94 protein-coding genes and 2 pseudogenes (1 of these 96 running past the window's edge) are annotated in these 115,343 nt (G+C 58.3%); 63 read left to right on the top strand and 33 right to left on the bottom strand.

Annotated features, from left to right (window positions below; translation table 11 throughout):
* Positions 1–1,056, top strand: partial view of a TonB-dependent receptor gene (locus RX972_RS01975; RefSeq protein ID WP_316872379.1) — the 3' end only. 1,329 nt of this gene lie to the left of the window's left edge; the window shows 1,056 of its 2,385 coding nt (coding positions 1,330–2,385); its start codon lies beyond the left edge, outside the window; its stop codon occupies positions 1,054–1,056.
* A gap of 110 nt (positions 1,057–1,166) precedes the next feature.
* Here RX972_RS01975 and RX972_RS01970 read toward each other — a convergent pair whose 3' ends face one another.
* A complete protein-coding gene (locus tag RX972_RS01970) occupies positions 1,167–1,628 on the bottom strand; it encodes a DUF3574 domain-containing protein (RefSeq protein WP_096115958.1) in 462 nt (153 codons plus the stop codon).
* A 447-nt stretch (positions 1,629–2,075) separates the two neighbouring features.
* On the opposite strand from RX972_RS01970, the gene RX972_RS01965 reads away from it, so the two are divergent.
* Positions 2,076–3,158, top strand: coding sequence for a sigma-54 interaction domain-containing protein (locus RX972_RS01965; RefSeq protein WP_096115959.1), 1,083 nt, complete (start codon positions 2,076–2,078; stop codon positions 3,156–3,158).
* On the opposite strand, the gene RX972_RS01960 is transcribed toward RX972_RS01965, so the two are convergent.
* The 5 genes from RX972_RS01960 to RX972_RS01940 all read right to left on the bottom strand — a co-directional run bounded on the left by RX972_RS01960 (position 3,130) and on the right by RX972_RS01940 (position 10,130).
* Positions 3,130–4,287 carry an LLM class flavin-dependent oxidoreductase gene (locus RX972_RS01960; protein WP_316872378.1) on the bottom strand — a complete coding sequence of 386 codons (1,158 nt, stop codon included), beginning with the start codon at positions 4,285–4,287 and terminating at the stop codon, positions 3,130–3,132. The two genes, RX972_RS01965 and RX972_RS01960, sit on opposite strands and share 29 nt — an antisense overlap.
* Positions 4,274–5,329, bottom strand: coding sequence for an LLM class flavin-dependent oxidoreductase (locus RX972_RS01955; protein ID WP_316872377.1), 1,056 nt, complete (start codon positions 5,327–5,329; stop codon positions 4,274–4,276). Before RX972_RS01955 ends, RX972_RS01960 begins: the two co-directional genes overlap by 14 nt.
* Positions 5,326–6,279, bottom strand: a complete 954-nt coding sequence (locus RX972_RS01950; protein WP_096115962.1) for a 5'/3'-nucleotidase SurE — start codon at positions 6,277–6,279, stop codon at positions 5,326–5,328. Before RX972_RS01950 ends, RX972_RS01955 begins: the two co-directional genes overlap by 4 nt.
* Positions 6,276–7,631 carry an LLM class flavin-dependent oxidoreductase gene (locus RX972_RS01945; protein WP_316872376.1) on the bottom strand — a complete coding sequence of 452 codons (1,356 nt, stop codon included), beginning with the start codon at positions 7,629–7,631 and terminating at the stop codon, positions 6,276–6,278. Before RX972_RS01945 ends, RX972_RS01950 begins: the two co-directional genes overlap by 4 nt.
* Before the next feature lie 69 nt (positions 7,632–7,700).
* Positions 7,701–10,130, bottom strand: a complete 2,430-nt coding sequence (locus RX972_RS01940) for a TonB-dependent receptor (RefSeq protein ID WP_316872375.1) — start codon at positions 10,128–10,130, stop codon at positions 7,701–7,703.
* Between the two features lie 525 nt (positions 10,131–10,655).
* Between RX972_RS01940 and RX972_RS01935 the strand changes: the two genes are divergently transcribed.
* Positions 10,656–11,660, top strand: a complete 1,005-nt coding sequence (locus RX972_RS01935; RefSeq protein WP_316872374.1) for a P1 family peptidase — start codon at positions 10,656–10,658, stop codon at positions 11,658–11,660.
* Here RX972_RS01935 and RX972_RS01930 read toward each other — a convergent pair.
* Positions 11,650–13,038 carry a tetratricopeptide repeat protein gene (locus RX972_RS01930; RefSeq protein ID WP_316872373.1) on the bottom strand — a complete coding sequence of 463 codons (1,389 nt, stop codon included), beginning with the start codon at positions 13,036–13,038 and terminating at the stop codon, positions 11,650–11,652. The genes RX972_RS01935 and RX972_RS01930 overlap by 11 nt on opposite strands.
* A 298-nt stretch (positions 13,039–13,336) precedes the next feature.
* On the opposite strand from RX972_RS01930, the gene RX972_RS01925 reads away from it, so the two are divergent.
* The 6 genes from RX972_RS01925 to RX972_RS01900 are packed head-to-tail and all read left to right on the top strand — an operon-like array spanning position 13,337 to position 20,518.
* Entirely contained in the window at positions 13,337–14,974 is a 1,638-nt protein-coding gene (locus RX972_RS01925; protein ID WP_096115967.1) for an ABC transporter substrate-binding protein, read from the top strand.
* Positions 14,971–15,960: an ABC transporter permease gene (locus tag RX972_RS01920; RefSeq protein ID WP_316872372.1), complete on the top strand. Its 990-nt coding sequence runs from the start codon at positions 14,971–14,973 to the stop codon at positions 15,958–15,960. The genes RX972_RS01925 and RX972_RS01920 overlap by 4 nt, the downstream gene beginning before the upstream one ends.
* Entirely contained in the window at positions 15,960–16,808 is an 849-nt protein-coding gene (locus RX972_RS01915; protein ID WP_096115969.1) for an ABC transporter permease, read from the top strand. Before RX972_RS01920 ends, RX972_RS01915 begins: the two co-directional genes overlap by 1 nt.
* Positions 16,805–18,439 (top strand): ABC transporter ATP-binding protein, encoded by a 1,635-nt coding sequence (locus RX972_RS01910; protein ID WP_316872371.1) that lies wholly within the window; start codon positions 16,805–16,807, stop codon positions 18,437–18,439. The genes RX972_RS01915 and RX972_RS01910 overlap by 4 nt, the downstream gene beginning before the upstream one ends.
* On the top strand, positions 18,436–19,656 hold the full coding sequence (locus tag RX972_RS01905; protein ID WP_316872370.1) for an LLM class flavin-dependent oxidoreductase: 1,221 nt from the start codon (positions 18,436–18,438) through the stop codon (positions 19,654–19,656). Before RX972_RS01910 ends, RX972_RS01905 begins: the two co-directional genes overlap by 4 nt.
* Positions 19,649–20,518 carry an alpha/beta hydrolase gene (locus RX972_RS01900; RefSeq protein ID WP_316872369.1) on the top strand — a complete coding sequence of 290 codons (870 nt, stop codon included), beginning with the start codon at positions 19,649–19,651 and terminating at the stop codon, positions 20,516–20,518. Before RX972_RS01905 ends, RX972_RS01900 begins: the two co-directional genes overlap by 8 nt.
* On the opposite strand, the gene RX972_RS01895 is transcribed toward RX972_RS01900, so the two are convergent.
* Complete coding sequence (locus RX972_RS01895) at positions 20,515–21,426, bottom strand: AraC family transcriptional regulator (RefSeq protein ID WP_096115972.1); 912 nt, start codon at positions 21,424–21,426, stop codon at positions 20,515–20,517. The genes RX972_RS01900 and RX972_RS01895 overlap by 4 nt on opposite strands.
* 103 nt (positions 21,427–21,529) lie before the next feature.
* Between RX972_RS01895 and RX972_RS01890 the strand changes: the two genes are divergently transcribed.
* The 5 genes and pseudogenes from RX972_RS01890 (at position 21,530) to RX972_RS01870 (ending at position 25,950) form a co-directional block, all read left to right on the top strand.
* Positions 21,530–22,090 (top strand): carboxymuconolactone decarboxylase family protein, encoded by a 561-nt coding sequence (locus RX972_RS01890; RefSeq protein WP_096115973.1) that lies wholly within the window; start codon positions 21,530–21,532, stop codon positions 22,088–22,090.
* 22 nt (positions 22,091–22,112) lie between these two features.
* Positions 22,113–23,183, top strand: coding sequence for an acyl-CoA dehydrogenase family protein (locus RX972_RS01885; protein ID WP_096115974.1), 1,071 nt, complete (start codon positions 22,113–22,115; stop codon positions 23,181–23,183).
* A pseudogene (locus RX972_RS01880) lies at positions 23,180–24,024 on the top strand (ABC transporter ATP-binding protein). The gene RX972_RS01885 and the pseudogene RX972_RS01880 overlap by 4 nt, the downstream one beginning before the upstream one ends.
* Positions 23,990–25,189 carry an ABC transporter substrate-binding protein gene (locus RX972_RS01875; RefSeq protein ID WP_316872368.1) on the top strand — a complete coding sequence of 400 codons (1,200 nt, stop codon included), beginning with the start codon at positions 23,990–23,992 and terminating at the stop codon, positions 25,187–25,189. The pseudogene RX972_RS01880 and the gene RX972_RS01875 overlap by 35 nt, the downstream one beginning before the upstream one ends.
* A 32-nt stretch (positions 25,190–25,221) precedes the next feature.
* Positions 25,222–25,950, top strand: coding sequence for an ABC transporter permease (locus tag RX972_RS01870; protein ID WP_316872415.1), 729 nt, complete (start codon positions 25,222–25,224; stop codon positions 25,948–25,950).
* 283 nt (positions 25,951–26,233) lie between these two features.
* On the opposite strand, the gene RX972_RS01865 is transcribed toward RX972_RS01870, so the two are convergent.
* The 9 genes from RX972_RS01865 to RX972_RS01825 all read right to left on the bottom strand — a co-directional run bounded on the left by RX972_RS01865 (position 26,234) and on the right by RX972_RS01825 (position 33,871).
* Positions 26,234–26,755 carry a hypothetical protein gene (locus tag RX972_RS01865; RefSeq protein WP_192874842.1) on the bottom strand — a complete coding sequence of 174 codons (522 nt, stop codon included), beginning with the start codon at positions 26,753–26,755 and terminating at the stop codon, positions 26,234–26,236.
* A 105-nt stretch (positions 26,756–26,860) separates the two neighbouring features.
* Entirely contained in the window at positions 26,861–27,496 is a 636-nt protein-coding gene (locus RX972_RS01860; protein ID WP_096115978.1) for a helix-turn-helix domain-containing protein, read from the bottom strand.
* A gap of 4 nt (positions 27,497–27,500) precedes the next feature.
* On the bottom strand, positions 27,501–27,662 hold the full coding sequence (locus tag RX972_RS01855; RefSeq protein ID WP_192874840.1) for a hypothetical protein: 162 nt from the start codon (positions 27,660–27,662) through the stop codon (positions 27,501–27,503).
* Between the two features lie 338 nt (positions 27,663–28,000).
* Complete coding sequence (locus RX972_RS01850) at positions 28,001–28,792, bottom strand: amino acid ABC transporter ATP-binding protein (RefSeq protein ID WP_316872366.1); 792 nt, start codon at positions 28,790–28,792, stop codon at positions 28,001–28,003.
* Positions 28,785–29,435 carry an ectoine/hydroxyectoine ABC transporter permease subunit EhuD gene (gene ehuD, locus RX972_RS01845; protein ID WP_096115980.1) on the bottom strand — a complete coding sequence of 217 codons (651 nt, stop codon included), beginning with the start codon at positions 29,433–29,435 and terminating at the stop codon, positions 28,785–28,787. Before ehuD ends, RX972_RS01850 begins: the two co-directional genes overlap by 8 nt.
* Positions 29,432–30,112: an ectoine/hydroxyectoine ABC transporter permease subunit EhuC gene (ehuC, locus tag RX972_RS01840; RefSeq protein ID WP_316872364.1), complete on the bottom strand. Its 681-nt coding sequence runs from the start codon at positions 30,110–30,112 to the stop codon at positions 29,432–29,434. The genes ehuD and ehuC overlap by 4 nt, the downstream gene beginning before the upstream one ends.
* Positions 30,113–30,369: 257 nt before the next feature.
* On the bottom strand, positions 30,370–31,242 hold the full coding sequence (gene ehuB, locus RX972_RS01835) for an ectoine/hydroxyectoine ABC transporter substrate-binding protein EhuB (protein WP_316872363.1): 873 nt from the start codon (positions 31,240–31,242) through the stop codon (positions 30,370–30,372).
* Positions 31,243–31,493: 251 nt separating this feature from the next.
* Positions 31,494–32,318 carry an ABC transporter ATP-binding protein gene (locus RX972_RS01830; RefSeq protein WP_316872362.1) on the bottom strand — a complete coding sequence of 275 codons (825 nt, stop codon included), beginning with the start codon at positions 32,316–32,318 and terminating at the stop codon, positions 31,494–31,496.
* Positions 32,315–33,871, bottom strand: a complete 1,557-nt coding sequence (locus RX972_RS01825) for an ABC transporter permease (RefSeq protein ID WP_316872414.1) — start codon at positions 33,869–33,871, stop codon at positions 32,315–32,317. Before RX972_RS01825 ends, RX972_RS01830 begins: the two co-directional genes overlap by 4 nt.
* Positions 33,872–34,128: 257 nt before the next feature.
* Between RX972_RS01825 and RX972_RS01820 the strand changes: the two genes are divergently transcribed.
* Complete coding sequence (locus tag RX972_RS01820) at positions 34,129–35,121, top strand: alpha/beta hydrolase (protein ID WP_316872360.1); 993 nt, start codon at positions 34,129–34,131, stop codon at positions 35,119–35,121.
* Here the strand turns inward: RX972_RS01820 and RX972_RS01815 are convergent.
* Positions 35,090–36,292: an MFS transporter gene (locus RX972_RS01815; protein ID WP_316872358.1), complete on the bottom strand. Its 1,203-nt coding sequence runs from the start codon at positions 36,290–36,292 to the stop codon at positions 35,090–35,092. The two genes, RX972_RS01820 and RX972_RS01815, sit on opposite strands and share 32 nt — an antisense overlap.
* Positions 36,293–36,542: 250 nt before the next feature.
* On the opposite strand from RX972_RS01815, the gene RX972_RS01810 reads away from it, so the two are divergent.
* The 4 genes from RX972_RS01810 (at position 36,543) to RX972_RS01795 (ending at position 43,350) form a co-directional block, all read left to right on the top strand.
* On the top strand, positions 36,543–37,577 hold the full coding sequence (locus tag RX972_RS01810; RefSeq protein WP_096115987.1) for an ABC transporter substrate-binding protein: 1,035 nt from the start codon (positions 36,543–36,545) through the stop codon (positions 37,575–37,577).
* A gap of 74 nt (positions 37,578–37,651) precedes the next feature.
* Positions 37,652–39,901, top strand: a complete 2,250-nt coding sequence (locus RX972_RS01805; protein ID WP_316872355.1) for a TonB-dependent receptor — start codon at positions 37,652–37,654, stop codon at positions 39,899–39,901.
* A gap of 11 nt (positions 39,902–39,912) precedes the next feature.
* Entirely contained in the window at positions 39,913–42,666 is a 2,754-nt protein-coding gene (locus tag RX972_RS01800; protein WP_316872352.1) for a Tat pathway signal sequence domain protein, read from the top strand.
* Positions 42,667–42,705: 39 nt separating this feature from the next.
* Entirely contained in the window at positions 42,706–43,350 is a 645-nt protein-coding gene (locus RX972_RS01795) for a DUF6250 domain-containing protein (RefSeq protein ID WP_316872350.1), read from the top strand.
* A gap of 64 nt (positions 43,351–43,414) precedes the next feature.
* On the opposite strand, the gene RX972_RS01790 is transcribed toward RX972_RS01795, so the two are convergent.
* Together RX972_RS01790 and RX972_RS01785 are read right to left on the bottom strand one after the other, a co-directional pair.
* A complete protein-coding gene (locus tag RX972_RS01790) occupies positions 43,415–44,383 on the bottom strand; it encodes a LysR family transcriptional regulator (protein ID WP_316872348.1) in 969 nt (322 codons plus the stop codon).
* 155 nt (positions 44,384–44,538) lie between these two features.
* Entirely contained in the window at positions 44,539–45,270 is a 732-nt protein-coding gene (locus RX972_RS01785; RefSeq protein ID WP_316872346.1) for a GntR family transcriptional regulator, read from the bottom strand.
* Positions 45,271–45,415: 145 nt separating this feature from the next.
* Between RX972_RS01785 and RX972_RS01780 the strand changes: the two genes are divergently transcribed.
* The 7 genes from RX972_RS01780 (at position 45,416) to RX972_RS01750 (ending at position 54,919) form a co-directional block, all read left to right on the top strand.
* Entirely contained in the window at positions 45,416–46,255 is an 840-nt protein-coding gene (locus RX972_RS01780) for an ABC transporter ATP-binding protein (RefSeq protein ID WP_316872344.1), read from the top strand.
* Positions 46,252–47,244 carry an ABC transporter substrate-binding protein gene (locus tag RX972_RS01775; protein ID WP_316872342.1) on the top strand — a complete coding sequence of 331 codons (993 nt, stop codon included), beginning with the start codon at positions 46,252–46,254 and terminating at the stop codon, positions 47,242–47,244. The genes RX972_RS01780 and RX972_RS01775 overlap by 4 nt, the downstream gene beginning before the upstream one ends.
* A 7-nt stretch (positions 47,245–47,251) precedes the next feature.
* Complete coding sequence (locus tag RX972_RS01770) at positions 47,252–48,001, top strand: ABC transporter permease (RefSeq protein WP_316872339.1); 750 nt, start codon at positions 47,252–47,254, stop codon at positions 47,999–48,001.
* A 47-nt stretch (positions 48,002–48,048) separates the two neighbouring features.
* Positions 48,049–50,433 carry a hypothetical protein gene (locus tag RX972_RS01765; RefSeq protein WP_316872337.1) on the top strand — a complete coding sequence of 795 codons (2,385 nt, stop codon included), beginning with the start codon at positions 48,049–48,051 and terminating at the stop codon, positions 50,431–50,433.
* A gap of 270 nt (positions 50,434–50,703) precedes the next feature.
* Positions 50,704–51,768 carry a GNAT family N-acetyltransferase gene (locus tag RX972_RS01760; protein ID WP_316872335.1) on the top strand — a complete coding sequence of 355 codons (1,065 nt, stop codon included), beginning with the start codon at positions 50,704–50,706 and terminating at the stop codon, positions 51,766–51,768.
* Positions 51,769–51,943: 175 nt separating this feature from the next.
* Positions 51,944–54,145, top strand: a complete 2,202-nt coding sequence (locus tag RX972_RS01755; protein ID WP_316872333.1) for a TonB-dependent receptor family protein — start codon at positions 51,944–51,946, stop codon at positions 54,143–54,145.
* Between the two features lie 201 nt (positions 54,146–54,346).
* A complete protein-coding gene (locus tag RX972_RS01750) occupies positions 54,347–54,919 on the top strand; it encodes an AAA family ATPase (RefSeq protein ID WP_316872413.1) in 573 nt (190 codons plus the stop codon).
* A 68-nt stretch (positions 54,920–54,987) separates the two neighbouring features.
* Here the strand turns inward: RX972_RS01750 and RX972_RS01745 are convergent, their stop codons facing one another.
* The 4 genes from RX972_RS01745 to ssuD form a co-directional block, all read right to left on the bottom strand.
* Positions 54,988–55,449: a GNAT family N-acetyltransferase gene (locus RX972_RS01745; protein ID WP_316872332.1), complete on the bottom strand. Its 462-nt coding sequence runs from the start codon at positions 55,447–55,449 to the stop codon at positions 54,988–54,990.
* A gap of 136 nt (positions 55,450–55,585) precedes the next feature.
* Entirely contained in the window at positions 55,586–56,686 is a 1,101-nt protein-coding gene (locus RX972_RS01740) for a sigma-54 dependent transcriptional regulator (RefSeq protein ID WP_316872330.1), read from the bottom strand.
* Between the two features lie 10 nt (positions 56,687–56,696).
* Complete coding sequence (locus tag RX972_RS01735) at positions 56,697–57,884, bottom strand: acyl-CoA dehydrogenase family protein (protein WP_316872328.1); 1,188 nt, start codon at positions 57,882–57,884, stop codon at positions 56,697–56,699.
* 61 nt (positions 57,885–57,945) lie between these two features.
* Positions 57,946–59,091 carry an FMNH2-dependent alkanesulfonate monooxygenase gene (gene ssuD, locus RX972_RS01730; protein ID WP_316872326.1) on the bottom strand — a complete coding sequence of 382 codons (1,146 nt, stop codon included), beginning with the start codon at positions 59,089–59,091 and terminating at the stop codon, positions 57,946–57,948.
* A 290-nt stretch (positions 59,092–59,381) separates the two neighbouring features.
* Between ssuD and RX972_RS01725 the strand changes: the two genes are divergently transcribed.
* Positions 59,382–59,981, top strand: a complete 600-nt coding sequence (locus RX972_RS01725; RefSeq protein ID WP_316872324.1) for a Type 1 glutamine amidotransferase-like domain-containing protein — start codon at positions 59,382–59,384, stop codon at positions 59,979–59,981.
* An 11-nt stretch (positions 59,982–59,992) separates the two neighbouring features.
* Here the strand turns inward: RX972_RS01725 and RX972_RS01720 are convergent, their stop codons facing one another.
* On the bottom strand, positions 59,993–60,724 hold the full coding sequence (locus tag RX972_RS01720) for a class I SAM-dependent methyltransferase (protein ID WP_316872323.1): 732 nt from the start codon (positions 60,722–60,724) through the stop codon (positions 59,993–59,995).
* A 467-nt stretch (positions 60,725–61,191) separates the two neighbouring features.
* On the opposite strand from RX972_RS01720, the gene RX972_RS01715 reads away from it, so the two are divergent.
* The 18 genes from RX972_RS01715 (at position 61,192) to RX972_RS01630 (ending at position 83,198) form a co-directional block, all read left to right on the top strand.
* The gene (locus tag RX972_RS01715) at positions 61,192–62,895 is read left to right on the top strand and encodes an ABC transporter substrate-binding protein (RefSeq protein ID WP_316872321.1); all 1,704 of its coding nucleotides are present in this window, start codon (positions 61,192–61,194) and stop codon (positions 62,893–62,895) included.
* Positions 62,892–63,824 carry an ABC transporter permease gene (locus RX972_RS01710; protein ID WP_316872320.1) on the top strand — a complete coding sequence of 311 codons (933 nt, stop codon included), beginning with the start codon at positions 62,892–62,894 and terminating at the stop codon, positions 63,822–63,824. The genes RX972_RS01715 and RX972_RS01710 overlap by 4 nt, the downstream gene beginning before the upstream one ends.
* Before the next feature lie 61 nt (positions 63,825–63,885).
* Positions 63,886–65,160, top strand: coding sequence for an acyl-CoA dehydrogenase family protein (locus tag RX972_RS01705; RefSeq protein WP_316872319.1), 1,275 nt, complete (start codon positions 63,886–63,888; stop codon positions 65,158–65,160).
* Positions 65,157–66,509: an LLM class flavin-dependent oxidoreductase gene (locus RX972_RS01700; RefSeq protein WP_316872318.1), complete on the top strand. Its 1,353-nt coding sequence runs from the start codon at positions 65,157–65,159 to the stop codon at positions 66,507–66,509. Before RX972_RS01705 ends, RX972_RS01700 begins: the two co-directional genes overlap by 4 nt.
* A 38-nt stretch (positions 66,510–66,547) precedes the next feature.
* Positions 66,548–67,600 (top strand): NADP(H)-dependent aldo-keto reductase, encoded by a 1,053-nt coding sequence (locus RX972_RS01695; RefSeq protein WP_096116009.1) that lies wholly within the window; start codon positions 66,548–66,550, stop codon positions 67,598–67,600.
* Positions 67,601–67,744: 144 nt separating this feature from the next.
* Positions 67,745–68,632, top strand: coding sequence for an ABC transporter permease (locus tag RX972_RS01690; RefSeq protein ID WP_316872316.1), 888 nt, complete (start codon positions 67,745–67,747; stop codon positions 68,630–68,632).
* The gene (locus tag RX972_RS01685) at positions 68,629–70,287 is read left to right on the top strand and encodes an ABC transporter ATP-binding protein (protein ID WP_316872315.1); all 1,659 of its coding nucleotides are present in this window, start codon (positions 68,629–68,631) and stop codon (positions 70,285–70,287) included. The genes RX972_RS01690 and RX972_RS01685 overlap by 4 nt, the downstream gene beginning before the upstream one ends.
* Before the next feature lie 37 nt (positions 70,288–70,324).
* On the top strand, positions 70,325–71,731 hold the full coding sequence (locus RX972_RS01680; protein WP_316872314.1) for an LLM class flavin-dependent oxidoreductase: 1,407 nt from the start codon (positions 70,325–70,327) through the stop codon (positions 71,729–71,731).
* Positions 71,728–72,309, top strand: a complete 582-nt coding sequence (locus RX972_RS01675) for a GNAT family N-acetyltransferase (protein WP_316872313.1) — start codon at positions 71,728–71,730, stop codon at positions 72,307–72,309. Before RX972_RS01680 ends, RX972_RS01675 begins: the two co-directional genes overlap by 4 nt.
* Positions 72,310–72,534: 225 nt before the next feature.
* Positions 72,535–74,220, top strand: a complete 1,686-nt coding sequence (locus RX972_RS01670; protein WP_316872312.1) for an ABC transporter substrate-binding protein — start codon at positions 72,535–72,537, stop codon at positions 74,218–74,220.
* On the top strand, positions 74,217–75,209 hold the full coding sequence (locus RX972_RS01665; protein ID WP_096116033.1) for an ABC transporter permease: 993 nt from the start codon (positions 74,217–74,219) through the stop codon (positions 75,207–75,209). Before RX972_RS01670 ends, RX972_RS01665 begins: the two co-directional genes overlap by 4 nt.
* A complete protein-coding gene (locus RX972_RS01660; RefSeq protein WP_316872311.1) occupies positions 75,206–76,069 on the top strand; it encodes an ABC transporter permease in 864 nt (287 codons plus the stop codon). Before RX972_RS01665 ends, RX972_RS01660 begins: the two co-directional genes overlap by 4 nt.
* On the top strand, positions 76,066–77,778 hold the full coding sequence (locus RX972_RS01655; protein WP_316872310.1) for an ABC transporter ATP-binding protein: 1,713 nt from the start codon (positions 76,066–76,068) through the stop codon (positions 77,776–77,778). The genes RX972_RS01660 and RX972_RS01655 overlap by 4 nt, the downstream gene beginning before the upstream one ends.
* A 26-nt stretch (positions 77,779–77,804) precedes the next feature.
* The gene (locus RX972_RS01650; RefSeq protein WP_316872308.1) at positions 77,805–79,013 is read left to right on the top strand and encodes an acyl-CoA dehydrogenase family protein; all 1,209 of its coding nucleotides are present in this window, start codon (positions 77,805–77,807) and stop codon (positions 79,011–79,013) included.
* Between the two features lie 2 nt (positions 79,014–79,015).
* Positions 79,016–79,579 (top strand): GNAT family N-acetyltransferase, encoded by a 564-nt coding sequence (locus RX972_RS01645; RefSeq protein WP_158227283.1) that lies wholly within the window; start codon positions 79,016–79,018, stop codon positions 79,577–79,579.
* Between the two features lie 35 nt (positions 79,580–79,614).
* Positions 79,615–80,979, top strand: coding sequence for an MFS transporter (locus RX972_RS01640; protein ID WP_316872306.1), 1,365 nt, complete (start codon positions 79,615–79,617; stop codon positions 80,977–80,979).
* A complete protein-coding gene (locus tag RX972_RS01635; RefSeq protein ID WP_316872305.1) occupies positions 80,976–81,296 on the top strand; it encodes a GNAT family N-acetyltransferase in 321 nt (106 codons plus the stop codon). Before RX972_RS01640 ends, RX972_RS01635 begins: the two co-directional genes overlap by 4 nt.
* 75 nt (positions 81,297–81,371) lie before the next feature.
* On the top strand, positions 81,372–83,198 hold the full coding sequence (locus tag RX972_RS01630; protein ID WP_316872304.1) for an ABC transporter ATP-binding protein: 1,827 nt from the start codon (positions 81,372–81,374) through the stop codon (positions 83,196–83,198).
* 176 nt (positions 83,199–83,374) lie between these two features.
* Here RX972_RS01630 and RX972_RS01625 read toward each other — a convergent pair whose 3' ends face one another.
* The 3 genes from RX972_RS01625 to RX972_RS01615 all read right to left on the bottom strand — a co-directional run bounded on the left by RX972_RS01625 (position 83,375) and on the right by RX972_RS01615 (position 85,421).
* On the bottom strand, positions 83,375–83,776 hold the full coding sequence (locus tag RX972_RS01625) for an ExbD/TolR family protein (protein ID WP_096116022.1): 402 nt from the start codon (positions 83,774–83,776) through the stop codon (positions 83,375–83,377).
* Position 83,777: 1 nt separating this feature from the next.
* Positions 83,778–84,503 carry a MotA/TolQ/ExbB proton channel family protein gene (locus RX972_RS01620; protein ID WP_316872302.1) on the bottom strand — a complete coding sequence of 242 codons (726 nt, stop codon included), beginning with the start codon at positions 84,501–84,503 and terminating at the stop codon, positions 83,778–83,780.
* Positions 84,504–84,602: 99 nt separating this feature from the next.
* On the bottom strand, positions 84,603–85,421 hold the full coding sequence (locus RX972_RS01615; RefSeq protein ID WP_096116024.1) for an energy transducer TonB: 819 nt from the start codon (positions 85,419–85,421) through the stop codon (positions 84,603–84,605).
* 538 nt (positions 85,422–85,959) lie between these two features.
* On the opposite strand from RX972_RS01615, the gene RX972_RS01610 reads away from it, so the two are divergent.
* From RX972_RS01610 to RX972_RS01600, 3 genes and pseudogenes are all read left to right on the top strand, one after another.
* On the top strand, positions 85,960–88,080 hold the full coding sequence (locus RX972_RS01610) for a TonB-dependent receptor family protein (protein WP_316872301.1): 2,121 nt from the start codon (positions 85,960–85,962) through the stop codon (positions 88,078–88,080).
* 73 nt (positions 88,081–88,153) lie between these two features.
* A pseudogene (locus tag RX972_RS01605) lies at positions 88,154–88,225 on the top strand (hypothetical protein); the annotation flags it as partial.
* 52 nt (positions 88,226–88,277) lie between these two features.
* Positions 88,278–88,787: a histidine phosphatase family protein gene (locus RX972_RS01600; protein WP_316872299.1), complete on the top strand. Its 510-nt coding sequence runs from the start codon at positions 88,278–88,280 to the stop codon at positions 88,785–88,787.
* Between the two features lie 355 nt (positions 88,788–89,142).
* Here the strand turns inward: RX972_RS01600 and RX972_RS01595 are convergent, their stop codons facing one another.
* The gene (locus RX972_RS01595; protein WP_122805179.1) at positions 89,143–90,057 is read right to left on the bottom strand and encodes a LysR family transcriptional regulator; all 915 of its coding nucleotides are present in this window, start codon (positions 90,055–90,057) and stop codon (positions 89,143–89,145) included.
* Between the two features lie 364 nt (positions 90,058–90,421).
* On the opposite strand from RX972_RS01595, the gene RX972_RS01590 reads away from it, so the two are divergent.
* The 4 genes from RX972_RS01590 (at position 90,422) to pgm (ending at position 98,215) form a co-directional block, all read left to right on the top strand.
* Positions 90,422–91,450, top strand: coding sequence for a zinc-dependent alcohol dehydrogenase family protein (locus RX972_RS01590; protein WP_231674574.1), 1,029 nt, complete (start codon positions 90,422–90,424; stop codon positions 91,448–91,450).
* Positions 91,451–92,086: 636 nt separating this feature from the next.
* The gene (locus tag RX972_RS01585) at positions 92,087–93,592 is read left to right on the top strand and encodes a hypothetical protein (RefSeq protein WP_316872297.1); all 1,506 of its coding nucleotides are present in this window, start codon (positions 92,087–92,089) and stop codon (positions 93,590–93,592) included.
* 550 nt (positions 93,593–94,142) lie between these two features.
* On the top strand, positions 94,143–96,443 hold the full coding sequence (locus RX972_RS01580) for an ATP-dependent DNA helicase (protein WP_316872412.1): 2,301 nt from the start codon (positions 94,143–94,145) through the stop codon (positions 96,441–96,443).
* A 131-nt stretch (positions 96,444–96,574) separates the two neighbouring features.
* Entirely contained in the window at positions 96,575–98,215 is a 1,641-nt protein-coding gene (gene pgm, locus RX972_RS01575; protein ID WP_231674572.1) for a phosphoglucomutase (alpha-D-glucose-1,6-bisphosphate-dependent), read from the top strand.
* 347 nt (positions 98,216–98,562) lie between these two features.
* Here pgm and RX972_RS01570 read toward each other — a convergent pair whose 3' ends face one another.
* Positions 98,563–99,258, bottom strand: coding sequence for a pirin family protein (locus RX972_RS01570; RefSeq protein WP_027898526.1), 696 nt, complete (start codon positions 99,256–99,258; stop codon positions 98,563–98,565).
* Positions 99,259–99,537: 279 nt separating this feature from the next.
* On the opposite strand from RX972_RS01570, the gene RX972_RS01565 reads away from it, so the two are divergent.
* A complete protein-coding gene (locus RX972_RS01565; RefSeq protein ID WP_316872296.1) occupies positions 99,538–102,030 on the top strand; it encodes a UvrD-helicase domain-containing protein in 2,493 nt (830 codons plus the stop codon).
* A 103-nt stretch (positions 102,031–102,133) separates the two neighbouring features.
* Here RX972_RS01565 and RX972_RS01560 read toward each other — a convergent pair whose 3' ends face one another.
* On the bottom strand, positions 102,134–102,406 hold the full coding sequence (locus tag RX972_RS01560) for a DUF1652 domain-containing protein (RefSeq protein ID WP_164581409.1): 273 nt from the start codon (positions 102,404–102,406) through the stop codon (positions 102,134–102,136).
* A 359-nt stretch (positions 102,407–102,765) separates the two neighbouring features.
* Here RX972_RS01560 and RX972_RS01555 point away from each other — a divergent pair, with 359 nt between their 5' ends.
* The 6 genes from RX972_RS01555 (at position 102,766) to RX972_RS01530 (ending at position 110,670) form a co-directional block, all read left to right on the top strand.
* Positions 102,766–103,884: an MFS transporter gene (locus RX972_RS01555; protein WP_316872294.1), complete on the top strand. Its 1,119-nt coding sequence runs from the start codon at positions 102,766–102,768 to the stop codon at positions 103,882–103,884.
* 285 nt (positions 103,885–104,169) lie between these two features.
* The gene (locus tag RX972_RS01550) at positions 104,170–104,850 is read left to right on the top strand and encodes a hypothetical protein (protein ID WP_255877256.1); all 681 of its coding nucleotides are present in this window, start codon (positions 104,170–104,172) and stop codon (positions 104,848–104,850) included.
* Positions 104,851–104,915: 65 nt separating this feature from the next.
* Positions 104,916–105,533 (top strand): transcriptional repressor LexA, encoded by a 618-nt coding sequence (gene lexA, locus RX972_RS01545; RefSeq protein WP_027898521.1) that lies wholly within the window; start codon positions 104,916–104,918, stop codon positions 105,531–105,533.
* Positions 105,533–106,150: a translesion DNA synthesis-associated protein ImuA gene (imuA, locus tag RX972_RS01540; RefSeq protein ID WP_316872291.1), complete on the top strand. Its 618-nt coding sequence runs from the start codon at positions 105,533–105,535 to the stop codon at positions 106,148–106,150. The genes lexA and imuA overlap by 1 nt, the downstream gene beginning before the upstream one ends.
* Positions 106,151–106,159: 9 nt before the next feature.
* On the top strand, positions 106,160–107,575 hold the full coding sequence (locus RX972_RS01535) for a DNA polymerase Y family protein (protein ID WP_316872290.1): 1,416 nt from the start codon (positions 106,160–106,162) through the stop codon (positions 107,573–107,575).
* Entirely contained in the window at positions 107,572–110,670 is a 3,099-nt protein-coding gene (locus RX972_RS01530) for an error-prone DNA polymerase (RefSeq protein WP_316872289.1), read from the top strand. The genes RX972_RS01535 and RX972_RS01530 overlap by 4 nt, the downstream gene beginning before the upstream one ends.
* A gap of 133 nt (positions 110,671–110,803) precedes the next feature.
* On the opposite strand, the gene RX972_RS01525 is transcribed toward RX972_RS01530, so the two are convergent.
* A complete protein-coding gene (locus tag RX972_RS01525; RefSeq protein ID WP_049826748.1) occupies positions 110,804–111,241 on the bottom strand; it encodes a response regulator in 438 nt (145 codons plus the stop codon).
* A 533-nt stretch (positions 111,242–111,774) separates the two neighbouring features.
* On the opposite strand from RX972_RS01525, the gene RX972_RS01520 reads away from it, so the two are divergent.
* The gene (locus tag RX972_RS01520; RefSeq protein ID WP_316872288.1) at positions 111,775–112,674 is read left to right on the top strand and encodes a polysaccharide deacetylase family protein; all 900 of its coding nucleotides are present in this window, start codon (positions 111,775–111,777) and stop codon (positions 112,672–112,674) included.
* Positions 112,675–112,755: 81 nt separating this feature from the next.
* On the opposite strand, the gene RX972_RS01515 is transcribed toward RX972_RS01520, so the two are convergent.
* Complete coding sequence (locus RX972_RS01515) at positions 112,756–113,844, bottom strand: NADH:flavin oxidoreductase/NADH oxidase (RefSeq protein WP_027898516.1); 1,089 nt, start codon at positions 113,842–113,844, stop codon at positions 112,756–112,758.
* 85 nt (positions 113,845–113,929) lie between these two features.
* Here RX972_RS01515 and RX972_RS01510 point away from each other — a divergent pair, with 85 nt between their 5' ends.
* The 3 genes from RX972_RS01510 (at position 113,930) to RX972_RS01500 (ending at position 114,907) form a co-directional block, all read left to right on the top strand.
* A complete protein-coding gene (locus RX972_RS01510) occupies positions 113,930–114,232 on the top strand; it encodes a winged helix-turn-helix domain-containing protein (RefSeq protein ID WP_049826745.1) in 303 nt (100 codons plus the stop codon).
* A gap of 46 nt (positions 114,233–114,278) precedes the next feature.
* Positions 114,279–114,566, top strand: a complete 288-nt coding sequence (locus RX972_RS01505; protein ID WP_122708867.1) for a DUF1883 domain-containing protein — start codon at positions 114,279–114,281, stop codon at positions 114,564–114,566.
* A gap of 209 nt (positions 114,567–114,775) precedes the next feature.
* Positions 114,776–114,907 (top strand): hypothetical protein, encoded by a 132-nt coding sequence (locus tag RX972_RS01500; RefSeq protein WP_316872285.1) that lies wholly within the window; start codon positions 114,776–114,778, stop codon positions 114,905–114,907.
* Positions 114,908–115,343: the final 436 nt, after the last annotated feature.

The raw sequence follows: 115,343 nt of genomic DNA, 5'->3' as shown, positions 1-115,343 counted from the left end.
AATGTCTTCGGCACCTATGCCGAATTGTCCGGCGACCTGACTGACCGTTTATTCGTGGACGCCGCCACGCGCTGGGAGCGTTACGACGATGCGGGCAGCAAACTCACCGGCAAGCTCAGCGGTCGCTATCGTCTGACCGAGCAGTGGGCGTTGCGCGGTGCCATATCAAACAACTTTCGCGCGCCGTCCCTGGCGCAAGTCGGTTTTCAAAACACCACCAGCAACTTTGGCACTGGCGGTACGCTGACTGATATTCGCGTGCTATCGGTCAACGACCCGATCGCCCGTGCTCTTGGCGCTCAGGATCTGGATCCGGAAACCTCGAAAAACTTCAGCCTGGGTTTGACGGCACAACTGAGCGAGCGTTTCGATGCGTCGCTGGATGTATTCCGCATTGATGTGAAAGACCGCATTACCTTGTCGCAGCGCATCGGCAGCGATGCGCTGGAGCAGTACATCAATGACAACCTCGGCGTCGCCGGGGTTCATGATGTGAACTTCTTCACTAATGCCGCCGATACCCGCACCGACGGGGCCGAGCTGGTTCTCAACTACCATCAGCCATTGTTTGCTGGGCAGTTGGGTTTGACCACCGCCTATACCTGGAACCACACCAAGGTCACCAAGACCAAAGGCACGCCGTCGCAACTCACCGCTCTGGGGATTGGTAACGACGCGCTGGTGGGGGTGGAAGAGCGCAACACGTTGACCGATGCCGCGCCACGAGACCGTTTCGTTTTTTCTGCTAACTGGGCCAGCCAGCATTGGGGGCTGTTGGGGCGTTTGACGCGTCAGGGCAAGACCACGCGGGTATTCGATTTTGGCGACTCGCAGCCAGAGCAGACCTATAACGCGGTCTGGCAACTGGATGCCGAGGTGCAATACAAATTCACCCCGAAATTTGATATTGCGCTGGGTGGCAACAACCTGACCGACCGATACCCTGAACGCTCCAGTTCGCAGATCAACTACGGCGGTAACCTGCCGTATGACGTGCTGTCGCCAATCGGCACCAATGGTGCTTATTACTATGCCCGGGCTACTTACGGTTTTTAAGCGACAGTTTTCCTAAGGTTTTTTGTGGATATATCCGTTGTTGGTGTAACAACGGATGTACACAAAGCATCAAACCAAGCCTCTAACGCTACAGATGTCTCTCGCCTGATTCAGAAAGAAACATCCGCGGGCTGAGACAAGCGCAGCACTGACAGATCGCCAGTGACGCGTTTCCACGCCAGGCGAATGGCTTCGATGTCCTTGCCGTGCTGAGCTGTGTTTTCGTGAAGGATCACAATCACTTTGGTGCTCAGCCGTTCTGGCTGGGCTGCACCTTTGTCACGCCACTGACCGTAGGCATCCAGCGCCGTGAAGCCGTCGGGGAAGCGTGGCGTGACCTCCTTGTCGAGAAACTCACGCCAGCGCTCCGGACTGATGTTGCCTTCCTTGCGGCCCAGCGATCCGGTGGAGAAGTACAACTCGGTACGCAGCCAGACTGCTTGAGCGGGACGACTGCTGTCGCCTTGCAAGGTTGAACTGGTCGGGTTGGTGGTGTGAACGGACTCGATTGGCGTAGCGGCACAACCGACCATGACCAGAAACATCGTTGGCAATAACAGACGTCGAAACATCAGGTTTTTTTCCTTGAGCGGAGCAGGGTTGAATAGTCGCGTAGCCGCAGACTAGTAGTCGCGCACTATAAGAAGCGGATTTGCAAGACTGAAATAACAAAAAACGCAGCGCGCAACGCCTTATTGAATAAGCCTCAATTATTCGTTTGGCACTCAATGAACTAGGGAGGAAAGCGAGGTTTTTTATGCCTGTTTAGCAGGTCGCGGAGAGAAAATATTCTTTTAAGAAATAAGCAGCATGATGGATCATTTATCACATTGTGTTTTGCAAGCTGTTCCGGTCGCGTAAGGAACGCGTGCTTTTTCGAATGACGGAGTAAGCGTTCCATGGAACTGCCATATGTGTTGTTGACCTGCTGCGTGCTGGCGACGTTGTTTTTGTAAATGTGTGGAAGATGGTGTTGAAGCTTTACATCCGTTCAGGAAGATTCCCGAGAGTATTCAGCCATGAGTGATAACGCGTGGGGCGCCGTCCCAGTGCTGACATTGCCCCAGGGCGATAAGAACCCGCTGTCGATCCGCGCCAAAGCTTTGGTGTTTGCCGATCCTCGTTCCCGGGAGTTGCTTGAATACCTCAAGCGGGTTGCGCCGAGTGACGTACCGGTGCTGGTCAATGGCGAAACCGGGACAGGCAAAGAGCTGGTTGCCCGGTTCATCCATGAAGCCAGTGGACGGAAGGGCGCATTCGTCGCAGTCAACTGCGGCGCGATCAGCGAGAGCCTGGCTGAAAGCGAACTGTTCGGGCACGAGCCCGGCGCGTTTTCCGGCGCGGTGGGGCGTCGTGCAGGCTGGTTCGAAGAGGCTGATGGCGGCACCCTGTTTCTGGATGAAGTCGGCGACCTGCCGTTAGCGCTACAGGTCAAAATGCTGCGCGCCTTGCAGGAGCAAGAAATCGTCCGTGTGGGGTCGCGCAAGCCGATAAAGATTGATATCCGCCTGGTCACGGCGACCAACATCGACCTTGAACAGGCGGTTGATGCGGGTAACTTTCGGCTGGACCTGTTTTACCGGATCAATGTTGCTCAGGTTCAGGTACTGGCGCTACGCGAACGACCGCTGGATATTCTTCCGCTGGTTGAGCATTTCCGCAAAACCTACAGTTTGAAACTGAAAATCACCGAGCCGATGTTATCCGAGGCGACGGTCAACGCTTTGCTTGCCTATCCGTGGCCCGGCAACATCCGTGAGCTGGAAAACGTGGTGCACCTTGCACTATTGGTCGCGGGCGACAAGGTGATACGCCCCGAGCATTTGAAGTTCTCTGCCGGGCTCAGTGCTAGTCAGAGCAATACCGAAGGCGCCCCACGCTTGCCTCAGGAAACCATCCGCGATCAGTTACGCCGCCTGTTTGATGTGCCAGGTGATTCGCTGCTGTTCGATCTGGAGGACTTGATCGTGCGTGAAGCCTTCGCCCATTGCAGTTTCAACCAACTGCGTACGGCCGAGTTACTGGGCATCACCCGTAACGCGATGCGTACGCTGCTGGTGAATCACGGCATGCTCAAGGGGCGGGAGAAGACTGGCGGTTGAGCGGCTGATGCGCCTCGGGCGCACGCAGCCCGCGCAGCAGGGGTAACAGCTCCTCACCCAGGTGTATGGCTTCTTCCAGGTGTGGAAAACCCGACAGGGTGAAGCTGTCCACGCCAAGCTGGTGATACTCCTCGATACGCTCGGCGACATCCTGATAGCTGCCGATCAGGGCAGTGCCTGCACCTCCACGGACCAGACCCACGCCAGCCCACAGGTTGGCCGAGACCTCCAGTTCGCGCACGCCATGGACGCGGCCATGGTTCAGGCTGTTTTGGCGCGACTGACCCACGGACTCATAATTGGCCAACTGGCGCTGGGCGCGTTCGATGGCTTCCTGAGGGATTTCATCCAGCAGGCGTTCCACGTGATCCCAGGCCTGTTGCGCAGTGGGCGCGGCGAACACATGCAAGCGCAAACCGAAACGCAGGGTGCGCCGCTGAGCCTGAGCGAGATCGCGCATGCGCGTAATGCGCTCGCCAATCATTGCCGGGGGTTCGCCCCACATCAGATAGGTCTGGGCATGACCTGCGGCGGTCTGCTCAGCGATCGATGATGCACCGCCAAAATAAATCTCGGGCATTTTTCCGGGGGCCGCAATGGCCGCAGTTTCCGCGCCTCGATAATAGCGGCCGTGGTAGAGATGCCCTTCGCCAGACCAGGTGGCGTGGAGTAACTGTATGAACTCTGCGCTACGGGCATAACGTTCGTCATGCTCTAGAAAGTCACCCAGTGAGCGTTGTTCAAAGCGACTGGAACCGCTGACCACGTGTAGTGCCAGGCGGTTCTTGCTCAACATTTGCAGTGTCGCGGCACGCTGCGCGGTGTAGCTCGGCAGCTCCAGGCCGGGTCGCACCGTCAACAGAAATTTTAGGCGCTGTACCTCCTGGACCAGCACTGAGGTAATCAGCCATGGGTCTTCGAAGCCACTTGCAGTGGGCACCATGATTGCGTCAAAACGCGCCTGCTCAGCGGCGCGAACCACTTGGCGCAAGTAAGCAAGGGAGGGCGCTCGTTCGCCCTCCTGGAACAGGCCTGCTTTAGGCAAACCGCTGCTGGTCAGATGGCGCCCGTCGCCATTGGTGGGCAGAAACCAGTTTAGCTCAATAGCGCCGGGTTTACGGGTGGACATGATGCCGTTGCTCCTCACGCAATCCTTTGGCCTGCAGCAGTGGCAGGACCTCTTCGCCAAAGCGCAACGCATCGCTGACTGCAGGCTGCGCGCAGATATTGATATGGCCAACTCCCAGTCCGTGCAGCTCTTGTAGACGCGTTGCGATCTGCTGCGGCGTTCCGACCAGCAGGGCTGGCCCTGCCTTGAACGGTCGCCATAAATTGGGGTGGATTTCATGGCGTCGGACCAGGATGTTTCGCGCAGTCAGGTCTGCGACTTTCTGATCCTGAATACGGAAGTATGCCAGTGCGCTAGCTGCTGAATGTTCGCCCAGATATTGCTCTGCGGCAGCCCATGCTAATGCTTCGCTGCTGGCCATGATCAAACCCAGGTCGCAGGCAAACTTGATGGTGCGTCCTTGCTCGTTCGCCGCTGCTTGAAGGCGGGCAATTTCGCTGATGACCCAGCGCGGTTCGGCAGAGCGCAACACACATTCATCGGCATGCCGAGCGAGCAGCGTAATGCTTTGACTGTCGTCGAGAATCAGCGCCGGAGCGGGCAGCGTGCGCCGGGCGATACCGGCGTTTTCCAGTTGAAAGTAGCGGCCGGCAAAATTCAGTGGATCAGACGCCGGATTCAACAGGTGCTGGAGGATATCCAGATACTCGCCGATTCTCTCGCTGCGTTGATCGCGGTTGAGCCATTCACCGAAGGCGCTGCGCAGCTGTTTTTTTTCACCGTCAGGCAAGTGCAGACGCACGCGATTACCGCTGATGGATTGCAGGCTTTGCGCCGTGGCCGCCAGCGCTGCTGGCAGGATGACCTCCGGGGTAATGCTGACCGTGAACCCCAGCGAACGAGTATGAGCGCACAAGGCAGCAGTCACGCCAAGGCTTTCTGCGGGGATCGAGTCGCCCGGTACCCACAGGCGATCAATGCCAGCGTACTCCACGGCCTGCGCCAGTTGAATCCACTCGCCGGGCTGATCATCCCAGGCCTGTGCATCAAGGCTGTGCTCTGTGTGGCGGGGCACCAATTGCCAGCTAATCTCAAGACTCATTGCACGGCCTTGTTCGTTGAGAGGGGCAATGGCGGCAGCGGCAGACTCAGTAACGACTGAAGTTCAGACGCTGCGTTGACCGTTGCCGGAATAGCGTTGAAGGGGCTGATGGTCAAATAGCCCTTGTCGAGCCAGACCGCTTCATCATCCTGTTGGCTGGCGCCTGGCGGTGGATTGTACTGAAAACTGATGCCGGGTTGTCCGGCCAGTCTGACGTCGAGCTTACCCATGTCGTCGGTGTAGATCACCGCGAAAGGCACGTAGCTGCCAACTTGGGTCAGGCGTACGCCTTTGATGGCAGTCAGTGGCGGCAGATTGATATTCAAACCGATCCCCTTGGGCAGCAGCGCCCCGTCCGGCTGGCGATGCTGCTCAAGATTTTTCACCAGCCCGGCAATAAGCGTAGCCACTTTTAGCGGATTTTTTTCCTTGAGGTCAGTACTGACCGCCAGGCTTGGAACACCAGTCAGCAGCGCAACACTGGCCGCGTTGAACGTCCCGGAAGCGTTGTTGATGACGCCCAGATTGTTGCCAGGGTTGGGACCAACGATGACCAGATCCGCTTGCGGCATAACTTTTTTCAGGCCCATCAGAACGGCCATGACCGGTGTGGCGCTGATGGTGATGTCAACTGTCTCACCGGCACAGGCGAGGCTGGTGCATACGCCTTTTTCCGAGGTGCTCAGGTAGTAACTGTCGGGCCACGCGGGGTCTGCGTCCTGCCCGATCTGTACTTTACGTCCGTAAATGAACGCGCCGCCACGTGCACTTTGCTCACTGAAGGGCGCGGCGATCTTGACGTTGTGACCTTGTGATCTGAGCTCACTGTACAACGCCCGAATGTTAGCGTGGGCATAGCCGTCGTCGTTGCTGAGCAAAATATTCAAGGCAAAGGCAGGCGTGGTGAGCAGACTGCTGAAGGTAATCAGCAGGGCCCCGCAACGTCTCATGACACGTCCGCCAAGGCTTTGTTTCGTGCCTTCTGCAAGGTATTTTCCGGTCTGCTCAGACCAAGGTTTTCGCGCAGCGTGTTGCCTTCGTACTCGGTACGAAACAGGCCACGGTTTTGCAGCAGCGGAATCACTTGATCGACAAAGACATCGATAGCGCCGGGGAAGTAGGGGAAGAATACATTGAAGCCATCGCAGGCCCGTGCCTCGAACCAGGTCTGCAAGGTGTCGGCGATGTCTGTTGCCGTGCCAATTACCGGGTTGCCCGCTGCCAGTCGCAGGTACAGCTGACGAATGCTGAGGTTTTCCTTGCGGGCCAGTTCCAGTACGCCGTCGCGGCGGCTGCCGCGCTGGCCGGGTTCAGTGGCCGGGAGTGGGCCGTCCAGGTCATGGCCTGAGAGGTCAATGTCATCGCCCAGGGTATCGGCCAGCAGCCGTAAGCCCAGGACCGGATCAATCAATGCCTGAAACTCCTCGAACAAAGCTTGTGCCTGCTCTCGCGTTTCACCGATGAATGGAGTGATGCCCGGCAGAACTTTGATCGCGTCCGGGTCGCGTCCCAGTGCGGCCGCACGGGCTTTGATATCGCCGTAGAACGCCTGGGCCCCGGTAACATCGTGATTGACGACGAAGATCACTTCGGCAACCCGGGCGGCCAGCGCTTTGCCGGGTTCGGACGCGCCGGCCTGCACCAGCACCGGATGGCCCTGAGGCGGACGTGCAACGTTCAGCGGGCCGCGTACTGAGAAGTGCGGGCCTTTGTGATTCAGGACATGCAGCTTGCTCTCATCGAAATAGATGCCGCTCTGTTTGTTGCGCACAAACGCATCGTCTTCCCAGCTGTCCCACAGGCCTTGCACCACATCGTGGAACTCTTCGGCGCGCTGGTAACGGTCGGCATGATCGGTGTGTTGCTCACGACCAAAATTCCAGGCCTCGTCGCTGACCACAGACGTCACGAGATTCCAGGCTGCGCGCCCCTTGGACAAGTGGTCCAGCGAGGCGAACTTACGGGCAATATGGTACGGCTCGTTATAGGTGGTCGTGGCGGTGGCAATCAAGCCAATATTGTGGGTGACAGCGGCCAGGGCCGACATCAATGTCAGGGGTTCAAAATGTTCGGCGCGGGCTGTGCGGCTCAGCGCGTCATGATGGTGACCCCAGACGGCGACAACATCGGCGATGAATAGCGCGTCGAACTTGCCCCGTTCGGCGGTCTGGGCAATTTGCTTGAAGTGTTCGAAATCCTGACTGGCATCGGCTTGGGCCAGTGGATGGCGCCATGCGGCGACATGATGGCCGCTGTTGGCCAGAAAGGCGCCGAGTTTGATCTGATCAGTGCGACGGGTCATGGAAGGCTCCCGGTAATAAAGGGCCGCCCCTGGGCCGGATGAACCGGGCAAGGAGCGGCAGAACAATGCTCAGAATGCGTAGGCTATGCCGGTGTACCAGTAGCCGCCGGTGGTTCCATACGGGGAAAAGGTCCCGTAAGGGAAAGCGCCCGAGGCGGTCGGCAGATTGGTGCGTTCCGGATACTTGTTGAACAGGTTGTTCGCCCCGGCTGTCAGGGTGATCTGACTGGTCACGTGGTAATCGACATTGAGGTCTGTGATCCAGGTTGCCGCGTGGGTGCGGTCAAACTGTTCGGCAGTCCCGTATTCGGTGTACTCGCCGAAGCGGGTCAGATTCAGGCCGACCTGAAATTTGCCGATGTCCCAGTTGGCACCCAGCAGGGTTTTCGACTCCGGTACACCGTGCTTGAGGTTGCCCTGACGCTGTCGGTCATAGCCGCCGGTTGGGCCCAGCGCCGCCTGAGCAACGCTCGAAGCGTGGATGTCATCGATCTGCGTAGTGTTCCAGTTAAAGCCAAGGGTGTAGCGCACGCGACCATAGCCCCCCAGATCCTGGCGGTAGTCGCCGACCAGGTCGACGCCACGCGTGGTGGTGTCCAGCGCGTTGGTGAAGTAGGTCACCGCCTGATTAGGGTTGAGCCCCGCCCCGGTCAGGATCGCCTGAATGGCCGGTGTGCCGCCCAGATAGCCTGTCTGGGCAATGCGGTCGCGAATTTTGATCTGGTAAGCATCAAGGGTAATGCTAGTGGCGTCGGTAGGTTGCAGCGTTACGCCGAGACTGTAGTTGGTGGATTTTTCCGGCTTCAAATTTGAAGCTCCCAGAGCTTTGGCGACGTCAGAGTCCACAGCCACGTTGCGGTAGTCGAACAGGTTGCCGTTGACGTTGCTCTGGGAGGTCGAACTGTAGATCTGCTGAGCCAGCGATGGTGCCCTGAATCCTGTGCTCGCAGTACCGCGCACGGCGAGAATTGGCGTCAGTTGATAGCGGGTCGACAGCTTGCCATTAGTGGTTGTGCCTGAGCCATCGTTGTAGTGCTCGTAGCGTCCCGCCAGGTCGATGTGCCATTTATCGGTCAGGTCTTGGCCGATCTCGCCATAGCCCGCAAGGCTGGTGCGGCCGCGTTCGGCGGCATCCTGTGGTGTAGTGCCCGCGCCGGAAATAGTCCCCGGTGGAATGGGGGCGCCGTTGCCGCCCACCGTGAATGGGCCGCTGGCGTAGGACTCATAGTCACCTTTGCCGATTTTGTAGTTCTCATAGCGCTGCTCCAAGCCCCAGGAAATCTGGGTCGGTCTGGCCAGGCCAAGATCGAACGAACGGGTCAGGTCGAGGTTGTTGGTCCACTGACTGAAAGTTTTAACGCCGGTATCCACCGACGTGGGCGAGTCGGCGCCGTAGCTCAGGTTGTAAGTATCACGCAGGGTCGCGCGGGCATGGTCCTGACCATAGGTGCTAGACAGGTCGTAATCCCAACCGAGCGCCTGGCCCTTGTTGCCCACCGTGAACTGAAAGTCGTTTTCGATGAAGCGCAGGGTATCTTCAATTCCTTCCGGGAACGGCGTGGCGATGCCGTTGAATGAAGCTGGCTGGTGGAAGGCCAGAGGTTTTTCCGAGTTGCGTCGGGTGTAGGTGGCATTGGAATAGAGGGTCGAATCGCCGATCGGCAGTTCGGCGTTGTAGCCCAGGCTGAAGTTACGAGCCTCTGGCAGGCCGGTGCCGTAATAGGTGTGCTGGTTGCTCGCGTTGCCTGCGGAGTCGGTGTAGAGGGCGTTGTCGGAGCGATCCGAGACGCGCTGTTTTTTAACGTCCAGGGCCAGGTTGATGAAGCCGTCGTTGGGCAGTGCGAACCCGACATTACCGGTCTGGCGCACGGTTTCGCCATCGCCGTTTTCGTAGTTTCGACCGTAGGTGGTGGCCACGCTGCCGCCATGATCGGTCTGCTTGAGTACGATGTTGATCACGCCGCCAATGGCATCCGAGCCGTACTGCGCCGATGCGCCGTCGCGGAGGATCTCTACATGGTCCACCAGCGCGGTGGGGATCATGTCGATGTCCACCGGTTGCGAGCCAGAGTTCAGTGAGGTGGCGTTGTTGAGTAACGCGCTGTTGTGCCGACGCTTGCCATTGACCAGTACCAGAACCTGATCGCCATTCAGGCCGCGCAGGCTGATGGGCCGCACGATAGACGTGGAGCCGAAGCCTGACGATGCAGGCAGGTTGAGTGAGGGCAGAACACGGCTCAACGCCCGTGTCAGATCGCCTTGGCCAGTGGCCTGAAGTTGCGTTGAGGAAATCACGTCAACCGGCGAAGGGCTTTCAGCCAGCGTGCGCGCCTGACCACGGTTACCTACGACCACGACGGTGTCGAGCGGGTTATCGGCCGCTTCGGCGGCGAGGCTCAGGCTGCTGTAACCGGCGGCCTCGCAGATCGAAAGAAACAGTAGCGTATGGGCGAAAAGCCGACGTTTTTGTCGGGACTGACTGGCGTGTGAATGACTCATGTTGGTTGATGCTCCCATTGGGCGGTGGCCGGTGCCCTCATGGGATGCCGAGCCAGGGCATTGTTCTGGCGCAAACTTGGCGTTGCGTCGTTTTAGTTTTAATCGGCTTGTCGCCGGCTCGTGCTGCGACCGTCTCAAGCGCTGGTGCAGCAATAGAGCAAGCCCTGTGCCATCTATAAAAACCAATAGATATCAATGTGATAGAGGACATCGCTGAAGGCGTTGGTGTTTTTTTAACAGTTGGCGGGGCAGGCTGCTGGTTTTCCCGCAGCGGGATGAGTGGTTTTTGGTCAGAGGGTTTGGCGGGGCGAACGATCTTGCGTAGACCCTATGTCGTGGGACCGGCTTTAGCCGGGAAGGCGGTATGTCTGCTGCAAAGGATTCATTGTCTGCCCCGGCCTCTTCCCGGCTGAGGCCGGTCCCACGACATCACACTTCGTTGAGATCGCGTCCTCCTTTGACTTCACTGGCACAGCGCTTGCTGTCCATCGCCAACAACTGATTGATCAATTGATGGAGATGTACATGCCGCTGCCTGGTATTCGTAATGCCCTTACCGATGTTCCCGGCCTGCGGGTCGGTCATGCGTCGGACGCCAGGGTCAAAAGTGGCGTGACGGTAATTCGTGCCGATCGTGGCTGGACCGCTGGCGTTGATGTTCGGGGTGGGGGACCGGCAGGGCGGGAAACCGCAGCGCTGGAACCACAGAACATGGTGGGCCAACTGCATGCGCTGGTCTTTTCTGGCGGGTCGGTGTTCGGGCTGGGCGCCGCCGATGCGGTTGCAACCGCGCTCTCTGCCGAAGGGGTTGGCCTGCAATTGAATCACGGCACACCCTGTATACCTATCGTACCGGCGGCTGTGCTGCATGATCTGGCCAACGAAGGTGACAAGCGTTGGGGGCTGGAGCCGCCGTATCGACGACTGGGGTTTGAGGCCTTTGCAGCAGCGTCTGAGGATTTCGCCCAAGGCAGCACGGGGGCGGGGCTAGGCGCCATGGCGGGTGTATTACCGGGCGGGCTGGGTTCAGCGTCGCTGGATCTTGGTGATGGCTTGATCGTGGCGGCGCTGGTCGTCGCCAATCCGATCGGCTCGGTGTATATGCCCGATGGCAAAACTTTCTGGTCTTGGCCCTGGGAGATTCGCGGCGAGTTCGGTGGGCATCGGCCGATGTTTGATATGGATGCCAGCGATCCGATCCCCGAGCTGTCGAGGCTTGACGCCATGGGTCGCCTGCAAGCCGGGGCAAACACCACGCTGGTGGTGGTTGCCTGCAATGCACAACTGACTACCGCCGAATGCACGCGCATGGCGATCATGGCTCAGGACGGCATTGCCCGGGCGGTACGTCCTGCTCATCTGCCGTTCGATGGAGACACCGTTTTCGCCATCAGCTCCGGTGCTGTTGAGCTTGCCGGTGGGGCGCGGCGGCAAGTGGATGTCGGGCGCATTGGTTCGGCCGCTGCCGATTGTGTAGCGCGAGCCATTGCTCGGGGTGTGCATCTAGCTCGGGCGTCAGTTAATGCTTGATTTCGCCGTGCGGTGCCAGCACTTCGGTGACGCGCTGTCGGGCGCGACGCGCTTCAGCTGGCAGGCCCAGCGCGTGATAAACCCGCTCCAGCGCCAGATTGGTCGGGACGTCGAAGCCGTCATAGCGGCGGCGTGACTCAAGTGTCTGCTGCACCGCCAGCCAGTCGCCAGACTGCACTCGGGCGTCAAGTTCAATCAGTGCGAAGAGATCACGTTGCGCATGGCTGCCGCCAATTTCGTTGAGACGCGGCAGGGCTGCGGCCAACCATTGCGCTGCGTTATCGTGGTCGCCTTGAGCATGCGCCAGCAAGCCGTGAGCCATCGGGAGGCTGATGTCCTTCCAAGCCGCGCGTGAAAACGCAGGCGCCTGGCTTGCGCGGGCTGTCAGTGCGTCAAGGAGTTGCGCGGCTTCGCGGTTGAGCCCGGCGCGAGCCAGGCCGTACAGGTATTGCAGGCTGAGGAACGGCTGAACAGTGTCTTCAACCCGCACCCGCAGGTATTCGCCAAGGGCTTGCCAGCGCGGACCGACGTCGATACCCGCCAGCTCCATCCGGGCCAACAGCGACACTGCGCCGATCTGGTCCTGTGAGTACTCGGGGAAAATCCCCCATACGTGTTGGTCGTAAATATCCAGGACCTGCTGGTGACGCCCGCGAGCCAGATGAAACAGCGCCAGATGCCACCAGTTATGGGTTTGCATAAAAGAGTTCAGGTTTGCCCAGCCGGGGCTTGCTTGCTCTAAAAAAGCGGTGCCTTCGTTGATCCGGCCTTGGGTCAGCAGTACATGCGCCAGCGCGTGCTGCGCCCAGGGCTCGTCAGGTTGCAGAGCGAGTGCCTTGCGCGCTGACAGTTCGGCCTGATCGAGTAAGTGGCACTGCTCGTAGGCAAATGCCAGCAGCCCATGGGTGTGGGCGATATCGCCGGTTTTTTCCAGCGCTTTTATCGCGATTCGCAGCATTGCGGGCCAGTCGCCGCGATTGAAGTGCAGGTATTGGTTCAGTTTCACGGCGAACAGGTCGCGCGGATATTCGTCGACCAGTTGTTCGCTGAGTAATATCACCTGCGGCACGTCGTCGGCTGTCCAGGCATTGAGTAATTGCAGGTACAGCGTTGCGCGAGGATGGCTGGCAGGACTTGCCTGCTCTGCGCGCTGTCGATAGTGCTCGGCAAGGCCAGGGCCGGCCGGGGATTCTATAAACATCATCAACAGCCCGGCGAAAGCGTTGGCGAGGACCGATTGTGGGTCTGCGTCGGCAGCCGCAATTATGTTTTCTGCTCGTGGCTGATAGCCGAGGAAACCGCCCACGAAATCGTCAATGCCGCGTCGGGTGTCGTCCCGCTGGCTGTCGATGGGATTGCCCAAATAATCCTGTGACATTTCTGGCTGCTCGCTGAAGAGGATTTATGCGGTAGTCGCAAACCTTGTGCCAGTCAGGTTTTTTCATTAAATGAAGAACGTGTAGATACTCGTGCTTCTCTGCACATAAATCCAGGCACCAAAGACTGCTGCTTTTTCCACAACATGCTGGCCAGTGTGTGGATATTTCATCAGTGCAGAGCGTTGCAGAATCGGCAAAGCACCATGCCAGTGGACTAGCAGGCCGTGGCACAGCGCTTGCTATCAGGGTAATCGGACGTCGCTGTTGGCGTCGCTCGAACATTGCCCAGGAGTTCACATGCCCAGACGCCACATCGCTCACACCTCGCAACCCGTTTCGTCATCACGTGGTGCCTGGCGGCAGGGTGCGAGGGCGCTGCTGACCGGGTTGGCTGCCAGCCTGGCACTGAGCATCGGCATCGCACAGGCCGAGCCGCAAGTGGGCGGCATCCTCAATCTCGTCGCACAACCAGAGCCTCCATCGCTGATGCACGGCGTCGTCACCCATGTGTCCACCCAATACGTCAGCGGCAAGGTACTGCAAGGACTGCTGACCTTCGACACCAGCCTTAATCCACAACCGGTACTGGCCAAACACTGGACGATCTCCCCGGACGGCCTGACCTACACCTTCGACTTGCAGGAAGGCGTGCGTTGGCAAGACGGTCAGCCTTTTACGGTCGACGACGTACTGTTCAGCTTCCAGACCTTCTACCCGGAACTGGACAAACGTCTAGGCGATATTTTTGCCAGTTATGTGGCCAGCATCGAAGCGCCGACACAGTCTCAAGTGGTCTTCCATCTGAAAAAGCCTTTCGCACCGTTGCTGTCCCTGTTGGGCAGCGGCCTGCGTCCGGTTGCGCCCAAACACCTTTATGCCGGTACTGACTTTCGTAACAACCCCTACAACCTGAAACCGGTAGGTACCGGCCCGTTCGTGTTCAAGGAGTGGAAGCGCGGCGCGTATATCAAACTGGCGAAGAACCCGGATTACTGGAAAAAAGGCCTGCCGTATCTCGACGAGGTGATCTTCCATGTGTTGCCCGACGCATCTTCCCGGGCGGCAGCATTTGAGCGCAACGATGTGCAGGTGCTACGCAGTGGCGATGCTGATTACGCTGACTTGCAGCGCTTGAGCGCATTGCCGGACGTGACGGCCAGCGAGAAAGGCTACGAGCTGTATTCGGGCCTCGCATTTTTGCAGATGAATTTGCGCAAACCGCCACTGGATAACGTCAAGGTACGCCAGGCGATTCTCTACGCGTTGAACCGTCCCTTTATCGTCGACAATATTTTCTTCGGCGCAGGCAAGGTTGCGCAGGGACCGTTCGCTTCGAGTACTCCGTTTCATGATCCTTCTCTGGTTCAGTATTCATTCGATCTGGCCAAGGCGAAGGCGCTTATCGCCGAATCTGGCGTGGATGTCAGCAAGACTCGCATTCGCTTGCTCAACGGCGAAAAAGGCGGGGCCTGGGAGCGCCTGGCCGAGTACACCAAACAATCCCTGCAACCTTTGGGTTTCAAGGTCGATGTAGTAACTTCCGATGCGGCAACCTGGTTCCAGCGGGTCAGTAACTGGGAGTTCGACCTGACCTACAACTTCATCTTCCAGATTGGCGATCCGTACCTGGTCACCTCGTACCTGTACCGCTCCGAGAACATCAACAAGACTTCGCCATTCTCCAACGTCGGCGGTTACAACAATCCGGCGGCTGACGAGCAATGGAAGAAAGTCGCCGATCTACCCGAAGGCGCAGAACGTACCAAGACCTATAGCGAACTGGAAAATCTGCTCAACCATGATCTGCCGTTGGCGCCGATCTTCGAAATGCGCTTCCCGACGCTGTACCACTCTCAGGTGAAAAATCTGCTGCAGACCGCCACCAGTCTCAACGAGAGCTATGACAGCGTTTATCTGGAGCGTCCGGCGCCATGAACTGGCTGCTTTATCTGGGCTGGCGTTTGGGCCGGGCGTTGGCCGTGGTCGTCGGGGTGCTGGTGCTGAGCTTTTTGCTGATCCGCATTGCCCCTGGTGATCCGGCGCTATTGATGGCGGGGGAGGCCGGGGTCGATGACGCGCAATATATCGAAACACTGCGTCACAACATGGGTCTGGATCAACCACTGGTGCAGCAGTTGTTCAATTACCTCACGCAGGTCGCGCAACTGGATCTGGGCTATTCCTATCGTAACCAGACCAGTGTCTGGTCGCTGATTGCCGAACGCTTGCCCGCGACATTGTTACTCATGGGCTCGGCGTTTCTGCTCTCGTCGCTGGTCGGGGTTGCGCTGGGAATCGTCGCTGCACGCAATCGATCACGGCGTGCCTGGCTCGACAAATTGATCACTCACAGCGCATTGGTGTTGTACGCGACGCCGTCGTTCTGGCTGGCGCTGTTGTTAATTCTGCTGTTTTCGGTGCTGCTCGAATGGTTGCCTGCATTCGGCATTGCGTCGGTGGGTCAGGAGCTGCACGGCTGGGCGTGGATCAGTGATTACGTCACGCATCTTTTGCTGCCATGTCTGTCCTTGAGCTTTCTGTTTCTGGCGTTATACGTACACCTTACCCGCGCCGCGATGCTGGAGGCCATGGCCCAGGAGTTTGTCAAAACTGCCCGTGCCAAGGGGCTGCATCCACGTCGTATTTTATATGGGCACGTGCTGCGTAACGCTTTGCTGCCAGTCATCACCTTTGCCGGTCTGCAACTGGGGCAACTGGCGAGCGGCGCATTATTGATCGAGGTGGTTTATGCCTGGCCGGGTATCGGCAGGCTGTTGTACGACGCACTCGGGCAGCGTGACTACGCATTGCTGCTGGGCGTGTTTTTGGTGATTTCTGTATTGGTTGTGGGCTTCAACTTGTTGACTGACCTGATATGCCGTTGGCTCGACCCACGGATTGGCAGTGGAGGGCCGCGTTGATGGCCCGATTCCCGGTTTTACAACGTTTTGTGGCCCAACGTGGCGCGTTGTTCAGTAGCCTTTTTTTGCTGGTGTTGGCGGTGCTGGCGTTAGCCGCGCCCTGGCTGGGGGTTGAGTCGCCCTGGGCGATGACAGCCAAACCTCTGCTCGCGCCTTTTACCGTTGCCGAGCACTGGCTGGGCAGTGACATGCTGGGCCGCGATATCGCCAGCGGCATGTTGTACGGCGCTCGCATGTCCCTGGCGGTTGCCGCGCTTGCCAGCCTGGCGACCTTGCTGGTGGGGCTGAGCGTGGGAGCGCTGGCAGGTTATGTGGGTGGCTGGCTGGACGAACTCTTGATGCGCATCGCCGAGTTTTTTCAGATCGTGCCGCAATTGGTGTTGGCGGTGATTCTGGTGTCTGTGCTGGAGCCTTCGCTGTGGTCTGTGGTGCTGGGTATCGCGCTGGTAGCCTGGCCATCCGTGGCGCGGTTGGTACGCAGCGAAGTGCTCAGCTTGCGTCAGCGGGAGTTCGTGCTGGCGGCGCAAGTGCTCGGTCAGCGGCCGCTGGCGATCATTGCCACGCAGATCCTGCCCAATGCACTTTCGCCGTTGCTGGTGACCATGACCTTTGTCATGGCCACCGCGATTCTGACCGAAGCGGCCTTGGCATTTCTCGGATTGGGCGACCCGGAAGCAATGAGCTGGGGCTACATGATCAACGCATCGCGCAATATGTTGCGGCAGGCGTGGTGGATGAGTCTGTTGCCTGGACTGGCGATCATGTTTTGCGTATTGGCCGTCAATCGTATCGGCGAAGGTTTGCGGATCGCGTTCGAGCCGCCAAGGCGTAACGAGGTGAACTCATGAGCCAGCCGTTGCTGAGTATTTCCGGCTTGCGTATTCCGTTGCCTGCTGACGCTGACCGCAGCCATGCACTGTATGACCTGTCGCTGCAGATTGAGCCGGGCGAATGCCTTTGTGTGGTGGGTGAGTCTGGCTCCGGCAAGTCAATGCTCGCCAACGCGATCCTGCGTCTGCTGCCCGAGCAACTGCATCCTGAGGCGGGCAGTCTGTTATTTCAGGGGCGCGAGCTAGCGGAGCTGGACGAGGAGGCCATGCGTGAGTTGCGTGGGCGCGGCATCAGCATGGTGTTTCAGGAACCGATGAGCGCGCTCAATCCGCTGCTGAGCATTGGTCGGCAGATTGATGAAACCCTTGCCGCTCATGGCGTGCAATCGCGCCAGGTACGACGGAGCAGGGTGGTTGAGCTGCTTGGCTATGTCGGGTTGCCTGACCCGCAGTCATTGCAGCATGCCTACCCGTTCCAGCTGTCTGGCGGTCAGCGCCAGAGAGTCGTGATTGCCATGGCGCTGGCGTTTGATCCGCTGCTGTTGATTGCCGATGAGCCGACCTCGGCGCTGGACGTCACGACTCAAGCGCAGGTGCTTGAGTTGCTCAGGCGTATCCAGCGTGAGAAGGGTATGGCGGTGTTGTTCATTACCCATGATTTTGCCGTGGTTGAGGCTATCGCTGATCGGGTGCTGGTACTGGAAAAAGGCCATTTGATCGAACAGGGCAATGTCACTCAGGTATTGCAGACACCTCGGCAGACGTACACCCGACGCCTTATAGAAGCCGTTTCGACCAAAGCTGTCCATGCGCGCAGGCATGACGCCGCTGCCGACGTCGTGTTGAGCGCGGCGGGTGTCAGCAAGTCATTCAGCCGTTCTCAGGGGTGGTTTCGGCGTCAGCAGAATCAGGCGTTGCGCCACGTGGATCTGCAATTACGGGAAGGAGAAACCTTGGGGATTGTCGGCGAGTCGGGTTCAGGAAAGTCGACGCTGGGGCGCAATCTGATTCGCCTGCTAAGTCCTGATTCAGGTGATATTCAATGGCACGGGCAAACCATTACCCGATTGTCCTCCGCTCAACTGCGTCCGTTACGCAGCGACATCCAGATGATTTTCCAGGACCCGTTCGCGTCCCTGAACCCGCGTCAGCGGGTCGGGGACATCATCATGACCGGGCCGCTGGCTCATGGTGTCGGCACCGAGCAAGCCAGGCTGATCGCGTTGCAGACGCTTGAACTGGTGGGCTTGCCTGACAGTGCATTCGAGCGCTACCCGCAAGCGTTTTCCGGCGGCCAGCGCCAGCGCATCGGCATCGCTCGGGCGCTGGCAGTACAACCGAAAATCCTGATTGCTGACGAGTGCGTTTCTGCCCTTGATGCGTTGATTCAGGTACAGATCCTCGAACTGCTCGAAGACCTGCAACGACGCCTCAAACTGAGCCTGATTTTCATCACTCACGATCTGCGCGTCGCCGCACGAATCTGCGACCGGATTGCCGTGATGCATCAGGGCAAGGTCGTCGAGACCGGCTCGGTCGCTGCGGTATTCACCGCTCCTTCTCATCCCTATACCCAAGCCTTGCTCAAGGCGTTGCCCAGGGCGGCGCTTACGCCTGACGATGTTGAACCCGACAGAGTTTGTTCATGACCCACACTTCACGGCAAATGAGCCTTAATGCATTTCTCATGGCCACCGGTCATCACATTGCGGCCTGGCGCTTGCCCCAGGCTCAAGCTGATGGCGGCCTGAGCCTGGAACATTATCAACACTTGGCGCAGACGGCCGAGCGCGGTTGTTTCGATGCCGTGTTTTTGTCGGACACATTGGCAATGCTGCCCGGTGAACTACCTGCTTTGAGCCGTATGGCCCGCACTGAGCACTTCGAACCGCTGACATTGTTGGGCGCATTGGCAGCCGTGACCCGCAACATCGGGCTGATTGCCACAGTGACTTCGTCCTATAACAGTGTGCAGACCGTGGCGCACAGTTTTGCTTCCCTGCATCGCCTGAGTGGCGGGCGAACAGGCTGGAATCTGGTTACGTCGAGCAATGTTCAGGAAGCCCCCAATTTTGGTCGCGACCAGCATTTTGAACATGCTCAGCGCTATCAGAAGGCGACCGGCTTTCTTGAGTCGGTTCGCGCCGTATGGCGACAGCAAGGCATCGCCCCGGTGCAAGTGTTGGCCGGAGCCTCCGACGTGGGCCGTGAGTTTGCCGCCACGCATGCTGAAGTACTGTTCACCGCCCAACCGGACCTGTCTTGCGCGCAAGCGCTATATGCCGATATCAAACGTCGCATGGCCAGACTTGGCCGCGACCCGGACAGCCTGAAAGTAATGCCGGGCATCCTGCCGGTGATTGGCAGCAGCCAGGCCCACGCAGAGGATTTGTATCAGCAGTTGCAGGCACTGGTGGAACCTGAAGTGGGGTTATCACTGCTTTCGGATATCGCCGGTGGGGCTGACATGTCCACCGCGCCGCTGGATGGACCATTGCCAGACCTGCCGCCTACCAACTCGGGCGTGAGTCGTCAGCATCTGCTACGTGAGGTGGCGCAGAAGGAGGGGCTGAGCATTCGTCAGCTGTACTTGCGCATGGCCGCAGCCCGCAGGCATCGAGTGGTGGTCGGCACCGCGGCATCGGTTGCGGACGAACTGGAAGAGTGGTTCACAGGGCGCGCGGCGGACGGGTTCAACATCATGCCGGCGTTTTTACCGGGCGGCCTTGAGGATTTTGTCGACGGGGTTGTTCCTGAATTGCAGCGCAGGGGGCTATTCCGTCTTGAGTACGGCGGTCAAACCTTGCGCGAGCATCTACATTTGCTGGAAAGCGATCTGTTCAATGGAGAGAAAGTGTATGCATGATGCCGCGAAAAGCGTTGCCCCAAACACAGTCGCAGGGGAACGCGTAGAAATCCGCCCGGGACGCTTCATCGATATCGCGTGCCACACCGGTACGCGAAATGAAAACCGGGTGGTGTTTTTCTGCCACGGCAGCGGCGGTAACAAGGACCAATGGCGTAACCAGTGGCAGGCATTGGCCGCAGAAGGCTACAACTTAGTGGCCTGGGACATGCTCGGCCATGGCGCCAGCGCCAAGCCACAGCACTCGGCGGCCTATGCCTGGGACGAACTGGTCGAAGATTACCTTGAGGTATTGCGTCGTTACCAGAGTGAACGCAATGTGCTGGTCGGCCATTCGTTTGGCACTGGTCTGACCCTCGGCGCCCTGGCCGAGCTGGAGCGGCAGGGGAATGCCCGCAGTGTCGAAAGCGTCTTGTTGCTGGGCTCAATGCTGCGCCGCCCTGAGGCGAAAAATCCGGTTCTGTCCTTGCCTGCATGGCTGCTGGAAAGGCTGCGTCCCTGGCTTGCCAAAGGTTTTCGCGAGCGCGCCTGGCATGTTCAGGCCGATCCGGCACTGGTGGCCTATGAAGAAAAACTCACCGAAAGTAATCCGCTCTACGTGTTCAAAGCGCTGATGACTCAAGCACGCTGGCCGGAGCTTATCGAGCTGGACAGTATCAAGGTGGACGTCCACGTCGTGGCGGGCGACAGTGACGGCCTGACCCCGGCAGCAGGAGGCGAGGCGCTTGCCCGGCGTCTGCCAAATGCCAGTTTCGAATTGCTCGATCAATGCGGTCATCAGTTGATGCTGGAGAAGCCCGAACGTGTACTTCAGTTGCTCAAACAACTACTGGGCAGTCAGGCCCCGATATCCAGCCACTAACGGCCTTCGTGCTGTCTGCGATACGCGCCGGGTTGAACGCCGATGGTCTTGTTGAACGCTCGAGTAAACGCGGCAGTGGATTGATAACCCACTGCCGTCGCGACGTGTTCGACGGTCTTGTTCGCCTGCAGATAACGGCACGCATGGCGCATGCGCAGCATGAGTAGAACCTGCCCCGGCGATTGTCCTGCCAATTCATTGAAACGTTTGAAAAACGCCGAGCGGGACAGGCCAGTGGAGGCTGCCATGTTTTCCAGGCCCCACGGCTGTTCCGGGTGCTCGATCATCTTTGCCAGCAGCCCGGCAAACGCCGGATTTTTTGCCAGCGCAACCAGGCCGCGCAAGGCCTGGTTATCGGCCACATGCTGGCGCAGAACGTATAAAAACAGCAGGTGGCTGAGCCGCTCCAGTATTGAAGAGGAGGGCGCCGGTTGCCGATCGCATTCCAGCAGAATCAGCTGGAACAAGCTGCGTGCCGCATCGGACGACGGCTCGTCTGCGCGCAGGATCAACCAGTCGGGCAATGCTTCGATCAGCAGCGATGACAAGCCTGACTGGAAGTGGAAAAAACCGCAGACCAGCCCGACGCCTTCCGTGGCCTGGTTGTCGAGCGCCTGCATCGCCATGCGCGGCTGGCTGCGCGCCGCTTCAGGCTGCGCTTCACTGGACAGTCGATAGTTCACATCCCGCAGCAGGAATACTGCATCGCCGCTGTCGAGCCGTTGCGCCTGTTCTTCACCATCAATGTGCAACCAGCAGTGCCCTTGCACCACCAGATGGAAGCTGGCTCGCGCCATGCCGTGAGTACTGGCATGCCAGCCGCCGCAATAGCGACCCACGTGGAACAGGCTGGCGTCCAGCTCCAGGCTTTCTAATAACCAATCGATAAGAGGGCTTGAAGAAATCATCTAAGGGAAACACTCAGGAGCAAGTAATTGCGACTTTAGAATATGGATCGAAATTCTTATAACCAACAGACTTGGACCCATCTTGTATCAAGGAGTCCACTCCATGTCTCGTGTCACTGTTCACTCAATACAAAGCGCCCCTGAGGCTGCCAAGGGCTTTCTGGAAAAAGCTCAGGCGACCTCCGGGTTTATCCCTAATCTTCTCGGGGTACTGGCTAACGCACCAGTAGCGCTGGAAACCTATCTCACCGTATCGGCACTCAACGGCAAGGCTGAGCTAAGTCTGGCAGAAAGGGAAGTTGTGCAGTTGATTGCGGCCACCACCCATGAATGCAGTTTTTGCGTCGCCGGGCATACGTCCGTGGCGCTCAACAAGGCTAGGCTGCCACAGCCCGTGGTCGATGCGCTACGCGCGGGCCGGTCGCTGCCCGAGGAAAAACTCGAAGTATTGGCCGCGTTTACCCGTGCCGTGATTGCGACCCGTGGCAATGTCAGCGATACGGACTATGAGGCATTTCTGGCGGCGGGTTACGGCGAGGGCCACGCATTGGAGGTGATCCTCGGCGTGAGCCTGGCGACCTTGTGCAACTTCGCCAATGTGTTTGCCAGGACGCCGCTCAATCCTGAACTGGCGGCTTACCAGTGGCAGGGGCCAGACCATTAATACGCAGCTCGGGAGAACCATCATGCTCAACTCCGAATCAAGCCAATGGCTGGATGTCCACGCCAACGCGCTTGACCTTGGCAGTCACGATCCTGAGCAGGTACTGGCGCAACTGGTCGGTGCGCAGGTACTGGGCGTTGGCATTCCGAGCGAACAGGGCGGCAGCGGCGGTGATGTTGCGGATGCCGTCGAAGCAGTCGCACACGTGGCAGGCCACTCACTGGCCGCAGCGTTCGTGTTGTGGGGCCAAAGGGCGTTTATCGAATATTTGCTGCACAGCCCTAACACCGCATTGCGTCAACGTTTGTTGCCGGATCTGCTCAGCGGCCAGCTGGCGGGTGCGACGGGGCTGTCCAACGCGATGAAGTTCCTCTCGGGCATTGAATCATTACAGATCAGTGCTCGCCCGCTCGTTGATGGCTGGACGCTGAATGGCCGACTGCACTGGGTCACCAACCTGCGCAAGAGTGGTTTTGTGGTCGCCGCGGCCATTGAGCACGAGCAGGGCGGCAAGCCGTTTATTCTGGCAATCCCCCAGACTGCCGAGGGTTTGCAACGCTCTGACGACCTGCAGTTGATGGGGCTGCAATCGAGCAACACCGCCGCACTGCAACTCAAAGACGTGCAACTGAGCGCCGAATGGTTGCTGCACGACGATGCCCGGCAGTTTCTGCCTGCTGTACGGCCGGCGTTTCTCGGTTTGCAATGCGGCATGTCGATCGGGCTTGCACGGCGCGCCTTCAAGGAGGTCGATAATCATTTGCAGGGCTCGCGTTCGGTCCTGCGTGGTGAGCTGGAGGAACATACGCTGCATCTGCAAAGCACCGTGGATGAACTCAAGCGAGGGCTGCTGGATGGGCGCTTCCTGACTCAACCGGCGGCACTGTTTCGTCTGCGCATTGCCTTGGCTGAGTCGGCTGCGACTGCGGTGCAACTGGAGCTACAAGCCAGTGGCGGCAAAGCCTTTCTGTGTGAGTACGGCAGCCATTTTGCGCGGCGCTGGCGCGAGTCGGCGTTCCTGCCGATTGTCACGCCCAGCCTGGTTCAGCTACGTGCCGAATTGCGTCGCCACGCCGGGGAAAACGCAGCATGAGTCGGCTGTTGCTGGAGGCGGAGGGTATCGGTCTGGGCTATGCCCGCGATGACGGCTGGCAAAGCGTGCTGGAAAATTTTGACCTGACACTGGCCAAGGGAGAGGTCGTGTCCATTCTCGGCCCTAGCGGCGTCGGCAAGTCGAGTCTGCTACGCGTATTGGCGGGCCTGCAGACGGCTCGCGAAGGCAGGGTCAGCTTGCTGGGTGAACCTATCAATGGCCCACACCCTCGGGTGGCCGTCGCCTTTCAGGACCCGAGTCTGCTGCCTTGGCTGACGCTGGAAAAGAACGTGGCGTTCGGCCTGGATTTTGCTCGCCAGCCGCACCTGACTGACGTCGAGCGCGAGGCTCGTATCAGCCAGGCGATCACTGAGGTAGGCCTGGACCATGCGCGGCGCTATCACCCGGCGCAACTGTCGGGCGGTATGGCGCAACGTACGGCGCTGGCCCGTTGCCTCGCCCGCCAGCCACAGGTGTTATTGCTGGATGAACCGTTCGGTGCGCTGGATGAAGTGACCCGCACCGACATGCAACAGCTGTTGCTCAAAGTGATTGCGCGGCATGACACCGCAGCAGTGCTGATTACCCATGACATTGATGAAGCCTTGCTGCTCTCCGACCGAATCCTGCTACTGGGCAACACCCCGGCGCGGACGTTAGGCGAGGGCGCATTGATCTGCCTCAGCCCCGTGCCGAGCTGGTCGAAGAACTGGGCACACTGCGTATCGAGATACTCAAAACCCTTCGGCGGGCGAGCCGCAATTCAAACAACAACCTTCAATCGCTCGATTCACCGGAGAATGGCCATGTGCCTGGACGATTTCAATCACACCCGTCGTGACTTCCTGAAACTCAGTGCCATGCTGACCGCAGCGGGCGCCTTGCCTTTGCTCAACAGCTTGCAAGCCAGGGCTGCGGCCGAACCTGATGCGCCGGTGCGAATTGGCTATCTGCCCATCACCGATGCCACGCCGCTACTGGTAGCGCACAACAATGGCTTGTTCGAGGCGCAGGGCATCAAGGCAGAACGGCCGGTTTTGCTGCGCAGCTGGGCGCAGGTCATCGAGGCGTTTATCTCCGGGCAGGTCAACGTCATTCACTTGTTGTCACCCATGACTGTCTGGGCGCGTTACGCGAGCAAGGTGCCTGCCAAGGTGGTCGCGTGGAACCACGTTGGCGGCTCGGGGCTGACCGTTGCGCCACACATCAACGACGTCAAACAATTGGGCGGCCAGACGGTGGCGATTCCGTTCTGGTACTCGGTACACAACGTTGTGCTGCAAGGGTTGCTGCGCGATAACGGCCTGGTGCCGGTCAGCAAGTCGGGCAGTGCGGCACTGGCGGCCAATGAGGTCAACCTGATTGTGCTACCGCCTTCAGACATGCCCCCGGCACTGGCCAGTAAGCGGATTGCGGGCTACATCGTCGCCGAACCTTTTAACGCCCTGGCCGAAGACCTCAAGGTCGGGCGTATTCAGCGCTTCACCGGTGACCTGTGGCGCAACCATGCCTGCTGCGTGGTGTTTATGCACGAGCATGATTTAAACAACCGTCCCGAGTGGTCACAGAAAGTGGTCAGCGCCATCGTGCAGGCTCAGGTCTGGACTCGCGACAACCGCGCCGAGGCGGCGAAGCTGCTCTCCAAAGAGGGCCAGAATCGCTATACGCCGCACGCCCAATCGGTGCTCGATCGAGTGTTGGCGCCTCAGGCCAGTGAGCGGCAAGGCTATCTGGCCAGCGGTGCCATCCAGCACGCGCAGTGGGATGAGCATCGGATCGATTTCCAGCCGTACCCTTATCCGAGTTACACCGAAGCACTGGTGCGCCGTCTCAAAGACACGTTGATCGAGGGCGACAAAGGCTTCCTTACCGACCTGGATCCGGCGTATGCCGCCCGCGACCTGGTGGATGATCGCTTTGTGCGCAACAGTATTGCGGCTGTGGGCGGCCTGAAGACCTTCGGGCTCGGGGACAGCTTTGAGCGCACTGAGGAGTTCGGCATTTGACTGCGACCCGAAACCCGGCAGCCGGGCACTTTGTGCTCGGCATTGCCGGACTGCTTTGTCTGCTCCTCCTCTGGTGGGCAGGCATCCAGTTGTTTGGCGAAACGGACGGCCTGTCAGGACGCTTCTCTCCTGAGGCAACTTTTGCCAGCTTGTGGGAGTTGCTGGGGCGGCCCGAGCTTTACGAGCACGTGCTGATCAGCCTGAAACGGATTATCGTCGGCCTTTCGCTGGCGTTACTGATCGGTGTCCCCTTGGGATTATTGATCGGCAGTTCGCGCACTCTTGAGGCCGCGACCACGCCAGCCTTTCAACTATTGCGCATGATCTCGCCGTTATCGTGGATGCCGGTGGTGGTGATGCTCATGGGCGTGGGTGATCAGCCGATCTATTTCCTGCTGACTTTCGCCGCCGTATGGCCGATCTTGCTCAACACCGTTGCCGGGGTCAGGCAACTTGACCCGCGCTGGCTGCAATTGAGCCGCAGCCTGAGTGCAACGCGCTGGGAGACCCTCAGCAAAGTTATCGTTCCAGGCATTGTTGGCCATGTCCTGACCGGCACACGTCTGTCGATCGGCATTCTATGGATCGTGCTGGTGCCATGCGAAATGCTCGGGGTCAGCGCCGGGTTGGGCTACTTCATACTCGATACCCGTGATCGGTTGGCGTATTCGGAATTGATGGCGATGGTGCTGGTGATTGGTTTCCTGGGGTATTTACTTGACGCATTAGCCAGGAACCTACATCGACGCTGGGTTCGTTGACGGAATAATGGCGTTCAAAGCTGGTTTTCTGCACGCTGGTTAGAACGTTTATTTCTTCCAGTTGTATGCATAGTCGTTATCGTTATATCGATAGCAGCGTTATCGGCGTGATAGCGTCTAGTCTTCAGGTCTTGCTGCTCAACTTGATAGCTATAGCGTTCTGTCTGGCTGTTCTATCAGCCAGAATCTTCGTGGAGCGTTGATTTTCACTGCTCGGTCATCATCTTGCAGCACAGTCATGTGCCCTTAGAATCTGCCCCATGAATTTCAACATTCCTTTCGATTACGGAGTTTCGAACATGATGAATGCAATGCAGATGCCGATGAATAACGCCATGCCCATGATGCCGATGATGGGCATGCCTATGATGATGGCAACCATGAAGTGCGACATGATGGCCGATGGCATGATGTGCACCATGAAGCCTGCCGCCGGCATGGACATGGCGATGTTCAAGAACAGCGCTGACATGATGGCGATGATGATGAACTGCGGCATGCCGATGATGATGCATTGCGGCAATATGTCGATGATGTGCATGTCCGAAGACGGCATGGCCATGATGAACATGATGTCGACCATGAACATGCCGATGATGATGCCTATGGGCATGCCGATGCCGATGATGAAATGCATGATGACCTGCACCGTTGAAGCAGATTGCATGAAGTGCATGATGATGCCGATGCCAGGCATGAGCATGGACATGATGAACAACTGCTGCGCACTCATGATGAAGATGATGAACGACTGCGCCATGCCGATGATGATGAGCTGCAACGGCATGCCGATGATGTGCTGCACTTGCTGATAGTGTGCAGGTGTAACACTGCGCATTAATCCCCAAAAAGCCCCGGCGTTTATACGTCGGGGCTTTTTCGTTTCATGTTCTGCGCTGTCGCAGAATGCTCAATCCAGCCGTTCCGGGTGAGTCACCACCAGAAACGCTACGGCTTCGCTGTCGGCGGGGTTGCGGTAGCGGTGCGGCTGGTCGGCATAGAACAGGATCGAGTCCCCGGTTGAAAGCAGATAGCGCTCTTCATTCAGGCTGACTTCGAGCACCCCTTGTGCGACCACCAGGTTCTCTTGCACGCCGGGGCCGTGCCCCTCGGACACTTCCTCGCTCAGGGCGCTGAGGCGTACTTCATAGAATTCAGTCTGGCGAGCCAGGTCGAAAGGGAAAAGCGCGCGGCTGACGAAAGCACCGCTGGCACTGACCAGTCGCTTGCTCTGTTGTGCTGGCAGCACCGCAACACCTTCAAACGCCCGGTCATCAAGAAACGCCGCCACCGAGACCTTCAGGCCTCTGGCAATCTTGCAGAGCACTTTGATCGACGGCACGCTACGTCCAGATTCAATCTGGGCGAGCATCGCTCGACTCACCCCGGTCAGACGCGCAAGCGCGTCCATGGACAAATGACGTTTGCTGCGCAGGCGTTGAAGATTGTTTGCAACCCGAGGGCCTATGACGTCGTCCTCGGAGTTGTTGCAGTCGTCGGCGGTAGAAGATGATTCTTGTGGATCCACGGTGTGCAGGAAGTTCATGGATTCAAGCCTGGCGAGTCTCACTGGAGGTGCGTGCCGCATTGACTGTAAAGCCTGCAAGCCCCGCCCGATTGGCGTACATCGCCCACATCAGCTCAGCCATTGCCCGTGCCTGGCGGCGCTTACGATAGCTGTTCAAATCGATGACAGTGGCGGAAACAGGCATAGGGGAGATCTCTTGAGTACGCTAAGTGATAACTCCACATTACGGGGTCTTGGCTAGATCCATAAATACTAAGTTAGCATTTGTTAATTCCATTTCGGACTTAAGGCTGGTCGCGCTCCCTTCTCAAAGTAATTGCGGCATCGTGCCTCCGCATTGGTACATGGCCGACGCAGAAGAGCCCCCGCGTATCCAGTAATATGCATATTATTATACGTTTATTTAATGCTCTATCTAAATCATTATAATCAAATGGAATTTTAACGTTGCGGCTAATTCCTCGCGCGAGCCACTGCATCCCTGACTGGCTAGGCATTATCAGCAAGAGGCGCAACTCTATCTCAACGCTGCTCCACCAGATTCAAGAAGCGTCGTGTTCTCTCGTTGTCTGGATTAACCAGTATTTGCTTGGCACTGCCGTCAGCGACGATCTTTCCAGCTTCCATGAACAGCACTCTGTCGGCGATATCCTGAGCGAACTTCATTTCGTGTGTCACCAGCAACATTGTCATCTGTTGTTCGTGGGCGATGGAACGAATGACCGCCAGTACTTCGCCGACCAGTTCCGGGTCCAGCGCTGAAGTCACCTCGTCGAATAGCATTACTTGCGGACGCATGGCCAGCGCCCGTGCGATAGCAACACGTTGTTGCTGGCCGCCCGATAGTTGCCCTGGATAGGCAGCCGCTTTATGGCTCAAGCCCACCAGACCCAGGTATTGAGTGGCGCGTTCGTCAGCTTCTTCGCGGCTGAGTTTCAATACCCGGAATGGCGCTTCCGTAACGTTTTCCTGCACGGTGAGGTGCGGAAACAGGTTGAACTGCTGAAACACCATGCCGACCCGATGCACCACCCGTGGCTTTTTTGATCCCGGCCAGCGCCAGCCTGAGTGTTTGTCCGGCACCGGTGAGCCTGCAACCTCGATGCTGCCTTGCTGGTAGGTTTCCAAACCTTTGATCAAGCGCAGGATTGTAGATTTCCCCGAACCACTCGGCCCGATCAAGGCGACTTTCTGGCCTTGGGGAATGCTCAGGTCAAGGTGATCGATGACCCGCGTACTGCCAAAATCTTTGACCACCTGTTTCAGAATTATCTGCGGCGGGGCGCCTGCAAGGCTGTTTGCGAGATCAGACATGACTGCGCCTTTCGAGAAGTTTGAAGAGCAAGGAAGTGGGCACGCTGATCGCTAAAAACATCAGGGCCATCACCGTGTAAGGTTCGTTGTAGCGATAGGTCATACCGGCGATCTGCTTGGCCGCCTGGAACAGTTCGGGAATGGTGATCACTGCCAGCAGCGGGGTCTCCTTGAACATGCCGATCAGGTAGTTACCCAGAATTGGCAGCATGGGTTTGAGTGCCTGAGGAAGGATGATTCGCTGCCAGGTGGTGGCCGTGTCGAAGTCTAGGGCGCGTGCCGCTTCCCATTGCCCCAAGGGGACATCTTCAATGGCGCCGCGATAGGCTTCAGCAATGTAGGCTCCGTAATAAAGGCCCAGCCCGATCACGCCGGTGGAAATCGCCGGCAGGGTGATGCCCGCCAGGGGGAAAGCAAAAAACAGCACATAAAGCTGCACCATCAGGGGGGTGTGGCGAAAGAAGCTCAAATAACCGCTGCTTAGCCGAAACAGCCATTTGCGTTTCGAGCGCTGGGCAACTGCCAATACCAGCCCCACCAACACAGCCAACAGAAAACCCAGCACGACGACCTGCATAGTCACGAGCAACCCCTGGAACAGCTCGGGCAGGATTGACCAGGCGAACGCATAATCAAAGTTCATGAAGACGTCTCCTGGCGCCAGGCCGTGACGTGACGCTCGTAACGCCGCACCAGCCAGCTCAAAGGCCAGGCCATGAAGAAATAACACACCAGCACAATGCTCCAGATGAGCGTTTGCTGACCCAGAGTGGTGATCAACTGTGAACCGGAGAAGGTCAGGTCGCTCAAGCTGATGAGTGATACCAGTGAAGTGGTCTTCAGCAGTTCCACCAATTGGTTGCCCATCGGCGGCAACATGAAAGGCAGTGCCTGGGGCAGGATGATCCGGCGAAACGCCGTTATCGAGTCAAAGTCCAGCGCCCGCAGCGCATCGCGCTGGCCATGACTGACATTGGTCAGCGCCGAACGCACAATTTCTGAACCGTAAGCCGAAAAGGTCAGGCCCAGGCCGAGTACTCCGGTAGTCATCGGTGACAGGCTGATGCCGAACAACGGCAGTATGAAATAGAGATAGAACAGCAGGACCAACGCCGAAATACCACGCAATATTTCGACATAGACCGTGGCGATCCATCTTAGCGCGCGCCAGGGCGACAGGCGCATCAAGGCTATGACGAAAGACATCACCACGACAACTGCTTGGGCGAGCAGGGTGATTTTCAGGGTCAATAACGCGCCAGAAGCCAGCTGACGCGCAATAAAACCTGCAGTGTCGACAACAGAAGGATCGAAAAACATGGCCTGTACTCGTATGGGCTGAGGCCGTTTGCCGCTCAGATTTCAATGCCACCACCAGCGGTGGCGTAAACGATCAGCGTGTGATGTTCAAAGAGTGCTGGCATGCAACGGTGCGAGGCTGATCAGCCTCTCGCCTTGGTTGATAATCGGGTGGTTGACCACCTCAGCACCAGTCCGTGGTGGGGCGCCAGAAGCTCGCCCTGGGCGTTTGCGTAGACATCCATCGAGCGGTCTAGTCGTGCCTGGTTGGGCAAGCTTCAAAGGCTGCAGCGTTGCTCTGCGGTCACTGTCGTTTCCGGCAGTTCGTTCTCGGTGTAGCCGTATTTCTGCAAGATCTTGAACAGCTCGCCTGACGCGCGCAGTTTGGCCAGTTGTTCGTTGAAGGCCTGAGTGAATTCAGGATCGTTTTTTGGCAGTCCATAGGCGTGAAAATTCCAGGTTGGCTTGCCTTGGGCATCAGGGATCTGCTCGAAAGGCAGCGCACGTTCAATGTCCGGGCTGTTGGCCTTTTTCACCAGACTGATAATTTCTGCATCCGGGAAATACACCACGTCGACCCGATCGGCTTGCAGCGCGGCCAAAGCTTCAGTGTCCTTGTCGAACAGCACGACGTTGCTGTTGGCGATCCCGCTATCTTTGGCTTCCTGAACCTGGTTGCTGCCAGGCTGGGTAGCCAGACGGGCTTTGCCATTCGCGGCCACGTCCTTGAGGCTGTGCAGCTTCAGCGGGTTGCCGGCTTTGACAATGAACGCACCGCCGGAGCGGGTAACCGGATTGGAATAACCGATCACTTTGCAACGAGCAGGGTTGATGAACAGTCCGGCACCAATCAAATCGAAGCGCCCGGCGGCGAGCCCCGGCACCAGTGAGCCGAAGTCGGTAATTGGGGTTTCAATCTTGTTGATGCCCAGCGGCGCGAGGATGGCTTTCAATACTTCAACGTTGGCGCCGGTGGGTTTACCGTCCGTACCGATGTAGGCGTATGGCTGTTCGTTCGCGATCCCTGCGGTCAGACCTTCAACGCGGCCTTTTTCCAGTAATCCTGCCATGGCGGAGAAAGAGCACACCGCGCTCAACAGCACTGCGGATCCAAGTACAGCTGACAACGACGAGGGTTTCAGAGTTTTCATCAAGGGGGCTCGAGCGTAAAGAAATGCGGAAGAGGGCGTAGTCGCTTTGCTTACAGGGCTTTCAGGTTTCAATGTCTGGGCTTTGCGGCCTCCCAGGAGGCTGGCATCAGACCAGACACTGGTTAGGCGCTAAAAATCAATCATATGGTTCTAAGAAGAAGCCTCTAAATATCTTTTATGCATTAGCTTAGGCAAAAAAAGAAAAGCCAGTCAGTAGGGCGGGCGGCCCACTTCTGGCTGAAAATCAGCTATCACAGAGCAACAAACCTCGTGGATAGGTCCCGTAGGTGATTCTGCTCCGGTATTTGATAACGCCCTTCTTTAGTCAGCAGGTGCAGCAGTTGCTCCTTCAGTTGATGAAACTCATAACCGTTACGCTGACGAGGATGCGGCAAGTCGATGTCGAGGATCTCCTTGATGCGGCCAGGTCGAGGCTCCAGCACAACCACGCGATCAGCCAGATAGACCGCCTCTTCAACGTCATGGGTGACCAGCACCGTGGTGATGGGCGAGCGCTGGCGGATTTCGTGCAACTGATCCTGAATGCTCTGCCGGGTCAGCGCGTCGAGCGCTCCAAAGGGTTCATCCAGCAGCAATAATCTCGGACTGGTCACCAGGCCGCGAGCAATCGCCACACGCTGGGCCATACCGCCAGATAGCTGATGGGGGTAGGCCCGGCTAAAGGCCTTCAGGCCCACCAGCTCAACCAACGCGTTAATCCGCTGCTGTTTCTGCTCGGCGGACAATGCTGCGCTGGCCAGTGCCAGGCCGATGTTTTCTTCTACGTTGAACCATGGGAACAGGCGGTGCTCCTGGAACACGATGCCGCGCCCGCCGCCAATGCCACGCACCGGGGCGCCGTCAATCTGGATGTCGCCGCTGAACGCAGGGTCCAGACCGATCAGCATTCTGAGTAAGGTGGATTTGCCACAGCCGCTGGCGCCGATAATCGCGACAAACTCGCCATCGGCAATGTCCAGATTCAGGTCCTGTATGGCTTCAAAACTGCCTTCTGCCAAGGTGAATGATTTGCCGACATGGCTCAGGCGAATAGCAGGGCGCAGTGAACTGTTCATTGGTGTCTCCAGCGTGTGGCGCGTTGTTCCAGGCACAGACCGAGGTGGTTGAGGGCGCTGCCGGCAACGCCGATCAACAGCATGCAACTGAGGGTAAGATCGGTGCGCAGCACTTGTTGAGCGCCAATCATCAGGCTGCCGATACCGCCATTGGACGGCATGAAATATTCGGCGCCAATGGTGCCGAGCCAGGCGTAGATAAGCCCGAGGCGCAGACCATTGAAAATCGCCGGTGCCGCACCTGGCAGGATCAGCCAGCGCAGGCGTTGCAACGGGCTCAAGCGCATCACTTGGGCAGCTTCGTGCAGTTGCACGGAGAGGTGAGCCACCCCACGGTAAGTCGCGATGAATAACGGAAAGAACGCTGCCATGGCGACAAACGCCCATTTGGCCGTTTCACCCAGACCGAACCACGCGCTGAGCAGCGGTACCCACGCGAAAATCGCGATCTGCCGCAACGCGCTGAAACTTGGCCCCAATACGCGTTGAGCCAAAGGCAGTGTGCCTAGCAGCAGACCGAAAATGACCCCGGCCGAACCGCCCAAAGTCAGCCCGCCCAGCGTCCGGCCCAGGCTGGTGCCAAGCGCCAGTGGCAACTGCCCGCTGATCAGGCCGTCGAACAGTGTGCGTAGTACGTTCGGCAGTGAGGCGACCAACTGTGGGTCCAGCCACGCCTGCCAGGTTGCGGTTTGCCAGAGGATCAGCAGCCCGACCGGCAGTAACCACGGAACCAGGCACTGCCAACCGGTTCGCGCGGTGCTTTTCGGCAGTTGCGCCAGCGCTGCATGAGGCCAGAACACCCAGCGCCGATCCAGCCAATTGATGCCCCGGTCCATGCACGCACCCATGACGCCGATGACCAGAATGCAGACGAACACGATGTCCAGCATGAACAGCTGTCTGGCCCAGACCATGAGGTAACCGATGCCCTCACTCGACGCCAGTAGTTCCACGGCCAGCAGTGCCGACCAGCCTGCCGACAACGCGAGGCGTACGCCAGCCATGAACGATGGCGCGGCGGCGGGCACGATTACTCGCAGGATCAACGTCGGGGCAGGCACCTGCAGCACCGCGGCCACTTCACGCAATCGGGGTTGCGCATCACGTACACCGGTCAGTGTGTGCAGGGTCACGGGCACGATCACCGCTTTGATCAGCACCGCCAGCTTCAAGGTTTCGCCTATTCCCAGAAACGTCATCAGCAACGGGATCCACGCCAGCGTCGGGACCTGCGCCAAGGCACTGAACGTCGGCAGCACCAAGCGTTCGGCGAAACGGCTCGCGCCGAGCCATGCTCCGAGCACGGCGCCAGCAGCGATGCCCGCCACCAAACCGGCCGCGAGGCGGCCAAGGCTGATGATCAGGTTGCGCCATAATTCTCCAGTGGCCAGCTCCACAGCGCTTTGCCAGACCAAGTCTGGCCCAGGTAATACCTGCTCACTCATCCAGTGGCGATCGGCAGCGACCCACCACATGATCAGCACCAGCAGCGGTAACAGCCAGGGCTGCAGGCGGTTGATGACCCGTGGCGATAATCGCCTCAGCCAGTGCATGTGTTGAAATGGGGTGATCAAAGTTGCGGGGAACATGGTCGACCTGAAAAGGCGGTAAGCCGGACATTGTCCATTGCGTGGCGCGGCAAGCGGCAGCGCAAACCGCGAATAATTTTTATGCGTGGCATGCAATAGCGCGCGCAATGCTGCCAGGAGGAAAATCCCTTGACCCCTTGAGTGGCTGCCTTTATAGCCAAACGCGCTTATGCGGTAAAATTCCTTCTGGTCCTAAAAACTACGCTAAATGGAATATACCTTTGCCTGGGCTTCTGAACTGCTGGCGGATACTGATCATCCTTATGTCGCTGTTGATGAGCGATGTGCCTCAAGCGAGCGACTCGATCAGCCATGGGATCGCCGTGGCAAGCAAGGCGCAGCCCGCAGTGCCAGAGTCATTGGAGCGAAGGCACTTCGCCAATGGCGTGTTGCGCCTTACGGACCTGAGCTACGCATCATCGGCCGACGACCATGCCATGACCCTGGATCTCTATCTACCGCCCAAACCTGATGCGGTAAGGCCTTTGATTGTCTATGTGCACGGCGGCGGCTGGTCGGCAGGTCATTCACGAGTATCGGGTGCCTTTGAAGATTTCCCGGCGGTGCTGGCCAACTTCGCTGCGCAGGGCTACGTTGTGGCTTCGGTCAATTACCGGCTCAGCGGCACGGCGATATACCCGGCGGCGCTCGACGACTTGCGCGCCGCGATGCAGTGGTTGCAGGCCCATCATGAGCAGTACGCAATTGATGTAAATCGCGTCGCACTGTGGGGCGGTTCGGCGGGGGCCCAGTTGGCGGCGCTCGCAGCGCTGGATTGTTCGCCACAGGCCAACATTCAAAAAGCCGGAATAAAAAACCCAATGTGCGCCACGGTGCTGGTCAGCTGGTTTGGCCTGTTCGACTTTGCCGATGTGCTCGGTCGGCCGGACTTCGGTGCCATTGATCAGGCTGCCCGGCAATTTCTCGGCTGTCCAGGCAAGCCCTGCCCGACGCAACGGGTCAGGGATGCCAGCCCGATCAGCCACTTTGCCGACCTGCCGACATTGCTGATTCACGGCACTGCTGACCGGGTTGTGCCGTGGCAGCAGTCGCAGCAAATGGCGTCTGCCCTGGAGCGTCAGCAGGGGCAGGTCGAGCTGTTGTTATTACCCGATGTTGGCCACAGTTTTGTCGGTCGTGACCACGCCGCGACGCAGGCAGCCAACTATCGAGCGTTGCAGGTCACTGAGCGCTTTCTGGCTGATCATCTTTAGGCAGCCACCAGGCAATCACCCCCAGCAGCGGCAAGCAACTGGCGTACTCAAAGGTGCTGATCACGCCCCACTGATCGGCTATTACACCAAGGCCTGCGGCGGCGATGCCGCTGATACCGAAGGTCAGGCCGAAGAAACCGCCTGCCACCAATCCAATGCGTCCCGGCAACAGTTCCTGAGCCATGAGCAGAATGGCGGCGAATGCCGAGGCAATGATGACCCCCACCAGTACTGACAAACCGACGGCTGTCACCAGGGGAGCGTGGGGCAACAGCCCGGCGAACGGGCAGGCACCGAGTATCGACAAGCCGATCACCCGACGCCTGCCGACGCGATCCACCAGCGGTCCGCCCAGTAATGTGCCCAGGGCAATGGCGAGCAAGAAAACAAACAAGTACAGCTGCGCGTCCGGGATGCTTATCGCGAACCGCTCGATCAGAAAGAATGTATAGAAGTTGGCGACGCAGGCCAGGTACACGTATTTCGATATCACCAGCAGGATCAGCAACAACAGCGCGCGGGCTTTTTTGCTGCGGGGCATCTGGCCCAGTGCCGAGGGCGCAGCCGTGCGCGCGACCGGGCGTTGCAGATTTGCGACTACCACCTTGCGCAGCAACATGAATCCGCCCATCGCCAGCACTGCCAAACCAACAGCCAGGCTACCCATAGGTATGAAGAGCAGCATGGCCAGCAGTAACGGTGCCGCCGCCGAACCGATGTTGCCACCCAGTTGAAACACAGACTGGGCCAGCCCCAATCGGCCGCCGGATGCGGCGCGAGCAGCGCGCGACCCTTCCGGGTGGAAGATCGATGAGCCAAGGCCGACCAGCGCCGCCACCAGCAGGAACGATACAAAGCTGCTCGCATTTGCCAACAGCAGCATCCCGGCCCCCATATAGCCCATCGCCCATGGCAGCAGCTTCGGGCTGGGATGGCAGTCGGTGTACCAGCCCACCAGCGGTTGGCAGACCGAGCCGATCAAGTGGAATACCAGCGTGATTAGGCCCAGCTGCGAGTAGCTCAATGTGAAGCGGGCCTGCAGCGTGGGATAAAGCGAGGGCAAAACCGCCTGGAACAGATCGTTGAAAGCATGGGCGACGGCGATGATCAGCAGCGCGGGAGCCACACGAGCGGGAGCGGCGAGAGCGGGCACAGCGGGCAGCATGGGCATAAGGCAGTCAGGCGAAGGGTCAGGATCGGCCAGTAGATCGCAACCTCCATGGCTGGGCCAATGCATTTGGCTCAACTTATTTTTGCGTGTTTTACATAACCTTCAGGCAGCACGTAACTACTCGCTTATGCCTTTAAGAAATAACTAAAGCCGGTTTTAGTATTTATGGCTGACGCTATGGCTGTGGTTAAACGTCATCGCCTGCTGGCCAGACAGGGTCGGCAGTCTTCTATGGAGTTGGAAATCGCACATGCCATCGCGTCCTCATCTGCTTGCTTCGCTGCTGTCGGGTCTCGGCCTGAGCCTGACCCTCACACTGGGCCATTTGGCCCCGGCACAGGCTGCGCCGTCATCGGTGCAACTCAACATTGCTGTGTCCGATATCGGCGCCGGTGGATCGCCCGCCGGTGGCGGTCTGGTCGATGTGATCCATGCTCAACAACGTCTGGAAAAAGCGCTCAGTGCGGATGGCGTCGAGATCAAATGGCACTTTTTCAAAGGCGCTGCGCCGTTGATCAACGAAGCCTTCGCCAATGGCCAGGTGGACATGGCCTACCTTGGCGATCTGGGCACCATCGTTGGTAAAGCGGGCGGGCTCGATTCCCGAGTGGTAGCTGTTGCGGCCCGAGGTGTTGCCCATTACCTGGCGGTGCCGGTCGACTCACAGATTCAATCGCTGGCTGACCTCAAGGGCAAGCGGGTGGGGCTGTTTCGCGGTACCGCCGCACAGTTGTCGTTCATTGGCGCTTTACAGACTGCCGGGCTGACCGAAAAGGACATCAGCGTCATCAATCTGGACTTCGCCGCCGCCAGCGCTGCACTGGCCGCCAAACAGATTGACGCCACCTGGGGCGGCATCAACGTGCTGGCTTTGCGTGAACGCGGGCAGGCCAGGGTGCCTGTCTCGACTCGCCAGCTCAATGGCGCAGGTGAGCTGGCTGGCTTGTTGCTCGTCTCGCAGAAAATCATCGATCAGCATCCGCAGTGGGTCGACAAGATAGTTCAGGTCCAGCGCGAAGCCGCTGCCTGGGCAAGCGATCCACAAAACCGCGATGCCTATATCCAGCTGCTCGCTGATCAGGCGGCTTATCCGGCCAACTTGCTGCGGGCGGATCTCGAAGATGCTCCGCCGCTGTCAGTGCTGTTGTCGCCAGAGCTGGACCCCGGCTTTACCGCTCAACTCAAGCAAGCCATTTCCAGCGCGAGGAACGCGAGGCTGATCCGTCGCGACATAGACGTGGAGCAGTGGCTCGCACCGCAATTTCTGCAGCACAGCGCCCCTTAATCAACCCTTGATTCGCAACCTGCCGAGCGTCGTTGATGCGCGGCACTCGCCAACTCGTTCGCTGGAAATGCCTGATGAAACTTTACGCACAGCAAAAATACCTACCTTGGGTGACTGGAATGGCCTTGGGGCACGCGCTGGTCTTGGTCGCGTCACCGATCATGGCCGACGACAGCGGCACTCGACTGGCCACAGTGCAAGTCGAGGGTGTGCGCGAAGCCGACGCACAGCAGCCGCCATCATCGGCGCAAAAGCTCAGTGGCAAGACTCTGGAGCAGCAAGGTGTCTACCGCCTGGAAGATTTGCAGCAAGTGGCGTCAGGGCTGGACGTCTCCAGCATTGATGCTTACGACACGCGTATGACCATTCGCGGAGTCGGCGATGGCGGCGGCACCGAGATCAACATCGGTATGCCGAGCAGTGTCGGCCTGTTCCTCGATAACGTTTATCTGAGCCGTCCGGGCATGATGTCCAACGACCTCCTGGATATCGAAAGCGCCGATGTGCTGAGTGGCCCGCAAGGCACTCTGAAGGGGTTCAACACCACCGGCGGTGCGGTGGACATTCATACCCGTAAACCGACTTTCACCCCTGAAGGGTCGCTGCGCCAGTCGGTCGGCCAGCGAGGCTACACCCAGACCCAGGCGATGTTCTCGGGGCCGTTGACCGAAACGCTTGCCGGGCGAATTAACCTTTCGCACACGGAGAAGGGCGGCTACATCAAGAATGAATACACCGGCCACGATTTAGGCGGCAGCAATCAGGACGGCATTCGTGGCCAGTTTCTCTGGCAGCCAGTCGACGACTTCAGCCTGCGAGTGATCGCTGATTACAACAAGTCCACGAGCTATCCCGTGCTGGTGCTGGACAAAGCCAACGCGGTCAACGGCACCGTGCCGTATCAGAACCGCGCCAATCTGGTTGGCGCGCATTTGGTGGGTGGCGGCTATAAGGTCAACGCCGATGACGAGAACGCGGCTTACGTCAAGCAGGGTGGCATTTCGGCAGAGGCCAACTGGACGCTGGCCAACGGTTATAACCTGCGCTCGGTTTCTTCCTACCGTTACTTCGGCTTTCAGCCCAACAACACCGACACCCTCGACGTGCCGTTGTATGCAGGCAGCGGCGCCGATGCTCGCGACCGGATCTGGTCTCAGGATATTCGTCTGGATTCACCCAAGGGCGAGCTGTTCGACTACGCCTTGGGGGCTACGTACTGGGGTGAAAACCTCGACACTTTCGCCCACGATTACTACGCGCCAGGCAACCAGACCACCCAGTACTACGGCAGCGCTATCAACACCGGCAAGAACGTCAAACGTTGGGGTGAAATCGACGACACGGTGTTTTCCCTATACGCCCAAGGTACGTTGCATGTCACCGATGAGTTCGACATCACCGCTGGCGTTCGGGACAGCTACAACAAAAAGTCCGGCTCGTTTCGCCGGGTCAACAAAAACGACTTCGACTCTGGCGAGTTGAACCAGTACAGCAACTTGCCAGCGGCGATGGTCAACCTCAGCTACTTCTTTCTGCCAAATCTGCAGGGTTACCTGACCGTGGCTTATGGCGAAAAAGCGGGCGGACTCAACGTGTCCCAAGGCGCGGCAAGTACCGCTGGCTATGACAGCCTGCTGGTCGATCCGGAAGATACTCGCGGCGGTGAAATCGGGATCAAGAGCCAATGGCTGGATAACCGCATCAGCTTTGACACCGCAGTGTTCTGGTCCGAAGTGCGTAAATTCCAGACCAACGCCTACGACGTTGAAACCCAGAGCAGTTACCTGATCAATGCCGGAACCATGCGTTCTCGGGGTGTAGAGACAAACCTGACCCTGCGTCCACTGGATGGCCTGAGCGTCAATTTCAACGGCACGTTGCTGGACAATACCTTCCTGGACTTCAAGGGTGGCAAATGCCCTGCGGAAGTAACTCTGGCCCCAGGCGCGCCGATTTCCTGCGATCTGAGCGGCAGCCGGGTGTTCCGTTCGCCCAAGGTTACGTACAACCTGACCAGCCGTTATGAATGGCAGACTTTCGATGCCTTGCAGGCCTTTGTCTCTGGCCGTTACTCCTACCGCACCTGGTCTTACGGCACAGTCGACAACTCCGAGTTCACCCGAATTCCTGGCTACGGTTTGCTAAGCCTGTCCACCGGCCTGAGTGGCAAGTACAACGAAGGCACCTGGAATGCTTCGCTGTGGGCGAACAATGTTACCGATAAACGCTATTACCGCGCGCTTAACACCGGCGATTATGGCTCGGCGTTCGGCATTCTCGGCGAGCCGCGTACGCTCGGCATGACGGTTGGCTACGACTTCTGAGGGCCGGGCTGATGACTGAGTTCAAACTTGATCGCCGCAGTTTTCTGCGCGCCAGTGTTGTGACCGCCGGCGCAGTGCCCTTCATAGGTAATGCAGCGGGAGCAACGTCGAAAAAAACCGCCGATGCAGGGCTTGAAAGCCCGCTGGGCTGGCTGGGTAATACTGTGCCGAAGTCGTTTGCCGGTGTCACGTGGGGCACTCCATGGCCGTGGGGCCAGGTGGCGGCGGGCAGTCAGTTCCAGATTTACGGCAGCGATGGCTCCACGCCAACCCTGCAAAGCTGGCCGTTAGCGTACTGGCCTGATGGCAGCCTGAAGTGGACCGCCCATGCCATTGCACCTCAGGCGCAACCGGTGGCCGAGCATTACGACCTGCGCCCGACTCAAACCAGCACGGCGGACAACGCCAGCCTGGTCCAGGAAAGCGCTGATGCCATCCGCGTTGATACCGGGCTGCTGCAATGTGTGATCCCCCGGCAGGGCGCGAGCCTGATTCAAAGCGTCACCCAAAAGGCTCGCAGCGCGCTGCTCAACGGTCATCTTTTGCTTCAGGTGCAAGGCGACCCGGATCAGCCAGCCGAACCGCTTCGTCAGTACCGCAGCGAGGTCCAGCGCGTGGTGGTGGAGCAGCAAGGGCCGGTGCGTGCTGTGCTGGCGTTGCACGGCACCCATCGTGATCAAAACGGCACGGCGACATTGCTGCCGTTCACCGTGCGGCTGTACTTTTACGCGGGCAGCGATGTGATCCGAGTGATTCACACCCTGGTGCTGGACATCGACGAGCGCAAGGATTTCATCACGGGCGTCGGGTTACGTTTTGACTCGCCATTGCATGCAGAACTGCATGACCGGCATGTGCGTTTCATCTCGGCCGATGGCGGGGTGTTCGCGGAGGCTGTCAGGGGGTTGACCGGCCTGCGGCGCAACCCCGGTGACGAGATCATGCGTGCCCAGATCGAGGGCCGCAGCACTGGCCCGGTGACAGGTTTTGCTCCAGAGGTCGCTAATCGCCTGCAGTACATTCCGGCGTTTGGCAGCTATCGATTGCTGCAGGCGCATCCCGACGGGTTCCAGATCAGCAAGCGCACGGCCTCCGGTCAAAGCTGGCTTCACAGCGCCACCGGCCAGCGTGCCGCAGGTTTGGGTTACCTGGGTTCACCCGACGGCGGTGTGGTGTTCGGCCTGCGTAATTTCTGGCAGAGCTTTCCCGCGCAACTGGACATTGAAGCCGCGCACAGCGAGCAAGCGCAAGTCACGGTCTGGCTGTGGGCACCTCAGGCCGCGCCGATGGATTTGCGCAGCTATCACGATGGCTTGGGCGAAGACAGCTTCGTCAAACAGCGCGAAGCGTTGGAGATAACGTACGAGGATTACGAGCCTGGGTTCAATACGCCGTCCGGTATTGCCCGCACCAGTGAGCTGGAGTTGCAGTTTGTCGCGGCCACCCCGAGTGCGGTCGAACTGCAAAACATAGCCCAGCGCATTCAACAGCCTCCGTTGCTAGCGGCAACGCCCGAGCGTATGCACGCCGCAGGTGTGTTCGGTCCTGACTGGGCACCGCCGGGTAAATCCACGGGGCGCAAACAGCAGATCGAGCAGCAGTTGGCCTGGTATTTCGATTTCTATCGCGACGAAGTTGAACAGCGCAAATGGTACGGCTTCTGGGACTATGGCGACGTGATGCACACCTACGACGAGCAGCGCCATGTCTGGCGTTATGACGTAGGCGGCTTTGCCTGGGACAACTCGGAACTGAGCACCGATCTGTGGCTGTGGTACTACTTTTTACGCACTGGGCGTCAGGATGTTTTCCGCATGGCCGAAGCCATGACCCGGCATACCGGTGAAGTGGATGTGCATCATATCGGCCGTTTCGCGCCATTGGGATCGCGGCATAACGTGCAGCATTGGGGGGACAGCGCCAAGCAACTGCGTATTTCCACCGCCGCCAATCGTCGCTTTCTGTACTACCTGACCGCTGATGAACGTGTGGGTGATCTGCTTAATGAACAAGTCGAAGCGCTGCGTACTCTTCGTGAAGTGGTGCCGGGCCGCAAGATCGGTCAGCAAGCCGACCCTCGCGAAGGCTACGCCAGCATCACCTTCGGCACGGATTGGGGGGCGATTGCTGCTGCCTGGCTGACCGACTGGGAGCGCAGCGGCGATCCTGCAGTGGCGCGCCGCTTGCTCAACAGCATGGAGACGATTGCCGCGCAGCCCCATGGCTTCTTCACCGGAGTGGCGAACATGCACCTGGATAGCGGTCGGTTTGATCCGGATCAGAGCGGCAAGCTTTCGGTGTCGCATCTGTCCGCAGTATTTGGGTTGGCCGAGATCTGCAGCGAGCTGTTGCAGCTTTTGCCGTCGGCAAGCTTCGAACGCGCCTGGCTCGATTACTGCCGCCTGTACAACGCGCCCGTCACCGAGCATGAAAAAGCACTGGGCGAACCTTTGGCCAACCTGAACCTCAAGCAGGGGCACGCGCGCCTGACCGCATTTGCCGCGTGGCGACTTCAGGACAAGGCACTGCATGAACGGGCCTGGAAAGAGTTTTTCGCAGGTTCCGGCGGTATTCCGCAGCCCAATCGTCGCCTGCACCGGATTGAACCCCCAGCCTATCTGTACGCGCTGAATGAACCCGATCCGGTATCGGTGATTGATGAGCATTCCGGCACATCGTCCGCAGCCAATCTGTCGACCAATGCCGTCGCTCAGTGGGGGCTGACTGCGATTGCCCTGTTAGCTCTAGATAATGAGCCGCGCTAGCGGCCGTTATTTCTCCTTTTAAGTTTCGAGACTGTCTGCATGCCTCAACCACGTGTTCCAGCGGCCCCTGTCGCCGTGTCTTCACACCTGCTCGTGCAGGATGATTTTCAACGTTTCGATGCCCGGCGCTGGCGGGTCGAGAGTGAACAACCAGAGCGCTCGCGGGTTTTCGTCGAGCAGGGTCGCCTGATCATGGACACCGCTGCGGGTATGACAGTCTGGCTGGGGCAGCGCCTGAGTGGCGCTTACCGCATTGAGTTCCTGCGTCAGGTCCTGGTGGCCGGGCAGGCCAACGATCGACTTTCCGACATGAACCTGTTCTGGGGCGCGCACGATGGGGAGGGTCTGCTCAGCCGTGACGGCGTGCTGGAATCCTATGATTCACTGGCGACCTGGTACGTGGGCATGGGGGGGAACACCAATACCACCACACGTTTTCGCTTCTACGATGGTCAAGGTGAACGGCAACTACTGGGTGAAAGCCTGGAGGCGGCTCACTTGCTGGAAGCGGGCAGGATCTACCGGATTCGAATCGACGTCACCGCAACGTCGACTGGCTATTGGGTGGACGACGAACTGATGTTCGAGCAAGCCCTGGACGGGCTACCTGCAGACGGCTACTTCGGCTTCCGTTCTGTCTGGTCTCGCCAGGCCATAAGCCGATTCAAGGTGTGTGCGTTGTAGCCGGTGCTTGTGAGCGCCTGCAGTGCTCGCGGTATGCCGCGAACCCTGTAGGAGCCATCGGAGGTTACGACGGTCGCGATTGCGGTTTGTCAGGCAGACCTCTTCCAGTCGGATCAGCCTCCAGCGCCTGCATTGCCTGATCGGCTTCATGGAAAGCATCGATCAGATTCTGCGCCAGGAACGACAGCTTGTACCCCGCGCGACTGACGATGCCGTAGTGGGTGTAAAACTCCGGCGCTTGTTGATCCAGTCCGGTCACATTCAACAACTTGAGGCCTTGTTGCAGATAGGGGTTATTGCGACTGACATTGGTCGTGCCGATGGCGTCGGAATGCTGGATGACACTGACCAGGCTGTAGCCGTTATCGCACTCGATGCTGGTCTGGAAGTCGGGCCTGCCGCTGAGTTCCACCAGCGCCTTGCGCAAATTGGGCGGGCGCACGGTGCCCGCCAATGGATAACTGAAGAGCTGCTCGACGCTGACTTCATCCAGCGCTGCCAACGGATGCTCGCTGCGGCAGCAGAATCCCCAACGATGCGGGCTCAACAGCTCAACGCGGTAGTCGGGGTCATGCTCGAAGTTGCGCGCGTCGGCGACGAAAAACTCGCACTCTTCGGCCAGCAGTCGTTGACCCAGGGCTTGCCAGTTGTCCACATGAAAGCGCAGACGCACTTTGGGCAGTCGTCGAGTAAAAATCCCTAGCGCTTGGGGCATCAACCAGGCCGCTGGAGCTGGACCACAGGCAAACGACAATTCACCGGCCTCGTCCTCGTTGAATTGCCGTACCGAGTTGATCAGGTCGTGAGCATTGCCAATCATTCGTCTGGCGTGCTCCAGCACAATCAGACCTTTTTTAGTCGGTTCAAGGTTACGGGTACGGTCAATCAGTCGGGTCCCGAAGCTCTGTTCAAGCGCCTGAATACTGCGACTGAATGCTGATTGGGAAAGGTTGACCGACTCTGCGGCGAGACCAAAATTGCGATGCTCCACCAGTGCAATCAAGTGGCGCAATTGACGTAGATCCAGGTGCATGGGGACCGATGGCTCTGTAGATAGAATAAGAAGCGTGACTGTGCCGTAGTAAGTGTTTGTTTAAAAAGACTTAAAAAACTCTATCTCATTCGTTTTGGTAATAAGTCGCTTTGCCGGGTTTAACCCCCGATGTTCCTCCTGGCCAGGGTAGGTATTTAAATACCTACTTTAAAAACCCCGCTGATCACGAACGAATAACGCTCCGGCCTGATGTAGAAGGTCGTGCGATCGCAGCAGCGGCCGTCGGTAAACCAGGAGGTGCGTTCCATCACCAGTAATGCGGCGCCACGCTTGATACCCAGGGCATCAGCGAGTGCTTTGTCAGCCTGCTGTGCCCGTATTGCCATGTCGGCTCGGCTAACCGGACAACCAGTGACTTGCTCCAGTACCGAATAGATAGGCTGTTGTTCCACTTCCTTCCACACTACACCGGCCAGCTCGGCAGGGAGGTGGCTGCGCCCCAAAGCGATGGGTTCATCGTCAACGAAATGCAGGCGCTCCACGCAGAGTGACTGTGTCGCCTCCGGGAACAGGTGCCGCAGGCCTTCCGGGGTGGGCACCAAGTGATGAGCAATTACCTGCATGGTCGACTTCAGCCCTTGAAGCAGCAACGCCTCATGAAAGCTGCGCAATGCATCCAGCCCATGACGCAATTGTTTGGCGGCCACGAAAGTGCCTTTGCCCTGCTTGCGTTCAACCACTCCCTCGTCGCAAAGCTTGCCGATGGCCAGGCGTACGGTCACGCGGCTAACAGCAAAGCGCTCACCGATTTCGGCCTCCGAGGGCAGCTTGCCTGACGGTTCAAAATCACCTCGGTGGATTTCCTCCAGCAGTTGCTGGGCGATTTGCTGATAGAGCGAAGTGCTGCTGTCGCGAAGAATCGTCACTGTTCTATTCCATGAGCGCTGAGGTCAGCTTCGGAAGGCTGGACCGCATTTGCTTCTAAGGTTATGACAAGATGATATTACTTCAACTTGTATTAATACGTATTATGTCGAGACATCCATTGTAAACGACCTGATCCCACTTGCCATGTCTTCCCAGCCTCCAAAACCAAACCCGCCGACCAATGCCTTGAGCGTTGAAGCGATCAGCTTCAGTTACGCCAATGGTCATCAGGTGTTTGACCAGTTCAGCCTCAGCGCTCGGCCTGGCGAATTCGTCGCGATCCTCGGCCCTTCAGGGTGTGGCAAAACTACGTTGCTCAACCTGCTGTCGGGTTTTCAGCAGCCGAGTAAAGGACAGGTTCAAATCAATGGCGAGCCAATACGCCCTGAGCGTGAAGAGCTGGGATACGTATTCCAGTCACCTCAACTCTTTCCCTGGCTGAGTGCACTGGAAAATGTCCGCTTCGGCCTGCGCATGGCGGGGCAGGGCAGTGTCGTCGAGCAGCGCGAGAAAGCGCTGTCGTACTTGCGGCTGGTCGGTCTGGAGCAAGCCGCACAACGGTTGCCACAGCAGTTGTCCGGAGGCATGCAGCAGCGCGTTTCACTGGCCAGAACCCTGGCATTAGAGCCCAGCGTATTGCTGATGGACGAGCCTTTTGCTGCGCTGGATGCCATCAGTCGCAATAGCATGAACGAAGAAACTCTTCGCATCTGGGCGCAGCTGGGGCAGACCGTTCTGTTCATCACTCACGACATTGATGAGGCGGTTTTTCTGGCTGATCGCGTGGTGGTGCTAAACATCGCCCCGGGCGGTATTCACAGCGAACTGCAGGTCGATTTGCCCCGTCCGCGCAGTAATCTGCAAACCCGCCGCTTGCCAGCGTTTCTCGACTATCGCAATGAACTCATGGCGCGTATTTCCCACGTCATGGCGCAGGCTCCTGGCGCCATTCAAACTTCTTCCTCACCCGAGTTGACCGCATGATCAGACGCACGCTCCTGGCCGCTTCTCTGGCTGCTATTACTTTCGCCAGCAGCGCTTCGGCCGCTGACCAACCTCTGCGTATCGGCTACGTCTTTGCCATGGCCAACGCACCGGCGCTGATTGCCGATAAAGAGGGTTTTTACAAGCAGGAAGGGCTGAATGTAGACCTCAAGGCGCTGGGTGATGGCCCCGTGATACAGCAAGCTCTGGCGGCAGGTGAACTGGACGTCGCCTATGTGGGGACGCCACCGGTTTACCAGTGGTACTCACGGGGGCTGAAAAGCACGATCCTGGCCAAGGTCAACTATGGCCAGGCAGCGGTCATCGTCGATAACAAAAGCCCAATCCACGATTTGGCCGGGCTTAACGGCAAGAAGCTGGCGGGTGTGAAGAAAGGCAGCGGCATGGACGTGCTCCTGCGTGGCTATGTGCTCAAGGAAGCCGCCGGGCTCAATCCGGACAGCGACGTCGATATCATCGACATGCCACCGGGCAACATGAACGCTGCGCTGGAACGAGGCATCGTTGATGCCGCTTTCACTTGGGAACCCTTTGTCAGCCAGGCGCTGTTGCGTGGCAATAGCCGAGTGCTGTTCGATGTGAACCAGGCGCTGCCGCAGTACCCGTGGTATGTGGTCATTGCATTGCCCAAGACGTTGCAGGACCGCCCGGATGATGTGGTCAAGCTGCTGCGTGCACACCGCAAGGCCGTAGATTTTCTTAATCAGCATCCCGAGGAATCCAACAGAATAATCGCCGAGGCTTTCAAGCTTGAGGCTGTTCAGGGCGCGGATGGTAAGACTATCAGTCCAGAGCAGATTGTCGCGCAGGCACGCTCGCGCCTCGGATGGTCAGCAGATTTGCAGCCCAGCGATATCCAGTTCATCCAACGCCTGATGAATTACTCGACGCAACTGGGCTTCATGAATACCCATCTGGATACCAAAGATCTGGTGGACACTTCTTACCTGGATAAAGCCTCGCGCTGAGCCTCTGATGTCGATACCAAAACCCAACTGGGGCTGGGCCTCGCTGCCATTTTTGCTGGCGGTCTGGATCATCCTGGCTTCACGCTTTCCTAGCTACGTGCTGCCACAACCCTGGGTGGTTGCCCAAGAGGCGATCCGCTGGATCAACGACGGATCGCTGTGGAAGCAATTTCGCGCCAGCATGCTGGAGGAGTTGGCCGGATTCACATCCGCCGTCGTAGTCGCTGTGCTACTAGGCACCGCTGGCGGGTTGTCGCGCGGTTTTCGCGATTTCATTGCGCCGCTCAACAGCCTGTTCATGGCGATTCCGCCGATCGCCTGGGCTCCGCTGATTTTGATCATCTTTGGCCTTGGATTCTTCTCCATTGTGCTGGTGATCTTCATCGCTGCGGTGTTCCCCATGGCGGTCACTATTCAGGAAGGTGTACAGAGCATTCGCGGCGGAGAAGTACGAGCCGCGCGCACTCTGGGTGCCAATACCCGGCAACTGCTGGCTCATGTTTACCTGCCCGCTTCGCTGCCATTTCTGACTGCTGCTCTGCGCATTGGCTTCAGCCAGGGTTGGCGTGCGTTGGTGGCGGCCGAAATGATCGGCGCTTCTCAGGGCATCGGCTGGATGGTTTCCATGGGCGGACAAATCGGCAACAGCAGCCAGGTCCTGCTCGGCATCGCCTTGATCGGGTTGCTGGCGTGGCTGATGGAAAGCCTGGTTTTCCGCCGTATCGAGCGTCACTACCAGGCGTGGCGTGCGCACTAAAACGTTCTTTTCGAACCGCTTCTATCAGATTCCCCACGAGGTGCATTTTGACGACTTCCTTCGACCCACGCGACGCTGGTGAATACACCGCGCCAATTGGCCTGTATGAGCGCAACAAGGCCCGGCCGTTTCTCGGCAGTATCAGCGGCGACCGACAAACGCTCGTGGCCGGACGGTGGGACGAGATCACCTTGACCTACGAGGTGGGTGCCAGCGGGCTGGCGGATGGTGCCTGGTTGAAGCTGGCGTTCAAGTTCTATTCCGATTGGGCATTGTTTCAAACCTCCAACCCGTCGGGGCCCAACTATGTCAGTGCCGAGTATCAGGCAGGCGATCTAGTGCCGGGGCAGAGTCAGGCCACCGTGCAGTACCTGAAGGTGCGCTTTGATCAGAAGGGGCATGAGCGGCCTTTTCAGAAGGCGATCATTATCGACATTATCGACGGCTATCTGAATCCGGGGGATCGTATTGTCATTCGCCTCGGTGATCGTCGTCAGGGCGGGGCGGGCACTCGGGTGCAGAGCTTTGTCGAAAAAGACTTCCGGTTGCGCCTTTTCATCGACCCACTAGGCAGTTCGAAATTTGCCGAAGTTCCAGGTGATCTGCTCTGGGATATCGTGCCGGGTGTCGCGAGTCAGTTGCAGGTCATTGCGCCGCGACTGGTCAGTAGTGAAGAAGCTTTTGATGTTTTGCTGCGGGTCGACGATGCCTGGGGTAACACCTGCCGGCAGTTGCCGTTAGAGGGCAGTCTGCTACTGGTTTCTCCTGACGGGGCCGAGCGCGATATTGCGTTCACGCTCGCCAGCGAGGGCTGGGCTGTGGTGCGAATGCCCGCGCTGCGCTTGAGTGAAACCGGAGAGTGGCGGTTGCGTGCGCATGTCACCGACGCTCGTGTGCGACCTGCCCAGGCGTTCATCAACGTAGACCCGCAAGGCGCCGGTCTACGGCCACTGTATGCTGACCTGCATGTGCATTCCGATGATACCGTCGGCACCAATGACACCCTTTACAACCTGAGCTATGGCCGGGATGTCGCAGGTCTGGACGTGCTGGGTTACACCGCCAATGATTTTAACATTACCGAGCAGCGCTGGGATCAAGCGGTCAAACTGATTCATGAATTGAATGAGCCGGGACGGTTCGTCTGCTATCCGGGGACTGAGTGGTGTGGCAACTCCTGTGCTGGCGGCGACCGCAATGTAGTGTTCTTGCATGATCGCAAACCTGAGTTCCCCTTCGATAATCAAGGCCGTCTGGTTCGCTCTTTCGAGTGGAACGAGTTCACTGCGGGTACCATCAAGCCAGGGGCCTGGCCGGTGGATGAGCTATACGCAGCTTATGCAAAGGATCCGGAAGGGCATTTGATGATGCCCCACGTGGGTGGGCGGCGTTGCAACCTGGACTGGCATCATCCTGCCCTTGAGCGTTTGATTGAAGTCGGCTCGGCATGGGGGCAGTTCCACTGGGTGTATGCCGAAGCTTTGCAGCGTGGTTATCAAGTGGGTGCAGCCGCCAATAGTGATGAGCATCAGGGGCGTTGCGGTGGTGGCGTACCTGCTACCGCAGTATTTGGCTCCCGAGGCGGGCTGACCGGCGTATTGTCGGCAGGCTTTGATCGCAAAAGCGTCGGCCAGGCCCTGCGCGCCCGTCGCACTTTCGCCACCACTGGCGAGCGTTCGTTTGCCAGCCTGAGCTCTGGAGAGCATCTGATGGGCGAAGTGTTCACCGCCTCGGAAGAGGCCAGCCTCGACTACCGTCTGCTCGGTGAAAGCGGTTGGGAACAGATCGATCTGTTCGATGGAGAGCAATTGATCTGGTCGCGCAACCTGCATGAAGAACTCGGTTTCAGCAGCCAGCGCATTCGCTTGCGTCTGGGCGGCGCGCGTATCAAGGATCGTTACCGCGGAGCCTATTGGACTGGTGAAATTCGCGTGACTGGCGCGGTCATCAAGCATTTCGATGCCTGTGGCCTGGATCACCCCGAACAGACGGTATGGCGTCAGGATTCGACCAGTCTTGCGTTCCGCACGGACACCAACGGTGACACCGACAGCATCGAAATTGAATTGTCCCAGTTGGCTGGTGCGCGTCTGGAAGTTCGCAGTCGTATCGACAACTACACAAAGGTGGGAGATCCGGCAAACCCGGAAGCGTTTGTGCATGCTCCCAATGTTGAGGTGTTACTGAGCGGGGATGATTTGTTGGCTCAGGGGCAGCACGTTGTAGACCTACCCGGGGCAGAACTGAAATTATCGTTAGAACGGATGACTGCCCTGACTCTGCCGCGAGAGATTCAAGGGACGCTTAAGATCTCGGATCTGCGTTTGCAGGCAGGGCGCGAACACCCGCTGTTCGTCTGTGCACGTCAACGTGATCAGTCGCGTGTCTGGACATCGGCTTTGTTTTTGACAGTGCCTATAGAAAGGTGCTGAATGGAAAGCACTTCAAGCTCTATCCTTGGACCTCACTGCCGCCGAGCTAACAGCACATCGGGCGGCTTGAGCGCCGACTTTCAAGTGTTCGATCCGCAGCAGCATCCCTACATACATTCCGATTTTCGCGCACCGTAGTCCGCGCGTTTCAGCTCCTCGCCGCCAATGCTCGCGACCAAATGAGCGGCACAGACTGTGCAATGACTCTGCAATGTTTTCGCAGATCACAGTCTCGCCGATCAAACTATGGCAATCAGGGCGTCAACTTCCATGACTAACACCTCTTTTGTTTCGACACTTGCGTTCAGGCCGGTAGATCTGAACGCCCATCTCGACGTTTGCATACGTTTCGGGATTGACGCGATTGTCTGTGCCTTCGGTTCGGCAGATCGTTTTCATGAGCACGATGGCAAAGGCGCGGAACGCTATGTCGAGCGGCTGCGGCAGAGGGCTGAGGACTTGCCAGGTTCTCTGGCGCATGTCTGGCAGGGTGAAGAGATTATCGGCCTGATCGTAATGGGCAGATTGGCGAGTGATCCCTTGATCGGTTACGTGAGTCTGCTCTATCTGGTGCCTCATCAGCGAGGGCAGGGCTTGGGGACATTGCTGGAGGCCTATGCCTGGACATTCCTGAGCGGCTTGGGTTGCCAGTCCCTGCGGTTGTCGGCCAGCCCTACGAACACGCCAGCGTGGAAGTTTTATCAATACGGCGGCTGGCGGGATGAGGGCGCGCGTGCAGATGCGGCGGATGTTCACCTGCTACACAAGGAGGCCAGCGACGACAGTCAGGGATCGCCTCTGGTCATCAATCCGGATGATTATCTTGAGACCGAGTTCGGCAGGGAATTCACTCCTGAGCGCAACCGCCAGGCGTGGGAGCTGGCGTATGCGCGTCTGGACACCGAGCTGTCCAGGGCCGGACGCGGTGTTCATGTGTATGTGGTTATGGGTGTACAAGGCGCGGGTAAGTCCCGTTGGGTGTCGAAGAACCTCGGGCGGCTCGGGCGTCGTGCCATCGTTTTCGATGCGGCGCTGCCTGCACGGCGACACCGGGAAAAGTTGCTGGCGATCATCCGCGATTTTGGCGTGCCAGTGATTGCCGTTTTCGTGAGCGCGTCCCTCGATCTGGCTTTATCACGTAATGCGTCACGCAGTGCTGACAAGAAAGTGCCAGAGGAGGCGCTTAGAAGAGTGTTTAGCCTGCTTGAGCTGCCTACCAGGGACGAAGGGTTTGTCTGGTCGCAAACCGTTGAAAGCGCATCGGGTGATCAGGATATCGTCTGCAAAACGGTCATGGCCGATACAGACGTCGATGGCTTGAACGCAACTGTCTGAACTCGGTCACCAACCCGTCAGTAAGTGTTCAATATCGGTCAGTTAGACACTTTTATCAGCGATTTCCCTGATATTTGCGACAAGATAAGCTGGCACGCTCCCTGCTATATCGCTTGCGCCAACACTCATCGTCTTGTTGTAAGTCGATGGATCATGACTCAAGCAGGAGCGAAAAATGAGAAGGGGTATTACATCAAGAGCTACGGCGCATCGCCGGTTGTCATCGGCCGTGAGTGCCGGGGCGACGTTTTTCTTGATCGGCCAGTTGCATGCCGCGCAAGCTGACGCGAACGAGCCTGCCGAGCCAAAGCCGACACGGCAGTTGAGCACAGTGATCGTCCAGGGGCAGAAGCTCGACCAGACCCAAAAAGCCGAACTTGCTCTCAAAGATGTCGCGGGCGGGGTCAACTTTGTTGATTCGGCAGATATCGAAAAGGGCAGGGTGTCGACCAGTACCGATGTCTTTGCTTTACAACCTGGCGTGATCGCAACTCAAGGTGGCGGTAACAATGATGGCACCCGGATTTCGATTCGCGGCTCCGGCATCAACAAGGGCGTGGGCTACTTCCGTGCCGGCATTTTCTATCTGTTCGATGGGTTGCCCGTCTCGGGCCCCGGCGGCACGCCTTACGAGCTGTTCGAACCGCTGGGTCTGAGCCACACCGAAGTGCTCCGTGGTGCCAATGCCTTCGATATCGGCTCGTTGTATCTGGGCGGTGCGATCAACTATGTCACCAAGACCGGCTACAACTCGGCGCCGTTGCAGGTGCGCTATGAGGCAGGCAGCTACGGGTATCAGAAGCGTCAGATCAGTTCGGGGCAAGTGTTTGGCCCGCTCGATTATTACGTTAGCCTCACCGATTCGGCGTCGGACGGTTTTCAGGATCAAACCCAGGGTAAAAGCGCCGGGTTTGCCGGTAATGTCGGTTACCAGTTTTCGCAGCAATTAAAAACACGCCTGTACTACCGCTATCGCACCACCGATAACGAGACGCCGGGCTACATCACAAAGGCCCAGCTCAAGGACGATCCCGAGCAGGCCAACCCGACCAGCGTCAACGCCCACGCTCATCGCAAACAGCCGGGCTCAACTTGGGTTGCCAGCAAGACTCAATACACGTTCGATGACGATTCCAATCTGGAGCTGGGGCTGGTCTACCATGACTATCCGATCGACGCCCGGCAAGGGGTGAACCGTACGGTCTGGGGCTTCAGCGATTATTCAACGAGCATGAAATACGACCGCCTGGATTCACTTTTTGGCAAAAACAGCACCACTCGCTTCAATGTGCTGCGCACTGAGCATTTGAATGGTTACGCCAAGACCAGCGTGCGAACGCCTACGGGAGTTACTGCCAATTTGCCGGTCGGCGGCCTGGTGCGCAAGGCCGAATATGAAGGCTCTGACACCGTCCTGAGTGCGAGCAATGAAACCGAATGGATCAATAACAAACTGTGGCTCAGCGCTGGACTTTCCGCGGTTGAATTCCGGCGCAAGGCCAAAGTCTCTTATCCGGTCGGTGGTGAAGCCGACAATCCGAACAACCCGGTGGAGAAGAATGACTGGGAGTTCGCGCCACGCATCGGTGTGCGTTATCAAATCAATCCTGACTGGCAGTTGTTCGGTAACCTCAGTCGCACTGTTGAAGCACAGCAATCGTGGGCTTACGTGTCCGGCACCCAAGTGTTCACGTCCGGACCGGCGACGGGGCTCAACTCCGGTGGCCAGAAACTCGAACCGCAAATCGCTGACACGCTGGAGTTCGGCACCCGTGGCCAGTACGGTCCGACCGAATGGGACCTGACGTTCTACCGCTCCCATGTGCAGGATGAACTGCTCTCAGTAATCATCCGGGAAGCGACTTCGACGTCCGACGCCCTCACGTCCGAATCCAACGCCAGCAAGACCATCCACCAAGGTGTCGAACTGGGTCTGAATTCGCTGCTGTATCAGAACGGCGGCGACACACTGCGGCTGCGCCAGTCTTACACCTACAGTGACTTCTTCTATCGCGACGATGACGAGTTTGGCAGCAATCAATTGCCCGGTATCCCGAAGCACAACTATCAGGCCGAGCTGCGTTACGACTTCAACAACGGTATCTATGTCGGGGTGAACACCTATTACGCATCCAGAGCGCCGGTCGATTTCGCCAATACCAAGAACGCGGATTCATACAACCTGTGGGGCGCGATACTGGGCTGGGACTCGCCGAAGAAAGACTGGTCGGTGTACCTGGACCTTCGCAATCTGACTGACGAGAAGTACGCGGCGACCATCAGCCCGACTTATGATGCTCGGGGTAGCGATGTCCGGGCGATCCTACCAGGTGACGGGTTTGGCGCTTATGCAGGGGTACAATACAGCTTCAGGTGATCGATTGCTCGCCAGCCAGCTTGATGATCGTCGCGTTTCGATCTTTCTTTCTGGTTTGGGTTCAATGGAATGAAAGCTGGCTGCGCGCCTGCCTGCGGGCGCAATTGCGAGCTGCAGGCAAGAAGGTATTTATAGGGTGGACGAGGCTGGATGACGATCACTACCCGGCATGATCAAGATATTCAACGAGTAGGGGCGCCTATGCAGCGTGTCATGATTATTGGCCAGCCAGGATCAGGAAAAAGTACGCTGGCTCGGGAGATGGGCGCGCACACCGGCCTGCCGGTCGTGCATATCGACACGATCCATTGGCAGCCTGGGTGGGTCGAGCGAAGCTCAGACGAAAAGACGCGCCTGTGTCTCGAGGTAGAGGCTCGCGATCAATGGATTTTTGAAGGCGGTCATTCGACCACTTGGGATAACCGTATTGCGCGAGCCGATCTGTTGGTATGGATTGATCGTTCGTCGCTGCTTCGGTTCTGGCGTGTGCTGCTCAGGACATTGATCCAGCGAGGCCGCACACGCCCCGACCTGCCTGAGAACTGCCCGGAAAAATTAGGCAACCTTCCGGAGTTTTACCGCTTCATGTGGACAACCCGCCAATCGGCGCGTGCCAATATGAAACGGTTTGCGGCATCGGTTCCACCGACCTGTCGCGTTGTCTGTCTGCGATCCAACCGCCAGACCAGGCTATTTCTGTCGAGTGTTGAGCAAGCGTGTTGCGTAGTGTCGTCGAACAAAGGCCGGGTTCCGACAACACCGCTGCGCGATTGAAGGCGACGGTCCGCCAAAGTCCTTTTTGGAAGCCCGGAAGGGGAGCTGTAAACCGCTTAACGCTTTTGTCAGTCAGCCAGATAGCGATACGTCACAAAGTGCTCATCGGTGGCCACCGTATCGAAACCGAGCTTTTGATAAAAACTCATTGCCCTCTGATTGCTCAAAAAACAGGACAGCGTCAGAACATGGTTGGCTTCGATGGCGCGTGACATCAGGTTTTTCATCACACGCTGACCGATACCCTGATTTTGGTGGTCAGGATGTAGAAGCAGCAAAGACAGGTGCATTTCGCCAGTGTTGTAATTCAATACCGCGTACCCGCGAACGACCGATTCCACCTCGATAGAAACGAACGTCTGATCGCTGTAATGCGTATTGAATCGATGTCGCTGAAAGTCCTCGTGCCAGCCGAATGCCTTATCGATAGGCTCGTAAAGCGCCTGTTTGTAGAGTGCGAACAGGTTCTGCCTGTCGCGTGCACCTTCAGGCAGAGGGTTCAACTGAACTGTATTGCTTTCGTGCGGCATCGCCGCCTCCATTCATGCCCTGAGGCAACACCGGTTTTGGGGGCTCATCGCGGCATTTTCCGTAATGCGAGCAGCGTTGCTGCCGTTATGCATGCTCAACCTGCCCGGTTGGCAGGGTTGGGTATGCCCCGTTCCCTCAGATCGAAAGATGCAACATCCTGTCGCCCTGAACCGTCTGGGCGGGGCGTCTTTTGTTGACGGCCAGTTCGCCGATCTTGATCAGGCGGGTGCGGGTCACGTTGCGGCTCAGGCCCAGCAGGTTAGCGGTATGAACCTGGTTGTAATGACTGAAGCGATACGCCGCCCTGAGCAGGGAGTCTTCGACTTGTTCATGTAGCGCGCCGGCTTGTTCTTCGAACAACTTCTGAAAGGCTCGTTCGAGCAATGCCTGTGCAGAGTTGTCGCTGGCCGGGGTGTCATCCTGGCGCTCGATACGCATGTTGGACATGCGTAAATCATCCGCCTGGATCACGCCGTCGCGGCAGATCAGCAGGGTGTGGTGAATGACGTTTTCCAGTTCGCGAATGTTGCCCGGCCAGCCATAGCCCTTCAGGCGTCGCTCAGCATCGCTGCTCAGACGGATTTCGCCATAGCCCAGGCGCTGGCTATAGGTCTGGATGAAGTGTTGGGTTAGCGGCAGGATGTCGCCCGGCCGTTCACGTAACGGGCTCAGTTCCAGGCTGACGACGTCCAGACGGTAAAACAGATCCTCACGAAAATGCCCGGCATTGATGGCTTTTTCCAGCTGAACGTTGGTTGCCGCCAATACCCGGACGTTGATCGGGATGCTTTTCCTGGAGCCCAGGCGAACCACTTCCCGCTCTTGCAGGACACGCAGCAGCTTGACCTGAATCGGCATGGGCAGGTCGCCGATTTCATCGAGGAACAGCGTGCCGCCATTCGCCTCTTCGAACCAGCCAGCCTTGGCACTCAGCGCGCCGGTAAAGGCGCCTTTTTCATGGCCGAACAGTTCAGCCTCTACCAGTGACTCGGAAAACGCCCCGCAGTTAACCGCAATGAACGGACGATTCTTGCGAGCGCTGAGATTGTGAATATGGCGAGCCACCAGCTCCTTGCCGGTGCCGGTCTCGCCAATGATCAGCACACTGGCTTCGCTGGGCGCGATCTGCTGCAAGTGCGAAAGCAAGGAGCGTGATTTAGGATCTTCGAAAACCTGTGCGGTGGCCCGGATCGAGGTGGCGAGAGCCGGGGAGGGAGGCAGGGTTAGTAATTGCATGGGGTTTCCTCTACGAGTAGAACGTCGGATCAGGCGCGGTACCGTTCAGCGCCCAGTTGCCCAGTTCATTGAGTTTGTAGTCCAGTGAGTCGTGCAGCGTCTGGGTGCGCAGGTTGCGCCAGTGGCGGTCCAGACCTACGGAGCTGTGCGTGGCGCGGGCACCTGTCACTTCAAAGACCTTGGTGCAGATTTCCAGGCCATTACGACTGGCCGCGACCTTTACGGTCGCAATGTCCACGGCCAGCTTGCCCCGTTCGGCAGCGCTGAGTTGCGGGCCTTTGGCCCAGGCGGCGTCGAGGTTGTCTACGGCACGGTCGAACAGGGCTCTGGTGCTTTCCAGAGCGACCCAGAAATCCCCGTAGTGATTCAGAACGTAAGGGTCCTGATTGCTTGTCGATGCCGCTGATTTGAACCACGGTCGCCTTTCTTCAAGGGTGTATTTGCGGGCTTCTTCAAACGCGCCCTCGGCAATGCCCAGGAAAATGTTGGCGAAGTGCAGTTGAGCAATCAGCGGGCGCAGACAGGCAAACGGTGTGCTCAGCGGGCCTGGATCAAGCAGCAGATCAGACTCTTCGACGCGCACCCGTTCGAAGGTTGCGCTGCCGCTGTCAGTCTGTCGCTGGCCCATATTTTCCCAGTCGTCATACAGCGTGATGCCAGTGCGCGCAGTGGGTAGGGCTGCGATCAACAACTTGCCGCCAGCTCGCGGATCCACTGCTGAGGCGATGAGCATTTCCGAGTTGCTGGCACCGGAGCAGAAGCTTTTCTTTCCATTGAATTCACGCCAGCCGCCGCAATCCCTTACCACGGTGCGAGTGTCGAGGGGGTTGAGGGCATTGCCCCAGAACCAGTTTTTGCGCGCCGTCAGCTCGAACCATGGTTGCCATTGCTCAGGTTTTCCAAACAGGCGCACGGTGGCGAGCATCAGGTGGTGGAAACCGAGCACATGAGCCACAGAACTGTCGACTCTGGCAAATTCGCGTACCACTTCGAAGGTTTCACGCCAGTTGGCACCGTGCCCGCCAAACTGGCGGGGGATGCTCAGCGCCAGCAGTCCGCTTTCACGCAGGGCGTCACGCTCTGCCGCCGGGGTGCCGCCGCGTTGATCGCGTTCAACCGCTGTTCTGGCAAACTCAATGGCCAGCTCACGAGCGGTTTCCAGGGGGGATACGAGAGTGTTTTGCAGTTTTGCAGTCACACTGTTTACCTCAGAGTTGGGCCATGGACGCCTCGCGCAGGCGGGCGCCATTTCATGTAAGTCAGGCCTTGGCTGTATTGGGCAGCACATCGTTGGCAATCATTTCGCCAAAGGGACCGGTCAGATTGGTCAGGCCGTGTCCGGCCAGGCTGCGATACGGTTCAGGCAGCAGCGGAAAGACCAGCTCGGCGAAGCGATAGGCTTCTTCCAGGTGCGGGTAACCCGAGAAAATAAAGCTTTCGATGCCCAGGTCGGCGTACTCTTTGATGCGGTCCGCCACCTCCTGGGGATTGCCCACCAGCGCCGTGCCTGCGCCGCCACGGACCAGGCCTACGCCCGCCCAAAGATTGGGGGCGATTTCCAGGTTGTCCCGGCGCCCGTCATGCAGGGCCGCCATGCGACGCTGGCCTTCTGAGTCAAAGCGCGAAAAGGATTTCTGCGCGGCGGCGATGGTTTCGTCGCTGATGTGCTCGATCAAGGTGTCAGCAGCTTTCCAGGCTTCTTCGCTGGTCTTGCGCACGATGACATGCAAGCGGATGCCGAACTTGACCGTACGGCCCTTGCGGGCGGCGCGCTCCCGCACGTCCTTGAGCTTTTCAGCCACGGCGGCCAGTGGTTCGCCCCATGTCAGATAGACATCCACCTGATCGGCTGCCAGCTCATGCGCCGCGTCTGAAGAACCGCCGAAATACAGTGGCGGGTAGGGCTTCTGGATCGGTGGGTACAGCGCTTTGGCGTTTTGTACACGCAGATGCTTGCCTTCGAAATCCACAGCTTCGCCTTGCAATACCCGACGCCAGATTTGCAGGAACTCATCGCTGACTTCATAGCGTTCGCTGTGATCGAGGAACGCGCCATCGCCCCGGTTTTCATCCGGGTCTCCACCGGTGACCACGTTGATCAACAAGCGCCCGCCAGACAATCGATCCAGGGTCGCCGCCATGCGTGCCGATACGGTGGGCGAGATGATCCCTGGGCGTATGGCGACCAAATACTTCAGCTTCTCGGTCAGCGGTACCAGCGCGGAAGCGATCACCCATGAGTCTTCGCACGAACGGCCGGTGGGGATTAGTACACCGTGATAGCCGAGGTTGTCTGCAGCCTGAGCAACCTGCTTGAGGTAATTCAAAGTGACCGGGCGCGCGCCTTGAGTCGTACCTAGGTAATGGCCGTCGCCGTGGGTGGGTAGAAACCAGAAAACATTCATGACCTGTCCTTAAATCGATGTTGCGTGAGTGTTTGAAGTTCGATTGAGGTAATCTTTGCTCCCCTTATCGATGTGCCAACGCAAGACCAGTAGTAGAGCAAGAGCTGTACCACTTTCGCAGTGCTTTATTTATTGAGAATTGGGTGTGGCTGATCGGGGTTTATTGACTGTCTGAGTACAGACATGTTGATGCGGTGTTGGTCAGTCAACAGTTGCGCGATCAATAGCTTTTTAAAAGTAGGATTGAATCCAAGGTATCCATGAGGCGTAGACTTATTCTTTGCAGTGACATGGAATCAACCATTCAACTGGCTTTGAATGAACGGCTCTTGCACTGGGTCGAGCATGCTCATCCACGCATTGGCTATATCTCGGCAGCCCCTGATGCAAGTCGCGTCTACTTTGAGCGCGCGCGTCAGTGTTATTTGGCCCAGGGCATGGAGTTGAGTTGTTATGTGGATTCGAATTCATCTGAGGATGAGCTGACGGCAGTGTTCGCCTGTGAGGTCATTCACCTCTCTGGCGGCAATACGTTCAGCTTCCTGCATTGGCTCAAACAGCGGGGCTTGCTGGCGAAACTTCGACGCTATGCGTTGAGTGGCGGTGTTTTGATTGGTGTCAGTGCTGGCGCGATTCTGATGACGCCGAGCGTGGCGTCGGCCGAGCTGTGCGCGGACGTCAGAGAGGTCGGGCTAGCCGACGATGCGGCACTGAGCCTTATAGGCTTCCATTTTTGGCCGCACTTTGAGCCTCAGCAGGAGCTCGAACCCAGGCTCATGCAACTGGCGTCGACGTTGGCGAATGTATATCAGTGCCCGGACGGTGCCGCGATAGTGGTCGAGGGTGACCAGATAGAGCTGTTCGGCTCAGCGCTGCTGTCCGCCCGGTGATTAGCGGCGCATCATTGTCGACTCGCTGCCACGATCAGCATCATCGGTCGCTGGATCTCATCGGCAAGGGCGGGGCGAGCTTTCAGTTCTTCAGCAGAAGGCCCCCACTCAATGACCCGGTCAAGGCTGAAACCGCTGTCGATCAACAGGTTCAACAGGCTGCCCAGGGTGCGATGCTGCTTGATGACGCCGTCGCTCAGCCAGTTGGTTAAGCGCGGACCTTCAACCTGATAATTGTCCACGGGCCATGTTTTGCGCCCGTGGCTGTCGACAATCCAGTCCGGCTGCAACGAGGCCATGTAGATGGGGTGCTCGATTGAAAACACCAGCCTGCCCCCCGGCACTAGCGCTTGGTGCACCTTGCGCAACAGTGCCGCCAGGTCGCTGATGTAGTGAAAAGCCAGCGAGCTGTGAGCCAGAGTAAGGCTCGCTGGCACCAGTTCCAGGCGTTCCAGGTCGGCGCGTTGGTAAGCAATGCGTGGGTCATGCCCTTGGGCCACGGCGCGTTCCAGCATCTTCTCCGAGACGTCCAGGCCAAGCACGCTGTCGGCTCCGTTTTCCATCGCCCAGCGACAAAACCAGCCATAACCGCAACCCAGGTCCACTACCCGCTGGCCTGACAACGGTGGTAGTAATGATTGAAGGGCAGGCCACTCTGGCGCCCCGGCGAGCCCCTCGATGGAGCGCGACAACTGGCTGTAGCCCTCGAAAAATTCGGGGGAGTCGTAAATATTCTGTGTCATGGGTTTTCCTGTTACTTGGGGCGATTCATTGTATTTGTGCATGCAGCACCTGTAGGCCCCAACAAGTTGACTCCTACAGGTAGCGTCAGTGTTACTCCTGCTAGCAGTAACTATGCCAGTCATTTACGGCATGTTTGTCAGGCCACTGTGTTCCCTGCAACAGTGAATAGGCAGATTGCGAAGTGCTGAGCCAGTATGGTCGTTAATGAGTTATATCGATATACCCTTTTGTTATCCTGTCAGGTGCTGTGTTGACTTTGCTGTTGGTCGCGTATTTGTAAAGAGGGGGCTGGCTACGTAGCCCGAATATAAAGGTGCTGGCGCAAACTATTAAACTCTGAAGCGTGAGCTTTATAAGGCGGAGGCAATTACTTGCCTGGCTAGTTGTTCGCGCATGGCATGCTCGCTGCATAGATGATTCCAGTTCTTACTTCTCATGTATGACCGGTTCATTTAAGGAAGCTTCATTGATCACCGTCTTCAAACTCGCAGGTGTCAGTATTTTATGTATGGCAATGAGTGCCTGCTCACCCGCTGTGGCACCCCAGCCAGGCGTCCCCCATGCTGATGGCAGCGTCAGTCATGGCGTGGTGACGTATTCGCCGTCTGACTTCCATGAACCGCAGGCGGGACACAATGGCGGCACCCTGCGGGTCACTGCGGCTTCTGACGCCGGCAGCTTTGATATTCACGCGTTGTCCAACGGCAATATGCAGTGGATGGGCCGGATTCTGTACGACTGTCTGGTGTACCAGGACGAACAAGGCAATATCAGCCCATGGCTGGCCAAGTCTTGGGACATTTCCGAAGACGGCAAGACCTACACCTTCCATCTGCGCGACGACGTGACGTTCAGCGACGGCGAGAAATTCAATGCCGCAGCGCTGCAAACCAACCTGGAACACATGCGCGCCCCCGCAACCAAGTCGCCATTGGCAGCCGCGTACATTGCGCCATACCTGGACGGCAGGGTGGTGGATGAGTTCACCTTCGAAGCCCGGCTGCGCGAGCCTTACACACCGTTTCTCGATGTGCTCGCCCAGTCCTGGCTGGGCATGGTTTCGCCTCGGCAGATCCGTGAAGCGCCGAAAACCATCGCCGAGCATCCGGTCGGTAGCGGTCCGTTTCAGCTGCAGAGCTACACCCGGGATCAGGGCGCCGTGTTTACCAAGCGTGCTGGCTACAACTGGGCGCCCCCGGTCACCCGGCACAAGGGCGAAGCCTATCTGGACCGTATCGAACTGAGCTATGTGCCCGAGGCCATGATTCGCTTCACTGCGCTGGAGTCCGGGCAGTCGGATTTCGCCCTGGATGCCCCGACGCAGAACGCCGCTGCGATTCGCGCCAACCCTGATCTGGTGCTGCGCAGCCGCATTCGAAAAGGCAATCCCAGCCGCAGCATGACGTTCAATGTCGAGCAGGCACCGTTCGACGATGTGCGCATTCGTCGTGCCGTCGCCAAGGCTATTGATCGTGAAGGGCTTGCGTGGATCTCCGGCTTTGGTGAGTTCATTGCCAAGGCTGATTTTCTGGCGGCCAATACCCGGTTTTACCAACCCAATAACGATGCCCTGGCGTATGACGTCACCGCTGCCAATGCGTTGCTGGACGAGGCCGGCTGGACAGGACGTGATACCCAGGGTTACCGGACCAAAGACGGGCAGCGGTTGAAAGCGACTCTGCTGACTTACGACAACCCGGCGTTTCCGGCGAGCGTTTCGGTGGCTATCCAGGCAGATCTGAAAAAGGTCGGCTTTGAAATGCCCATTGAAATGCTGCCGCTGCTGCGGGTGACCGAAAAGCGTTATGCGGGCAAGTTTCAGGCGCTTGCGGCAGGTTATTGGCACACCAATACGCCGGACGGGTTATTCGTGCTTTACCACAGCCAGTCCATCAGTACGGCAAAACTGATTGGCCAGAATGCCGGTCGCTTTCGCGACGCTGAACTGGATCAAGTGTTGAGTGCTGCGCGTCGTTCGCGTGACCCGGTGCAATTGGAGGCGCTCTACGGCCAGGCCCAGAAACGCTTGACCGAAACTGTTCCGGCGGTGCCTTCAGTCGAAAGCCAGGTGCTGACGGCCTACGGGCGTCAGGTCAAAGGGGTGATTTTCGATACGTCCCATAACGTTCCGTTTTTTCCCAGCATCTGGCTGGATCGGGGGCAGCCATGAGCGCGCTGAGACAGGTTTTCTTGCGGCTGCTGGCCGGTGTTGGCGTGTTGTGGGGCGCTGCGACCCTGACCTTCATCGCGGTGAATTTCAGTGGTGGCGACACCGCTTTGGCCATCCTGGGCGGGCCGGACGCTTTGCCCACGCCGGAGTTGCTGGCCAGGGTGCGCGCCGAATACGGTCTGGATCAGCCGTTGATCGTGCAGTACGGCAACTATGTCCTGCGTCTGGCTCAGGGGGATCTCGGGGAGTCCTATCGTTTGCGCATCCCGGTGCTGCAAGCGATTGGGGAGCAGATCGGGGCCACCCTTCAACTCTCGGTCTCGGCAGCGTTGCTCGCGGTCTTGCTGGCGCTGGTCTGCGCGATTCTGACAGCTAACCGTTCACGCTGGATTCGCTCGTTCGCGTCGGGCAGCGAACTGGTGATTTCTTCGGCACCGTCCTTTGTGATCGGCATTCTGCTGATGCTGGTGTTCTCGTTTCACTGGCACCTGTTGCCGCCCTCCGGTTCGGTGGGCTGGCGCACGTTGATATTGCCCTCGGTCGCGCTGGCATTGCCGGTGGCGGCAGTGCTGACCCAGCTGTTGCGCCAGTCCCTTGAGCAAACCCTCGAACAACCCTTTATCGCCATGGCCCGTGCCCGTGGTCTGTCCGAAACCGCTGTGCGCCTGCGTCATGCCTTGCGTCATGCGCTGGTGCCACTGGTGACGCTGGCCGGGTTCATTTTTGCCAGCCTGCTAGGCGGCGCAGTGGTCATTGAGCTGTTGTTCGCGCGTCAGGGCCTCGGTCGACTGATGCTGGATGCGACGAGCAACAAGGACGTGCCCATGGTGTTGGGGGTGACCTTGCTCGCCGCTGCGGTGTACGTGGTGGTGAACCTCGCCGTCGACTTGATCAACCGCTGGATAGATCCGCGGGGTGCTCGCGAGTGAACGCTGCTCACTGGCTTGTAGAGAACTGACTCGTGCGAACGTTTATGAAAAAGGAAAAACAATGACTGCCTCGATTTCACCCGAAGTGACCTACGAACATCTTCACCAGCGTTTCGCCGATGTGTTCACGCGCATTGCCGACAGTTCCGTTGCCCGTGAGCAGCAGCGGGAACTGGCCCATCAGGCTGTCACCTGGCTGCGCGAGGCCGGGTTTGGTGCCTTGCGGGTGCCGGTCTCTCAGGGCGGCCTGGGCGCCAGCCTGCCGCAGCTGTTTCGCCTGTTGATTGAGCTGGGCGAGGCGGACTCGAATCTGCCGCAGATCGTCCGGGCGCACTTCGGTTTTGTCGAAGGACGGCTCTCCAGCCGCGATAGCGAATCCCTGGATTACTGGCTTCCCAAGGTGGTTGACGGTCAACTGTGGGGGGCGGCCATGGCCGAGCGCACGGACACCACGCGCAACTCGGTAAGCCTCAGCGCGGTCGAGCCCGGCAACGCCGCAGCCGGTTGGCAACTGGACGGTGAAAAGTTCTATTGCACGGGCACGCTCTACGCTCACTGGGTGGCCGCCGTCGCGCTGGACGGTGATGATTTTGTCAGCCTCGCGGTACCCACCGATGCGCCAGGGGTGACGGTTGAAGACGATTGGGACGGCTTCGGTCAGCGCCTGACGGGCAGCGGCACGACCCGTTTCAAGGCTGTGAAAGTGCCGGATCAGCACATTATCCGACGCTTCAAGAAAGACGAACTGCGTGCCGAGTCTTACCTGAGCGCGTTCTATCAGCTGTTTCATCTGGCTACGTTGGCCGGTATCGCCAAAGCGGTGTTGCGCGATGCCACAGCTTTTGTGCAGGGGCGCACGCGGGCATTTGGTGTGCCGGGGCAATCGAGCCCGAAAAATGATCCGCTGGTGCAGCGGGTGGTTGGGCGCCTGTCGAGCCTGGCCTACGCTGTTGAAACTCAGGTGCTGGCCGTCGCTCAGGTCTTGCAGGATGTGTACGAGGCAGAGCAGGGCGAGCGTGCTGAAGAACAGCATTACACCGAGGCCGAAATTCGTGCCTATCAGGCGCAGCAGATTGTGCTTGAACAGGTGCTGGAAGCGACCACTTTGTTGTTTGAGGTCGGCGGCGCGTCGGCCACCAGCGAGTCGCGGCGCTTTGATCGCCACTGGCGTAACGCACGGGTACTGGCTTCCCACAACCCGGCGATTTATCGCGAGCGCGCGCTGGGTAACTACTACCTGAACGACATCACCCCCAACGCCGCCTGGCGTGATTTGCAGACAGCCGATGCGGTGCGTGAGTCCAGCGGCGCCCGTGACGAAGCGAGTGCCGTATGAGCACTACAAAGAGCAGCAACAGCCGCCCGAGCCACATGAGCCTGGGCATGAACATCCTCGGCTACGGTGCGCATTCCGGTGCCTGGCGCAGTGCAGAAGTGGCGGCCAGCGCGCACCTGGATGTGGACTACTACCGCAATATCGCGCGGATATCCGAGCGCGGCTGTCTGGATGCGATATTCCTTGCCGACGGCCCGGCGTTGGGGGGAGATGTCGCCAGCCAACCAGGCACGCGTCTGGAGCCGACGATACTGCTGACCGCCGTGGCCCTCGCTACCCAGCGCATTGGAGTGATCGCCACCGCGTCCAGTACCTATAACGAACCGTTCAATATCGCCCGCCGCTTTGCTTCGCTGGACTACGTCAGCGGTGGCCGTGCTGCGTGGAATGTCGTGACCAATGCCGGTGATGCTGCCGCGCAGAACTTTGGTCTTGGCGGTGCACCACTGCATGTGGACCGTTATGCCCGGGCTGACGAGTTCATCGACGTGACCGTCAAACTGTGGGACAGCTGGGAAGACGACGCGGTTATCGGTGACGCCCGCAGCGGGCGTTTTGCTGACCCGAGCAAAGTGCACAGCATTGATTTCGTCGGCGAGCATTTCTCCGTCAAAGGGCCGTTGAACATGCCGCGCTCACCGCAAGGCCGACCGGTGCTGGTACAGGCGGGCTCCTCGGAGGGCGGCAAGGCGTTGGGTTCGCGTTACGCCGATGCGATTTTTACCACCCAGACCACGCTGGAAGACGGGCAGGCGTTCTATCAGGAAATGAAAGCCCGGGCAGATCGCTGGGGGCGTAATCCCGAGCACCTGAAAATCATGCCAGGGCTGTCGACCGTGATTGGCAGCACCGAAGCGGAGGCTCACGCGCGCTTCGACGAACTCAATGCCTGGCATGGCGAACACGGTTTGCTGGAACAGGTCGCCGGGCGCATCGGCATTGCTGCCAGTGAGCTTGATCCAGACGCGCAGCTGCCGTGGTCACGGATTGGTTCAGTGGCTGATTTCGAGCGCGGCTCCCAAGGGTTTCTGGAAGCACAGCTGAACCTGGCTCGCCGGGAAAACCTCAGCATCCGCCAACTGTCGCGGCGCATTCTGGTGGGCCATCGATTGCTGGTCGGCACGCCTGAGCAGGTCGCCGAAACCCTGGCCCACTGGTACCTGGCGTACGCCGCCGACGGCTTCAACATCATGCCGGACATGTTCCCGTCCGGTGTCGAAATTTTCGTCGACGAAGTGGTACCACTGCTGCAAAAGCGCGGCTTGTTTCGTCATGAATACACCGGCAGTACCTTGCGTGAACACCTGGGGCTGCCGTTCCCCACCAATCAATACGCACGCGGAGCTTGAGCCCGCGCGTCGTCAACTCTTCAGTAAAAGGATTCATCATGCGTTACCGCAAACTGGGCAACAGCGATATCGACGTCAGCGTTCTGGGCCTGGGCACCATGACCTGGGGGCATCAGAACAGCGAAAGCGACGCCCACCAGCAAATCGAGCTGGCGCTGGATGCCGGGGTCAATCTGATCGACACCGCCGAGATGTACCCGACGCCTACCCGCGCCGAAACCTGGCGCACCACCGAGCGCCACATTGGCAGCTGGCTGGCGAGTAGTGGTCGACGTAAAGACGTGGTACTGGCCAGTAAAATCGCCGGTCCGGCCCGTGACCCCAGCGGTCAGCAGCACATTCGCGACGGCCTCAGCCGCCATGACCGGCACAACATCGTCGAAGCGCTAGAGGGCAGCCTCAAGCGTTTGAACACGGACTATCTGGACCTGTATCAACTGCACTGGCCGGACCGTACCACCAATATTTTCGGTCAGCGTGAGTATCCGTACCTCGAAGACCCGCAAAGCATTGCCATTGAAGAAACCCTGGCAGTGCTGGCTGAGCAGGTCAAGGCTGGCAAGGTGCGCCATATCGGCGTGTCCAACGAAACCCCTTGGGGAGTGGCCGAGTTTCTCAAACAGAGCGAACGCCTGGGCTTGCCACGGATTGTCAGTGTGCAAAACCCGTACAGCTTGCTCAATCGCCTGTACGAAGGTGGGCTCTCGGAGTTTACCCATCGTGAAGGCGTCGGGCTGCTGGCCTATTCGCCGTTGGCGTTCGGGGCGTTGACCGGCAAGTACCTCAATGGCGCACGCCCTGAAGGTTCACGGCTGACCTCGGTGTATCGCACGTTCAACCGCTACGACAGCCCCTCCGCTCAGGAGGCTATCGCTGGCTATGTGCAGATCGCTCAGGAACATGGCCTGACACCGGCGCAATTGGCGCTTGCCTACGTGATCGATAAACCCTTCGTCGCCAGTGCGCTGACCGGGCAGACAACCCTTGCGCAGTTGCGCGACAACCTGAGCGCGCTGGACGTGACCTTAACCGATGAGCTGCGGGGGCTGGTTCAGGCGATTCACCAACGCATTCCAAACCCAGCGCCGTGAGCGAAATACTTCGCTGTCGTACGGCAAGCGAATGACCTGTAGGAGCTGCCGAAGGGCCTCGATCGTGGTGTGTCAGGTCAAATGCTTTCGCAGCCTTCGGCAGTTGCTCCTACGTTAACGAATTCCAACCCGCAGGAGCTTGGCATGGAGCAAACAATTGAAACGGTGATCGTGGGGCCAGCGACCGGCAGGGGTGGCAGTCGCCCATTGCGTTTTGCCGGGCTGACTCGTATGCGGCCGGGGCTGTTGCTGGCAGCGATATTCGTTGTTTTGTTGATACTGGCCGCCGCTGTCCCGCAATGGCTAGCGCCTTATGATCCACTGGATGCATCGGCGCGGCTGGCCTTTCAACCACCAGGTGGCGTGCATTGGCTGGGCACCGATGAAAATGGCCGGGACGTACTCAGCCGTTTGATCCACGGTGTACGGCCGTCGCTGTTCATGGGCCTGGCGGCTACGGCGCTGGGCCTGGCGCTGGGGACGTTGCTGGGGTTGTTTGCAGGTCTTGGCCCCCGCTGGCTGGATGGCGCGTTGATGCGCGGTATCGACGTGTTGCTGGCATTTCCTGACTTGCTGCTGGCGCTGGTCATTATTACGTTCTTCGGGCTGGGCACTGCCAACCTGATCCTTGCCGTGGGCATTGCCGGGATTCCCCGTTATGCGCGGCTGGTGCGGGCGCAAACCCTGAATGTTCGCAATTCGGGCTATGTCGAAGCGGCGTTGACCCTGGGACAGTCGCAACTGGCGGTCGTTTTACGGCACATCCTGCCCAACGCCATGAAGCCCGTTTTGATCCTTGCCATCATCGGTATCGGCGGCACCATCACCGCCGGCGCAGCCCTGAGTTTTCTCGGTTTTGGCACGCCGCCTCCGGCGCCTGAGTGGGGCGCGATGCTGGCCGTCGGTCGCAGCTTCCTGGCCAATGCTCCGTGGCTGGTTGCCTGGCCCGCTTTGATCATCACTTTCACCGTGGTTGCCATCAGCGCCATCGGCCGTGAACTGCTGCGCCGCAGCGAAGGAAAATCACTATGAATACGAATATCCAGTTGTTGGGCCCTGTGGTTGATATCCGTGATCTGACGGTGCGTTTCGGCCACGCCGAGCCGGTGCTGCATGGCGTCAGTTTGCAGGTCCATCGCGGTGAGTGTCTGGCGCTGGTGGGCGAGTCGGGCTCCGGTAAAAGTGTGACCGCCCGGACCCTGGCGGGGTTGACGGGCAAGGGTGGCCAGATTGAGGCGGGCAGGCTCGCGTTTCAGGGTATCGACCTGCGTCAGCTGAATGAGCGCTCATGGCAAAAATTGCGGGGCGCGAGCATCGGTTTTGTCATGCAGGACGCATTGGGCGCGCTGGATCCGCTGCGGCGGGTGGGGGCTGAAATCGAGGAGCCGCTGCAGCTGCACACAACGCTAGGCCTGGAGGCGCGGCGGTTGAAGGTGCTGGAGCTTTTGCGCGATGTAGGCGTACCTGAGCCAGAGTTGCGTGCGAGCCAGTACCCATGGCAACTGTCGGGTGGTTTGCGTCAGCGTGCGCTGATCGCGTCGGCAATTGCCTGCAATCCACGGCTGATCATTGCAGATGAGCCTACTACTGCGCTGGACGCCACGGTGCAGGCGCAAGTCATCGCTTTGCTGGAGAGCCTGCGCGGTGAAGACAACGCGCTGCTGATGGTCAGCCACGATCTGGCGGTTGTGACGCGCCTGGCGGATCGCGTCGCGGTGATGCATCACGGCATCATTGTCGAAGAGGGCCTTACCGAGCAGGTTCTGCAGGACCCGCGTCACGCCTACACCCAGTCGTTGTTACGCGCCGCCCGGGCGGTGCATTTTCAGCCAGCGCGCAGTTCATTACACGTAGTAGAACCTGAGCAGCAAGCCAGTGGTGAGGTCTTGCTGGAAGCGCGAGGTTTATCCAAATCATTCACCGGCCCGGACGGCCGCAGGCGCAGGGTCTTGAATCAGGTGTCGTTGCAACTGCGGCGCGGCGAAACCCTGGGCGTTGTCGGTGAGTCAGGTTCTGGCAAGACCACCTTGACGCGCTTGATCCTGGGCCTGGAAAGCGCCGATGCGGGGGATGTCTGGGTCAATGGGCAGCGTTGGTCAGCGCTTGATACCACGCAAAAACGACAGGCTCGACGCGCTGTGCAGGTGGTATTCCAGGATCCGCTGAATTCTTTTGATCCGCGCTACAGCGTGCAATGTGTGTTGTTTGAAGCGCTGGCCGTGGCCGGGCTGGCGCGTCGCGAGTGGGGTACCAGGGCGTTGATGTTGCTGGAGTTAGTGCGTCTTGATGCCTGCTTGTTGTCACGCAGACCCATCGAGCTATCGGGCGGTCAACGCCAACGCATCGCGATCGCCCGGGCCCTGGCCTCGGAACCTCAAGTCCTGATCTGTGATGAGCCTGTTTCCGCTCTGGATGTCTCCGTTCAGGCGCAGATTCTTGAGCTGCTCGATGATCTGAAACAGCGGCTGGGGCTCGCCTGTCTGTTCATTTCCCACGACCTGGGGGTAATCAACCATGTCAGCGAGCGGGTGTTGGTAATGAAGGATGGCGTGGTGGTTGAGTCGGGTTCGGTACGGGCTGTGTTCGACCGTCCGGCGCATGCCTACACCCGAGCCCTGATCAACGCGATTCCAACTCTCGAAGCCGAGGTTGCGGCGCCGGAGTTCTATCTGCAAGTGGCGATCTGAAGCCCTCGCGAATGCTGTTCACAAAGGAGTGTCTTCAGTGCCCAAGCAACTGCACGTCAATCTGTTTGAAATGAATTGCGTAAGCCATATCGTCCACGGTTTGTGGGTGCATCCTGAGAACAACCGACACCGCTTCAATGACCTGGACTACTGGACCGAACTGGCTCAATTGCTGGAGTACGGTACCTTCGACGGGGTGTTTCTCGCTGATGTGATCGGCACCTACGATCGCTACCGTGACGGCCCTGAAACGGCCTTGCGTGAGGGCATGCAAATCCCCAGTAATGACCCGTTGCTGGTGATCCCCGCGATGGCTACGGTTACTAAAAACCTTGGCTTCGGCGCGACCTTTTCCACCACTTACGAGCCGCCGTTTGCCTTTGCCCGACGCATGAGCACACTCGATCACCTGACCAAGGGCCGGGTCGGCTGGAACATCGTCACCTCCTACCTGCCCAATGCCGCGCGCAATTTCGGCCATGACACCGAGGTGGTTCACGACCATCGATACGAGATCGCCGATGAGTACCTGGATGTGCTCTACAAATTGTGGGAGGGTTCCTGGGACGATGACGCCGTGATTCAGGATCGTCAGCAGCGTATCTACACTGACCCCGACAAGGTGCGCTATATCGATCATGTGGGCCAGCACTTCAAAGTGGCCGGCCCGCACCTGTGCCAGCCTTCGCGGCAGCGCACTCCGGTGCTGTTCCAGGCCACCGGCTCACCGGCCGGCATCGAGTTCGCCGGGCGGCACGCCGAGGTGGTGTTCACCGGCGGGGCGGATAGTGCTGCAGTACGGTCCAACATTCAGGCCATGCGGCAAAAGGCAGTTGCCCATGAGCGAGACCCTGCGGGCATAAAGTTCGTTGTCATGGCAGGGGTGATCGTCGGTCGAACGGATGAGGAAGTCAGTAAGAAGCTCGACAACTATCGCAAGTTGATGAGTGTTGAAGCCTCCCTGGCTCATGCGCAATCGGCGGTGGATTTGACGGCCTACCCCAGGGATGCATTGATCAGCGATTTAATCATCCGCCAAGTCAAAGGCTGGCAGAGTTTGCAGCGCTACAAACCCGAAGCGACCGTCGGGACGGTGTTGGCGCAATTGGAAGGCTTCGACCGAGAGCGCTTTTTCGTCGCGGGCACGCCTGAGGTGGTCGCTGATGAAATCGAAAAGTGGCTGGATGTGGACGGCATCGACGGGATCAATCTGCGCCAGTACCTTTCCTTCGAAACAGCACGCGACTTCATCGAGCTGGTGATCCCCGAGCTGCGCCGTCGCGGTCGTTTTCGCGAGCGCTATGTCGAAGGCGAGACCTTGCGTGAGCGGTTGTTCGGGGCGGGGCAGGCACGCTTGCCTAATGATCATTTCGGCGCGCGTTATCGTGATCCTGCTGCCTTGCGTCAACCGGCATTACCGTTGCGTTTTCCGGGGGCAGTTTGAGTTATTTACCCCCGTCTTCAGACTCGGCAAGGCCCTTTGCCGAGATCAAACTTCGATCTGCACGTATTGATGATGCTCCGCAGTTGGCGCAGATCCATCTATTGACCTGGCAGGCGACTTACCGCGATCTGTTGTCGGCAGGCTATTTGGCCGGGTTGGCCAACGACATTGATCGACGTGCACAAGTACTCGCGGATGCCATCGCCACTGATAAGATGTCAGTACAGGTGGTGGAGCAGAACGGCCAGTTGGTAGCTTGGGCTTCTTTCGGCAGCAGCCGTGATGCCGAGGCTATAAGCACTACCGCAGAGTTACGAGCGATCAATTTACTGCCGAAGGTCTGGTCGCAAGGAATCGGGACACGGCTCTGGCGGCATGTGCGTCAATTGTTGATCAATGCGGGTTACACCGCTGCCACCGTCCGGGTGCTTCAGGGCAATGATCGGGCTATCGGTTTTTATCAGGCTGCAGGTTTTGTCGTTGAGCCGCGAACGCAAGTGATCGTAGTGGAGCAGGGCGAGCCGTTACCGTTGGTGCGGTATCGGGTGTTGCTCAATTCTATCCCTGATACACCGTAACGGCTGAATCAAGGTTTGCCAGACATAGCGCGTTATCGTTCTTCGCGGGCAAGCCTAGCTCCAACAGGTGCGTCACACATCCTATCTGTTGCCTAACCAACAGCACCTGCACACATTGTCGTTTCAGACAGTTGCAACACCCTGCCAACCCCCGTGTTTACTGCGCGAAAAACCCGGCATGCCTTGTGCAATAGGTCTATTCCCGGACTAAAGGCATCAGGATCCATGCGAGAACGTGACCCGTATTTGCGACTTAACGGCAGACGATCCAGGTCGCTGCCCAACATCAAACCGATGGTTGGCATTGTGGCGGTCTGCAGTCTGTTGATGGGCTGCAATCAGAGTGCATCGACAGCCGCGCGCAGTGATCAACCGGTCAGTGGCGGCACGCTGGTCTACGCCACTGACCGCGAACCCACTTGCCTGGACCCCCATGTGGGCGGGGACATGCCGCAAGTGTTCGTAGCGCAACAGTACCTGGACTCGCTGGTGTCGATGGATGCCGATGGGCGCATCGGGCCTTGGCTCGCCAAGAGCTGGGAAGTTTCCGCCGATGGTCTGGCTTACACCTTCCATCTGCGCAATGACGTGCACTTCACTGACGGCACGCCGTTCACGGCCGCGGCGGTGAAAGCTAACCTCGATCACATGGCCAACCCGAAAACCCAGTCCAGTACGGCGGGCGGATATATCCGCCAGTACCGCAGCACTGAAGTGCTTGATGACTACACGGCAGTGGTGCATCTAGCGACGCCGTATGCGGCGTTTCTTGAAGTGTTGGCTCAAGGTTTTCTCGGCATTCAATCGCCGACCGCGTTGCAGCGATCCCGTGATGTGAACTGCGAAAGCCCGGTGGGCAGTGGCCCATTCAAGGTGGTGCGCTGGGATCGCCAGAGCCAGGTGGAACTGGTGCGCAACCCGGACTACAACTGGGCGCCGCCGACTGCCAAACATCAAGGCCGGGCGTGGCTGGAGCGGATCGTTTGGAAGTTCATTCAGGAGCCTTCCGTTCGCTTCGCGTCGTTGCAGGCCGGTGAAGTGGATGTGATTGAGGCCTTGCCACCGGAATCCCACGAGGCGGCCCGCCGCAATCCGGACCTGACCCTGATCATCGCCCAGCGGCCGGGTAACCCTACCAACGGAACGCTGAACATTACCCGCGCACCGTTCAATGATCTGAAGGTGCGCGAAGCATTTGTACGCAGCGCCGATATCGACGGGGCGTTGAAGAGTGTTTATTTCAACGAGTTCCCACGCGCGGGCGGGCCGTTGAGCCCGGCAACGCGTTTCTACAGCCCCGACTTCCAGCATGCCCAGGATTACGATCCTGCCAAATCCGCGCAATTGCTCGATCAGGCAGGCTGGACTCAACGCGACGGCGACGGTTACAGAGTCAAGGACGGGAGGCGCCTGCAGGTGCATGTGGTGATGGGCAACCGCACGCCACCTTCGGAATACACCCTGTGGGAGCAGGTGCAGGCGACGACGCGCCAGGCAGGCTTTGAGCTGATCGTCGACCAGATGAGCGACGTGCTGGCGACCAAGCGTCAGGCTGACTGGGATTACGACATCCGTCTGGGCTACTGGAACACCAACACCGCTGACGTGCTGCGGATCATTTTCAGCTCCGAGTTCGTTCAGCCCGCCGGGGTGGGCGGCTATCACCAGAACACCGCCGGATTCAGCGACAAGACGTTCGACGGGATCATCCAGCAGGCGCTGACCACGCAGGACGCCGAGCAACGTCGCGCGTTGTATTACCAGGCGCAGCAGATTGCTTCGCGCCAATACCTGCAACTGACCACCTATCCGCAAAGCACACGCCTGGGCATCTACAAGACTACCCAGGGCGTGCGCCTGGAGCCATCTCTGGCGGTGACCTACCTCTATGACGCATGGGTGAACAAATGACGAATGCATCCCTTGTCAATGAACTGCCCAACCCGCGCCGGGAACGTCTGACTCGCCTGAGGCGCCGTGCCTTGTGGCGGCTGGCAGGCGGTGTATTGGTGCTATGGGCAGTGGCAACCCTGACGTTTTTCGCCTTGCGTCTGATGCCCGGTGACCCGGTGCTGGCGATTCTTGGTGGCCCCAGCGGTAACCCGACGGCGGAAACTATCGCCGAGGCCACCCGTGAGTACGGCCTGGACAAACCGCTGGCGGTTCAGTATGGCTTGTATCTGGGGCGTTTGGTTCAGGGGGATCTGGGGGTTTCCTATTCCCAGCATTTGCCGGTCACGCGGGTGCTCGCTGAGCAATCCTGGCCCACGCTGGAGCTGACACTCACCTCGCTGGTGCTGGCCTGGATACTGGTGCTGGCCCTGACCGTGTTGACGGCGGGCCGCCAGCGTTGGGTGTCGAGCCTCGCTTCGCTGGCCGAAACCCTGTCTGCGGCGTTGCCGCATTTCTGGCTGGGCATCCTGCTGCTGGCGGTGTTTGCTTTTGGCCTCAGATTGTTCCCGCCGGCGGGCAGCGACGGCTGGCGCACCCTGGTGTTGCCGTCACTGGCGCTGGCGATTCCACTGGCTGGGTTTATTGCTCAGGTGACTCGTGAATCGCTGGAGTTGACCCTCGATCAACCCTTTGTCCTGACCGCTCGAACCCGAGGTTTGAGTGACACGGCAGTGCGTTTCAAGCATGCGTTACGCCACGCCGTGTTGCCCGGTATCTCCCTGTCCGGCTGGGCCATCGGCGCCTTGATCAGCGGCGCGGTGGTGATTGAAGTGATCTTTTCCCGCAAAGGCTTGGGCCGTCAGTTGTACCAGGCCGTGCAGGCTCAGGATTTGCCGCTCACCATCGGTATCAGCCTGGTGGTCGCCGCCGGTTATGTGCTGGCCAACATTCTCGTCGACCTGCTGTACCTGTGGGTCGACCCACGCCAAGAGAGGAGTGCGGCATGAGCGAATTGACGCTTGAAACAACACTGCCCGGCATTCGTGTGCAACGCGCGCCGCGTAAAGTCCGTCTCGGGCCGCTGCTGGCGGTGAGCTTTCTGGGTTTTCTGATTCTGGCGACGCTGTTGCCGCAGCTGTTTGCCCACAGCGACCCACTGGCCATCGTGCCTCACGATGCCTTCCATCCTCCCGGTTGGGCGCACTGGTTCGGCACTGATCAGTCCGGGCGGGATATTTTTTCCCGGGTGATCCATGGCACGCGCCAGTCGCTGTTCATCGGCCTGGCGGCCACGGCGTTGGCGATGTCCATCGCGATTGTGCTGGGTTTGCTGGGTGGGCTCGGAGGTGCGTATCTGGACCGGGGCGTCAACTGGTCGCTGGAAATTCTCTTCGCCTTCCCAAGCTTGATCCTCGCCCTGTTGTTCGTGGCGATCTTCGGCAGCGGCATCGGGCCGTTGATTGTCGCCACCGGGTTGGGCGGGGCGCCTGGCTATGCGCGCATGGTGCGCGGCCAGGTACTGGCGGTGCGTAACGCGGGGTATATCGAGTCCGCCAAGGCGCTCGGGCATCCGCCTCTGCGGATCATTACCCGGCAACTTCTACCCAACGCCATGCGCCCGCTGATCGTCACCCTGACCATGGGCGTCGGGCAGGCGATTGTCTGGGCGTCTGCTCTGAGCTTCCTCGGTCTTGGCGCACGACCGCCTGCGCCGGAGTGGGGAACCATGTTGTCCATGGGTCGCGATTTCATCGCCAACGCCTGGTGGCTCACGTTCTTTCCAGGGTTGTTCATTGTGCTGACCACGCTGTCGACCACGGTGGCTGGCCGCTACCTGCAACAACGCCTGGAGGGCCGCCTCTCATGAGCGACAAACACCTGATCGTCGAAGACCTTTCCATTGAGTTTGCCGGTCAATCGGTCGTGCGCAACCTGTCATTTACCCTGGCGCCGGGCAGGACCCTGGCGCTGGTCGGCGAGTCGGGTTCTGGCAAGAGTGTCACCGCCCGTAGCCTGATTGGTCTGGCCGGGGCGGGTGCAAAAGTCACTGCGCGCAGCCTCAGTTATGGTGGGCAGGATCTGCTGGGGTTGTCCGAGCGCGGCTGGCGAGGTTTACGCGGCAAGGGCATTGGTTTCGTGTTGCAGGATGCATTGGTGTCGCTGGACCCATTGCGGCCGGTGGGCAAGGAAATCCTCGAAGTGCTCAGGACCCACGGTTGGGGCGACCGACACACGCGCGCTGAACGCGTAGTTGAGTTGCTGGAAAAGGTCGGTGTTCCTGAACCCCGGCTGCGTGCCCGTCAGCGCCCTGATCAACTGTCCGGCGGCCTGCGTCAACGGGCGCTGATTGCCAGTGCCTTGGCGTTGAGCCCCGGTCTGGTGATTGCGGATGAACCGACCACGGCGCTGGATGCCACGGTGCAGGCGCAGATTCTCGAAGTGTTGCAAGAGATCAAGGCACGGGGCGACTCGTTGCTGATTATCAGCCATGACCTTGCCGTGGTGGCGCAACTGGCCGATGAAGTGCTGGTGCTGCGTCATGGCGAGGTGGTGGAACAAGGCCCGATGGAGCAGGTCTTGCGTGAGCCGCGCCACCCCTATACCCGGGCCTTGCTTGATGCCGTACCGGGCGAGCATGTACGCGGTACGCGACTGTCTCCGGAGCGTGGGATTGTCTCCACGCAGCCACGGCCGGGGCGCGATTCACCCGTGCTGTTGCAGGCGTATCGACTGGGCAAGCGCTATGTCGGCCCGGACGATCAGTCGCGGCAGGTGGTCGATGATGTGAGTTTCGAACTGCGAGCGGGGCGCACCCTGGGCATCGTGGGTGAATCGGGCTCAGGCAAGACCACTGTCGCGCGGATCGTGCTCGGTCTGCTGCAGCCCGATGCGGGGCAGGTGACGTTCCTCGATCAACCCTGGGCCGGTGTCGGTAATGATCAGGTCGAAGAGAAGCAGCGGCGTTTGTATCGGCGCGACATCAGCGTTATCTATCAGGACCCGTTGAGTTCTTTCGATCCACGCTGGAGTGTCGGGCAGATTCTGGCTGATGCGCTGGATGTGGCCGGTATCGCTGCTGCGCAACAACCGGCAAGGATCAGCCAATTATTGAGCCAGGTGCGCCTGCCTGCGGAGCTGGCGGCACGACGGCCGTTGCAGCTCTCGGGTGGGCAGCGTCAGCGGGTCGCCATTGCCCGGGCAATTGCCAGTGATCCGAAAATCATTATTTGTGATGAGCCGGTGTCGGCGCTGGATGTTTCGGTACAAGCCCAGGTGCTGGATCTCCTGGCGGACCTGCAGACCTCGTTGGGGCTGGCGTACCTGTTCATCTCCCACGACCTGGGAGTTATTCGCCACGTCAGTGACGAAGTGCTGGTGATGCGCCACGGCAAGGTGGTCGAGAGCGCAGACGTCGAAACCCTCTTCGAGCGTCCACAACATGAATACACCCGCCGATTGCTGGGCGCTGTGCCGCGTCTGCCTGGGGCCGAAACCAAACTGGTCGTGCCGCCGCTGGAATCTGAAAACACGGCGTGGCTGTTTGATGAATCCCGGCTGTGGAAAATCGCTATTTAAGTTCGCATCTTGAACAAGGAATTGCCATGAGCAAGTTGTCTGCTGTACCTGAAAGAGCCATCGCGTCGGTGCAAGAGCTCAATGCCCGGGCCGACCGTCTGCTACCGGATATCGCCAAGGGCGCCGCGCAGCGTGAGCGTGATCGGCAGTTGCCCTATGAGGCTGTCGCGCAAATTGCCAAAGCAGGTTTGTTTACCTGCAGAATTCCGACCCGGTTTGGTGGCGCGGGTGGCTCCGTGGAGGATGTGATTGCCTTACTGATCCGTATCGCCTCGGCCGATTCCAACGTGGCCCAGGCGCTGCGACCAGGTTTCGGCTTTGTCGAAGGATTGCTGGCTTCGCAGGCCGAGGGCGCGGAGGGTGAGCGTGAGCGCTGGTTCGAGCGCTATCTGCAAGGCGCAGTGGTGGGCAACGCGGGTTGGGAGGTGGGCGGCGCCAACGGCTCGATCAGTGCGCGCATTGTGCGCGACGGGGCAGATTATCGGGCCACAGGCAGCAAGTATTACAGCACCGGTTCGTTGTATGCCGATTGGGTCAGCGCGGTGGCGCTGGACGAGGACGATCAGCCGGTGTCTTTCATCCTGCCTCGCGATCGCCAGGGCCTGGAGCTGCTGGACGATTTCGATGCCATGGGTCAGCGTTTAACGGCCAGTGGCACGACGCATCTGCATAGCGTACTGGTCAAAGCCGATGAAATCCGCACCCGAACGGTGGAAGAAGGCCAGCGCACCATCGTTACGCCGTTTTTGCAGTTGTTCCTGGCCGCTGTCGAGGCCGGTATTGCCCGTAATGCCTTAAACGATGCCGTTGTGTTTGCCAATGAGCATGCGCGGCCGATCAAACACAGCACGGCTACTCGCTCGGTGGATGACCCCTACGTGGAGCTGAGCGTCGGTGATATTTCCGCTCGGGCATTCACCGCCCAGGCGGTGGTCTTGCATGCTGCCCAATCCATCGACCGGGCGTGGGCAGGTGGTCTGGACCCGCAGGCCGTGGATCAGGCAGCCGTCGATGTGGCGCAGGCGCAGTACATTGCCGCCGAGGCTGCGCTCAAGGCCGCCGAGCTGGTGTTTGATGTAGGCGGCGCGTCGACTACGGCCCGCGCTCATAACCTTGATCGCCACTGGCGAAACGCTCGCACCGTGGCCAACCACAATCCCCGTCAATGGAAAGCCGCAGCGGTCGGTGCCTGGCAACTCAAAGGGACTTCGCCGCCAACGTCGGGCCTGTTTTAAGCATGGCAGCCTTTGAACTGCCGCAGCACGTTGAAACCCTGCGCCTGGTGCTGGTTCAGCCTTCACCTGAACTGGCCCAGCCACTGGCGGATGCTTTGAACGCCAGTTACGCCTTGCATCATGACTTTCTGACGTGGAGCAAACCGCACTGGTCTGTTGACGAAACTCGCGAAAGCCTGGAGAGGGGCAGGGACGGACTGGTCCTGAGTGGTCAGGAAAAGCGTTACTTTCTGCTGCTTCGCCAGTGCAGTCCGACCGTGGTCGGCTGTATCGGCCTGACGCCCGAAGACAATGAGGCGGATGGTTTCGAAGTGGGCTACTGGGTACATCAGGCTTACGCGGGGAACGGCTTGATGCGCGAGGCGCTTAGAGCGCTGGTCGTGCATCTGGATCAGGCACCCTTACGGCTGACGACTTCGTCGGCCAATTTTGCCAGCCAGCGCCTGGCTGAGGTCGTGGGATTTACATGCACACAGAGGATCGTGGGGGCGCGCAGGTCGGAGAAATTCGGGCTCTGCGACACGCTGGTTTATCACAGGCCAACTCATCAGCCTCCAGCCGTTTGAGCGAGGGCACCGAGGATAATCTGAGGCGCGTGCCGATGATTATCGGTTGCGCGTTGTTCATGGAGTTGATTGACGCGACGGCCGTGCTGACAGCGTTACCGCAGATGGCAGAGGATTTCGCTGAGTCTAGCGTGCGCATGAATCTGGTGGTTTCGCTGTACTTGCTGGCGGTCGCGCTGTTCGTGCCGGTCAGCGGCTGGGCGGCAGATCGCTTCGGACCACGACGGGTGTTCGTCAGTGCCATCGTGCTCTTCACCCTGGCTTCGGTGGTTTGTGCTTGTGCGGGCTCGTTGCTGCAGTTGTCGCTGGCGCGGATGGTCCAAGGGGCAGCCGGAGCGATGATGGTGCCGGTGGGGCAGGTGATTCTGTTGCGCTGGTCCGCGCGGGAAAACCTGCTGCGGGCGATGTCCTACCTGACGATCCCGGCCTTGATCGGCCCGGTGGTGGGCCCTCCGCTGGGTGGACTGCTGGTGACGTTCCTGTCATGGCACTGGATTTTCCTGATCAATGTGCCGATCGGGATGCTCGGTATCTGGCTGGTGCTACGACATATCCCGGATTACCCCGGTGCCCGTGCAGAACCACTTGATGTTCCCGGCCTGTTGCTCAGCGCTCTGGGTCTGGGCGGGTTAGTGTTTGGCTTCGAGGCGTTCGGCCACGGCCTGTTGGCGCGTCATTGGGCGTTGCTGCTGATCGGCGTCGGATTGTTCAGTGGTGGTTTGTACATCCGACATTCCCGGCGTACAGCACAGCCGTTGATCGATCTATCACTGCTGCGTATCCCGACCTTCAATATCAGTTTCTGGGGCGGGAACCTGATGCGCATCGGCAGCTCCGCACAGCCCTTTCTGCTCATTCTCTTGTTTCAGTTGTGCTTCGGCCTTAACCCACTGGAGGCAGGGCTGCTGACTTTTGCCGGTGGTGCGGGGGCGTTCTTGGCGAAGTTGCTGGCGGTAGGATTCGTCAGCCGTTTCGGCTTCAAGCGTACGCTGATCTTTAACGCCGTCGTCGCCGGTCTGAGCATGTTCGGCTGTGCAATGTTCGAAGTGTCTACGCCGTACTGGATCGTCGTGCTGGTGCTGTTTGGCGGTGGCATCATCCGCTCTCTGCAATACAGCACGCTGGGTGCCCTGACTTACGCCGATGTACCGGCAGAACAGTCAAGCCGTGCCAGCAGCCTGTCAGCCATGACCGTTCAGCTGACCATGAGCCTGTCAGTGGGTATGGCTGCGGCCTTGCTGAGCTTGGTGATGTCCCTGCGCGGGCATGCCAATGTCACGCAAAGCGATATTGCGTTGGTCATGGGGTTGGGCGGCGCAGTATTTGCCTTGTCCGGGCTGGTGTTTTTCAAGCTGTCGTCCAGGGCGGGTTCGGCAGTGTATGCCGGACGTACTCAATGATTCGTGACGCGCGGCCTGACGACGCCAGAGCCATGGCCCTGGTGCACATTACGGGAGACGTCTCGACCGTGTATGTACTCGCCGAATACTGGGAGACAGGTGTCGGTCGCGAGTTTTGGCTGGAGGCGGTTTCGTATCTTTCGGCCGTGGACTTCGGAGCCGTCACACTTTGGGTGCTTGTCGACAATCTACGAGCCATCCATTTCTACCGTACCGCAGGACTTGATCCTTATCTCGGATCTCAACGCAGCATCACGCGGGGTGGTCGAGTACTGGCAGAATTTCGATACCGCAAGCCTCTCGAACCTATCTGTTGAACCGGGCAGCTGATGTGCCCATTTTTTGCCTGAAAGCTGCGCGGCCACAGGCGTCATTCAGGAATTGCATCTGTCATGACTTGGTCTTTTTTATCTTTCACACCACGCGATCCGCACTTGAACACGTGGAAGGTCAAGGACCTGCCGAGCAAGCCTGCGCCCTTTGTGGTGTTTTTTATCGGTCGCTTTAAGGGCTGGTATGGGGCGATTCTGCTGCTGCAGATCGCCGCCGTGGTTTGCACCATTCTCATTCCATGGGGGCTGGGGCAGATCACCCGCACCGTAAGCAGCGGCCTGGATACCGAGCATGCATTTGAGGTATTGCAGTGGCCGTTGACCTTGTTCAGCGGGCTCCTGGTGCTGGAGGTCTTGCTGACCCGGGCCGCCGCAGGCTGTCACATCCAAGTGTTGCCGTTACAGCGACGCACTGTCACCCATGCGGTGTTTGCTTATCTGCAACAACATTCGCACCGGTTCATCAGCAACGAGTTCGCTGGCGCCCTGACGCACCGGGTGTTCGAAATCGCGCTGGGCGTTAATCAGACGCTGAGCATTCTTTTGTTTGACCTGATTCCGCTCCTGGTGACCCTTACGCTGGCCACGGTTTTGTTATGGACCGCTTCGCCGCTGCTGGCGATGTTCATGGCCGGTTGGTCGATAGTCTTCATCGCGGTCTGTTACGTGTTGGCGCGACGCAGCCATCCACTCGCGCAACGGTATTCGGCGGCTCGCAGCACCAGCACCGGCAAGGTCGTCGATGCGGTGTCCAACCTGGCGAACATCAGGCTGTTCGCGCGCCATGCGTTCGAGCACAGCTATCTCGGCAAGTTTCTCGACAAGGAAGTGGCTGCGGCCTATCAATCCCTGTGGTACATGGAGAAGATTCGCTGGTTCCAGACCGGCTGCGGGGTTGTCCTCAAGCTGGGGATGCTGCTGATGGCCCTGTATCTTTGGCGCACACAACGGATCGACATTGCCGCGTTTGTCATGTCCACCAGCCTGTCGCTGTTGATCATCAGTGATGTGGGTAACCTGTCCCGACGGTTTCTCGAGTTTTTCGAGGCGACCGGAAATATCGCCAATGGGGTCCGCACCCTGATCCGGCCCCACGAAGTGATCGACCGCCCTGATGCAAAAGCTTTGCAGATCAAACGCGGCGACATAGAATTCCGCGATGTTGGCTTCAGCTACGGTGCCGACAAGCCAATTTTCGAATGTTTGAATCTGGTGATTCCGGCGGGCCAGAAAGTCGGCTTGGTAGGGACTTCGGGCTCGGGAAAATCCACCTTACTCAACCTGCTGCTGCGTTTGTACGATGTACAGCAAGGGGCGGTGCTGATTGACGGTGTGGATGTTCGCGATGCTACCCAGCACTCCCTGCATCAGCAGATCGGCCTGATCCCCCAGGAACCAGGCCTGTTCCACCGTAGCATTCGCGAGAATATCCACTATGGACGGATGGACGCTTCGCTTGAGGAGTTTGCCGAAGCGATTCACCGCGCCGGAGCCAGTGAGTTTATCGAGGGCATGGAGCACGGTTATGAGTCACTGGTTGGGGAGCGAGGGGTCAAGTTGTCCGGTGGGCAACGGCAACGCATCGCCATCGCACGGGTGCTACTCAAGAACGCGCCGATTCTGGTGATGGACGAGGCGACCTCTAGCCTGGACTCGATCACCGAACGTTTTATTCAGGACAAGCTGGATGAAATCATGGAGGACAAGACGGTGGTCGTGGTGGCCCACCGGCTGTCTACCGTGGCCCACTTGGACCGGATTCTGGTGTTCGACAAGGGCAGGGTGATCGAAGACGGCAGCCACGAAGAGCTGCTGCGTCTGGGCGGGCAATATTCTCGATTGTGGAATCGTCAGTTCAGCGATGCGTTGGGGGATGCGGTCGTTTGATGCTTCCTGTTGGAGCTGCCGAAGTCTGCGAAGGCGATACTCCTGACGCGCCGTGATTCGCAGCCTTCGGCATTTCCTGAAGCACTGCATCGCTCATTGATAAAAAAACAGGCTGCCCCTCATGCCAAAGGAACAGCCTGTAAAAACCACGAAGTTTTTGAATAGCTTTCAGCCAGTCACTTGGCGGTGATCACCGACAATTTGGTAATCCCTGCCCGCTCGATGGACGCCATGGCGCGCGCCACTTCCCCGTAGTTCACGCCATCGTCAGCCTGCAGTTGCACGCGCACGTCCGGGGCTTTTTCCCTGGCGGCCTTGAGGTTGGTTTCCAGCAGATCCGGCTGGACCTCATCCTTATTGATGAACAATTTGCCCTGCCCGTCGATGCTCACCACCAACGGGTCTTTCTGCTCCACCGGGGCAACGGATTCAGTCTTGGGAAGGTTGATCGGGATCGAGTTGGTCAGCAGTGGCGCGGTGACAATGAACACCACCAGCAACACCAGCATCACGTCTACCAGCGGAGTGACGTTGATCTCGCTCAGCACTTCATCGCTGTCTTGTGTGGAGAAAGCCATCTCAGGACGCCTCCAGCACTTTCTGTCCAACCGGGCTTGAACCGGACTTGTTCAGCACCGGGTGCAGCAGGACACGGAACGAGTTCTTTTGCGCCAGGCTGTAGAAGTCGTGGGCGAAGTCATCCAGGTCAGCAGCGGTCAGTTTCAGGCGACGCAGGAAGTAGTTGTAAACCAGCACCGCAGGTACCGCGACCGCGATACCGACGCCGGTGGCAACCAGTGCTGCGCCGATAGGGCCTGCTACGGTTTCAAGGCTTGCCGAACCCGCAGCGCTGATGCCTTTCAAGGCGGACATGATGCCCCAGACCGTCCCGAACAGACCGATAAACGGCGAGGTGCTACCGATACTGGCAACTACCGCCAAACCGGTTTCCAGCGAGCGACGCTCACGGACGATCTGCTGACGCAGAGCCCGTTCCAGACGATCCTGATGATTGATCGCATGGCTCAGGTCGGTGGCTTGCGCGCCGTCCGGCACCTGAATGGCGGCATAACCGGCCAACGCTACACGGGCGGCTGCGCCCGGTTGTTCCTGAGCCAGTTGCGCGGCGGAATCGAGGCTCGAGGCGGCCCAGAACTGCTTGTGGAATTTACGATCCTGGTTTTTCAGGCGGGTGAACTGCACGCCCTTGAGCAGGGCCAGGCCCCATGTGGCGACGGAGAACAGGACCAGCAGCCAGATGACCGCGTGTTCAACAGATTCGAAGGGGGAAGCAAGTAGGTTCATGGCGCGGCTCTCTTTGAAAAAGTCATGTCTCTGAACAAGACAGGTTGTGTAGCGATGCGCCTTTTGCTCAGGTAGCTCGCAGATTCAAACGAATAAGGGTTAACGAATCTTGAAATCGATGGGCACGCTGACCCAACCGTCCTGGGCAACATCGCCCTGCTTGGCCGGCACAAAACTCCAGCGCTTCACTGCGGCCAATGCGGCGTCATCAAGCTGATCGCGACCGCTGCTTTTCTGCAGCTGGATCTCGCCCGGTTTGCCGCTGGCCAGTACATGCACCCGCAACAACACCGTGCCTTCCCAACCGCGACGCATGGCCAGCGATGGGTATTCCGGGGCCGGATTTTTCAGGTAACCGGCGTTGGCGGAAGCTGGCGTCACCGGTTTGGGTGCCGGCGGCGCAGGCGGTGCCGGGGCTGCAACCGGTTGTGGCGGAGCCGTTGGTGCTGGCGGTTGCTCAACGGGTTTGGCCACCGGCTTGGGCACAGGTTTTACGACCGGTTTAGGCTTTGGAATCGGCTTGGGCGGTGGCGGTTTGACCGCGAGTTCGTCTTCCACTGGCGGTGGTGGTTCCTCGACCACCGGCTGCACGATGGGCTCGGGCGGCGGTGGTGGGGGCTCAACAACCGGTGGCGCTGGCTGGGAAAACTCGATGGTCATCGGTGGAATTTCGGGGGGCGCTACCGGCAGCTGAACAGGCGGATTCTGGTTGACCCAATAAATGACCGCGCCGTGCAACACCAAGGCGAACACGCCCAGCAACACCGCTTCACGACGGCTCAAAATCCGTTTCGGCGTGCTGTGCAGACGCGACAGCGCCAAAGGACCGCGATAAACGCGCCCCAGATCGAGCAGCTCGCCGCCCGGTGCCGGACGCCACAGCACATCCAGTGCATTGGCGCTTTGGACATTGGCCATTAATAACTCCTGGCGTTAAGCGAAACATTAAATGCCTCGTCATCAATATGCAGCAGACTTACAACTCCAAACTTCGGTCTCCTGATTATTTAACCAAAGCAAGACCCATACCAGCTTCTTCGTCGCGGCCAAGCGCGATATTTCAATTGTAATGAAGCGTGCAAGTGTGGAGAAAAAGCATTTTTGTCTAATGGGTGTTGCTACGCCAACAGTTGGAGTTAACTTGATCGATTAGATCAAGGTGCTTGAGCGTCTGTAACGCTCTAGAACGTGTGATGGCTAGAAACCGACTGCTTGATAGGGATAAGGATGTTGTGTTTTTTATCTGTGTGGCAATCCGGACATTATAAGTGTCGTGACTCACTGTTGTTTTTCGGTCAGTACTTCAGCAATGTGTTTCGGTAAACAGCGGTTGTTTATAAAAAATTACCCGTTTTAGTGTTGTTTTCGAGTGGCACGAACCCTGCAATATCCCTTTGAGAGCGCGACTATACAAATAGATGCTCCATCCAAAATAACTTGCGAGGGTATTTAATTGATGTGGCAGAAGTTTGATAATCGCGCTCTGCGTCTTGATTCGCTGGCAACCGCCTCCAGTCTCGGCATTCTTTTGATGTTGGTCCACGGCACCTCGGTCGCGGCGCAGGATCCGTCGGAAAACCAGAATCCGGTACTGAGTACGGTGGTGGTTACCGGCGCGGCGGCAACTGAAGCTCAAAAGGCTGAAAAAGAACTGAAGAAGGTCGCGGGACAAACCGCCGTAGTGGACAACCGGGAGATCGAACGGGGTCGGGCGGCCAATGCCGAAGACATACTGGCGTTACAGCCGGGGGTATTTGCCCAAGCTACCAGCGGTTCGGGCGCCAACAAGATTTCGATACGGGGTTCAGGGCTTAACACCTTTTACCAAGGGTATGTGCTGGGGATTAAATTTCTGTACGACGGCTTGCCGCTGACCGGGCCGGGTGGTACCCAGGAGGACATGCTGGACATGGCCTCCGTGGATCACACTGAAGTGCTCTATGGCGCCAATGCGTTCAATTATTCGGCGTTGTCCCTGGGGGGCGCTATCAACTTTGTCAGCAAGACCGGTCGAACCGATCCGGGCAACTATGCACGATTCGAAGTGGGCAGCTTCGGCTATCGCAAGCAGCAGCTGAGCACCGGTGGCGTGGTGGGTGACAGCGATTACTACGTCAGCGTATTGCACAACGAACGAGACGGGTATCAGGACAATACTTCCAACGAAGGGCAGGGCATCGTCGCCAACTTCGGGCATGTGTTTAATCCAAAGCTGGAGACTCGGTTCTTCTTGCGTTACAGGGAAGAAACCCTGACTCAGGGCAATACACTGACCAAGTACCAGCTCAAGCATGACCCCAAGAGCAACGAAGTGCCTTTTGGCCGACGCAAGGATGGTTCTACGTTGCTGGGCAGCAAGACCACCTATACCTTTGATGATAATGCCAAGCTGGAGGTCGGTCTTGGCTACAACAACTATCCGCTGCTGAACGGTTGGCGCTATTCCGCCTCGCCTGGGGACTGGCGCTCCAAGGATATCAACCTGACCCTGCGCTACCTGCGCACCGGCGACACTTTCTTCGGCCTGCCTAGTGATAGCACGGCGACCTTCAGTACTACTCGTTCCTACCTGGCTGACGTGAAGGCCCATAGCCGTGCCACCGGAGCCCTGCAGCAGGAAACCAATTACACCGGGTCGCGGGATACCGTGTTTTCCCTGGGCAATGAATTACAGATCGGCGAGCGCACATGGCTGTCCACCGGCCTTTCGTTTATCAATATCAAGCGCAAAGCCGAAATCGAATACACCACGGGCACCAACACCACCGAGTTCCCCAACGGCGTCGAGTACAGCGAGAATGAAATCGCTCCGCGCATAGGCCTGCGTTATCAGCTGACCCCAGAGTTCGAGCTGTTCGGTAACGTCAGCCGTTCTATCGATCCACCGGTGACCTGGCAACTGGGCAGCACCGGTGTGCCCTACCTGCGTGATGTCCGACCACAGAAGGGCAATACGGTGGAATTCGGTATTCGTGGCGGGCATGGCATCTTCGATGGCAGCCTGACGGTTTACCGGTCATGGATCCAGAAGGAATTGCTATCGGTGGTCGTGCGTCAGGCCAGTGCCACTCAGGACCAACTCATCGCCACCTCCAACGGCAGCAAAACGATTCATCAAGGTATCGAAGCCGGGCTGAATGCGTTGCTCTGGGAAGGTCAGAATGGTGACACCGTCACGCTGCGCCAGGCCTATACGTTGAACGACTTCCACTATCGCAACGACGACCAGTTCGGCGACAACGAGCTGCCGAGCCTGCCACGTGAGGTCTATCAGGCTGAACTGCAGTATCGGCAGACCGGCGGCTTTTATGCGCAACTCAACGCCCGGGCCGCTTCCAGCTACTACGTCGACTTTGCCAATAGTCTCAGCGCGCCGTCCTACACCATCTGGGGCGCAAAACTGGGCTATGAGGCACCCAGCAAGAAGTGGGAGGTGTTTGTCGACGCACGTAACCTGACCAACGAACGCTACGCTACGGCGGCGAATACAGCCTACGATGCAAACGGTCAGGACTCGGCAAATTTCTATCCAGGTGATCCGATCAATGTGACAACGGGCGTGGCTTTCCGCTTCTAGTCGTCTTTATCAAGCCTGCCGCAATGACAGGCTTGATAGCCGAGCGGCGCGATCAATAGCACAGATTTATTCCATGCTTCGGAGGAATATCATGCGGTTGTACATCGCGCGTCATGGGCAGACGGACGCCAATGCACAGCATCGTTATATTGGCTCGCTCGATCCTGAGCTGAATGAGGCGGGGCAGGGCTCAGGCGGTGAGTCTGCGACTGGAGTTACCCTCATCAATCAACGCCATTGTCGTATCGCCGTTACTGCGCGCGAGGCAAACGGCCGAGATCATCAACGAGCACCTGAATCTGCCGTTGCATATGATCGACTCTTTTCGTGAACGAAATGTGGGTGTTTTTGAAGGTCTCACCCAGACTGAGGCCCGGCATCGTTACCCCGACCTGTGGGCGCAAAATATCACTCGACAATGGCATCTAGCGCCGCCCGATGGCGAGTCAGTAGCCCAGACTTTCACAAGGGCACACCGCGGGTTAGTGCAGTTGATTGAAAGTTCTGGGTCAGAAAACCTGTTACTGGTCGCCCATGGCTTTATCGCCAAAAGCTTGCGCGCGCTGGTGCGCCGGGACTTCTCGGATTTCTATGACTGGCAATTAAACAACGGGCAACTGCTAGAGCTGGATGGTATTGAAACCGTGCGGGATTACAGTGTTCCTTTCCAGGATCCTCTGCCAATATCGCATTCAAGCGGCGCCTGATGCCGGCAAACGGAATTTTATCAATATGGATATTTAGACACTGATATGGAAGCTCGAAGGGAGTTTGCGTCAACAGGAGGTGCGACTCGATGAGCACTCAGACTGCTCCAACGGCAATGAGCACTCTGCGGATTTGAGCTGAGGTGATCCGATAGCGTTCAACGGCGATAGTGAACTTTCGCGCGTGCTTTTCGAGACAAAGATTGTTGAGCCTCAGGCTGGGGGCATCGTTTTCAAACCATCCAAAGCATGCCCTCAGATGTGCCCCCAATGTAGCAATCCACCGGAAGTGAATGAAGCTCGGTGGTCCACGAAATGGCAAAAATGATCAGAAGAGCTGCCTGTTCTACTAGGCCTAAAGACTCTCAGGATCCCCAAAAAACATCTGAATCCGCGACCTTAACCACCTTTCACCCGGATCATTATCCTGCGACCCACGCCATGCCATGTGCAGTTCGAAGGTCTGGGTTTCGATAGGCAATGCCTCAGCTCTTACTCCGCCAGCGGCAGTCAGCACAGCCGCCGCGTAGTCGGGTACTGTGGCGACGATGTCGGTACCGGCGAGAAGGGTGGCCAGGCCGTTGAACTGCGGGACAGCGAGGACGACGTGGCGTTTGTGGCCGAGCTTCTCGAGGTGTTCGTCGATGAAACCACTCAAGTCCCCTGCAAACGAAACCAGTGCGTGGGGGCGGGAGCAGAAGTCTTCGAGGCTTAATGCGCCGGGCATGGTGTCGGCGCGTAGCAGCATGGGTTTGCTGCGGCGCAGGACTTTGCGTTTGGCGTTGGCTGGCAGGTCGCTGGTATAGCTGACGCCGATGGATATCTCGCCGGACGCCAACAGTGCGGGCATCAGGATGTAGTTGACCCGGCGGATGACCAGCACGATACCCGGTGACTCGGAACGCAGGCGTTTGAGCAGGGACGGCAGCAGGGCGAATTCGACATCGTCCGAGAGGCCGATGCGGAAGACTGCGGTGCTGGTCGCCGGGTCAAACTCCGAAGCGCGGCTGACGGCTGTGGAAATCGAATCAAGGGCTGGCGAGAGCAGGGCGAAGATCTCTGTTGCCCGAGCCGTCGGCTCCATGCTGCGACCTGTGCGCACAAACAACGGATCGTCAAACAGGCCACGCAAGCGCGACAGGGCAGCACTGATCGCCGGTTGGCCGAGAAAAAGCTTTTCGGCCGCACGCGTCACGCTGCGCTCATGCATCAGGGTTTCAAAGACAATGAGCAAATTGAGGTCGACGCGACGCAGGTCGTTGCGGTTCATGGCGGGAGATCTCGGCCGTTGATCAATGCGATGGTGTGCAAACAGCGGAACACTTGCAGCTGTCTGGTGAAGCAGGGTGGATCTAGCTGACACATCTCGGGCGTGAATAGTACGAGCAAACGCTACCTTTGCGCATTCATAAATTTTCGGCGCGCCAGACGTCCGGCAATGCTGCGGGTTGCATTGTCCGGCTGACATGCGAACAATGGCCGCCCATGAGCGTTTGACGATTGGCCTGGGAATATCCATGCGAAACCTATGACAATCGATGACAGACATGTCGACTATTAATAGCCACTGATAGTGTTACCGGCAGAGCCCGGATAGAGTTCATGGCATCAAGGTTTTCTAGGCGAGGTTCGAAATGTCCCGCACGATCCGTTTTCATCAGTTTGGTCCAGCCGAGGTGCTCAAGATCGAAGAGCATCCGGTCGCGTTGCCAGCACCCGGCGAGGTTCAGGTACGTGTCCAGGCGATCGGTATCAGCTGGTACGACGTGCTATGGCGGCAGAACCTGGCGCCTTCACAGGCACGGCTCCCCGCAGGTATCGGTCAGGAAATGGCCGGTGTTGTCACCGCAGTGGGTGAGGGCGTCGATGATCTGAAGGTCGGTGACAAGGTTGCCAGTTTCCCTGCGGCCGATCCGAATCAGCATCCGGTTTACGGTGAAACCATCGTCATGCCGCGTACGTCATTGACGCGTTATCCCGATGTTTTGACCCCTATTGAGGCCAGCGTGCACTACACGCCGTTGCTGGTGGCGTACTTCGCGTATGTTGACCTGGCGCGAATCAAGCCGGGCCAAACCGCGTTGGTCACGGATGCCAGCCACTGTGCGGGACCTTCGTTTGTGCAGTTGGGCAAGGCATTGGGTTTGAAAGTGATCGCGGTCACCAAAACCGACGACGCTCGCGAGTACCTGTTGTCTCTGGGCGCCGACAAAGTGGTGGTGACCGAAGAGCAGGACCTGCTGATGGCCGTCAACAAGTACACGGACAATCGCGGTGTCGATGTCGTGCTCGACGGTCTGGGCGGTCCACAGATGTCGATCATGGGTGATGTGCTTGCGCCTCGCGGCAGCCTGGTGCTGTACGGCCTGCAAGGCGGTAATCAGACGCCATTCCCGGCCTGTGCAGCGTTCCAGAAAAACATTCAGTTCTTCGTACATTGCCTGGGTAACTTCACGGGTAAGCCGGAACTGGGGATCACTCAGGATGACGCGGCGCTGCAACGTGCGCTGCGTGACATCAATCAACTGACTGCCGATCGGGTGCTGGAACCCCTCAAAACCCGGGTTTTCGCGTTCAGTGATGTGGTTCAGGCGCACCGCTACATGGATGGTTGCCCGATTGGTGGCCGTGCAGTGCTGGAAGTGGAAGAGCCTCAGGCCTGATCAGGCGGGTTGTTTCACCCTTGAATGCCCTCCACGCTGGAGGGCATTTTGCTGTGTGACATTTGACTTTAGTCCGTAACCTGAACGTTATTTCAAAGCATTTAAACATTCAGCGCCCTATTGTTTGTGTGCGCTGGCAATTATTAAACGAATCTGCGAGAGCGCGGCAATGCTTATGGGGTTGAGTGTGTGATATCTATCGCATCTTGCCGGGATTGAATACCTGTTTATCGCAAGTTCGCAAGTGCATGGTTTGAAACCCGATGTTCTGTGGGCGCGAATTCATTCGCGAAGGCGGCAGCCCAGACACGCACTCCTGATTGAATTGACGCCCTCAAGGCTAGCATTGCAGCACGACGGCCTTGCGCAAAGGCTCTATGAAGCACCTCAATAATAGAATTTTATAAACGGGAAATTAAACTAACACGTTTAATGTGTGCAAACTTAAACGCACTAATCGCGCCTCTTTAATTCCTGTTTCACATCTTGTAATTACCAAATTAATATCGATAATAGTTGGGTGCTTTTACCACTCAGGGAATGAGTCATGGTCAATTATGATTTTTCAAGGCTGTCCGATTTTAAACTCCTTTCTTGCAACGCACTTCGTTGGGGAATGCAAAGGAGTGCATCAGCATGAGCTCCATTCACGAACAGGCGATGAACTACGTCTATCAGCAAGTGCTGCAGCGGCTGCTGGGTTATTTTCGACGAGCAGAGCGCACGGCGCTGCAGTTGCTGATTCAGCGATTGATTGTGGCCGCAGGCGGCATTGAGCGTATTTCAAGTTTCAATGTGCTGGTGCCTTTCAGTGGCGGCAAGGACAGCGCCTATACCGTGGCGCTGTTGCGAGCCGCCCAGTTGAGCATTGCCGGGCGCGCACCTGCCACCTTCAACCTGCGTGTCGCCAACATGCGCCATGCCGGCATTACACCGGCAGTCATGGAGAATATCCAGCGGACCTACTCAGCACTGTTTCTGCATGACGACCCTCGAGTGGAACTGCTGGAGGTTGACCATCAGGTGGTCAGAGTCTTTGAGCCAGATGTGCCCATGTCCCGTGCCGGACGGGAGCAGAATCGTTCGGACATGCTGGTCAATGGTCATGTGTCTGCCGGGGACGGCCGGACCACGTTCTGCAACAGCTGTTACCTGGGCATCGCCGAGTTCTTTGAGCTGGCTACCACCTGGGGCGGCGGGGTCGATGCGGTGGTGAGTGGCGATTCGCGCAAGGAGCAAAAACAGTACGTCACGTGGGTCATGCGCCTGGCGCCCGGCACTGCGCATCGTTTCAGCGATTCGGGAAACCAGAATTTCAACACAATGTTGAGTGTTGTTGGCAGTATCAGCCAGTCCTATCAGCAGGAGCTGTACGGGGCCAATGATGAGTCAGGGGATCAGTTGATCGCTCCCGTCAGCGTTACAAACAAGGCAGGGGCGCCAGCATTCATTGCCATCTCTGACCTGATCGTCAGCAATGCCGAAGAGCACTGGAAGCTGCTGACCGAATTCCTGGGGTTCCGCTTTGAGGACCTGGCGTTCAGTTTCAGTGAATCCGATTGCGCAAACCCGTTGTTGATGGCGCACATGCGCGGGTTGAAAGTGCAGTATGTCCAGGGACGCAGTTATGCCGAGGGGGTCGAGGAGTATTTGCAACTGGCCAAAGCAATGATGCGTCGTAAAGGCATGCCTCAGCGCCTGATCGATCAGGCCATGAGCGCCTATGCCAGCGAGGAGGGCATTGCGTCCCGTCGCGAGTTGGCAGCTACGTTTGCACAGGAAGGTTTTGGCGTCAGCGAAGCACAGCTGATTTGCCTGCTGTTTTCGCCTTTCGTCAATGAAGGGCGAGAGCTAGAGGGTTTCCTGCGGCGCCTGCATCCCGGCATGCTGGTCGCCTTGCCGGACTTGCATAAAGCCTTGCAGGGGATGGCCGCACCCGATCAGGTTCTGCAATGGCTGGTTGATATAAGCGGGCTGACCCTTGAAGGCTTGCAGAGCCTGTACCGGAAAAAACGCGTGGATTTCAACGACCCGACCTCCATCATTGCCCGGGTGCGCGCCTCTGATCCTGACAAGAGAGGGGTCATGACCGTCGACCCGCAAACGGGTAGCAATGTCGTTGAGGTGCTTTCGGGGCGTTGACCGCGCGGTCGCCTGGCCGCGAAACGCTCTCGCGGCTGAAGCTGCTCCTATCAAACAAAATGCAATCACTTGACCTGGAATGATTTTCTGTAGGAGCTCACGAGCATCGCGAGGCAGCGATTGCGTCCTGTCTGATACACCGCCATCGCGGCCTCGCGGTGCTCGTGCGCTCCTACAGATCCAATGTTTGCTGCGCGACAGCGCGGTGTCAGTGACACCGGGGCGGCTCTCGTCAAACAATATGCAAGCTGCTGGATTGAAATACATTTCCCGTGGGAGCTGCCGAAGGCTGCGAAGCATTTCTCCTGATAAACCGCGATCGCAGCCTTCGGCAGCTCCTACAGTCCAGTGTTTGCTTGGGGAATTGCGCTGCGCCAGGGCATAGATCAATCCCCAAAGATCCTTGCATAACCTGAATCATCCAGGCCCCGCCGATCCATTTGTATTTGCCAGATATAACCGGTGCTGTTATCTGTATGCCCATCCAGTACCGGCATTTCAGGTTGTGACCGTCATTTCTTCATCCATCAGTTCTGAAACAGGAAACGGTATCAGCACTCAAGAGCTGCGCTCCCTGGCGCCTGATCCCGCTGATCAGGCTCGTTATCTTGTCGCGGTTCGTGCGCTGTGCGAGTTCACCGCCAAAGCAGGCGACCTTGATCTTCGTTTCACGCCATGTCCTACTGCACAGGAAGGCATCGCGGGGCATCGCAGTGTTGCGGCGCGACGCGGCCCCGGTTATCAGTCAGAGGTTTCACTGTCGGGTGAATATCAGCAACTGAGGATTAGTGGTCGGGCCGATGGTTATGACCCGGCACTGAACCAGTTGGAGGAGATCAAGACTTACCGCGGCGAACTATCAACGATGCCGGACAATCACCGGCAGTTGCACTGGGCGCAGGTGAAGGTCTACGGCTGGCTGCTCTGCCAGCAATTGCAGTTGGACGAAGTCAACCTGGCACTGGTGTATTTCAACATTGTCACCGAACAGGAAACGTTGATTCGTGAGCGCTTTACCGCGCCTACTCTGCAGGCATTCTTTCAGCGACATTGCGCCATATTTTTGCGCTGGGCAGAGCAGGAGCTGGAGCACTCCAGTGAGCGTAATCAGCTGTTGAGCCAGCTGAAATTTCCTCACGGGAGTTTCCGTACCGGTCAGCGTCATCTGGCGGAATCGGTTTACAGGGCAGTCAGCACCGGTCGTTGCCTGATGGCGCAGGCGCCCACCGGTATTGGTAAAACCATTGGCACTTTGTTTCCGATGCTCAAGGCTGCGCCGACGCAGAAGCTGGACAAAGTGTTCTTCCTGACCGCCAAAACGCCTGGCCGCAAGCTGGCGCTGGATGCGTTGAGAGTGATCCGTACGAGTGCGCCGGAGTTGAAATTGCGCGTGCTGGAGCTGGTCGCCCGGGACAAGGCTTGCGAGCATCCGGATAAAGCCTGCAATGGCGATTCCTGCCCGCTGGCCAAGGGTTTTTATGACCGTTTGCCGGCGGCGCGCAGTGCTGCGTTGTACGCTCCGTGGCTGGACCAGGCCGGTATGCGTGATGTGGCACTTGCTCATGAGGTCTGCCCGTACTACCTCAGTCAGGAGATCGCGCGCTGGGCGGACGTGGTGATTGCTGACTACAACTACTATTTCGATCTCAGCGGCTTGTTGTTCGGGCTCAGCCAGTTCAATCAGTGGCGCGTTGCGGTGTTGGTTGACGAAGCCCACAACATGGTCGAGCGAGCCAGGCAGATGTACAGCGCCAGCCTGGATCAGCAGAACCTGAGCACGTTGCGCCAGACGGCACCCGAAGCGTTGCAGAAAACCCTGCAACGCTTGAATCGTGAATGGAATGCGCTGCACAAGGAGCAGGTTGCTCCGTATCAGGCCTATGCCGAAACCCCGGGCAAATTTCTGCAAAGCCTGAACCTGTGCGTCGCATCCATGGGGGATTATTTCAATGATCACCCTCATGCAATGAATGGCGCGCTGCAAAACTTTTATTTTGAGGCGATTGCGTTTGTGCGCATCGCCGAGTTGTTCGACGAGCATTTTGTGTTCGATATCAGCAAAAGGGCGCTGAGCAGCAAGCGCAGCTATTCCAGATTGTGCCTGCGCAATGTAGTGCCTGCCCGTTTCATTCGACCCAGGCTTACAGCAGCTCGTAGCAGCGTGTTGTTCTCGGCAACCCTGAGTCCGCGCCACTATTACGCTGATCTGTTGGGTTTACCCACGGATACCGCGTGGATTGATGTGGAATCGCCTTTCAGTCGCGAACAGCTGGACGTGCAGATCATCAGTCGTATTTCCACACGATTCACCCATCGTCAGGCGTCACTGGCGCCCATCGTGGAGCTTTTGTCTGAACAGTTTCAGGCTCGACCGGGCAACTATCTGGCGTTCTTCAGCAGTTTTGATTATCAGCAGCAAGTCGCGGATTTGATGCAGCAAAGCCATCCAAAAATCCCGATCTGGCAGCAGGCGCGAGGCATGAGCGAAAGTGATCGTCAGGGCTTTCTCGATCGTTTCACCCTGGAAAGTCAGGGCATCGGCTTCGCCGTACTGGGTGGCGCGTTTGGCGAAGGCATCGACTTGCCGGGCGCGCGATTGATCGGTGCATTCATTGCGACGCTGGGGCTGGCTCAACTCAACCCGGTCAATGAGCAGATCAAGCAACGCATGGCTGTGTTGTTCGGCGCGGGCTACGATTACACCTACCTCTTCCCAGGGGTGCAAAAGGTCGTGCAAGCGGCGGGGCGAGTGATTCGAGGGCAGCAGGATCAAGGCGTGGTCATGCTGATCGATGATCGATTTGCCGAGCCGAAGGTGCGTCAGTTACTCCCGCGCTGGTGGCAGCTATGAACGTTCAACGACTTAGGGATCGATAGCCGAGCAACAAGGTCCAACTGCCAGTAAACTGCCGCGCCGCTGATCGTTTTCTTGTGTCGTACAGCAGCCAGCATTATTTCTATTCTGCTTTTCATGGAGGTTGTATGAGTCTCAGTCCCTTCGCCGGCAAGCTGGCACCGCCTCAGTTGCTGGTCGATATTCCGCGACTGGTTACCGCTTATTACACCGGCCAGCCTGATGCATCGATTTCGACCCAGCGCGTAGCGTTTGGCACTTCCGGCCACCGTGGCAGCTCGTTCGAACTCAGCTTCAACGAGTGGCACGTTCTGGCGATCAGTCAGGCGATTTGCCTGTACCGTCAGGCCAACGGCATCGACGGACCGTTGTTTCTGGGGGCTGATACACACGCCTTGTCCACGCCGGCCGCTGCCAGCGCACTGGAAGTCCTTGCCGCCAATGGTGTGCAAGTGATGATTTCCGAAGGTGACGAATACACGCCAACCCCGGCGGTTTCCCACGCGATCATCTGCTACAACCGTGGCCGCACATCCGGCCTGGCAGACGGTATCGTCATCACGCCGTCGCACAACCCGCCGGAAAGCGGTGGCTTCAAGTACAACCCTCCCAATGGCGGTCCGGCAGACAGCCATATCACCAAGTGGATTGAAGCCAAGGCCAATGAACTGCTGGCGGAAAAAATTCAGGGCGTCAGCCGTATTACTCACGAACGAGCACTGCGTGCCGACACCACCCATCGTCATGATTATTTGAATACCTATGTGGCTGACCTGAAGAACGTCATCGACATGGACGCCATTCGCGACGCAGGTCTGCGCCTGGGCGTGGACCCGTTGGGCGGTGCCGGGGTGCGTTACTGGTCGGCTATTGGCGAGCACTACGGTCTGAATCTGGATGTCGTCAACCAGTTCGTCGATCCGACGTTCCGCTTCATGAGCGTTGACTGGGACGGCCGCATTCGTATGGACCCGTCATCCAACTTTGCCATGCAAGGCCTGATTGGCCTGAAAGACAAGTATCAGGTTGCATTTGCCTGCGATCCTGATCACGACCGCCACGGGATCGTAACCCCAACGGGTGGTCTGCTGGCTCCTAACAATTACCTGGCAGTCTCTATCGACTATCTGTTCCAGAACCGTCCGGGCTGGCGTGCGGACGCAGCGGTTGGCAAAACCGTGGTCAGCAGCGGCATGATTGATCGTGTCGCTACGCGTCTTGGTCGTCGCCTGTACGAAGTGCCAGTCGGCTTCAAATTCTTTGCTGAAGGCCTGTTCGATGGTTCGCTGGGTTTCGGCGGCGAAGAAAGCGCCGGTGCGTCGTTCCTGCGCAAGGACGGCACGGTCTGGACCACTGATAAGGACGGTCTGATTCCTGCGCTTTTGGCTGCAGAGATCACTGCTCGTAAAGGTCGCGATCCCAGCGAAATTTACCAGACACTGACTGAGCAACTGGGCGAGCCGTTCTCGACACGCGTTGAAGCCAAAGCCAGCCCTGAGCAGAAAGCGGCGCTGGGCAAACTGTCGCCGGATCAGGTCAAGTCAACGGAACTGGCGGGCGAGCCGATCCTGAGCGTTCTCAGCCATGCACCGGGCAATAATCAGGCGATTGGCGGTTTGAAAGTGATGACTGGAAATGGCTGGTTTGCAGCGCGGCCATCGGGTACCGAGGACATCTACAAGATCTATGCCGAGAGTTTTATCGGTGAAGAGCACCTCAAGCGTCTGGTAGCAGAAGCTCAGGTACTGGTGGATGCCGCGATTGCCTGATGCAAATTGAATTTGTAGGAGCTCACCTCGTAACCTCGGTGCGCTCTTGCAGGATCAATGAGGGCGGCGCTGTGTCCTGACAATGCGCTGTGGCGAAGTAAACATCGGGCACTGACTGTAGGAGTGAGCTTGCTCGCGATAGCGTCAGGCCAGACGGTAATTCCTCAAAAGGTCTACCGCTATCGCGAGCAAGCTCACTCCTACAGGGTCCGTGATCGCTGCACGACAGCACGACGTCTGGCTGACAGGGGCGCCCCTACAGAAAATGCATGTCAATTCAGTAAGTTGTTTTCCACAAAAAAGCCCGGACTCGCGAGAGTCCGGGCTTTTTCATTTGCAGCGATTACTCAAGCCACGTCGACCAGTACGATTTCGCTGTCTTCGATAGCCGTCACTCGCAGTACGCGCTCGTCTTCAACGGCAACGCCGTCCCGGGCGTTCGCTTGTAAACCATTGACCTCAATGCTGCCGGTCGCCGGTACCAGGTAAGCGCGTCGACCGGCATCCATCTGGTATTCGGCACTTTCGCCGGCTTTCAGGTTGGCGGCCACCAGACGTGCATCTGCTCGAATGCGCAGGCTTACGTCATCACCCGATTTGCCGCTTGCCAGGGTCACGAAACCTTCGCGATCACCTTTTGGAAACGGTTTGGCACCCCAGGAAGGCGCTGCGCCGGTTTCATTCGGCATGATCCAGATCTGGAAGATCTTGGTCGCTGTCGATTCCTGGTTGTACTCGCTGTGAGCGACACCGGTCCCGGCACTCATGACCTGTACATCGCCTGCTTCGGTTCGACCTTTATTGCCAAGGCTGTCTTCGTGAGTAATGGCACCTTCACGAACGTAGGTGATGATTTCCATGTCCCGGTGTGGATGTTTCGGGAAGCCGGTGCCGGCTTGAATCACGTCATCGTTCCAGACTCGCAGTTGACCCCAGTTCATGCGTTTTGGGTCGTAATATTCAGCGAACGAGAAATGGTGGTGTGCGTCCAGCCAGCCGTGGTTGGCGCCGCCCAGAGTGTTGAAAGGTCGTAATTGCAGCATGGTGTGGCCTCCTGTGCAGAAGCGGGCATGGTGGTAGGCCCGGGCTGCTGAACGTTGTGCGGTTATCGATGGCAGCCATGATTGATCAAATAAATATCGATAAAAAGCGTAAATACTCGCTTTAAGCTATCTGTTAATTCGATATTTCGGATGCGAGTTATTCTCTACTTGACCTGCAGTTGATCGGCTAATTGACTGATCGAAAAGCATTTACTGGAGCTGAAAGTCGAATCGCGCGACCATAGGCGACTTTTGTTTTACCTGTGCCTTGGAGCCTGCGTGCCAGACAATCTGCCTGTTGATGTTCCCGCCCATACCGAATCCGATCTGACGCCACCCAACCAGCTGTCTCTGATCAAACGCCTGCTCTCGCGACTGTTGGGGCGCGGGTTGAATCGTCTGGGTGCGCAACATTCGCCGTCCTGGACTCAAGGCCATGCCGACGGTTACCTCAACGGTCACTTGCAAGGTGTCGAAGAGGGCTACGCCGAGGGGCACCTGGACGGTATCGAAGAGGGCCGCAAGGTTCTGGTGATCCGCGACACGCGTCCGAATGAGCATCGTGGGCCGAAAGTCGATGATCATTTGTTCGATGACTGGCGTCTGCCGCTGAGCGCCGACATCAAGAAACGTATGAAAGCCGACGTCGGGCAGAAGTTACCCGCCCATGCGCAACCCAGCGCTGCGCAGTGGAAGATGATTTTCAGTGACACGCCATCGACTTACGTCATCGCCGGGGCGGGCGCGGGCAAGTCGACTTCGCTGGTATTGCGCATCCTGCTGCTCAGTCATTACCTGGGTTTCGAACTGGACTCCATGACCGTGGTGACCTTCACCCGCGAGTCGCGCAAGGACTTCGTCAATAAACTGGTCGAGATATTTGCCTGCTGGGGCCTGAGTCTGGACCAGAAGCAGGCGCGGGACGTGGTGCGTACCTTTCACTCGCGGATTCTGCCGCTGGTGCGCAGCATGCCGGGCCTTGAGAAGCTCACTGCTTTTGAAAACCTCGGCGCTCAATCCACGGCGGGACTGGAGGAGGGTGCGGACAGCAATCCTTTTGATCTGCGCATCAATGACGCTCAGCGTCAGCAACTGAATCTCTGTTATCGCGACCTTTATGCCAGTAACGAGCGTTTTCGCGATGTGATGGCACCGCTGTACCGCCAGGCGCTGCAGCTCAAGGAGCTGGAGCGCGACCACCCCGATGTACAGAAACGGGTGACGGTCACCGAGTTGTCGGCCAAACGCGATGAAGAGCTGTGCGACACCATCGAAGACTTGTGGATTCGTGCCAGGGCCTGGCCCATCAAAGGCGTCGAACCCATGCGGCAGACTGTCGAGATCAACGGCTTTGGCTTTCATCTGCACGGCTATATCGCAGAGCTGGATGCCTGGGTGGTACTCGGCTTTGATCCCTCCGAAGACCAGCAGATGAAACGCCCGGGGGCGAAGCTGCCGATCTGGGCGGAGTGGGTCATCAAGCGCACGTTGTTTCAAGCTTTCTGCCGCAAGCCTTTGATCTGGCTGGATAACTATGAAGCGGGTAGCCGTGTGTTGCAGTCCTTGTCAGGCGCAGCAGTTGCCGGCCCGGGGTTCGATTACAAGGTCAAGGGCGATCTGAGCGCCGCGCCGTTGCTGGACAGCTTTGTTGCAGCGGCTGGCTTTATTGAAAACCTGGGGCTGGATGTGCCCGCAGCCGTTGCCGAAATGAGCTTTGCCAATAACGATCCCGACCGCTATTTCTTTGAAGCGCTAAGTTTGTTCTGGAAGGCCTTCGAAAATCACTTGCTGACCCAGACGCCGCCAGTGATGACCTATAACCGGATGTTCGCCCTGTTTGGCGAGAACTCGCCGGAAAACCTCAAGCTGGTGGGCGATCATCAGCTCAGGCCGTTGGCCCATTTGATGATCGATGAGTTTCAGGACGTCTCGCCGCAGATTGTTTCCTGGGTACGCGCCTGTTTGCGTGAAATTCGGCGTCGCGGGTCTGATCTGCATATCGGGCGGACCGCGCAGCATGCCTCGCTGCTGTGTGTCGGGGATGACTGGCAATCGATCTATGGCTGGCGTGGCAGCTCACCGAAATTCTTCATGGAGTTTCCCAAGGAGTTTCCTGCGCCTGCGACCACCAAGGTCATGCTCAGTGACAATTACCGCAGTCATCAGCACATCATTGATGCGGCCGAGCACATCGTGCGCGCGGCACCTGCTATTGCGGGCAAGAAAGCCAAAGCCAGCGGTGCGGCGCAGGAGTTGCTACCGGTTACGGTGCTGGAGAGAGATGACGAGGCCCTGGCCGAGCGTTTGATCGAGCACTACAACGACGGCGATTCGATCCTGTTGCTGTACCGAAAGAGCAGCGATAAAGCGTTGTTATCCAGTAAGTTACAAGCTTTAGTGAATGCAGATTATGCGTTGCCGCCTCAATCGCGTCGCTTTAAACAACTGACTTATCACAGCGCCAAAGGCCTGCAGGCTGACGCAGTATTCCTGCTGGGCGATTGTCAGCATCTGACTCACTCGCCGTACAAGAATCAGCTTTATCGTCAGGCCGGATTAGGCAATCCCGGAGATACCGATGCTTTCGACAATGCGCAGAAAGACGAGGTCCTGCGTCTGGCCTACGTGGCGATCACCCGGGCCGTGCGGCACTGCTACTGGTATATCGATGGCAGCGCGAAGGAAGGGGTGAATACGACAAAGGCTTCGGACCGGATACCGGCAGACAAGCCGTTTTTCGAGGATCGGCGAGCTCATAAGGGAAGCGTTTAGATATCGGCCCTATCTCATTGATAAAGCACTGTTTTTATGTGGGGGCGATGCTTGACTGCAGCGCAGTGCCAGCACTTATAGGAAAAGCTTTCACTAAGGTGATTCAGGTCCCTACAGCTCGCAACGGCACGAACGAATCCAGTTCTGCCTCAATGGCCTCAATAATCAGCTCCACCTCGGTCGCGTTCATCACGGTTGCGCAACGCAGACCGGCCACGGCGATGACTGTCTCGCCACTGGCCCGGTCAAACAGTCGGGCTACCATGCTGCTAGGGGCGTCCATCGTGGCTTCAAAGCCCACCGGATGGAAATACCAGCGCATCAACTGACAAGCATTGGGGAAGGTGACTTTATTCATGAGGCCCACCTCTTTCAAACGAGCAATTGCATGGCTCAAATGGGGAGGCAAGGGAGCTGTCGAGACGGCAGCAAAAGCTGAGTGGCCTGGGTATGAATCAGAGAATTCTTACGTCAGCCGGCGTGCCTTCCTGCAACATTTCCGAACAGTCCTTACGAAGAGCAAAAGTAGCACTCCTGCGGAATACTCGTAGGAATTTTTTTGCTGTAAATGGAAAAATATTTTGATTAATTGACGGGGAGCATGCTGCTTATTCCTAAAGGCTCTTTCGGTTATTCGCTGGCACAGAAAAAGCTATTTGCGTCGTCACAGGGTTGTCATTACCCGTCTTGAGACGGCATGCTGCGGCTCCGCTTTGTAACCGGATCTTTCTGGATATGGCTTCGGCTCCGCGCACCGTTGATGTAGCTTCCCGTCGTTCCGCAATTGTTCTGGCGCTGTGTCTACCCAGCGATGTTTTGCTGTATCTGTTACTTCCCATGCACGTTCAGGCTTTTGGTATCAGCCTCGCACAAGCGGGTGTGCTGTTGGCGGCCAATCGGCTGGTGCGGATATTCGGGTACAGCTACGTGGTGCGCTTTTACGCACGTCATGGTGATCGGCCCACAGTAATGCTGGCTGCAGCAACGGCTGCTGTTTGTGCCTTGGGCAATGCCTTCATTTCAGGCTTCTGGTGGCTACTGATTCTGCGTCTCGGGTGGGGACTCGCCTATGCAGCCATGAATCTTTCGACCCAGGTGCTGGCAACTTCGGAACTGGCGGGTGCCGCACACCGCTCGGGGCGCTCAAGGGCATTTATCGCTATCGGCCCCATGATTGCGCTGCCGTTGGGTGCTCTGATCAGCATCGAGTATGGCCCGCGTGTAATTTTCATGCTGCTGGCCGTTGCTGCACTTGTCGGCTGGTGGCTTGCACGAGGGTTGCCTGACAGCCCGCATGTCATGCCTGCTCCTGCGGGTCGACGCTTTAAAGCCCCGGACAGTGTCGCCATCTGGTCATTCATCGAAGGCGTTGCGCTGGACGGCTTGTTTATCTTCAGTCTCGCTTTACAGGCACAGACCGTGATGGGCGGGAACGGCGTTATCGTGGCAGGCGTTCTTCTCGCCCTGCGTTATGTTTCAGAGATGGTACTGAGTCCTGTTGGCGGGCGTGCTGCGGACCACTTTGGCGCCGTGCGCATGCTGGTGGTCTGCTCTCTGTTGACGTGTCTTGCACTCATCGCATTCGGCTCTCACTGGTTGATACTGGGCGCAGGCGGGGTGCTGGTTCTACGTGCCGTGCAACTGCCGCTGGTGACGACGCTTGTTGCACAGCGCAACCCCGGGCCTGACCGCGTACAGGCATTGGCCGCCAATGCTGTCTGGCGGGATATCGGCGCGGGCATTGGGCCATTGTTGGCGGGATTATTGTTACCCGTGACATCGGCGGTATGGGTGTATGCTCTGGCAGGTCTGGCGGTAGCGCTCAGTGCCGTATTTTGCGGGCTTCGCAAGTAGAGGACCGAAGCAGGCTCAGTGTTTTGTTCGGGAGAAATCACGCATTCAATGACACCTTATCCTTTGATTTCTCGGACTTTTGAGGGCTTCCCGTGAAACCTTAGGGGCGATTTTGACTCCTACGGGCACGTCAACAAGATCGAAACATGTGCGCGTTAGGCTGTGGGGCGTATCAGGGACACGCTTCGGAGTGCTCGAAAAAGGGAGTTGCACGGGGTAGCTGACCCGGTCAGGGAAGCATTTCACGCTACGCACCTCACTACTGCACATCAGAATCAGAGACCCATGAAAATTTCAAAATTCCCCATCCTCAGCCGGTTTCAGCGCCGCTGTGCCTGGCTTTTTGTTCCCGCGGCACTGGTCGCATCCTCTATCGCACTGTTCAGCCTGGGCAAAGGCGTACATGCCGAACCCAAGAATGGTGTTCAGACACTGGTATTCATGCGCCATGCGGAGAAACCTTCCATGGGGCTTGGGCAACTCAATTGCCAGGGCCTGAACCGCGCCATTGATCTGTCCGAGTTGCTGCCGCGACAATTCGGTAAAGCCAATTTCATTTTTGCCGCCAACCCCAGCCGTCATGTAGAAGAGGGCGAGGGTGATCTCTCCTATAGCTACCTGCGGCCATTGATGACGGTTGGCCCGAGCGCCATCAAACTGGGTCTGCCAGTCAATATTGACTACGGTGCCAATGACACCGGCGCGCTGGCTGATGAGTTGATGCGCGACAAGTATCACGATGCAACCATCTATACGGCCTGGTCCCACGGCTATCTGCCCGAATTGATCAATAAGGTGGCTGAAGAGGCTTCCGGAGAGAAAATCAAACTTCTGGATGACTGGACCGGTGATGACTTCGATTCAGTGCTGGTCCTGACCCTCAGATGGGTTAACGGCAAAGCTTCGCTGGAATACGAGAACTACAAGCAAGGACTGAACAACGGTGCCGAGGGCTGCCCGAGCTGATTTTTCGAGTGCCGCAAGACTCGGCGACCAAATGCTCTAGCCACAGATAATGCAATGGAGTACAAATGTGCTCCATGAGCACATTATCTCCCAAACGCAGCGCCATCCTGACCTTCATCCGCGACCGTATCGCGCAGCAAGGTCAATCCCCGAGCCTGGCCGAAATCTCCGAAGCCTTTGGTTTTGCTTCGCGCAGTGTGGCCCGCAAACACATTATCGCCCTGACCGAAGCGGGCCTGATCGAGGTTATGCCCAATCAGGCTCGGGGTATTCGCCTGATTCAGTCCGCACCGCGGCCCGAATTGCTGGAAATCCCTGTCATGGGCCGTGTGGCTGCGGGCATGCCGATCGGGCCGGATGTGGACTACCACGATACCTTGCTGCTGGACCGCAGTACCTTCTCCCGCGTTCCCGATTACCTGCTGCGTGTTCAGGGAGACTCGATGATCGAGGATGGCATCCTTGACGGCGACCTGGTGGGCGTACACCGCAGCAGCGATGCCCATGACGGTCAGATCGTGGTAGCACGACTCGACGGTGAAGTGACGATCAAGCGGCTGCAAAAGGGCCACGATGCCTTTGTTCTGCTGCCGCGCAATCCGGCCTATGCGCCCATCGTGGTAGAGGCAGATCAGGATTTCGCCATTGAGGGTGTGTTCTGTGGTCTGGTGAGGCGTGCATGATGGGCGCCGTGGTCAGTCTCGATGCGCTGCTCGACGAGCGCCGGGTCTGGAAAGGTCGGCAGCCCGCAGCGCCCGTCGGCTTGCAGCCTACTGGCCATTCAGCGCTGGACAACGTCTTGCCTGCGGGCGGCTGGCCAGCGTCGGCACTCAGCGAGATCCTGATCGCGGCCGATGGCAGTGGCGAGTTGCGTCTGCTTTGGCCGACGCTGGCAAGACTGACTGAGATCGGCGAACGTGTGGTGCTCGTGGCGCCTCCTTACATTCCTTACCCCCAGGCCTGGCTTGCGGCCGGGATAGACATGCGTCAGGTCAGTCTGGTCCAGGCCAGTGATCGCGATGCGTTGTGGGCTGCCGAACAATGTCTGCGCTCTGGCAGTTGCGGGGCTGTGTTGTGCTGGCCACGTCAGGCGGATGATCGCGCCCTGCGCCGCTTGCAAGTCGCCGCCGAGACGGGGCAGACCCTGGCTTTCGCCTGTAGGCCCATGACGGCCTTGCACAACCCGTCACCCGCAGCGTTGCGAATCGCCATCGATACCCGGCCTGAGCAATTACGTGTACTCAAATGCCGTGGCGGTCTGGCTCCGGCTTCTCCCATTCCGTTCTCTACTGACGCCTGAGGTTCGCCTATGTTGTGGGCCTGTGTCTTGCTGCCACAAATGGCACTGGACGGCGTCATGCGCCGTCGTTCCGAGCCTGATGAAGCACTGGCGCTGGTGAGCGGTAGTGCGCAGCGACGCATCCTGCAAGCAATCAACCCGGCGGCTCGAGCACTTGGCCTGCGCTCCGGTCAGTCGCTGACCAGTGCGCAGGTGCTGGTCAGGGATTTCGCCACGGTCGAATACGATCCTGCCGAGACCGAACGCCTGCACCGGTTATTGGCTGCCTGGGCCTATCGTTTCAGCTCGCAGGTCAGCTTGAAGTATCCGCGGGTTTTGCTGATGGAGATCGAGTCCAGCCTGGGCCTTTTCGGTCCATGGCCGGTGTTTGAAGCGCGACTGCGCCAGGAGCTGAGCGCGCTGGGCTTCAGCCATCGCATCGTCGTCGCTCCCAACCCCGTGGCGGCGCGGATGTTGGCCAATGCCCATGATGGACTGGCCGTTACATGCCCCCGCGATCTACGCCAGAAGCTTGAGCAAATGCCCCTGGATCGAGTGGGTCTGAGTCGTGAAGTCGCCGTAGCGCTGTCCCGTATGGGCTTACGCAACCTGCGTCAGGTATTGGGCTTGCCACGCGACACCCTGGCCCGACGTTTCCCGGCGCATGTCCTGCAGCATCTGGATTCACTGTTGGGCGAGCGTCCGGTTGCCCTGGAGTGTTATGTGCCTCCGGATTATTTCGACGTGCGCATCGAGCTGAATTTCGATGTGGAGTCTCATCAGGCATTACTGTTTCCCCTCAAACGCCTCATTGCCGATCTGGCCGCATTCCTCGCCGGGCGTGACAGTGGCGTGCAGCGTTTTGGCCTGTATCTTGAGCATAACGAAGGGCCGGACAGCGTTGTGCCTGTCGGGTTGCTCAGTGCCGAGCGTGAGGCGGGCATGCTGTTTGAGTTGGCCAGAGGCAGGCTTGAGCAAATCCAGGTGACATCACCCGTGAAGGCCGTACGCTTGCTGGCCCGGGATCTGCCAGCTTTTGTGCCTGCCCATCGGGAGCTTTTCGATGAGCGCCCACAACAGGCTTTGCCCTGGGAGCAACTGCGCGAACGATTGCGGGCTAGATTGGGCGATGATTCGGTCAATGCATTGCAGATGCATGCCGACCATCGCCCTGAATGCGCATGGCAACGTAACGTGCTGACCAAGGCCAGGCCCGATGCGCCCACAGTCCCCAGGCCGGGTTGGTTATTACCTGAGCCGCAGCCGTTACAGGGCGTAGGCACGCGCATTCTTGCCGGCCCCGAGCGCATCGAATCGGGTTGGTGGGATGGTGGCGATGTGCGGCGCGATTACTTTCTGGTTGAAACGCGCAGCGGACAACGTGGCTGGGCTTATCGTCCTGTTGGCGCGCAAGGCGACCTGTTACTGCACGGCTGGTTTGCATGAGCGACCACTATGCCGAACTGCACTGCCTGTCGAACTTCAGTTTCCAGCGCGGGGCATCCAGTGCCATAGAGCTGTTCGAGCGCGCCAAAGCCCATGGCTATTCGGCACTGGCGATCACCGATGAGTGCACCCTCGCCGGAATCGTCCGCGCCTGGCAGGCCGCGAAAAAAACTGAATTACCCTTGATCGTCGGTAGCGAAATACAGATCGCTGACGGCCCCAAGGTTGTTCTGCTGGTGGAAAACCTTCAGGGCTATCAGGCGCTTTGCCAGTTGATCACCGTAGGCCGACGCAGAGCCAAAAAGGGGCAATATCAACTCTTTCGTAACGATTTCAGCCAGCCAATGCCAGGGCTGCTGGCGTTGTGGGTTCCGGATACCGAGCTGGCAGCCAGCGCCCTGGAAAAGCAAGGCCGGTGGCTGAGCAGCCATTTTGCGGATGTATTGTGGCTAGCCGTTGAGTTGCATTGTGGGCCCGATGATCGGCATCGTCTGGAAACACTGCTGGCTCTGGCGCAAACCCTGCAGATTCCAGCCGTCGCCAGCGGTGACGTGCACATGCACGCGCGGGGTCGACGGGCCTTGCAAGACACCATGACCGCTATCCGCCATCACACTACCGTGGCCGAGGCAGGTCATCATCTGTTTGCCAATGGCGAGCGTCATTTGCGTTCGCCCGGAGTTCTGTCAGCGCTCTATCCTGAAGCTCTGCGGGCTGAAACTGCACGCATTGCCCGGCGCTGCTGCTTCGATTTGAAACAGTTGAAGTACGAGTATCCCCACGAACTGGTGCCAGCCGGGCACACGTCCACTTCGTGGTTGCGGGAAAAGACCGAGGAAGGTGTGCGCAAACGTTGGCCACTTGGGCCATCAGTCGAAACCAGGGCACAGATCGAAAAGGAACTGGGCCTTATCAGCGAGATGAAGTTCGACAGCTATTTTCTGACGGTTCACGACATCGTCCAGTTCGCTCGCAGCCGCCACATCCTTTGTCAGGGCCGTGGCTCTGCGGCCAACTCGGTGGTCTGCTTTGCATTGGGTATCACCGAACTGAACCCGGAAAAAAGCAACCTGCTGTTCGAGCGCTTCATTTCAAAGGAGCGTAATGAGCCGCCGGATATCGATGTGGACTTCGAGCATGAGCGTCGTGAAGAAGTCTTGCAGTACGTATTTCAACGCTATGGCCGGGGCAGGGCAGCGCTGACGGCTGTGGCGAGTACTTACCACGGCACGGGCGCGGTACGTGATGTCGCCAGAGTGCTGGGGTTACCGGCTGATCAGATCAATGCGCTGGCCGATTGTTTCAGCAGTTGGAGCGATGAGCTGCCATCGGCGGAGCGCCTGCGTGAAAGCGGTTTCGATCCGCAAACGCCGATCCTACATCGGGTACTGACACTGACCGGCGAACTGATTGGCTTTCCCCGGCATCTGTCGCAGCACCCCGGTGGTTTCGTGATTTCCGAACATCCGCTCAACACCCTGGTGCCGGTTGAAAACGCCGCTATGGCTGATCGAACCATCATCCAGTGGGACAAGGACGATCTGGACGCCGTCGGCTTGCTCAAGGTCGATATTCTGGCGTTGGGCATGCTCAGCGCGTTGCGTCGCACCTTTGATCTTGTGCGCCGTTATCGGGGTAATGACTGGACCCTCGCGACACTTCCGGTGGACGATTCGACCACCTATGAAATGATCAGTCGTGCGGACACCATCGGCGTTTTTCAGATTGAATCCCGTGCGCAGATGGCGATGCTGCCCCGTATGCAGCCCAGGGAGTTTTACGATCTGGTAATCGAGGTGGCCATTGTCCGGCCGGGGCCGATTCAGGGCGATATGGTTCATCCTTATCTGCGCAGGCGCAATGGCGAAGAGGAAGTGACCTATCCGCCCAGACTGGAGAAAGTCTTCAAGCGTACCCTGGGCGTACCGTTGTTTCAGGAGCAGGTGATGGAGGTGGCGATCATCGCTGCGGACTATTCGCCCGGCGAGGCGGATGAATTACGCCGCTCGATGGCCGCCTGGAAGCGTCACGGCGGGTTGGAGCCACATCGGGTGCGTCTCGCCGAGCGAATGACTGCGAATGGTTATGAGCCTGCCTTTATTCAGCGAATCTTCGAGCAGATCAAAGGCTTTGGCAGCTACGGGTTTCCGGAGTCTCATGCCGCCAGTTTTGCCTTGCTGACTTACGCCAGTTGCTGGTTGAAGTGCCATGAACCTGCGGCCTTTGCCTGTGCGCTGATCAACAGCTGGCCGATGGGCTTCTACAGTCCAGATCAAATCCTGCAAGACGCGCGTCGTCACCACATCGAAATTCGTCCGGTCGACGTGCGCTATAGCAACTGGGATTGCTCTCTTGAGCCTGTAGATCATCCTGACCGGAACCGCTCCCTGGCATTACGCATGGGGCTACGCATGGTTCGAGGTTTTCGCGAAGAGGATGGCCAGCGGATTGAAGCGGCCAGAGCGCGAAGTGCTTTAGTGGACGCGACTGACTTGAGTCAGCGCGCGGGGCTGGACGCTCGGGCGCTGGAGCAACTGGCTGATGCCGGAGCCTTGCGTGGCCTGATCGGGCATCGTCATCGGGCCCGCTGGGAAGTCGCGGGTGTTGAGGCACAACGCCCCTTGTTCGGCCCGGAGCACAGTGTCGTGGAAACGCAGGTTGCATTGCCATTGCCGACAGTCGCCCAGGACTTGATGGCTGATTACGCCACGACTGGCACCACGCTGGGCCCACATCCGTTGGCGATGTTGCGCCGACAGTTGTCTGCCAAACGGTTTCGCAGCTCAAAAGAACTGCTCGACCTCGAACATGGCCGCACGTTAAGCGTTGCCGGGCTGGTGGTCGGTCGCCAGCGCCCGGGAACGGCCAGCGGGGTAACTTTCGTGACGCTTGAGGACGAGTTTGGAATGGTTAACGTCGTGGTCTGGCGCGATCTGGCCGAACGGCAGCGCAAGGTGCTGGTGGACTCGCAATTGCTTCAGGTGTTTGGTCGGCTGGAGTCGCAGGGCGGCGTGCGCCACCTGATTGCTCAACGTCTATACAACTTGACGCCGTTGCTGACCGGGCTGGATATACGCAGTCGGGACTTTAAATAAACCATCTGCCAGCCATTCGGCGTGTTGATTGAAGGGCGGGGTGCCGACTGGCTGGCAGATGATTTAACGTCTTGCAACGGCCTTCAAGGTTTTGAGATCTAAAAGGCAGTTCGGGGATTTCAGGCTGCGTTTTTCAGCGAGACTCGCTGGCGGGTACGGTCAGTGGAGCTTTACTGGCGCTTAGCGTCTCGTCGACACCATCAAGCAATTGGGAAATGGTCCAGGGTTTGGCGATAAACAGAACATCCGCAGGCAACTGGTCGCTACCCGGTGTTCCATGCCCTGACATAACAACTATGGGGATGCCCCATTTGGTTGCAACCATATTCGCCAACGCAATGCCATCCATGCTGCCGGGCATGCGTACGTCGGTCAGCAGTAGCGAGACATCCGCCGCATGCTTCTCGAGATACTCAACCGCCTGATCGGCATTTTCCACAGACTCAGTCCTGAAGCCGCCCTCGAACTCCAGAATCTCCTGCACAAAGTCCCGGATCATCGGTTCGTCTTCGACGATCAAGATCAGATCCTGGTTTTGCGAGGACTCCCCATACTGCGGTGATTGAGTCATTTTTCCCTTCCTCAGCCTCATACATTAAAAATCGGGAAGCACAGCAACGTGGATCCATTTTGTTGCTCCCCGATATCTGAACAAAACAAACCCGAAAAAATTCATTTTTTTATAAAAATCGACGAGTTGCAGACAGTCGGTTTGTTCATCTCTGCCTGAAAAGGGCAAAAACATCCGTTAAAGCCATTCAGGCAGGAAAGTTATCACGATTGGAATCAACCAGAGTCATGAAATAAAGCATAAGTGGATGGACCTGTGAACTGGATCAGAACCGGGCACGATTATTCGGGTTGAATGAATACACTTGTGGGAGTGATCTTGCTCGCGATGGCGTCATCCCAGACGGTAATGTACTGACAGGGCTACCGTTATCGCGAGCAAGCTCACCCCTACAGATCCTGTCCTCGGTATGTCCGGGGCCAGGCGATAACGTACGTGGCACAGGCTCCAGCACTACACAGCTAAATGACCTGCGTATACACTCGCTTTCTTTGCCATCATCCCGCGCCTCCGTCACCCGGAATACCCCGTTAATGCGAAGTCTCTGTGCTGTTTTGTCCGGGTTAATCCTGTCAGTGGTGCTCGTCGGGTGTATTGCAACGCCTGTTCCTCTGACTCAGCAAACCCGGGAACGCTTGAGCCAGCAAGCGCCGATCCGTTTTGTTGTGACCTTCGATGATGGTCCGAGTGCATCCAGCCTGGCCAATCCGACGATTCAAGTGCTGCACAGTCTTGCGCAGAACCCTGTGCAGAACGATATCAAAGCGGTTTTCTTCGTTCAGACCGGTGCCACGCGCGCGGGCAACAGTGACCGTGGTCGCAGAATTATGCGCCGTGAAGCCGCTGCGGGGCATATCCTGGGGTTTCATTCGGGCACACCCGGACACACCAACCACCGCACCCTGAGTGACGAAGTACTGGAACAATCCCTGCAACAGGGCAGCGCGATCATCGCGTCAACCATGGGCAGCCCGCCGACGTTACTCCGCCCACCGTTCTGGAACTACGATCAGCGTACGTTTGCCGCGTACCAGCGGCATGGGATGCAGGTACTGTTGACCGATATCAGCGCCAATGACGGAAAAATCTGGGGTTTCAACGCCAGCCCGCGCCGACGTGCCCACATGCTCAGGGAAATGTCTGAAGTGCGCGAGCGTGTTGCCAGCGGTGAGTTTCACGCTGTAGATGGCGCCATTCCGATTGTGGTGACCTTTCATGACCTGAATCGATACACCGCACGGCATACCCGGGAATACCTGCAGATTTTGTTGGACAGCGCTCAGGCAACCGGCCTGCAAGTTGCCCCCAAGCCGTTTTACGATGACCGCGCCGAGCTGCAACGTGCTGCACTGTCCCGAACCGTACCCACCAGCGCTGTTGCTGTTCACTTGCCTGGAGTGTGGGGCTGGGTCTGGGATAACGATTCCAGATAACGACATTCAGCCGCTAAAAAGCATAAAGGCGACACCATGGTCGCCTTTATGCTTTTAGCCTGTCGCCAGTATTATTGACGCTTAGTAGCGCTCAAGCCAGTGAGCGTAAGGCGCAGGCAATGTCCAGGACGCGCGATCAATGCCCAGTTCTTTAGCCGCGAAATAAGCCCAGTGCGGGTTGGCCAGGTGAGCCTTGCCGACCATGACCAGATCCAGCTGACCGTCTTTGACCGCTTGCTCGGCGATGCCCGGGAAACCAAAGCCCCATGCAGACGAAACCGGAATGTCGGCCTCGCGCCTTACACGCTCGGCGATAGGTCCCATGAACGCTGGAGCCCAGGGAATGTTGGCATCGGGAATGGAGAAGCCAATGCTGACACTCAGCATGTCCAGGCCGGCCGCTTTGAACTGGCGGGTCAATTCGATGGATTCCAGCAGCGTCTGTTCGTCGCGGCCATCAAATTCCAGCACGCCAAAACGTGCGGTCAGCGGCAGATGCTCTGGCCAGACCTCACGGACGGCTGCCAGGGTTTCCAGTAGAAAACGGCTGCGGTTTTCAAAACTGCCGCCGTAGGCATCTTCACGGTGGTTGGAGTGTTCGGAGAAGAACGACTGAGCCAGGTAACCGTGAGCGAAGTGCAGTTCCAGCCACTCAAAACCGGCATCCCGGGCACGACGGGCTGCGGCGACGAAATCCTCGCGAACACGGGCAATGTCGTCCAGCGTCATGGCCGTTGGCTGTTTTGACAGGTGAGCGCCGAAGGCAATGGAGGAGGGCGCGATGGTCTGCCAGCCGCGAGCATCATCAGCCGCGATGTGATCATCTCCTTCCCATGGACGGTTGGCGCTGGCTTTGCGGCCTGCGTGGGCAATCTGAATGCCGGGCACTGAACCTGCTGCCTTGATGGCCTGCACGACCGGGACAAACGCTTGAGCCAGTTCGTCATTCCAGATCCCGGTGCAGCCCGGAGTAATCCGGCCTTCAGGCGAAACCGCGGTTGCTTCGACGATCACCAGGCCTGCACCGCCGCGCGCGAGGGCGGCCAGATGCACCTGATGCCATTCGTTGATCAGGCCGTCTACTGCGGAGTATTGGCACATCGGCGGAACCGCAATCCGGTTGCGCAACGTGATGTCTTTCAGGGTGTAGGGTTGGAATAGCGCGGACATTGAACAGACCTCGGGATGACGTTTCGTTTGTTCGATACTATTCGAACAATGGCTGTTCGGTAAAGCCCCGTGTATGATTCACCCCATGCGCCCATTCAAACATCCCCCCGCCAGCGACTTCGAACTCGAGCGAGTGTTTTACGCCCTGAGCGATCCGGTTCGCCTGGAGATAGTCCGTTATTTAGGCAGCGTGCCTCAGGCCACGTGTGGCGAGCTTGACGGTGGAAGACCCAAGTCGAGTATGTCCCATCATTTTCGAGTGCTGCGTGATGCAGGCCTGGTCATGACCCAGAACGTGGGCACCACGCACATGAACTCGCTGCGCACCGATGATCTGGAAGACCGTTTTCCGGGGCTGATGGCCGCGATCCTTGCCCAAAGGGCCTGAAGATTTAAACGATAGAAAGGCCTGACCCACCTGGCCGGAGTGGTAGATGAAATTCATACACCAGCGTGAACACCTCAATGAAGACGACATCGTGGTCATTCAGGCTTCGCAGACCTGTAACATTCGCCTGATGAGCGATGCCAACTTCCGCGCCTTCAAGAACGGCGGACGGCATACCTATCACGGCGGGGCGTTCGATACGTTTCCAGCCAAAATCACTGTGCCAAGCAGTGGTTACTGGAACATCACTCTCGATACCGTCACACGCCGCGCCATCAGCGTGACGCGCAAGCCGACGCTGACCCACTCGATCAAGATTATCCGCAGGTCGTGATCTGTGATCACCGCGGGCTGCACGCGGTCAACTGTGGGAGCCGAGCTTGCTCGCGAAGAACGATGACGCGGTCTATCTGATTTACCTCATTGACTGGATCGCGGGCAAGCCCGGCTCCCACAGAATCCGGTCTGTCTGAGTTACTCAGCAACCTCACAAATGCTGAGGATGCCAGGATGTACACGCGCACCATGTCCAGGTAATCGCTGATGTGTACGCGCTCGTCCGGCATGGTGTTGAACTTGCCGCCCGGCCCGCAGGCCATACTCGGTCAACTGTGGGGGCCGAGCTTGCTCGCGAAGAACGATGACGCGGTCTATCTGATTTACCTCATCGACTGAATCGCGGGCAAGCCTCGCTCCCACAGAATCCGGGTCTGTCTGAGTTACTCTGCAACCTAACAAATGCTGAGGATGGCCAGGATGTAGACGCGCACCATGTCCAGATAATCGCTGATGTGTACGCGTTCGTCCGGCATGGTGTTGAACTTGCCGCCCGGCCTGCAGGCCATACTCGGTCAACTGTGGGAGCCGAGCTTGCTCGCGAAGAACGATCACGCGGTCTATCTGATTGACCTCATTGACTGGATCGCGGGCAAGCCTGGCTCCCACAGAATCCGGGTCTGTCTGAGTTACTCTGCAACCTAACAAATGCTGAGGATGGCCAGGATGTAGACGCGCACCATGTCCAGATAATCGCTGATGTGTACGCGTTCGTCCGGCATGGTGTTGAACTTGCCGCCCGGCCTGCAGGCCATACTCGGTCAACTGTGGGAGC

The organism is Pseudomonas syringae group sp. J309-1, from assembly GCF_032582135.1.
In the GTDB taxonomy this organism is placed as follows: Bacteria; Pseudomonadota; Gammaproteobacteria; order Pseudomonadales; family Pseudomonadaceae; genus Aquipseudomonas; species Aquipseudomonas quasicaspiana.
The sequence above is the reverse complement of the archived record's forward strand: the minus strand, read 5'-3'. Positions and strand labels throughout refer to the sequence as shown.

What these genes read in the sequence shown, in the direction of transcription:
- RX972_RS01970 (WP_096115958.1), bottom strand. Translation starts at nt 1,628, where the DNA reads ATGTTTCGACGTCTGTTATTGCCAACGATGTTTCTGGTCATGGTCGGT.
- RX972_RS01965 (WP_096115959.1), top strand. Translation starts at nt 2,076, where the DNA reads ATGAGTGATAACGCGTGGGGCGCCGTCCCAGTGCTGACATTGCCCCAG.
- RX972_RS01960 (WP_316872378.1), bottom strand. Translation starts at nt 4,287, where the DNA reads ATGTCCACCCGTAAACCCGGCGCTATTGAGCTAAACTGGTTTCTGCCC.
- RX972_RS01955 (WP_316872377.1), bottom strand. Translation starts at nt 5,329, where the DNA reads ATGAGTCTTGAGATTAGCTGGCAATTGGTGCCCCGCCACACAGAGCAC.
- RX972_RS01950 (WP_096115962.1), bottom strand. Translation starts at nt 6,279, where the DNA reads ATGAGACGTTGCGGGGCCCTGCTGATTACCTTCAGCAGTCTGCTCACC.
- RX972_RS01945 (WP_316872376.1), bottom strand. Translation starts at nt 7,631, where the DNA reads ATGACCCGTCGCACTGATCAGATCAAACTCGGCGCCTTTCTGGCCAAC.
- RX972_RS01940 (WP_316872375.1), bottom strand. Translation starts at nt 10,130, where the DNA reads ATGAGTCATTCACACGCCAGTCAGTCCCGACAAAAACGTCGGCTTTTC.
- RX972_RS01935 (WP_316872374.1), top strand. Translation starts at nt 10,656, where the DNA reads ATGCCGCTGCCTGGTATTCGTAATGCCCTTACCGATGTTCCCGGCCTG.
- RX972_RS01930 (WP_316872373.1), bottom strand. Translation starts at nt 13,038, where the DNA reads ATGTCACAGGATTATTTGGGCAATCCCATCGACAGCCAGCGGGACGAC.
- RX972_RS01925 (WP_096115967.1), top strand. Translation starts at nt 13,337, where the DNA reads ATGCCCAGACGCCACATCGCTCACACCTCGCAACCCGTTTCGTCATCA.
- RX972_RS01920 (WP_316872372.1), top strand. Translation starts at nt 14,971, where the DNA reads ATGAACTGGCTGCTTTATCTGGGCTGGCGTTTGGGCCGGGCGTTGGCC.
- RX972_RS01915 (WP_096115969.1), top strand. Translation starts at nt 15,960, where the DNA reads ATGGCCCGATTCCCGGTTTTACAACGTTTTGTGGCCCAACGTGGCGCG.
- RX972_RS01910 (WP_316872371.1), top strand. Translation starts at nt 16,805, where the DNA reads ATGAGCCAGCCGTTGCTGAGTATTTCCGGCTTGCGTATTCCGTTGCCT.
- RX972_RS01905 (WP_316872370.1), top strand. Translation starts at nt 18,436, where the DNA reads ATGACCCACACTTCACGGCAAATGAGCCTTAATGCATTTCTCATGGCC.
- RX972_RS01900 (WP_316872369.1), top strand. Translation starts at nt 19,649, where the DNA reads ATGCATGATGCCGCGAAAAGCGTTGCCCCAAACACAGTCGCAGGGGAA.
- RX972_RS01895 (WP_096115972.1), bottom strand. Translation starts at nt 21,426, where the DNA reads ATGATTTCTTCAAGCCCTCTTATCGATTGGTTATTAGAAAGCCTGGAG.
- RX972_RS01890 (WP_096115973.1), top strand. Translation starts at nt 21,530, where the DNA reads ATGTCTCGTGTCACTGTTCACTCAATACAAAGCGCCCCTGAGGCTGCC.
- RX972_RS01885 (WP_096115974.1), top strand. Translation starts at nt 22,113, where the DNA reads ATGCTCAACTCCGAATCAAGCCAATGGCTGGATGTCCACGCCAACGCG.
- RX972_RS01875 (WP_316872368.1), top strand. Translation starts at nt 23,990, where the DNA reads ATGTGCCTGGACGATTTCAATCACACCCGTCGTGACTTCCTGAAACTC.
- RX972_RS01860 (WP_096115978.1), bottom strand. Translation starts at nt 27,496, where the DNA reads ATGAACTTCCTGCACACCGTGGATCCACAAGAATCATCTTCTACCGCC.
- RX972_RS01855 (WP_192874840.1), bottom strand. Translation starts at nt 27,662, where the DNA reads ATGCCTGTTTCCGCCACTGTCATCGATTTGAACAGCTATCGTAAGCGC.
- RX972_RS01850 (WP_316872366.1), bottom strand. Translation starts at nt 28,792, where the DNA reads ATGTCTGATCTCGCAAACAGCCTTGCAGGCGCCCCGCCGCAGATAATT.
- ehuD (WP_096115980.1), bottom strand. Translation starts at nt 29,435, where the DNA reads ATGAACTTTGATTATGCGTTCGCCTGGTCAATCCTGCCCGAGCTGTTC.
- ehuC (WP_316872364.1), bottom strand. Translation starts at nt 30,112, where the DNA reads ATGTTTTTCGATCCTTCTGTTGTCGACACTGCAGGTTTTATTGCGCGT.
- ehuB (WP_316872363.1), bottom strand. Translation starts at nt 31,242, where the DNA reads ATGAAAACTCTGAAACCCTCGTCGTTGTCAGCTGTACTTGGATCCGCA.
- RX972_RS01830 (WP_316872362.1), bottom strand. Translation starts at nt 32,318, where the DNA reads ATGAACAGTTCACTGCGCCCTGCTATTCGCCTGAGCCATGTCGGCAAA.
- RX972_RS01825 (WP_316872414.1), bottom strand. Translation starts at nt 33,871, where the DNA reads ATGCACTGGCTGAGGCGATTATCGCCACGGGTCATCAACCGCCTGCAG.
- RX972_RS01815 (WP_316872358.1), bottom strand. Translation starts at nt 36,292, where the DNA reads ATGCCCATGCTGCCCGCTGTGCCCGCTCTCGCCGCTCCCGCTCGTGTG.
- RX972_RS01810 (WP_096115987.1), top strand. Translation starts at nt 36,543, where the DNA reads ATGCCATCGCGTCCTCATCTGCTTGCTTCGCTGCTGTCGGGTCTCGGC.
- RX972_RS01805 (WP_316872355.1), top strand. Translation starts at nt 37,652, where the DNA reads ATGAAACTTTACGCACAGCAAAAATACCTACCTTGGGTGACTGGAATG.
- RX972_RS01800 (WP_316872352.1), top strand. Translation starts at nt 39,913, where the DNA reads ATGACTGAGTTCAAACTTGATCGCCGCAGTTTTCTGCGCGCCAGTGTT.
- RX972_RS01795 (WP_316872350.1), top strand. Translation starts at nt 42,706, where the DNA reads ATGCCTCAACCACGTGTTCCAGCGGCCCCTGTCGCCGTGTCTTCACAC.
- RX972_RS01790 (WP_316872348.1), bottom strand. Translation starts at nt 44,383, where the DNA reads ATGCACCTGGATCTACGTCAATTGCGCCACTTGATTGCACTGGTGGAG.
- RX972_RS01780 (WP_316872344.1), top strand. Translation starts at nt 45,416, where the DNA reads ATGTCTTCCCAGCCTCCAAAACCAAACCCGCCGACCAATGCCTTGAGC.
- RX972_RS01775 (WP_316872342.1), top strand. Translation starts at nt 46,252, where the DNA reads ATGATCAGACGCACGCTCCTGGCCGCTTCTCTGGCTGCTATTACTTTC.
- RX972_RS01770 (WP_316872339.1), top strand. Translation starts at nt 47,252, where the DNA reads ATGTCGATACCAAAACCCAACTGGGGCTGGGCCTCGCTGCCATTTTTG.
- RX972_RS01760 (WP_316872335.1), top strand. Translation starts at nt 50,704, where the DNA reads ATGACTAACACCTCTTTTGTTTCGACACTTGCGTTCAGGCCGGTAGAT.
- RX972_RS01755 (WP_316872333.1), top strand. Translation starts at nt 51,944, where the DNA reads ATGAGAAGGGGTATTACATCAAGAGCTACGGCGCATCGCCGGTTGTCA.
- RX972_RS01750 (WP_316872413.1), top strand. Translation starts at nt 54,347, where the DNA reads ATGCAGCGTGTCATGATTATTGGCCAGCCAGGATCAGGAAAAAGTACG.
- RX972_RS01745 (WP_316872332.1), bottom strand. Translation starts at nt 55,449, where the DNA reads ATGCCGCACGAAAGCAATACAGTTCAGTTGAACCCTCTGCCTGAAGGT.
- RX972_RS01740 (WP_316872330.1), bottom strand. Translation starts at nt 56,686, where the DNA reads ATGCAATTACTAACCCTGCCTCCCTCCCCGGCTCTCGCCACCTCGATC.
- ssuD (WP_316872326.1), bottom strand. Translation starts at nt 59,091, where the DNA reads ATGAATGTTTTCTGGTTTCTACCCACCCACGGCGACGGCCATTACCTA.
- RX972_RS01725 (WP_316872324.1), top strand. Translation starts at nt 59,382, where the DNA reads ATGGAATCAACCATTCAACTGGCTTTGAATGAACGGCTCTTGCACTGG.
- RX972_RS01720 (WP_316872323.1), bottom strand. Translation starts at nt 60,724, where the DNA reads ATGACACAGAATATTTACGACTCCCCCGAATTTTTCGAGGGCTACAGC.
- RX972_RS01710 (WP_316872320.1), top strand. Translation starts at nt 62,892, where the DNA reads ATGAGCGCGCTGAGACAGGTTTTCTTGCGGCTGCTGGCCGGTGTTGGC.
- RX972_RS01705 (WP_316872319.1), top strand. Translation starts at nt 63,886, where the DNA reads ATGACTGCCTCGATTTCACCCGAAGTGACCTACGAACATCTTCACCAG.
- RX972_RS01700 (WP_316872318.1), top strand. Translation starts at nt 65,157, where the DNA reads ATGAGCACTACAAAGAGCAGCAACAGCCGCCCGAGCCACATGAGCCTG.
- RX972_RS01695 (WP_096116009.1), top strand. Translation starts at nt 66,548, where the DNA reads ATGCGTTACCGCAAACTGGGCAACAGCGATATCGACGTCAGCGTTCTG.
- RX972_RS01690 (WP_316872316.1), top strand. Translation starts at nt 67,745, where the DNA reads ATGGAGCAAACAATTGAAACGGTGATCGTGGGGCCAGCGACCGGCAGG.
- RX972_RS01685 (WP_316872315.1), top strand. Translation starts at nt 68,629, where the DNA reads ATGAATACGAATATCCAGTTGTTGGGCCCTGTGGTTGATATCCGTGAT.
- RX972_RS01670 (WP_316872312.1), top strand. Translation starts at nt 72,535, where the DNA reads ATGCGAGAACGTGACCCGTATTTGCGACTTAACGGCAGACGATCCAGG.
- RX972_RS01665 (WP_096116033.1), top strand. Translation starts at nt 74,217, where the DNA reads ATGACGAATGCATCCCTTGTCAATGAACTGCCCAACCCGCGCCGGGAA.
- RX972_RS01660 (WP_316872311.1), top strand. Translation starts at nt 75,206, where the DNA reads ATGAGCGAATTGACGCTTGAAACAACACTGCCCGGCATTCGTGTGCAA.
- RX972_RS01655 (WP_316872310.1), top strand. Translation starts at nt 76,066, where the DNA reads ATGAGCGACAAACACCTGATCGTCGAAGACCTTTCCATTGAGTTTGCC.
- RX972_RS01650 (WP_316872308.1), top strand. Translation starts at nt 77,805, where the DNA reads ATGAGCAAGTTGTCTGCTGTACCTGAAAGAGCCATCGCGTCGGTGCAA.
- RX972_RS01645 (WP_158227283.1), top strand. Translation starts at nt 79,016, where the DNA reads ATGGCAGCCTTTGAACTGCCGCAGCACGTTGAAACCCTGCGCCTGGTG.
- RX972_RS01640 (WP_316872306.1), top strand. Translation starts at nt 79,615, where the DNA reads ATGATTATCGGTTGCGCGTTGTTCATGGAGTTGATTGACGCGACGGCC.
- RX972_RS01635 (WP_316872305.1), top strand. Translation starts at nt 80,976, where the DNA reads ATGATTCGTGACGCGCGGCCTGACGACGCCAGAGCCATGGCCCTGGTG.
- RX972_RS01630 (WP_316872304.1), top strand. Translation starts at nt 81,372, where the DNA reads ATGACTTGGTCTTTTTTATCTTTCACACCACGCGATCCGCACTTGAAC.
- RX972_RS01625 (WP_096116022.1), bottom strand. Translation starts at nt 83,776, where the DNA reads ATGGCTTTCTCCACACAAGACAGCGATGAAGTGCTGAGCGAGATCAAC.
- RX972_RS01620 (WP_316872302.1), bottom strand. Translation starts at nt 84,503, where the DNA reads ATGAACCTACTTGCTTCCCCCTTCGAATCTGTTGAACACGCGGTCATC.
- RX972_RS01615 (WP_096116024.1), bottom strand. Translation starts at nt 85,421, where the DNA reads ATGGCCAATGTCCAAAGCGCCAATGCACTGGATGTGCTGTGGCGTCCG.
- RX972_RS01610 (WP_316872301.1), top strand. Translation starts at nt 85,960, where the DNA reads ATGTGGCAGAAGTTTGATAATCGCGCTCTGCGTCTTGATTCGCTGGCA.
- RX972_RS01595 (WP_122805179.1), bottom strand. Translation starts at nt 90,057, where the DNA reads ATGAACCGCAACGACCTGCGTCGCGTCGACCTCAATTTGCTCATTGTC.
- RX972_RS01590 (WP_231674574.1), top strand. Translation starts at nt 90,422, where the DNA reads ATGTCCCGCACGATCCGTTTTCATCAGTTTGGTCCAGCCGAGGTGCTC.
- RX972_RS01585 (WP_316872297.1), top strand. Translation starts at nt 92,087, where the DNA reads ATGAGCTCCATTCACGAACAGGCGATGAACTACGTCTATCAGCAAGTG.
- pgm (WP_231674572.1), top strand. Translation starts at nt 96,575, where the DNA reads ATGAGTCTCAGTCCCTTCGCCGGCAAGCTGGCACCGCCTCAGTTGCTG.
- RX972_RS01570 (WP_027898526.1), bottom strand. Translation starts at nt 99,258, where the DNA reads ATGCTGCAATTACGACCTTTCAACACTCTGGGCGGCGCCAACCACGGC.
- RX972_RS01555 (WP_316872294.1), top strand. Translation starts at nt 102,766, where the DNA reads ATGGCTTCGGCTCCGCGCACCGTTGATGTAGCTTCCCGTCGTTCCGCA.
- RX972_RS01550 (WP_255877256.1), top strand. Translation starts at nt 104,170, where the DNA reads ATGAAAATTTCAAAATTCCCCATCCTCAGCCGGTTTCAGCGCCGCTGT.
- lexA (WP_027898521.1), top strand. Translation starts at nt 104,916, where the DNA reads ATGTGCTCCATGAGCACATTATCTCCCAAACGCAGCGCCATCCTGACC.
- imuA (WP_316872291.1), top strand. Translation starts at nt 105,533, where the DNA reads ATGGGCGCCGTGGTCAGTCTCGATGCGCTGCTCGACGAGCGCCGGGTC.
- RX972_RS01535 (WP_316872290.1), top strand. Translation starts at nt 106,160, where the DNA reads ATGTTGTGGGCCTGTGTCTTGCTGCCACAAATGGCACTGGACGGCGTC.
- RX972_RS01530 (WP_316872289.1), top strand. Translation starts at nt 107,572, where the DNA reads ATGAGCGACCACTATGCCGAACTGCACTGCCTGTCGAACTTCAGTTTC.
- RX972_RS01525 (WP_049826748.1), bottom strand. Translation starts at nt 111,241, where the DNA reads ATGACTCAATCACCGCAGTATGGGGAGTCCTCGCAAAACCAGGATCTG.
- RX972_RS01520 (WP_316872288.1), top strand. Translation starts at nt 111,775, where the DNA reads ATGCGAAGTCTCTGTGCTGTTTTGTCCGGGTTAATCCTGTCAGTGGTG.
- RX972_RS01515 (WP_027898516.1), bottom strand. Translation starts at nt 113,844, where the DNA reads ATGTCCGCGCTATTCCAACCCTACACCCTGAAAGACATCACGTTGCGC.
- RX972_RS01510 (WP_049826745.1), top strand. Translation starts at nt 113,930, where the DNA reads ATGCGCCCATTCAAACATCCCCCCGCCAGCGACTTCGAACTCGAGCGA.
- RX972_RS01505 (WP_122708867.1), top strand. Translation starts at nt 114,279, where the DNA reads ATGAAATTCATACACCAGCGTGAACACCTCAATGAAGACGACATCGTG.
- RX972_RS01500 (WP_316872285.1), top strand. Translation starts at nt 114,776, where the DNA reads ATGTGTACGCGCTCGTCCGGCATGGTGTTGAACTTGCCGCCCGGCCCG.